General features: G+C 59.6%; 105 protein-coding genes (2 of these 105 cut by a window edge). 47 read left to right on the forward strand and 58 right to left on the reverse strand.

Going from position 1 to position 115,343, the window contains the following annotated elements; all coding sequences use genetic code 11:
* Window positions 1-1,796 carry the 5' portion of a PA14 domain-containing protein gene (locus ACXAH8_RS14820; RefSeq protein ID WP_475219581.1) on the reverse strand. Its footprint begins 1,411 nt before the window's first position, so only the first 1,796 of its 3,207 coding nucleotides appear in the window; it begins with the start codon at window positions 1,794-1,796; its stop codon lies beyond the left edge, outside the window.
* A gap of 525 nt (window positions 1,797-2,321) precedes the next feature.
* On the opposite strand from ACXAH8_RS14820, the gene ACXAH8_RS14825 reads away from it, so the two are divergent.
* Genes ACXAH8_RS14825 through ACXAH8_RS14835 form a run of 3 tightly spaced genes read left to right on the forward strand, consistent with a single transcriptional unit; the run spans window position 2,322 to window position 7,446 of the window.
* A complete protein-coding gene (locus tag ACXAH8_RS14825; protein WP_475219583.1) occupies window positions 2,322-4,028 on the forward strand; it encodes an ABC transporter transmembrane domain-containing protein in 1,707 nt (568 codons plus the stop codon).
* A complete protein-coding gene (locus ACXAH8_RS14830) occupies window positions 4,025-6,115 on the forward strand; it encodes an ABC transporter transmembrane domain-containing protein (RefSeq protein WP_475219585.1) in 2,091 nt (696 codons plus the stop codon). Before ACXAH8_RS14825 ends, ACXAH8_RS14830 begins: the two co-directional genes overlap by 4 nt.
* Before the next feature lie 2 nt (window positions 6,116-6,117).
* On the forward strand, window positions 6,118-7,446 hold the full coding sequence (locus ACXAH8_RS14835) for an HlyD family type I secretion periplasmic adaptor subunit (protein WP_475219587.1): 1,329 nt from the start codon (window positions 6,118-6,120) through the stop codon (window positions 7,444-7,446).
* Between the two features lie 6 nt (window positions 7,447-7,452).
* Here the strand turns inward: ACXAH8_RS14835 and ACXAH8_RS14840 are convergent, their stop codons facing one another.
* Genes ACXAH8_RS14840 through ACXAH8_RS14850 form a run of 3 tightly spaced genes read right to left on the reverse strand, consistent with a single transcriptional unit; the run spans window position 7,453 to window position 9,502 of the window.
* Entirely contained in the window at window positions 7,453-8,247 is a 795-nt protein-coding gene (locus tag ACXAH8_RS14840) for an iron chelate uptake ABC transporter family permease subunit (protein ID WP_475219589.1), read from the reverse strand.
* A complete protein-coding gene (locus ACXAH8_RS14845) occupies window positions 8,247-8,987 on the reverse strand; it encodes a metal ABC transporter ATP-binding protein (RefSeq protein WP_475219592.1) in 741 nt (246 codons plus the stop codon). Before ACXAH8_RS14845 ends, ACXAH8_RS14840 begins: the two co-directional genes overlap by 1 nt.
* A 2-nt stretch (window positions 8,988-8,989) precedes the next feature.
* A complete protein-coding gene (locus tag ACXAH8_RS14850) occupies window positions 8,990-9,502 on the reverse strand; it encodes a transcriptional repressor (protein WP_475219594.1) in 513 nt (170 codons plus the stop codon).
* A gap of 57 nt (window positions 9,503-9,559) precedes the next feature.
* Between ACXAH8_RS14850 and ACXAH8_RS14855 the strand changes: the two genes are divergently transcribed.
* Together ACXAH8_RS14855 and ACXAH8_RS14860 are read left to right on the forward strand one after the other, a co-directional pair.
* Entirely contained in the window at window positions 9,560-10,660 is a 1,101-nt protein-coding gene (locus tag ACXAH8_RS14855; protein WP_475219596.1) for a zinc ABC transporter substrate-binding protein, read from the forward strand.
* A 155-nt stretch (window positions 10,661-10,815) separates the two neighbouring features.
* Window positions 10,816-12,999: a Tex family protein gene (locus tag ACXAH8_RS14860; RefSeq protein ID WP_475219598.1), complete on the forward strand. Its 2,184-nt coding sequence runs from the start codon at window positions 10,816-10,818 to the stop codon at window positions 12,997-12,999.
* Between the two features lie 2 nt (window positions 13,000-13,001).
* Here the strand turns inward: ACXAH8_RS14860 and ACXAH8_RS14865 are convergent, their stop codons facing one another.
* From ACXAH8_RS14865 to ACXAH8_RS14885, 5 genes are read right to left on the reverse strand one after another with little or no spacing between them, the layout of a single operon-like run.
* On the reverse strand, window positions 13,002-14,114 hold the full coding sequence (locus ACXAH8_RS14865; protein ID WP_475219600.1) for an energy transducer TonB: 1,113 nt from the start codon (window positions 14,112-14,114) through the stop codon (window positions 13,002-13,004).
* A complete protein-coding gene (locus ACXAH8_RS14870; RefSeq protein ID WP_170467396.1) occupies window positions 14,111-14,488 on the reverse strand; it encodes an ExbD/TolR family protein in 378 nt (125 codons plus the stop codon). The genes ACXAH8_RS14865 and ACXAH8_RS14870 overlap by 4 nt, the downstream gene beginning before the upstream one ends.
* 4 nt (window positions 14,489-14,492) lie before the next feature.
* On the reverse strand, window positions 14,493-14,858 hold the full coding sequence (locus ACXAH8_RS14875; protein ID WP_475219602.1) for a biopolymer transporter ExbD: 366 nt from the start codon (window positions 14,856-14,858) through the stop codon (window positions 14,493-14,495).
* A complete protein-coding gene (locus ACXAH8_RS14880; protein ID WP_475219604.1) occupies window positions 14,851-15,519 on the reverse strand; it encodes a MotA/TolQ/ExbB proton channel family protein in 669 nt (222 codons plus the stop codon). Before ACXAH8_RS14880 ends, ACXAH8_RS14875 begins: the two co-directional genes overlap by 8 nt.
* Window positions 15,516-15,950, reverse strand: coding sequence for a hypothetical protein (locus ACXAH8_RS14885; protein WP_170467392.1), 435 nt, complete (start codon window positions 15,948-15,950; stop codon window positions 15,516-15,518). The genes ACXAH8_RS14880 and ACXAH8_RS14885 overlap by 4 nt, the downstream gene beginning before the upstream one ends.
* A 231-nt stretch (window positions 15,951-16,181) precedes the next feature.
* Here ACXAH8_RS14885 and ACXAH8_RS14890 point away from each other — a divergent pair, with 231 nt between their 5' ends.
* The 9 genes from ACXAH8_RS14890 (at window position 16,182) to ACXAH8_RS14930 (ending at window position 25,487) form a co-directional block, all read left to right on the forward strand.
* Window positions 16,182-16,532 (forward strand): MbcA/ParS/Xre antitoxin family protein, encoded by a 351-nt coding sequence (locus tag ACXAH8_RS14890; RefSeq protein ID WP_475219726.1) that lies wholly within the window; start codon window positions 16,182-16,184, stop codon window positions 16,530-16,532.
* Window positions 16,532-17,044, forward strand: coding sequence for an RES family NAD+ phosphorylase (locus ACXAH8_RS14895; protein WP_475219607.1), 513 nt, complete (start codon window positions 16,532-16,534; stop codon window positions 17,042-17,044). Before ACXAH8_RS14890 ends, ACXAH8_RS14895 begins: the two co-directional genes overlap by 1 nt.
* A 49-nt stretch (window positions 17,045-17,093) precedes the next feature.
* On the forward strand, window positions 17,094-18,647 hold the full coding sequence (locus ACXAH8_RS14900) for a caspase family protein (RefSeq protein WP_475219609.1): 1,554 nt from the start codon (window positions 17,094-17,096) through the stop codon (window positions 18,645-18,647).
* Entirely contained in the window at window positions 18,617-19,318 is a 702-nt protein-coding gene (locus ACXAH8_RS14905) for a hypothetical protein (RefSeq protein ID WP_475219611.1), read from the forward strand. The genes ACXAH8_RS14900 and ACXAH8_RS14905 overlap by 31 nt, the downstream gene beginning before the upstream one ends.
* 11 nt (window positions 19,319-19,329) lie before the next feature.
* On the forward strand, window positions 19,330-19,734 hold the full coding sequence (locus tag ACXAH8_RS14910; protein WP_170467387.1) for a hypothetical protein: 405 nt from the start codon (window positions 19,330-19,332) through the stop codon (window positions 19,732-19,734).
* A gap of 221 nt (window positions 19,735-19,955) precedes the next feature.
* A complete protein-coding gene (locus tag ACXAH8_RS14915) occupies window positions 19,956-22,052 on the forward strand; it encodes a hydantoinase/oxoprolinase family protein (RefSeq protein WP_475219613.1) in 2,097 nt (698 codons plus the stop codon).
* Window positions 22,049-23,689, forward strand: a complete 1,641-nt coding sequence (locus tag ACXAH8_RS14920) for a hydantoinase B/oxoprolinase family protein (protein ID WP_475219615.1) — start codon at window positions 22,049-22,051, stop codon at window positions 23,687-23,689. The genes ACXAH8_RS14915 and ACXAH8_RS14920 overlap by 4 nt, the downstream gene beginning before the upstream one ends.
* Window positions 23,686-24,753 carry a pyridoxal phosphate-dependent aminotransferase gene (locus tag ACXAH8_RS14925; protein ID WP_475219617.1) on the forward strand — a complete coding sequence of 356 codons (1,068 nt, stop codon included), beginning with the start codon at window positions 23,686-23,688 and terminating at the stop codon, window positions 24,751-24,753. Before ACXAH8_RS14920 ends, ACXAH8_RS14925 begins: the two co-directional genes overlap by 4 nt.
* On the forward strand, window positions 24,750-25,487 hold the full coding sequence (locus ACXAH8_RS14930) for a maleate cis-trans isomerase family protein (RefSeq protein ID WP_475219619.1): 738 nt from the start codon (window positions 24,750-24,752) through the stop codon (window positions 25,485-25,487). Before ACXAH8_RS14925 ends, ACXAH8_RS14930 begins: the two co-directional genes overlap by 4 nt.
* A gap of 4 nt (window positions 25,488-25,491) precedes the next feature.
* Here the strand turns inward: ACXAH8_RS14930 and ACXAH8_RS14935 are convergent, their stop codons facing one another.
* The 7 genes from ACXAH8_RS14935 to ACXAH8_RS14965 form a co-directional block, all read right to left on the reverse strand.
* Entirely contained in the window at window positions 25,492-26,847 is a 1,356-nt protein-coding gene (locus tag ACXAH8_RS14935) for an MmgE/PrpD family protein (RefSeq protein ID WP_475219621.1), read from the reverse strand.
* Between the two features lie 127 nt (window positions 26,848-26,974).
* On the reverse strand, window positions 26,975-28,000 hold the full coding sequence (choV, locus tag ACXAH8_RS14940; protein ID WP_475219623.1) for a choline ABC transporter ATP-binding protein: 1,026 nt from the start codon (window positions 27,998-28,000) through the stop codon (window positions 26,975-26,977).
* 3 nt (window positions 28,001-28,003) lie between these two features.
* Window positions 28,004-28,834: a choline ABC transporter permease subunit gene (gene choW / locus ACXAH8_RS14945; protein ID WP_170378502.1), complete on the reverse strand. Its 831-nt coding sequence runs from the start codon at window positions 28,832-28,834 to the stop codon at window positions 28,004-28,006.
* An 86-nt stretch (window positions 28,835-28,920) separates the two neighbouring features.
* Window positions 28,921-29,847 (reverse strand): choline ABC transporter substrate-binding protein, encoded by a 927-nt coding sequence (gene choX / locus ACXAH8_RS14950; protein ID WP_170467374.1) that lies wholly within the window; start codon window positions 29,845-29,847, stop codon window positions 28,921-28,923.
* 340 nt (window positions 29,848-30,187) lie between these two features.
* A complete protein-coding gene (locus ACXAH8_RS14955; protein WP_475219626.1) occupies window positions 30,188-30,967 on the reverse strand; it encodes a carnitinyl-CoA dehydratase in 780 nt (259 codons plus the stop codon).
* A gap of 3 nt (window positions 30,968-30,970) precedes the next feature.
* Complete coding sequence (locus ACXAH8_RS14960; protein WP_475219628.1) at window positions 30,971-32,986, reverse strand: acetate--CoA ligase family protein; 2,016 nt, start codon at window positions 32,984-32,986, stop codon at window positions 30,971-30,973.
* A 2-nt stretch (window positions 32,987-32,988) separates the two neighbouring features.
* The gene (locus ACXAH8_RS14965; protein WP_475219630.1) at window positions 32,989-34,149 is read right to left on the reverse strand and encodes an acyl-CoA dehydrogenase family protein; all 1,161 of its coding nucleotides are present in this window, start codon (window positions 34,147-34,149) and stop codon (window positions 32,989-32,991) included.
* A gap of 99 nt (window positions 34,150-34,248) precedes the next feature.
* Between ACXAH8_RS14965 and ACXAH8_RS14970 the strand changes: the two genes are divergently transcribed.
* The gene (locus ACXAH8_RS14970; RefSeq protein ID WP_475219632.1) at window positions 34,249-35,166 is read left to right on the forward strand and encodes a GlxA family transcriptional regulator; all 918 of its coding nucleotides are present in this window, start codon (window positions 34,249-34,251) and stop codon (window positions 35,164-35,166) included.
* Window positions 35,167-35,211: 45 nt separating this feature from the next.
* Here the strand turns inward: ACXAH8_RS14970 and ACXAH8_RS14975 are convergent, their stop codons facing one another.
* The gene (locus ACXAH8_RS14975; RefSeq protein ID WP_475219634.1) at window positions 35,212-36,339 is read right to left on the reverse strand and encodes a TauD/TfdA family dioxygenase; all 1,128 of its coding nucleotides are present in this window, start codon (window positions 36,337-36,339) and stop codon (window positions 35,212-35,214) included.
* Between the two features lie 395 nt (window positions 36,340-36,734).
* Between ACXAH8_RS14975 and ACXAH8_RS14980 the strand changes: the two genes are divergently transcribed.
* On the forward strand, window positions 36,735-37,769 hold the full coding sequence (locus tag ACXAH8_RS14980) for an NADP-dependent oxidoreductase (protein WP_475219636.1): 1,035 nt from the start codon (window positions 36,735-36,737) through the stop codon (window positions 37,767-37,769).
* Between the two features lie 83 nt (window positions 37,770-37,852).
* Here ACXAH8_RS14980 and ureG read toward each other — a convergent pair whose 3' ends face one another.
* Genes ureG through ACXAH8_RS15020 form a run of 8 tightly spaced genes read right to left on the reverse strand, consistent with a single transcriptional unit; the run spans window position 37,853 to window position 42,894 of the window.
* Window positions 37,853-38,473: an urease accessory protein UreG gene (ureG, locus tag ACXAH8_RS14985; protein WP_170675879.1), complete on the reverse strand. Its 621-nt coding sequence runs from the start codon at window positions 38,471-38,473 to the stop codon at window positions 37,853-37,855.
* Window positions 38,470-39,123, reverse strand: a complete 654-nt coding sequence (locus ACXAH8_RS14990; RefSeq protein ID WP_475219639.1) for an urease accessory protein UreF — start codon at window positions 39,121-39,123, stop codon at window positions 38,470-38,472. The genes ureG and ACXAH8_RS14990 overlap by 4 nt, the downstream gene beginning before the upstream one ends.
* Complete coding sequence (gene ureE / locus ACXAH8_RS14995; protein WP_170378524.1) at window positions 39,107-39,559, reverse strand: urease accessory protein UreE; 453 nt, start codon at window positions 39,557-39,559, stop codon at window positions 39,107-39,109. The genes ACXAH8_RS14990 and ureE overlap by 17 nt, the downstream gene beginning before the upstream one ends.
* 18 nt (window positions 39,560-39,577) lie before the next feature.
* Window positions 39,578-41,338 (reverse strand): urease subunit alpha, encoded by a 1,761-nt coding sequence (ureC, locus tag ACXAH8_RS15000; protein WP_475219642.1) that lies wholly within the window; start codon window positions 41,336-41,338, stop codon window positions 39,578-39,580.
* Window positions 41,338-41,643 (reverse strand): urease subunit beta, encoded by a 306-nt coding sequence (locus ACXAH8_RS15005; protein WP_170643278.1) that lies wholly within the window; start codon window positions 41,641-41,643, stop codon window positions 41,338-41,340. Before ACXAH8_RS15005 ends, ureC begins: the two co-directional genes overlap by 1 nt.
* Window positions 41,640-41,801 (reverse strand): hypothetical protein, encoded by a 162-nt coding sequence (locus ACXAH8_RS15010; protein ID WP_475219644.1) that lies wholly within the window; start codon window positions 41,799-41,801, stop codon window positions 41,640-41,642. Before ACXAH8_RS15010 ends, ACXAH8_RS15005 begins: the two co-directional genes overlap by 4 nt.
* 15 nt (window positions 41,802-41,816) lie before the next feature.
* Complete coding sequence (locus ACXAH8_RS15015; RefSeq protein ID WP_170378531.1) at window positions 41,817-42,119, reverse strand: urease subunit gamma; 303 nt, start codon at window positions 42,117-42,119, stop codon at window positions 41,817-41,819.
* 1 nt (window position 42,120) lies between these two features.
* Window positions 42,121-42,894 carry an urease accessory protein UreD gene (locus tag ACXAH8_RS15020; RefSeq protein ID WP_475219646.1) on the reverse strand — a complete coding sequence of 258 codons (774 nt, stop codon included), beginning with the start codon at window positions 42,892-42,894 and terminating at the stop codon, window positions 42,121-42,123.
* On the opposite strand from ACXAH8_RS15020, the gene ACXAH8_RS15025 reads away from it, so the two are divergent.
* The 6 genes from ACXAH8_RS15025 to urtE all read left to right on the forward strand — a co-directional run bounded on the left by ACXAH8_RS15025 (window position 42,881) and on the right by urtE (window position 49,301).
* Window positions 42,881-43,132: a hypothetical protein gene (locus tag ACXAH8_RS15025; protein WP_475219648.1), complete on the forward strand. Its 252-nt coding sequence runs from the start codon at window positions 42,881-42,883 to the stop codon at window positions 43,130-43,132. The two genes, ACXAH8_RS15020 and ACXAH8_RS15025, sit on opposite strands and share 14 nt — an antisense overlap.
* A gap of 205 nt (window positions 43,133-43,337) precedes the next feature.
* Window positions 43,338-44,618 carry an urea ABC transporter substrate-binding protein gene (urtA, locus tag ACXAH8_RS15030; protein ID WP_170549293.1) on the forward strand — a complete coding sequence of 427 codons (1,281 nt, stop codon included), beginning with the start codon at window positions 43,338-43,340 and terminating at the stop codon, window positions 44,616-44,618.
* 61 nt (window positions 44,619-44,679) lie between these two features.
* The gene (urtB, locus tag ACXAH8_RS15035) at window positions 44,680-46,632 is read left to right on the forward strand and encodes an urea ABC transporter permease subunit UrtB (protein WP_475219652.1); all 1,953 of its coding nucleotides are present in this window, start codon (window positions 44,680-44,682) and stop codon (window positions 46,630-46,632) included.
* A 3-nt stretch (window positions 46,633-46,635) separates the two neighbouring features.
* Complete coding sequence (gene urtC, locus ACXAH8_RS15040; RefSeq protein WP_475219655.1) at window positions 46,636-47,865, forward strand: urea ABC transporter permease subunit UrtC; 1,230 nt, start codon at window positions 46,636-46,638, stop codon at window positions 47,863-47,865.
* Window positions 47,862-48,602 (forward strand): urea ABC transporter ATP-binding protein UrtD, encoded by a 741-nt coding sequence (gene urtD / locus ACXAH8_RS15045; RefSeq protein ID WP_170675887.1) that lies wholly within the window; start codon window positions 47,862-47,864, stop codon window positions 48,600-48,602. The genes urtC and urtD overlap by 4 nt, the downstream gene beginning before the upstream one ends.
* 3 nt (window positions 48,603-48,605) lie before the next feature.
* Window positions 48,606-49,301, forward strand: a complete 696-nt coding sequence (gene urtE, locus ACXAH8_RS15050; RefSeq protein ID WP_170643272.1) for an urea ABC transporter ATP-binding subunit UrtE — start codon at window positions 48,606-48,608, stop codon at window positions 49,299-49,301.
* A 15-nt stretch (window positions 49,302-49,316) separates the two neighbouring features.
* On the opposite strand, the gene ACXAH8_RS15055 is transcribed toward urtE, so the two are convergent.
* The 10 genes from ACXAH8_RS15055 to ACXAH8_RS15100 all read right to left on the reverse strand — a co-directional run bounded on the left by ACXAH8_RS15055 (window position 49,317) and on the right by ACXAH8_RS15100 (window position 58,762).
* On the reverse strand, window positions 49,317-50,414 hold the full coding sequence (locus tag ACXAH8_RS15055; RefSeq protein ID WP_170720088.1) for a M56 family metallopeptidase: 1,098 nt from the start codon (window positions 50,412-50,414) through the stop codon (window positions 49,317-49,319).
* Window positions 50,401-50,796, reverse strand: coding sequence for a BlaI/MecI/CopY family transcriptional regulator (locus ACXAH8_RS15060; protein WP_170378547.1), 396 nt, complete (start codon window positions 50,794-50,796; stop codon window positions 50,401-50,403). Before ACXAH8_RS15060 ends, ACXAH8_RS15055 begins: the two co-directional genes overlap by 14 nt.
* A 65-nt stretch (window positions 50,797-50,861) precedes the next feature.
* Window positions 50,862-51,263: a DUF2160 domain-containing protein gene (locus tag ACXAH8_RS15065; RefSeq protein WP_475219659.1), complete on the reverse strand. Its 402-nt coding sequence runs from the start codon at window positions 51,261-51,263 to the stop codon at window positions 50,862-50,864.
* An 8-nt stretch (window positions 51,264-51,271) separates the two neighbouring features.
* Window positions 51,272-52,069: a carbohydrate ABC transporter permease gene (locus tag ACXAH8_RS15070; RefSeq protein WP_170378551.1), complete on the reverse strand. Its 798-nt coding sequence runs from the start codon at window positions 52,067-52,069 to the stop codon at window positions 51,272-51,274.
* Window positions 52,066-52,929 (reverse strand): carbohydrate ABC transporter permease, encoded by an 864-nt coding sequence (locus tag ACXAH8_RS15075; protein WP_085807799.1) that lies wholly within the window; start codon window positions 52,927-52,929, stop codon window positions 52,066-52,068. The genes ACXAH8_RS15070 and ACXAH8_RS15075 overlap by 4 nt, the downstream gene beginning before the upstream one ends.
* Window positions 52,929-54,002, reverse strand: a complete 1,074-nt coding sequence (locus ACXAH8_RS15080; RefSeq protein ID WP_475219661.1) for an ABC transporter ATP-binding protein — start codon at window positions 54,000-54,002, stop codon at window positions 52,929-52,931. The genes ACXAH8_RS15075 and ACXAH8_RS15080 overlap by 1 nt, the downstream gene beginning before the upstream one ends.
* Before the next feature lies 1 nt (window position 54,003).
* Window positions 54,004-55,053: an ABC transporter ATP-binding protein gene (locus ACXAH8_RS15085; protein ID WP_170461603.1), complete on the reverse strand. Its 1,050-nt coding sequence runs from the start codon at window positions 55,051-55,053 to the stop codon at window positions 54,004-54,006.
* An 86-nt stretch (window positions 55,054-55,139) separates the two neighbouring features.
* Window positions 55,140-56,879 carry an ABC transporter substrate-binding protein gene (locus ACXAH8_RS15090; protein WP_170378557.1) on the reverse strand — a complete coding sequence of 580 codons (1,740 nt, stop codon included), beginning with the start codon at window positions 56,877-56,879 and terminating at the stop codon, window positions 55,140-55,142.
* A gap of 172 nt (window positions 56,880-57,051) precedes the next feature.
* A complete protein-coding gene (locus ACXAH8_RS15095) occupies window positions 57,052-57,762 on the reverse strand; it encodes an aspartate/glutamate racemase family protein (RefSeq protein ID WP_475219662.1) in 711 nt (236 codons plus the stop codon).
* A gap of 73 nt (window positions 57,763-57,835) precedes the next feature.
* The gene (locus tag ACXAH8_RS15100; protein WP_475219663.1) at window positions 57,836-58,762 is read right to left on the reverse strand and encodes a LysR family transcriptional regulator; all 927 of its coding nucleotides are present in this window, start codon (window positions 58,760-58,762) and stop codon (window positions 57,836-57,838) included.
* A 91-nt stretch (window positions 58,763-58,853) separates the two neighbouring features.
* Between ACXAH8_RS15100 and ACXAH8_RS15105 the strand changes: the two genes are divergently transcribed.
* From ACXAH8_RS15105 to ACXAH8_RS15170, 14 genes are all read left to right on the forward strand, one after another.
* Window positions 58,854-59,987 carry an enolase C-terminal domain-like protein gene (locus tag ACXAH8_RS15105; protein WP_475219664.1) on the forward strand — a complete coding sequence of 378 codons (1,134 nt, stop codon included), beginning with the start codon at window positions 58,854-58,856 and terminating at the stop codon, window positions 59,985-59,987.
* Window positions 59,984-61,234 (forward strand): NAD(P)/FAD-dependent oxidoreductase, encoded by a 1,251-nt coding sequence (locus ACXAH8_RS15110; RefSeq protein ID WP_475219665.1) that lies wholly within the window; start codon window positions 59,984-59,986, stop codon window positions 61,232-61,234. Before ACXAH8_RS15105 ends, ACXAH8_RS15110 begins: the two co-directional genes overlap by 4 nt.
* A gap of 50 nt (window positions 61,235-61,284) precedes the next feature.
* The gene (locus tag ACXAH8_RS15115) at window positions 61,285-62,265 is read left to right on the forward strand and encodes a TRAP transporter substrate-binding protein (RefSeq protein WP_475219666.1); all 981 of its coding nucleotides are present in this window, start codon (window positions 61,285-61,287) and stop codon (window positions 62,263-62,265) included.
* Between the two features lie 69 nt (window positions 62,266-62,334).
* Window positions 62,335-62,868: a TRAP transporter small permease gene (locus tag ACXAH8_RS15120; protein WP_170549262.1), complete on the forward strand. Its 534-nt coding sequence runs from the start codon at window positions 62,335-62,337 to the stop codon at window positions 62,866-62,868.
* A 4-nt stretch (window positions 62,869-62,872) separates the two neighbouring features.
* Window positions 62,873-64,186 carry a TRAP transporter large permease gene (locus tag ACXAH8_RS15125; RefSeq protein ID WP_170461618.1) on the forward strand — a complete coding sequence of 438 codons (1,314 nt, stop codon included), beginning with the start codon at window positions 62,873-62,875 and terminating at the stop codon, window positions 64,184-64,186.
* A 6-nt stretch (window positions 64,187-64,192) separates the two neighbouring features.
* Window positions 64,193-65,125, forward strand: a complete 933-nt coding sequence (locus ACXAH8_RS15130) for a hypothetical protein (protein ID WP_475219667.1) — start codon at window positions 64,193-64,195, stop codon at window positions 65,123-65,125.
* A gap of 148 nt (window positions 65,126-65,273) precedes the next feature.
* Window positions 65,274-65,858, forward strand: a complete 585-nt coding sequence (locus ACXAH8_RS15135; protein ID WP_475219668.1) for an ANTAR domain-containing response regulator — start codon at window positions 65,274-65,276, stop codon at window positions 65,856-65,858.
* Window positions 65,855-67,024, forward strand: coding sequence for an ABC transporter substrate-binding protein (locus ACXAH8_RS15140; RefSeq protein WP_475219669.1), 1,170 nt, complete (start codon window positions 65,855-65,857; stop codon window positions 67,022-67,024). Before ACXAH8_RS15135 ends, ACXAH8_RS15140 begins: the two co-directional genes overlap by 4 nt.
* A 270-nt stretch (window positions 67,025-67,294) precedes the next feature.
* The gene (locus ACXAH8_RS15145) at window positions 67,295-68,659 is read left to right on the forward strand and encodes a CmpA/NrtA family ABC transporter substrate-binding protein (RefSeq protein ID WP_475219670.1); all 1,365 of its coding nucleotides are present in this window, start codon (window positions 67,295-67,297) and stop codon (window positions 68,657-68,659) included.
* Between the two features lie 73 nt (window positions 68,660-68,732).
* The gene (locus ACXAH8_RS15150) at window positions 68,733-69,815 is read left to right on the forward strand and encodes an ABC transporter permease (RefSeq protein ID WP_170378572.1); all 1,083 of its coding nucleotides are present in this window, start codon (window positions 68,733-68,735) and stop codon (window positions 69,813-69,815) included.
* Between the two features lie 5 nt (window positions 69,816-69,820).
* Window positions 69,821-71,500 carry an ABC transporter ATP-binding protein gene (locus tag ACXAH8_RS15155; protein WP_475219671.1) on the forward strand — a complete coding sequence of 560 codons (1,680 nt, stop codon included), beginning with the start codon at window positions 69,821-69,823 and terminating at the stop codon, window positions 71,498-71,500.
* 4 nt (window positions 71,501-71,504) lie between these two features.
* The gene (gene nirB, locus ACXAH8_RS15160; RefSeq protein ID WP_475219672.1) at window positions 71,505-73,940 is read left to right on the forward strand and encodes a nitrite reductase large subunit NirB; all 2,436 of its coding nucleotides are present in this window, start codon (window positions 71,505-71,507) and stop codon (window positions 73,938-73,940) included.
* A complete protein-coding gene (gene nirD / locus ACXAH8_RS15165) occupies window positions 73,937-74,269 on the forward strand; it encodes a nitrite reductase small subunit NirD (protein ID WP_475219673.1) in 333 nt (110 codons plus the stop codon). The genes nirB and nirD overlap by 4 nt, the downstream gene beginning before the upstream one ends.
* Window positions 74,269-76,908: a molybdopterin-dependent oxidoreductase gene (locus tag ACXAH8_RS15170; RefSeq protein ID WP_475219674.1), complete on the forward strand. Its 2,640-nt coding sequence runs from the start codon at window positions 74,269-74,271 to the stop codon at window positions 76,906-76,908. Before nirD ends, ACXAH8_RS15170 begins: the two co-directional genes overlap by 1 nt.
* Before the next feature lie 128 nt (window positions 76,909-77,036).
* On the opposite strand, the gene glnT is transcribed toward ACXAH8_RS15170, so the two are convergent.
* The 12 genes from glnT to ACXAH8_RS15230 form a co-directional block, all read right to left on the reverse strand.
* Entirely contained in the window at window positions 77,037-78,365 is a 1,329-nt protein-coding gene (gene glnT, locus ACXAH8_RS15175) for a type III glutamate--ammonia ligase (RefSeq protein WP_475219675.1), read from the reverse strand.
* Window positions 78,366-78,446: 81 nt separating this feature from the next.
* Window positions 78,447-79,775, reverse strand: a complete 1,329-nt coding sequence (locus tag ACXAH8_RS15180; RefSeq protein WP_170378697.1) for an FMN-binding glutamate synthase family protein — start codon at window positions 79,773-79,775, stop codon at window positions 78,447-78,449.
* A gap of 20 nt (window positions 79,776-79,795) precedes the next feature.
* A complete protein-coding gene (locus tag ACXAH8_RS15185; protein WP_475219676.1) occupies window positions 79,796-80,479 on the reverse strand; it encodes a protein GlxC in 684 nt (227 codons plus the stop codon).
* 1 nt (window position 80,480) lies between these two features.
* Window positions 80,481-81,404 (reverse strand): class II glutamine amidotransferase, encoded by a 924-nt coding sequence (locus tag ACXAH8_RS15190; RefSeq protein ID WP_475219677.1) that lies wholly within the window; start codon window positions 81,402-81,404, stop codon window positions 80,481-80,483.
* A gap of 208 nt (window positions 81,405-81,612) precedes the next feature.
* Window positions 81,613-82,239: a helix-turn-helix domain-containing protein gene (locus ACXAH8_RS15195; protein ID WP_475219678.1), complete on the reverse strand. Its 627-nt coding sequence runs from the start codon at window positions 82,237-82,239 to the stop codon at window positions 81,613-81,615.
* Window positions 82,240-82,496: 257 nt separating this feature from the next.
* On the reverse strand, window positions 82,497-83,501 hold the full coding sequence (gene mvaD, locus ACXAH8_RS15200; RefSeq protein WP_475219679.1) for a diphosphomevalonate decarboxylase: 1,005 nt from the start codon (window positions 83,499-83,501) through the stop codon (window positions 82,497-82,499).
* Entirely contained in the window at window positions 83,494-84,396 is a 903-nt protein-coding gene (locus ACXAH8_RS15205; protein WP_475219680.1) for a mevalonate kinase family protein, read from the reverse strand. The genes mvaD and ACXAH8_RS15205 overlap by 8 nt, the downstream gene beginning before the upstream one ends.
* Window positions 84,393-85,523 (reverse strand): mevalonate kinase family protein, encoded by a 1,131-nt coding sequence (locus tag ACXAH8_RS15210; protein WP_475219681.1) that lies wholly within the window; start codon window positions 85,521-85,523, stop codon window positions 84,393-84,395. The genes ACXAH8_RS15205 and ACXAH8_RS15210 overlap by 4 nt, the downstream gene beginning before the upstream one ends.
* Window positions 85,507-86,673 (reverse strand): hydroxymethylglutaryl-CoA synthase, encoded by a 1,167-nt coding sequence (locus tag ACXAH8_RS15215; protein ID WP_475219682.1) that lies wholly within the window; start codon window positions 86,671-86,673, stop codon window positions 85,507-85,509. Before ACXAH8_RS15215 ends, ACXAH8_RS15210 begins: the two co-directional genes overlap by 17 nt.
* Complete coding sequence (gene fni / locus ACXAH8_RS15220) at window positions 86,667-87,737, reverse strand: type 2 isopentenyl-diphosphate Delta-isomerase (protein WP_475219683.1); 1,071 nt, start codon at window positions 87,735-87,737, stop codon at window positions 86,667-86,669. The genes ACXAH8_RS15215 and fni overlap by 7 nt, the downstream gene beginning before the upstream one ends.
* On the reverse strand, window positions 87,734-88,768 hold the full coding sequence (locus tag ACXAH8_RS15225) for a hydroxymethylglutaryl-CoA reductase (RefSeq protein ID WP_475219684.1): 1,035 nt from the start codon (window positions 88,766-88,768) through the stop codon (window positions 87,734-87,736). The genes fni and ACXAH8_RS15225 overlap by 4 nt, the downstream gene beginning before the upstream one ends.
* Before the next feature lie 182 nt (window positions 88,769-88,950).
* Entirely contained in the window at window positions 88,951-89,709 is a 759-nt protein-coding gene (locus tag ACXAH8_RS15230; protein ID WP_475219685.1) for an NAD(P)-binding domain-containing protein, read from the reverse strand.
* A 165-nt stretch (window positions 89,710-89,874) separates the two neighbouring features.
* Between ACXAH8_RS15230 and ACXAH8_RS15235 the strand changes: the two genes are divergently transcribed.
* The 7 genes from ACXAH8_RS15235 (at window position 89,875) to ACXAH8_RS15265 (ending at window position 98,698) form a co-directional block, all read left to right on the forward strand.
* Window positions 89,875-90,777 carry a LysR family transcriptional regulator gene (locus ACXAH8_RS15235; protein WP_475219686.1) on the forward strand — a complete coding sequence of 301 codons (903 nt, stop codon included), beginning with the start codon at window positions 89,875-89,877 and terminating at the stop codon, window positions 90,775-90,777.
* Window positions 90,778-90,876: 99 nt separating this feature from the next.
* On the forward strand, window positions 90,877-92,961 hold the full coding sequence (locus ACXAH8_RS15240; protein WP_475219687.1) for a hydantoinase/oxoprolinase family protein: 2,085 nt from the start codon (window positions 90,877-90,879) through the stop codon (window positions 92,959-92,961).
* Entirely contained in the window at window positions 92,961-94,670 is a 1,710-nt protein-coding gene (locus tag ACXAH8_RS15245) for a hydantoinase B/oxoprolinase family protein (protein WP_475219688.1), read from the forward strand. Before ACXAH8_RS15240 ends, ACXAH8_RS15245 begins: the two co-directional genes overlap by 1 nt.
* Window positions 94,667-95,878: an NAD(P)/FAD-dependent oxidoreductase gene (locus ACXAH8_RS15250; RefSeq protein WP_475219689.1), complete on the forward strand. Its 1,212-nt coding sequence runs from the start codon at window positions 94,667-94,669 to the stop codon at window positions 95,876-95,878. Before ACXAH8_RS15245 ends, ACXAH8_RS15250 begins: the two co-directional genes overlap by 4 nt.
* A complete protein-coding gene (locus ACXAH8_RS15255; protein WP_475219690.1) occupies window positions 95,878-96,651 on the forward strand; it encodes an HpcH/HpaI aldolase family protein in 774 nt (257 codons plus the stop codon). Before ACXAH8_RS15250 ends, ACXAH8_RS15255 begins: the two co-directional genes overlap by 1 nt.
* Window positions 96,648-97,862, forward strand: coding sequence for a pyridoxal phosphate-dependent aminotransferase (locus ACXAH8_RS15260; protein ID WP_475219691.1), 1,215 nt, complete (start codon window positions 96,648-96,650; stop codon window positions 97,860-97,862). Before ACXAH8_RS15255 ends, ACXAH8_RS15260 begins: the two co-directional genes overlap by 4 nt.
* The gene (locus ACXAH8_RS15265) at window positions 97,859-98,698 is read left to right on the forward strand and encodes an NAD-dependent epimerase/dehydratase family protein (protein ID WP_475219692.1); all 840 of its coding nucleotides are present in this window, start codon (window positions 97,859-97,861) and stop codon (window positions 98,696-98,698) included. Before ACXAH8_RS15260 ends, ACXAH8_RS15265 begins: the two co-directional genes overlap by 4 nt.
* A 272-nt stretch (window positions 98,699-98,970) precedes the next feature.
* On the opposite strand, the gene ACXAH8_RS15270 is transcribed toward ACXAH8_RS15265, so the two are convergent.
* From ACXAH8_RS15270 to ACXAH8_RS15295, 6 genes are all read right to left on the reverse strand, one after another.
* The gene (locus ACXAH8_RS15270; protein ID WP_475219693.1) at window positions 98,971-99,978 is read right to left on the reverse strand and encodes an Ldh family oxidoreductase; all 1,008 of its coding nucleotides are present in this window, start codon (window positions 99,976-99,978) and stop codon (window positions 98,971-98,973) included.
* 50 nt (window positions 99,979-100,028) lie between these two features.
* A complete protein-coding gene (locus ACXAH8_RS15275; RefSeq protein WP_475219694.1) occupies window positions 100,029-100,679 on the reverse strand; it encodes a DUF3726 domain-containing protein in 651 nt (216 codons plus the stop codon).
* Window positions 100,676-102,367: a hypothetical protein gene (locus ACXAH8_RS15280; protein WP_475219695.1), complete on the reverse strand. Its 1,692-nt coding sequence runs from the start codon at window positions 102,365-102,367 to the stop codon at window positions 100,676-100,678. Before ACXAH8_RS15280 ends, ACXAH8_RS15275 begins: the two co-directional genes overlap by 4 nt.
* Window positions 102,368-102,460: 93 nt before the next feature.
* Window positions 102,461-104,008: a BCCT family transporter gene (locus tag ACXAH8_RS15285; RefSeq protein ID WP_475219696.1), complete on the reverse strand. Its 1,548-nt coding sequence runs from the start codon at window positions 104,006-104,008 to the stop codon at window positions 102,461-102,463.
* Between the two features lie 75 nt (window positions 104,009-104,083).
* On the reverse strand, window positions 104,084-105,058 hold the full coding sequence (locus ACXAH8_RS15290; RefSeq protein WP_475219697.1) for a membrane dipeptidase: 975 nt from the start codon (window positions 105,056-105,058) through the stop codon (window positions 104,084-104,086).
* Window positions 105,058-106,506 carry an aldehyde dehydrogenase family protein gene (locus tag ACXAH8_RS15295; RefSeq protein WP_475219698.1) on the reverse strand — a complete coding sequence of 483 codons (1,449 nt, stop codon included), beginning with the start codon at window positions 106,504-106,506 and terminating at the stop codon, window positions 105,058-105,060. Before ACXAH8_RS15295 ends, ACXAH8_RS15290 begins: the two co-directional genes overlap by 1 nt.
* A 107-nt stretch (window positions 106,507-106,613) precedes the next feature.
* On the opposite strand from ACXAH8_RS15295, the gene ACXAH8_RS15300 reads away from it, so the two are divergent.
* Entirely contained in the window at window positions 106,614-107,510 is an 897-nt protein-coding gene (locus ACXAH8_RS15300; protein ID WP_475219699.1) for a LysR family transcriptional regulator, read from the forward strand.
* Window positions 107,507-108,514, forward strand: coding sequence for a GlxA family transcriptional regulator (locus tag ACXAH8_RS15305; RefSeq protein ID WP_475219700.1), 1,008 nt, complete (start codon window positions 107,507-107,509; stop codon window positions 108,512-108,514). The genes ACXAH8_RS15300 and ACXAH8_RS15305 overlap by 4 nt, the downstream gene beginning before the upstream one ends.
* Window positions 108,515-108,517: 3 nt before the next feature.
* Here ACXAH8_RS15305 and ACXAH8_RS15310 read toward each other — a convergent pair whose 3' ends face one another.
* From ACXAH8_RS15310 to ACXAH8_RS15330, 5 genes are read right to left on the reverse strand one after another with little or no spacing between them, the layout of a single operon-like run.
* Window positions 108,518-109,081 carry a sarcosine oxidase subunit gamma gene (locus ACXAH8_RS15310; RefSeq protein ID WP_475219701.1) on the reverse strand — a complete coding sequence of 188 codons (564 nt, stop codon included), beginning with the start codon at window positions 109,079-109,081 and terminating at the stop codon, window positions 108,518-108,520.
* Complete coding sequence (locus tag ACXAH8_RS15315; protein WP_475219702.1) at window positions 109,074-112,028, reverse strand: sarcosine oxidase subunit alpha family protein; 2,955 nt, start codon at window positions 112,026-112,028, stop codon at window positions 109,074-109,076. The genes ACXAH8_RS15310 and ACXAH8_RS15315 overlap by 8 nt, the downstream gene beginning before the upstream one ends.
* A complete protein-coding gene (locus ACXAH8_RS15320) occupies window positions 112,025-112,315 on the reverse strand; it encodes a sarcosine oxidase subunit delta (protein ID WP_425084557.1) in 291 nt (96 codons plus the stop codon). The genes ACXAH8_RS15315 and ACXAH8_RS15320 overlap by 4 nt, the downstream gene beginning before the upstream one ends.
* Window positions 112,309-112,794, reverse strand: coding sequence for a pyridoxamine 5'-phosphate oxidase family protein (locus ACXAH8_RS15325; RefSeq protein ID WP_475219703.1), 486 nt, complete (start codon window positions 112,792-112,794; stop codon window positions 112,309-112,311). Before ACXAH8_RS15325 ends, ACXAH8_RS15320 begins: the two co-directional genes overlap by 7 nt.
* Window positions 112,795-112,805: 11 nt before the next feature.
* The gene (locus ACXAH8_RS15330) at window positions 112,806-114,056 is read right to left on the reverse strand and encodes a sarcosine oxidase subunit beta family protein (protein WP_170467244.1); all 1,251 of its coding nucleotides are present in this window, start codon (window positions 114,054-114,056) and stop codon (window positions 112,806-112,808) included.
* Window positions 114,057-114,313: 257 nt separating this feature from the next.
* Here ACXAH8_RS15330 and glmS point away from each other — a divergent pair, with 257 nt between their 5' ends.
* Window positions 114,314-114,805 carry a methylaspartate mutase subunit S gene (gene glmS / locus ACXAH8_RS15335; RefSeq protein ID WP_475219704.1) on the forward strand — a complete coding sequence of 164 codons (492 nt, stop codon included), beginning with the start codon at window positions 114,314-114,316 and terminating at the stop codon, window positions 114,803-114,805.
* Window positions 114,806-114,822: 17 nt separating this feature from the next.
* A protein-coding gene (locus tag ACXAH8_RS15340) for a methylaspartate mutase subunit E (RefSeq protein ID WP_475219705.1) crosses the window boundary here: on the forward strand, window positions 114,823-115,343 show its 5' end (the start). The gene runs 946 nt beyond the window's last position; 521 of the gene's 1,467 nt are visible here — the first part of the coding sequence; its start codon is at window positions 114,823-114,825; its stop codon lies beyond the right edge, outside the window.

Below are 115,343 nucleotides of genomic sequence, written 5' to 3' on the forward strand. Positions count from 1 at the left end.
AGGTCAATCTGACCTGATCGGGTTTGGTAGCCATGCAGACCATCGTTTTCGATGACCGGCACTCCATCAACTAGCAGCAAAGCACCATCGTCCGCACCAAGATGGAAGGAGAACGTCCCGCCCTCCGAAACCTGTACTGTTCCGGTGACCTCAACGACGAACGTGTTTCGCGACCCATCTTCCCAAAAGGACCCGCGGCTGATTTCGTAGTTAATCTCCGTCGTGACCTCCTGATGCGTGGCGGGGGCGTCCCAGTTCACATCTTCAAGTCGCTTAAGGCGGTGATCGACATCGAAATACTTAGCGTGAAACCCGGTGCTGATCGACAAATCGGGCCTGTCTGCAACAGAGATAGAAAGTGTCTCGGTCGTGCTTAGTCCACCTTCATCGACGACAGTCACATCAACCGTCAAGGCCTCAGTCTCACTGCGATCTAGCGCCACATCCGGTTTCAGGCGCAACTGGCCCCCGATCACTTCGAACCTGTCATCCGAGACCTCGACGCGGTGCGTATCACCATGATCGGGATCATCGAATCGGACCTGACCAATCACGGCACCCGCGACATGTTCGGCCACGGTCAACTGCGCTTCGGTCAGAGTGATATTGTCGACCAACGCGCCATAAGAGTCATTCTGGCCTTCGGCCTCACGCAGTTCCAGCTTGTCCTGACCTGTACCGACAACCTGCAGTTGGAACGTCTCCCAATCCGACGATTTGGGATCAAGTTCTGCAACCAGAGTGTCGTTCCAATACATCTCAATCGTATCGGTGCCATTCGCAAGGCGTTCGCGCAGGTCGAGGCCCAGATCATAGAGCTGCCCCTCTTGCGTCTGCACGACCTGAGAGATGCTATCCATGCCCCAGCCATGGTCCATCTCCATCACCTGATCCCCGTCCGAGGCCTGCAGCCCTCCTAGGCGGTCCCATATCTCGATCCCGTTGGCATCGGTCCAGGCACCGGATTGATCATCGTCAAACCCCCTCCACCGGCCCTGTGCAAGCTCGAATTCCTCAAAGCTGCCGTTCCGGATCAGGTTTTCTGTTCCGTTTTGAACAGTCAGATCAATCGGCGCTTCGTTGATATCCTGAACCGATATCGAGATTGTTTCGGTGACGCTCAAGCCTCCGGCGTCGGTCGCTTTGATACTGATTTCAATGTGATCTTCGGCCTCGTGATCCAACGAGATACCGGGACGCAAGCGCAATTGCCCGTCCGAGATTTCAAAGCGTTCATCCGAGATCTCAAAACGGTGGGTGTCATTCAGATCAGTATCCACGACGGAAATGTTTCCAACCGTCGCCCCCATCGCGTTTTCGGCTAGGGTTGTGTTATCCAAAGACACAGTTTCCGGGCCTTCGTTCACATCTGCAATGTCGATTGTGAAACGCTCAGTCAAGCTCAAGCCGCCCTCATCCGTAACGGTGACATCCACCTCAACACTGCCTGCGTCTTCATGGTCGAGCGCAACGCCGGGTTTCAATCGCAACTGACCGTCGAGGATTTCGAATCGAGGATCAGACACCTCAAACTGATGCGGCCCATCCGAATCCGGATCAAACACTGTTATGATCCCAACCACCGCGCCTTCATCGTTCTCTGTGAGGCTTGAGCCGTCGAGCATGACATCCTTGGGGGCTTGGTTTTGTTCTTCCTGCGGCTGAGGGGGCAAATCCGCAGGAATTGTCGGAGGGGTGGGCGCGTTCAGCTCGACCGCAAGCGTAACTTCAGGCAATTCGGTCGATGCATCGGCAGTAGAAAGTGGTCCGACAGTTGTGTCCGCAGAGGAGGCCATCCCTTGATACTCAGATTGCCCACTTTCGCCAGATGGGCTTGTTTTCACAGACGACCCAGCCCGTGCGACAACGCTTTGCAGTACGCTTGCTTTGCCTGATTCAACACCTTCTTCAACCACCGTTTTCTCAGCGAAATTGACACCTGCCGAAGGTGCTCCGACACTGGTCTGAGCTTCATCCAGCACCCCTTGCGCCTGTTCGCCCGTATGCAGAGTACTCCTGGTCGGGTCCTCAGCCGAACTTGCAGGTGCCCGTGAAAGGTGTTCTGCAATATCATGCTTTTCGCTTTGCGCAGACCTCGCGGAATTCGCTTGAAAATTCAGATTGATGTCCGGCTTTTTCATCGCAAAACCCCGATTTGTATACTGACGATTCCCAAAAATCAGTAGCACGCCGAGCTTTCTCGAAAGTTACTGAAATACATGCATTTTTTTCTAAATTTAGCGCATCACGCGACCTGATGTTTACTCGTTTTTAAAAGCCTCGACCCCAAACCTAGGGGGCAAATGAACGGGCGTGAACACATGAAGGCGAACAGGGCGGTCAAGCGTAGAACAAGGCTGCGGATGGGTATTCCGCTTCTGGCGGCGTCGCTTTCCCTGAACATCCTGTCCCTTCTGGCGCCAATCACCATTTTGCTGATCTTCGACCGCATCATCCCCTTTCAGGCGACCGAGACGTTGCGCATCCTGACCTGGGCACTGGTGATTGGGGCTGGGCTTGAGTTTTTGTTGCGTTGGGCGCGTTCTGTTCTGTTGACAACCGGGGCCGAAGAGAGTGCTGTCACCCGCCAGCGCCGGTTCCTTGAACAGGTTTTGAACGCAAACCCGATCCACTTCTCCCAAGACACCGCCAGCACCTATTTTGACCGCTTCATGGCGATCAGCCAACTGCGAGAACACCAATCAGGTCAGAGCCAGACGCTCGTCATTGATCTGCCATTTACGATCCTGTTCGCCCTCATGATCGGCTTGATCGGAGGGTGGCTGGTTCTGGTCCCAATCGCCGCGCTCTATATCGTTTTAGTGTTTGCGGGGGTGATGAAACACCTTCAATGGTCCCTGTTCGAGCGTCGCAAGACGCTGGACACGCGGCGCTATGCGTTCCTTTCGTCCCTGCTGTCCAGCCTGTCCACGGTCAAAGCCAACCGAATGGAGCCTCAGATGGCCCGAAGGTTTGAATTGCTGGAGGACCAGACCGTAGACGTCAGCCGCAAGTTGATCCTGTTCTCAGGTTTTGCGCAGAGTTTTGGCGCTGTTTTCGGGCAGATCATGGTTGCCGCAATGGGCTTACTGGGGGCTTATCTTGTCATCCAGAACATGACCGGGATTGCCGAATTGGCAGCCTGCATGCTTTTGAATGGTCGTATCATTCAGCCTTTAACCAAGATCATGACGATATGGGTTCAGTCAGAAAGCGTCGCTTTGTCCCGGCGGAAACTGCGCGAAATGGACAGTATCTCTCAGCAACCGCCAAGCTGGATCGGGCACAAAAAGCTCAAAGGTGATCTGCGGGTCGAAGGACTATGCCTGTCACACCCGCAAAACAAAGAGACCTCCAGTCGCCCCGCGAGTTTTCATCTGCCAGCTGACACTGGAATACTGATAGAGGCGGAAGAAAGCTGGATGGTCGATGCCCTCTTTGCGACCATTCTGGGCTATCAAAAGCCCAACGCTGGCTCTTGCCTGATAGATGAAGTTGAAACAACTGAACGGCCCACCCTTGTTGGTCGGGGCGGGATAGTGGCGCTGGAGCGCGACCCTGCGATCCTTTCAGCAACCTTGCTGGACAATCTGACCGCGTTTGGCGGCGTCGATACGGCTGAACATGCCAAACAGCTTGCCGCCACGCTTGGTTTGGAGCAGCGTGTTCAACGGCTGCCAGAAGGCTACAATACCCAGCTGGGCAAGGGGTCGAGTTTTGAAAGCGATCCGGTCAACCGACAGCTGATCGCGCTGACCCGAGCCCTTGCGTTGCACCCTCGGATATTGCTGATCAATGAACCCTCGTCTGTTCTTGACGCGCCAGACCGCCAGGCTTTGGCCACTTGTTTGAAAACGCGTTCGCCGCGCCCCACTTTGGTGATCGCAAGCCCCGACCCCCGGATGCGCCAGCTGACAGATCAATTCGCTCAACTGGGCAACCCCCGGACCTCCGATCTGCTTCAATGGCAAGAGGATTCCCTCAGGGACACTGATGAAGCGTGCCGCATAAAGAGAGGTGCCGCATGACCATTTTGACGATTGAAAAAACCACCCAGCTTTTCCAGTCGCTATTGCAGGCAAGTGGTTGGAAACATGACCAAGACAGCCTGATCGAAGCGTTTCCACACTTTTCCCAACGCTTACAGCCGGGGGATATTAAACAAACCTTGGAAAACCTCGGAATACCCTTCGCGCAAATCAGGTGTCGGATGCACGAGATCGCGGCCTCGGACTGCCCCGCCTTGGTGCTACCCGATCATGCGCCAGCCTTCCTCGCGCTGGACTGCAAAGGTGCGCATGTGCTGGTTGACGACGTAAAGGTGGAAAATCCAAGTTTCCAAAAGCTCCCGCGTCATCGTTGCACCCTGTTTCGGATTGATCGTTTTGCCTTTGATCGCACCGCGAAAACGCAGATCACCGTATCAAAGGCCTTTCGCGACCTCCGCCCGATCCTGCCAGGCCTTTTGTTTGTCTCCCTGCTCAGCAACATCCTGGGCCTTTTTGCTCCGCTTTTGATCATGGCCGTTTACGACAGGATCATCCCGTCAGGATCAGTCGATATGCTGCTATCCTTGGCCGTTGGGGTCGCCGTCTTCGCGGCGACGGACATGGGCTTTCGCCACATGCGCACGCGCGCGCTGACATATATTGGCTGGCGCGGAGAAAAAAAGCTGATGACAGCCTTATTCCGAAAACTGATGTCCCTGCCACTGGGCCAAATGCAAAGCTCGGACGTCAATCAGCACCTGTCTCGGTTCCGCCAGTTCGAGGCGCTAAGAGAGATGTTTACAGGGCAGATGATCACCACGCTTCTGGACCTGCCGTTCGCCTTACTGTTCCTCGCCCTTCTGCTCTATCTTGCGCCAAGCGTTGGGCTTTGGACACTTGGGCTGGCAGTGGCTTTGGCGATAGTGGGATTGATCACGATCCCTCGTCAAAAACAGCTTGAAAAGAAAGCCGCACAGGACGTGGCGCTCAGCCAGCTGGCGGTACAGGACGCGATCGTCCATCAAGGCGCCTTCGCAAGCCTCGGCATGCAAACGCGCTGGCTTCAGCGCTGCATGCCCTTGATCGAAACCGGTGAGGAAAGCACAAAGCGCGCTCGGCAATTCCAGGCACTTGCACAATCGTTGGGGCAAACACTTGGGGGCTTGGCCACAACCGGTGCAATCATACTGTGCGCCCATGCCGCCATGTCCGGCACACTAAGTTTTGGAGCTCTGATCGCCTCAATCGCGTTGGTGTCAAAGATCTTTGGACAACTACAGGCGCTGTATTCCGGTTTTCCGCAGATTTTGTCTTTCCAAGCCAGCCGCGAGCAGCCAGACCGGGTGATGTCCCTGCCACAAGAGATGGAGCTTGGCCTCGGCTTGTCCCACCAAAAAGCGCTGAGCGGCGCTATCTCGTTTTCCTCGGTGACATACCGCCCGGATCCACTTCGCCCTCCGATCCTGTCGCAAGTCAGCCTGGCATGTAATCCGGGTGAAGTCGTCATTGTCCTGAGCAGCGACACGGCTGCGCGGACGGCTATTCTAGATTTGATCGATGGTCTGGCGTCCCCGATTGGGGGAATGATCGAGCATGACGGGATCGACATCCGCCAGATCGCGCGGGACGTGCTGCGCAAATCGGTCACCTATGCGACTTACGAAAAATCACTGTTTTATGGGACAGTTGCTCAGAATTTCCAGATGGCCGCGCCGTCCCTTTCCGACATGGAAATTCAAGCCTCGCTAGATCGAATGGGCTTACGACAAGGGCATAACATTCTGCCAGACGGTGTGCAGACGCGTCTTTCCGACCAAACCGTTTCGCAAATGCCCGATGAGATTATGAAATCTCTTACCCTTGCACGCAGCATGGCACGTCCAGCCTCGGTCTATCTGTTCTCGGAACCGACAAACGGATTGAGCAACACGCGCCGTCAAGCATTCAAAACCTGGGTCAAGGAGCAGGCCGGAAATCGCACGTTGATCATCGCGACAGCGGATCGATCGTTTCTGAACATCGCCGATCGCTTCATCTATCTCAACGCAGGTCAGGTTGCTGTGAACGACACCGGAGATGTCGGGCGAAAGAAGATGCTGGCCGCCCTGAAAACGCTTGGAGCTTGACGATGGTTTTCCGAACAAAGTCCGCAAACCGAGAAGGACCGCTGGACCGCAGCGCTCGACGAAAGCGTGCCCGCGCGCCTCGGTTCGCAGCATTTCTCGCGCTTGCTATCACGGGTTTTCTTGCCAGTCTGATCGCCTTGTCATGGCGAACTGAGGTCCCACAGATCACGCGCGCGCCGGGCACTATCGTTCCCATGGGCCACTATGTTCAGATCGAAACCATGGAAGGCGGGATTGTCCGTTCAGTCCATGTTCAGGACGGTCAAACTGTGGAAATCGGTGATATTCTGGTCGAATTGCACCACCCGGAGATGACACAAGAGATGGAGGTCTTATCTGCCCAAACCTCCTCGGTCGCGCGGGATCTAGAAAATGCACAGGCCGTGCTGGCCATGCTTGAAGGTGAAGCTCTGCACAGGTCGACCCAGATACAAACGCTAAGAAATGCAGGTTTGACGACGGCGGCGGCCCGTATTGAGCTATTCCTGGAAAGCCAGAAGGTTCAGCGCGTTTCGATTGAGCAGCAGACCAAGACATTGCAAATACTTGAAGACGCCGCAGAGTTCGCGCGCCAAAGGGTCACAAAGAAAGAGCAGGTTCTGGATCGCTACGCGAAGCTGCAGACACAGGGACTGAAATCTCTCAGTGATTTTCTGGAAGAAGAAGACGAAGTCGACGCCATGCGCGCCGCTGCCGAGGAAGCCCGTGTCCGCGCCGCCGAGGCACGAAACACTTTGACCCTTGCAAAGGCGGCCCTCACAGAAGAGGCGCTGACGCTGAGAGAGGACGTGCTGACCCGCATCAACGCGCTGGAACACGAACACCGCCAGTTGCAGACCTCACAGAAACTCGTAGAGGCCAGGCTTGCCGACCTGCGCCTGATCGCTCCGGTGCGTGGCGTGATTCAGTCGGTGGCCTCGCCCAATCCCGGTGAGGTGATTGCCCCCGGTGAAACCCTATATGAACTGCTTCCGACCCGGCAGACCCTGATGGTCGAGGCGCGCATTCCCAGTTCCGAGGTTGGGCATGTGGCCCTGGAACACCCGGTGGCGATCAGCATAGATACATTCGATGCCCGCCGCTTTGGTAAGGTCGAGGCGCGGTTGCAGTCGGTGCATCCCCTGCCCATGACAGACGAACAAACGGGCGAGACCTATTTTCGGGCCTCCTTCGTCCTGGCCGGCTCAACTATCGGCACCGGCGCGTTCAACCGTCCGCTGCAGGCGGGTATGACCGTTGTGGCCGAAATGACAACGGGTGCGCAGACGCTTCTCAGCTATCTGTTGAAACCGGTCCAACTGACTTTGGAGCGGGCCTTTAATGAAAGGTAAGGCGTTCTACCGCTTGTAACCTTTCCATCCCAGCAGGCTGAAACAGGCAAACAAGATTGCCGCGACGCATACAATTGACGGCCCTGCAGGTGTGTCGAACACGTAAGCCGCCCGCAAACCGGCTAGGGCGGAAACCGCTCCGATGGCCGCTGCGATCAAGGCCATGGATTCGGGCGACCGGGCGAGGCTGCGCGCAGCAGCGGCCGGAATGATCAGCAAGGCTGCGATCAGAAGAACGCCGACGACCTTGATTGCCACCGCGACGGTCACCGCCAGAGACAGGGTCAGGATCAACTGCTCCCGCTTGGGGTCGTAGCCGCTGGCATAGGCCAGCTCTTCGTTCAGGGTCGCGGTCAATAGCTGCGACCAGCGCCAGCCGATCAAGGCAACGACCAGTGCCGCCCCGCCCCAGATCACTGCGAGATCCGTGCGCGAAACGGCCAGAATATCGCCGAAAAGATAAGCCATCAGGTCAATGCGGACTCCCGATAAGAATGACACGGCAACCAAGCCAAAGGCCAGCGCAGAGTGGGCCAGAACGCCCAATAGTGTGTCCATAGCGTATCCCCGCCCGGACAGCAAAGTAACCGTCAACGCCATCAACAGAGCTACGGCCAATGCGCCCGCGAAAATAGACATCTGGAAGGTTAGTGACAGCGCAACGCCCAGAATGGCCGCATGCGCGGTTGCGTCACCGAAATAGGCCATTCGGCGCCAGACCACGAAACACCCCAGCGGAGCCGCCGCAAAAGCCACACCAATCCCGGCCAGTGTCGCGCGGGTCATAAAGTCATCCAGCATTATTCTGCAGCGTCCTGAGAGCTATGATCGTGGTCGTGATGATGATCGTGGTCATGCCGGTACAGCGCCAGCGCTCCTCCTGTCCCGGTCCCGAACAAGGCGCGATATTCAGGGGCTGAGGCAACAACGGCGGGCGAGCCTTCGCAGCAGACATGACCGTTCAGGCAGATCACCCGGTCCGAGGCACTCATGACCACATGCAACTCGTGGCTGATCATCAAAATGGCGCAGCCGGTCTCGCGGCGCACGGTTTCAATCTGCCGGTAAAAGGCCGCTGAACCGGGTTGATCCAGACCTTGCGTCGCTTCGTCTAGCAAAAGGATATCCGGGTGGTTGATCAAGGCACGCGCCAGCAGCACGCGCTGAAACTGCCCGCCGGACAATTGAGTCATCTGCTGCTTCAACAGATCGGGAACGCCTGCTTCCTCAAGCGCCTCGGCACAGCGGGCGCGGCTGACGTGATTGGTAAGGCGCATGAAGCGCTCGACTGAAATGGGAAGAGTCGGATCGATATGCAGCTTCTGCGGAACGTAACCGATCAGCAGGCCCTGTTTACGTGTAATGCGCCCCTTTGCAGGTTTGATGGCCCCGATAATTGCGCGCAACAAACTTGTTTTGCCGGACCCGTTCGGCCCGACAATTGTCACGATCTCACCGGGTTCGATGGTCATGTGGACATGGCGCAACACGGTATTGGCCCCGTAGCTCACGCTCAGGTCTTCAACGGTGACAAGGGACATTGCTAGGCCTTTTCGGTGCAGTCACAGCAGAGACCTTCGGCTTCTACTACAGTACGTTCGATTTCAAAACCCACGGCGCGGGCGGCATCGCCAAGGGCCCCGCTATCAACGGCCGAGGATGCCTCGGCCACCGCGTCGCACCCGCGGCAGATCATGAACACCGGCGAATGCGTCGCCCCCGGATGGGCGCAGGCCACAAAAGCGTTCAGGCGTTCGATCTTATGGACAAACCCGTTTTCGACCAGAAAATCCAAGGCGCGATAGGCCACGGGCGGCTGCGAGCCGAACCCCTCATCCCGTAGGCGATCAAGGATGGCATAGGCACCAAGTGCCCTATGTTCCTGCAACAGCATTTCCAGCACCTTGTGGCGCACAGGCGTCAGGCGTAGCCCCTCGGCGTTGCACTTTGCCTCGGCCATGGCAAGGCCGGTTTCCACGCAGGACACGTGGTCATGATCATGGAACCCCACCGGCGCAGCTTCGCTGGTCGAGTTCTGTTGCCTCTGACTTGTCATGTTATCTTATATCATATATGCCGCGATTAAATGTTATAAAATCACACAGAGGGTCCAATGTCCAGAAACCTCCTTTCCATTTCGATCACCGCTACATTGCTGGGTGGAACCGCCTTGGCTGACGTCCCGAATGTGGCCGTTGACATTGCCCCGGTGCATTCGCTTGTGGCCCGTGTGATGGACGGCGTGGGCGAACCCAGCCTGATCGTTCAGCCGGGCGCCTCGCCTCATGAATACAACCTGCGCCCGTCCGAGGCGGCAGCTTTGCAAGAGGCGGATCTGGTCTTCTGGATTGGCGAAGATCTGACACCGTGGATGGAAAACGCCGTGGAAACGCTCGCTGGCGGCGCGGCTGTAACAACGCTGCTGGAGGCGGACGGAACCATTCTACTGGACTTCCGCGAGAACGCGCTGTTCGAAGCGCATGATCACGGCGATGACGAGGATCATGACGATCACGGTCACGAAGATCATGGTGATGATCACAAGGACGAACATGCGCATGATGATCATGACGATCACAAGGATGAACATGATCACGATGATCACGACCATGACAAAGAAGATGACCACGCGCATGACGACCATGGCCATGAAGAGCATGCAGACCACGATGATCATGACGACCACGAAGGTCACGCGCATGGCGAACACGATCCGCATGCCTGGTTGTCGCCTGCAAACGCCGGAACGTGGCTGAACGTCATCGCTGCCCAGCTCTCGGCTGCTGACCCCGAAAACGCTGGTAAGTACTTTGAAAACGCAGCCGCCGCGCGCGCAGAGATGGAGGCGCTTTCAGCCGAAATCTCAGAAACGCTGGCCCCCGTCAAAGGCGGCAACTTCATTGTGTTCCACGACGCCTACCAGTATTTTGAAAACGCGTTCGACTTTTCGGCCTCGGGAGCGATCTCCATCGGCGATGCATCCGATCCAAGCCCTGCACGCATTGCGGAAATACAGGGACGCATCAAAGAGGAAGGGATTGATTGCGTTCTGTCCGAGCCGCAGTTCAACCCCGGCCTGATCGCAACCGTGATGGAAGGGTCCGAGGCCAATACCGGCGTGATCGACCCGCTTGGCGCCGAACTTGAGCCCGGCGCGGCGCTCTATCCCCAACTTCTGCGCAACATGGCGAACACATTGGCTGAGTGCCTCTAAGGCACGCCAACGCCCGGCCGGCTCAGCGGCCGGGCCTCGAACACAGGCATAGGGGCAGACCGTTTCAGGAAATCTTGCCCCAATGCGCTGACCCTCTTCCCCTCTGCCAAAACGCTGTCTAAGAAGTCCTTCCGACCCAGTATCAGGAGGCCCCCTTGGACCGCATCGCCCGCACAATCGCCACCGAAATCAACGCGCGCGCGGATCAGGTTTCAGCCGCCGTAGGGTTGCTGGACGAAGGCGCAACCGTGCCCTTCGTGGCCCGCTATCGCAAAGAGGCGACAGGCGGGCTGGACGATACGCAGCTTCGAACCCTCTCGGACCGGTTGACCTATCTGCGAGAGCTGGAGGCGCGACGGCAGACGATCCTGACGTCGATCAAGGATCAGGGCAAGCTATCGGACGATCTGGCAAAATCCATCGTCGGGGCCGAGACCAAGGCGCAGCTGGAAGATATCTACCTGCCCTACAAACCAAAGCGGCGCACCAAGGCGATGATCGCCCGCGAAAACGGGTTGGAGCCGCTGGCCGACGCTATTCTGGCCGACCGCCACGCCGACCCCGAGGCCCTTGCGCAGAGCTACCTGTCCGAGGCTGTCGAAACGACCAAGGACGCCTTGAACGGCGCCCGTGACATCGTGACCGAGCGGCTGACGGAAAACGCCCTTCTGCTGGGTGAGCTTCGCAAATTCATGCAGCAAGAGGCGCTCTTGTCGTCGAAACTCGTTGAGGGCAAAGAAAAGGAAGGCGCGAAGTTCAGCGACTATTTTGACCATTCCGAGCTTTGGGCGACTGCCCCCTCACACCGGGCGCTGGCCATGCTGCGGGCTTCGAAAGAGGGGATCGTCACGCTTGATATCGCCCCTGAGCCCGAGGCGGGCGCGGCGCGGGCTGAGGCGATTGTTGCCTCGCATCTGCAGACCCGTGGCGATGGCCCCGGAGATAAATGGCTACGCAAGGTCGCGGGCTGGACCTGGCGGGTCAAGCTGTCGCTTTCCATGATGGTCGAGCTAATGGCCGACCTGCGCAGCCGGGCACAGGATGAGGCGATTCAGGTGTTCTCGCGCAACCTCAAGGATGTTCTGTTTGCAGCCCCGGCGGGCGCACGTCCCACGCTGGGTCTGGATCCCGGCATTCGGACCGGCGTCAAATCCGCCGTGGTGGATGCAACCGGGAAAGTCGTTGCGACAGACACGCTCTATCCGTTTCAACCAAAAAAAGATCTGCGTGGGGCGCAGGCGGCGATCCTCAACCTGATCTCGGCCCATCAGATCGAGCTGATCGCCATCGGCAACGGCACCGCCAGCCGTGAAACCGAAAGGATGGTCGCTGACACCCTCAGCCTGCTGCCCAAATCAGTCAAAGCCCCCACCAAAACAGTCGTGTCCGAGGCAGGGGCCTCGGTCTATTCCGCGTCGGAGCTGGCCGCGCGAGAGTTCCCGGATCTGGACGTATCCCTGCGCGGCGCGGTCTCAATCGCGCGCCGTTTGCAAGACCCGTTGGCCGAGTTGGTGAAGATCGAACCGAAATCCATCGGCGTCGGGCAATACCAGCATGACGTGGACCAGCATCGCCTGTCCCAGTCGCTGGCCTCGGTCGTTGAGGATGTGGTGAACGCGGTTGGTGTCGACCTGAACACCGCCTCGGCCCCACTGCTGTCGCATGTGTCGGGCCTTGGTCCCGGTTTGGCCGAGGCCATCGTACAGCACCGAGATCACAATGGTGCATTCCAGTCCCGCAAAGACTTGCTGAAGGTCGACCGCCTTGGCCCACGTGCCTTTGAGCAATGCGCAGGTTTTCTGCGCATCCGCGATGGAGTGGAACCGCTGGATGCGTCCTCAGTCCACCCCGAAGCCTATGACGTCGCCCGCCGCGTGGTCGCTGCCCGCGGTCGGGATATCCGTCAGATCATGGGGCATGACGGGGCGCTGAAGGACTTGCGGGCTGAACAATTCGCCGATGAGACCTTCGGCCTGCCCACCGTGCGCGATATCTTTGCCGAGCTTGAAAAACCGGGCCGTGACCCGCGCCCCAGCTTCGTCACCGCCTCGTTCCGGGACGGCATAGAAGAGATCACCGACCTCAAACCTGGCATGCTGCTGGAGGGAACGGTAACCAATGTAGCCGCTTTCGGGGCCTTCGTGGATATCGGCGTTCATCAGGACGGGTTGGTCCATGTCAGTCAATTGGCGGATCGGTTCGTCAAGGACCCGCATGAGGTTGTCAAAACCGGTCAGGTCGTGAAGGTACGCGTTGTCGAGGTTGACGTCCCCCGCAAACGGATTGGCCTGACCATGCGCAAAGATGGCGGGGCGCAGCAACGGCGCGGACCACGCTAGGCTCAGCCATTCTGGTAGTAGAAAGACAGTTTGCGGCTGACACCACCGGGCGGCGGCGGGAACGGTGCGGCCCCCCTGACCTGCTCCTTCGCAGCCCGATCCACCTGGTCCGAGCCCGAGCTGGTGATGACCTCGACCCAGGCCAATGAGCCATCCGGGTCGATCTGAAAGAACACCTGCGCATAGCCGCGAACCGGTGCGTAGACCTGAGGCGCGCGGTTCAGATGCACCAGAACTTGGCCGGCATAGTTGGTCGTGGTGGAATTGCCCGGCCCTCGCCCGCCAGACTGGTTGCCCCGGTCATTGCGGGTGAACGCGTCAATCCCTTCGCGCTGATAAGCCGCCAGCGGGGATTCAATGGTTTGTTCTGGGAATTTCAGGTTATCGAAATTGCGCGTACCGGGCAGCGCAGGTTGAACCTCGTCCGAGGGCGTCCGATTGGGCAAGCGCGGTCGAAGCGACGTTGCCACCGCCTGTTCGGTTCCTTCGCTGTCTTCCACGGGTTCGGCTTCCTCCGGCACAGGCTCTACCGCGATTTCCGGCTCAACAGCCTCTTGTTCCAGCGGCACGGGCGCGACCTCGACGGGCGGCAACGCGGCCAGTTGCTCGGCCTCCGGCGTTTCGACCGGCTCAACCGGCTCTGCGGCACTGGCTTGCGGGATTTCCACGACATCAGATCGCTCGGCCAAGGGCGTTGCGTCGACCTCATCACTCGCTGCCGTTTGCGTCTCGGACTGGTCAACGGATTCGGTCACTTCAGGCTCTGGCACCTCGGTCTGACCACCGTTGGAGGCGCCGGTGTCGGGCGCGAAGGTCTGCTCTTGCGGGTCGGGTGACGCAACCAGAGCTTCGCTTGTGGGAATCTCCGCCTCTTCAGGCTCGGGCGAGGTTTCGACCGGAGGTTCGGGCACCTCCGCTTCGTCTGGCTCGATCGGCTCGGGTACCTGCTCAGCCAGATCTTCAAAGGCCGTGCCGAGAGTCATCGCATCTTCGTCATCGCCCACAATGCTCGGCGAATGGGTCAAGCTGGCAGTGGTCATGCTCAGCCCCAGAAAATGCACCAAGAGCGAAACCAGAACGGCCACAGCGGCGATGATGGCCGAGGTTCGGATCATTCGATCGCCTGCTGCGTGACCAGAAAGACCGATTTCGCCCCTGCACGCCGCAGCGCACCTGTCACCTCTATCAGACGCGGACCCGAGGCCGCGCGGTCCGGTACGATGCGGACCTCTTCGCCCTCATGATCCGCCATGTAGGTTTCTGCGTCAGTGGCCTGCCCGCGAAAGCTGAGCGATCCGTCTGCATGCAGGACCAGCGCGTCCGGCGGCTCACGCCCCTCCAGTTCTGCGGTGTCGACCAGCTCAAGATCGGGATCCAAAGGGGGGGCCACGGTGCCAGCGATCAGGAAGAAGACCAGCATCAGGAACACCACATTGATCAGCGGGATCGTGGAGTCGCGTCTGCGGCGTGGGGGGGTCTGGCGGATCATCGGCCTACTCCAAAACCGTGACGGTCAACCCGTCGCGACCTCGCAGAGGGACCAATACATCGACAAGACGCTGCGCCGAGGTATCAGCGTCGAGGCTGATCAGTACCTGCCCGGTCTCAACTTGTGTCAGCAGATCATCCAACGTGATCGAGGCCCCGTTCAGAACCAACCGATCCGGACCAAGCTGCAAGAACACTCTGTCTGCTGGCGCAGTGCCCGCGCCACTGCCAGCAGCGGCCTGCGTTAATTCGATCTCAGAAAATCGCGAGAATGTGGATGAGAGCATGAAGAACAGCAGCAATAGAAAGATGACGTCGATCAGCGGCGTCATCGACAAAGGGCGTCTGACAAAGGGCGCCGTGTTACGCATGTTCGGGGGCGGCGGCACTCTGGGTCCGTGCCCCGGACACTGTTTGCAGCGCGTGACCGGGCACCAGAATCGTCCGAAGCGCTTTGTCCGCAAAGACCCGCTCACGCGATGTGCGGCTTTCCAACCAGGACAGAACCATCGAGGTCGGCATCGCCACCGCAAGTCCTACAGCCGTTGTCACAAGGGCGACCCAGATACCACCGGCCAGCAGCGACGGGTCCACCGAGGAACCAGCGGCTTGCAGGCTCTGGAACGCGTTGATCATGCCAAGCACCGTTCCGAACAATCCAAGCAGCGGGGCAAGCTGCGCCACTGTATCCAACAGGCGAAAGCCGCGCTCCAACCCGGCAAGGGCAAGACCGGCCTCGGCATCGAGACGGTCATCCACGCCAGGAACGTCCACCCCATCCATCGCGGCGCCAACGATCGGCGCAAGGTAGCTGCTGCTGTCGTTCAACCGCGTGCGCGCCGCTGCGCGATCCCCTGCGTCCCAGGCAGCCAGAGCTTCGGACAGAACCTTGTGGCGACCAACACCACAAGCCGCGAACTGCCACAGTTTATACAGCGTGACTGAAAGCGTCAGAACCGACATCACGATCAAGACACCAACCACCGGCCCGCCAAGCGCCAGAATTTCACGCAAAGTGCCCAAGAAGTTCATCCCAAAAGCTCCACTTTGACCCGGCTGCTGAGGCTGAGCGTATCGCGACAGATAGTGCTATCCGCACCGTCGACCACGCAGGTGTTTGCACCGTTGATCAAGGCTCGGCCCACCTGCGCGCAATCCCTTCCAGGTAGATCAAACTGCCGCACGCGCGGTCGATCCGCCGGAAGATCTCGGAAATCGAACAGGGACAGGCTAACCACGCCGCCTTCAGTGTCGAAAATCACGGTCTCGAACACGGCCTTGTCGATTGAGACTCCAGTTCCGTTCTGCACCAGAAAAGTCAGTCGGCAGGCGTTGCCTACATTCTGCGCTGTGTTCAACTCGACGGACAGCGCCTCAGACGGTGCGCTTTCTGATTGCGCCCAACTGACGGCTGGCAACACGGCCGCGAACAATGCCGCAAAAGCGGTGCGATGAAACGACATGGACGGGCTCCTGCTGTTTTCTTGCCATTTGAGACCTCATACCCGAGGCTGCGAACAGGTAAAAGGGCCGCTCAGCCTGTCGTCAATCAACGGGTGGTCCCAAGTTGGTGAGGATCATGTCGTCTGCCAAGGGGTTTGGTGAGGTTTGAGAGGCAGTGACACGGCATACATTCTTGAAAATCAGCAATAATGACGCTATATACTGTCAAAGTAGCAGGATTGGAGGGTGGTATGCAGATTGCTCAATTCGCCGAAGGCGGGCTGTTTGAGCCTCGGAAAATCGCGGCGGCTCTGCGTACATCCGCCGAAGAGGTCGCCTTGACAGTGGGGTTGGGCAAGGATGCCCTGCAACGCCGCACGCGCATTCAATCCGACAAGACCCAACGCCGCCTGCGCGAACTGGTCGAAGTTCTCAACAAAGTGCAACCGCGTTTTGGCTCGGATCTGATCGCCTATGCCTGGTATCGCTCGGAATCCCTGCCCGGCTTTGACGGGCGAACAGCCATGCAGCTGGTCCAGGAGGGTAAGGCGCAGCAGGTGTTGGAGTACATTGATGCCGTCGATGCCGGTGTCTATGCCTGATGCCGCTTGACGAGGGCCGGTATCGCGGGCCGCTTTTTCGCGCGTTAAACCCGGTCTACGCGCGCGAGCCCCTGTCGGGTCGTGGGGCTGAGAAGTATGGCGGTCGGTTCAACGCGAAGGGAACACCTGCGCTCTACACGGCGCTGGACCCGGCCACGGCCTTGCGCGAGGCCAATCAGGTCGGGAACTTGCAGCCGACGATACTGGTGTCCTACCACGCTGATTTAGGCCCGATCTTCGAAACCCGAGACGAGGCCGCCTTGGCCCAATACGGAATGACCGCGCCCGCACTGGCCGATCCCGGTTGGCGATCGGCCATGCTGGACCGTCGCACAGTTCCGACGCAAGACCTGGCCGCGCAATTGATCAAGGACGGTTTTTTCGGTTTGCTGGTGCGCAGCTTCGCGCCGGGGACGACACCGGCAAACCTCAACCTCGTCCTCTGGCGGTGGAGCGGGCCGGATAAGCAGCTGACTGTTGTGGACGATGAGGATAGACTGGGCAGGCTATAGAGTTCCAATCTGCCTGTGCAGTCCAAAATCCATGCGCTAAGGTGACGGCATGACTCGGGTCCGATTTTGGCTGGTTTGCATAGTGTCCTGTCTGGTTCTGGCGACAGGCTCGGCCCGGGCGGCTGATCGTGTGGCCTTGCTGATCGGTAATTCCGACTACCGCGCCCCGGATATGGCCTTGCGCAACCCGGTCAACGATGTCGAGGCTTTGGGCGCAGCGCTACGCGAGCTTGGCTTTGCCGTGACCGAGGCCACCGATCAGAACGCAGCTTCGATGGATCGTGCGGTACACGCCTTTGGGCAGGCGGCGCAGGGCGCTGCAATGGCTGTCTTCTTCTATGCTGGTCACGGGGTTCAGATCGGCGGTCAGAACCACCTGATCGGCACCGAGTTTTCAGGGAATGACCTGACCGCTCTCAGCCGAAGTTCGATCACCATCGACCGCGTGCGCGATGTGCTTGCCAAGGCTGGGCCGGATGTCGGCATCCTTCTGCTGGACGCCTGCCGCAACAACCCGTTCTCGGACAAAGGGATCGTCGAACAGGGTCTGGTACGCATCCGGGGCGGTGCAGGTTTGCTGATCGCCTATGCCACTGACCCCGGCAACGTGGCGTATGATGGGCTGGGCGACAACAGTGTCTTCACCTCGAGCCTGCTGGATCATATCGCAACGCCAGATCTGGATGTGCGGCTGATGCTGGGCCGGGTGCGTCAGCAAGTGGTTCTGGACACCGAAGGCCGCCAGATCCCATGGGTCGAAGAATCCGTGCTGGATGAACATAGTTTTGCGCCGGGTTTGCCCACAGCCAGTCCCACGGACGCTTTTGAGGCAGATATGGCCCATTGGAGGAGCATTTCTGCAAGCAGCGATCCAGCTGACTTCAAAGACTATCTGCAAACCTATCCCGATGGATTATTCGCAGCTTTCGCGCGCGACCGGATTGAGCTTTTGCGTAACACAGAAACCGCCCCGGCGGCGCCGATCAGCGCCACGCTGGCCGCTGCGGAACCCGACAAGCTGGCCGCGGCTCTGTCCACCTTGGGGCTGATGCCAGATGGGCCAAGCCGCAACCTGGAACCGGCCCTCGATCAGTATCGCCGTCGCTTGCCGCTGCAGGAAACCGCAACGCCAGAGCGTCTGTTCGAAGACGCTGCCGAAGTCTCGGTCTTTCTGGCGGCCACGACATTGCAGAGCTTGCGTACCGATATCGTTGCACTGCGCAGTGTCGAACGCACTCTGGCCGTTGCTGAAAATGCCTTGGGCCAGATCGAAGAAATCGCCCGCTCGGACCCTGCCGCGCTGCCGGTGCTGCAACAGGCCCGCAATGATATCTACGACATCTATCGCTCACGCGGTGTCATTCTAAGGCGGCTGGATCAAAGCCGCAGTTACTACGATGAGCTTTTGACCCGGGCCGTGGTGTTCTTTCCATCCGAGCCAGGTGCAGATTTCTTTGACGCTGCGGCAACTTCGCGTAACCTCGGGCAAGCCCACGCGCGCCTGAGCGAGGATGCCGCATTGTTTCTGCGCCATGTGGCGCAGGCTGAAGATAGTAAAAAAGGGAGTTATCAATGGCTGGCAGATCTAATTCCACCCGGCTGATCGCCGCCGTGTTAGGGGCATCGTTGGCCCTGTCCGCTTGCGGTGGCGGCAGCGAGCCGGAAACGCTGAGATCCGTAGGCGCTGGCTCAAGCCAGGCCGAGGCCGATCTGGCAAAACAAGCGGCAGCCCTGCAAAAGACGATCCTGCAAGGGGCGATTGCTGGTGGTGTAGCGGGGGGCGCGATCGGCTTTGGGCTGGGCGGTTCTGACGACGTAGGCACAGGCGTCGCCCTCGGACTGGGTGCTGGCGCTCTGGCAGGCACCTATGTGGCCTATGTGCAGCGCAGCTATGCCGGGCGCGAAAGACGGCTGCGTCAGATCAAATCCGATCTGGACCGGAATGCTGCCGAAATGCAGACCACGCTGAACGTGATGAACGAAGTTCTGGTGGCTCAAAAGGCTGAGTTGGACGCACTGAACGCTCGCGCCGCAGCGGGAACCGTGGATCAGGCCGAGTTGCAACGCGAACTGACCGAGGCCAATGGCAATCTGAAACAGATGGAACTGGCCATTGACGGGGCAACCAGACGGCAGGCGGAATTTGCTGAGGCGCGCAGCCTGACGATCAAGCGCCGCCAAACCACCTCACCTATTGACGGTGATCTGCAGGCGCTTTCCAACCAGATTTCGCAGATGCGCGGGATCGCCAGCGATCTGGCGTTGTCGCTGTGACAGAGCCGAACATGATCACACGCATTGCTCTGCCTTGCCTTCTTTTGACCGCCTGCCAAACCACGACAGACCCGGCGGACGGAGGGTTTTTCGCCGGAGTATCCGGCATTGCGACCGGAGCCTATGATGATCGGATCGAAGCCGCCGAGGGCGATGTGGCGACAGCTCAGGCCCGCAACGACGCATTGGCCGCGCAGATCAGGTCGTCGGAATCGGAACTGGCGCAGCTGAAATTGAAAATCCTGCAACAGCGCGATGCAATTGGCGGCGGAGACCCCGCCACAGCCGCCAGAATCGACAGGGTGCTGAACGCAAAGCCCCAAGGCACCACTGCCGAGGCGCAATTGCAGGCCCTACAGCGCAGCATTTCCGAGGCCCGCGCGCTAAGTGCAGATTTGGCGCGGCTGTCGGGATAAGCTCTACAGCTAAGTTCAGGTTTTTACGTCGTTGGAATGCCGCGATGTCGCAAATGCGCTAGCAGTGACGTAAAAACCGCCCGACAATTCCTCATGACTTGTCAGTGCATCCCAACTCGTATGGATCGCCGGGCCACCGGCTGCAACTTGGTGGCACCGCGTCGGTAACAGGCCGAACGGGCGCCATGCCCAAACTGTTACAGACGACAACGGACCCCTCCATGACAACTGCTCTGCGCCTCGCCATAGATATTGGCGGCACGTTTACCGATACCGTCCTCGTTTCAGGCGATGAGACGATACTGGCCTCGACCAAAACCCTAACCACGCACCAAAACCCGGCTGAAGGCGCGATGGAAGGGGCACTGCGCGTCATGGAAAGCGCGGGGCGGTCACTAGCCGAGGTGACTGGCTTCATCCACGGCACGACACTGGCCACCAACGCTCTGATCGAGCGGCGCGGGGCCACTGTGGCAACTGTCGCGACCGAAGGCTTCCGCGATATCCTCGAAATCGCCTACGAACGGCGCTATGCGCAGTACGATATCAACTTGGAAAAACCCGACCTTCTCGTCCCGCGTGAACGCTCGCTGACCGTTCGAGAGCGAATGTCCGCGAGCGGTGAGGTTCTGATCGAACTGGAAGAAGACGCTATTGACGCGCTTCTGGCTGAAATCGACGCCAGCGGGGCGGATGCGGTTGCGATCTGCCTCATGCATTCCTACGCGAACCCCATGCATGAACGTCGGCTGCGCGATGCTCTTGCCGAACGATGCCCCGGTCTGACCGTGTCGATCTCATCCGATGTCAGCCCCGAGGCGCGCGAGTTTGACCGGCTCTGCACCACGGTTGCCAACGCCTATATCCAACCGCTGATGGAGACCTATCTGACCCGCTTCGTTGAAAAGTTCGAAGCAGAAGGGGTCACCTGCCCGATCCTGATGATGACCGCAGGTGGAGGCATGTGCACCATCCAGACGGCCATGCGTTTCCCGATCCGGCTGGTCGAAAGTGGCCCTGCCGGAGGGGCTATTCTAGCCGCGCGTATCGCTGCTCGGGCCGGGTTGGATCAGGTTTTGTCGTTTGACATGGGTGGCACGACCGCCAAGCTCTGCCTCATCGACAATGCCCGACCCCAAACCTCGCGCCAGTTCGAGATCGCGCGGGCCGCGCGCTTCATCAAGGGCTCTGGTATGCCGGTACGTATCCCCGTGATCGAGATGATCGAAATCGGCGCCGGCGGAGGTTCCATCGCCGGGGTGGACCGGCTGTGCCGTCTGACGGTGGGGCCAAAATCGGCAGGCTCGGAGCCCGGCCCGGTGGCTTTTGGGCGCGGCGGAACCGAGCCGACTGTGACCGACAGTGACATCACTCTGGGCTACATCGTGCCCGACACATTTGCCGAAGGGTTCATCAAGATTGACCCTGAGGCGTCAAACGGCGCGTTGCAAAGCGTAATCGGCACGGCGCTTAAAACCGACGCGACAGGGGCCGCTGACGGGGTTAGTCGCATCGTGGATGAAAGCATGGCGAGCGCTGGGCGGATGCATGCGGTGGAGTCGGGCAAAGACCTCGGGCCGCGTACCATGATCGCTTTTGGCGGCAACGGCCCGCTCCATGCCAGCCGCGTGGCCCGATCTGCGGGTGTCAGCCGCATCGTGGTTCCTCCAAATCCCGGTGTTGGCTCGGCGGTGGGTTTCCTGTTTGCGCCCGTGTCATTTGAGATCGTGCGCTCGTACTATTCCCTGCTGGGTAAGTTGGATTTCACGGCGATCAACGGCCTTTTTGACGATATGATCGCCGAGGCCAGCGCCGTCGTTGCCCAAGGTGCCGGAGATGCACCGACCGAAATCCAACGCTCGGCCTTTATGCGCTATAGCGGTCAGGGGCATGAGATTGAGATTTCGCTGCCTGACCGCACACTTACCCCAGAAGACCTCGCCCCGCTGACCGAGGCGTTTGAAACGGAGTACCGCAAGCAATTCTCGCGCCCCGTTCCGGGCATGCAGATCGAGATACTGAACTGGGCCGTGCAAGTCGCGACTCCTGACGCTGCCGTTCCCGAACTGCTTTCCACTCCGGCGCTAACAACGATAACACCTCCAGAAACCCGGTCCATCATCTGTGATGTAGACGGGCAGACGAAACAGGCTGGTTTTGTGGCCCGAGCCAATCTCAACCCCGGCGACCGCATCTACGGCCCCGCGCTGATCCATGAACCACAGACGACGACGCTCGTCTCAGCCGATTTTTCGGCCCATGTGGATGCCATCGGAAACCTCGTCCTGATCCGGAACCAGAAAGGAGGCGTGCAATGACACCTGCGCGACTGCAAGTGATGTGGAACCGGCTGCTGGCGGTTGTCGAGGAACAGGGCCAGACCCTGATCCGCGCAGCTTTCAGCCCGATTGTACGCGAATGCGGCGACATTTCTGCCGGGATTTTCGACGTGAATGGCCGGATGCTGGCGCAAGCCGTGACCGGGACGCCGGGCCATATCAACACCATGGCCGAAGCCGTTCAGCACCTACGCGCCGCCTTCCCGGTTCAGACGATGAAACCCGGCGACATCTACATGACGAACGATCCATGGCTCGCCTCGGGTCACTTGAACGACTTCCTTTTGATGATGCCCGCGTTCAAGGATGGCAAGGTCGTCGGCTTCACTTCCTGCACCTCGCATCTGGTTGACCTAGGCGGGCTGGGCATGGGGCCTGAGGGTTCGGACATATACGACGAGGGCCTGCTGATCCCGCCCTGCAAACTGGTCGAGGAAGGCACGCCGAACGCCCTGCTGCTGGACATCATCCGCGCCAATAGCCGTGAACCGGTGGCGAATGAGGGCGATATCTACGCCTTGATCGCCTGCTGCGAGGCTGGGGTGAACCGGCTGGTGTCAATGATGGAGGAATTCGGCATCGACGATCTGGACGCACTGGGGGCCTACATCATCGAGACGTCGCGCCGGGGCACTCTGGCCGCCATCGCCGAGGTGCCTGCTGGCGTCTACAAGAACGTCCTGAAGATGGATGGCTATGAGAATGAATTGGAACTGCACGCCACCCTGACCGTCACCGCCGACGGGATGCATGTGGATTTCACTGGCACCTCCGGCTGTTCGCGCAAGGGCATCAACGTGCCGCTGAACTATGCCACTGCCTATACCGTTTTTGCCCTGCGCTGCATTGTCGGGTCGGACATTCCCAACAATGCAGGCTCTCTGGAGCCGTTCACTGTCGATGGTCCCAACGGCTGCATCCTGAATGCGCAGCGGCCGGTGCCCGTCGCGATGCGCCATACGCTGGGTCAGGTGACCCCTGATTTGGTTCTGGGCTGCCTGCATCAGGCCCTGCCCGATCAGGTCCCGGCCGAGGGCGCATCCTGTATGTTCGACCTGCCCATGCGCCATGCACCTGAGGTCGCCCGTGACGGAGGCCTCGAATTCGCGGTGGAACCCGTGCATAACGGCGGTACGGGCGCGCGGCCTCATGCGGATGGGTTGTCGGCAACGGCCTACCCTTCGGGCGTGTTCGGCAGCCAGGTGGAGATCACCGAAAGCGTCGCCCCCATCACGATCTGGCGGCGCGAGCTTCGGCCTGACTCGGGCGGTGCGGGAAAATTCCGTGGCGGGTTGGGGCAGCGGATCGAGATGACCTCGGCCAACGGTGCGCCCTTCATCGTCTTCCTCTCGGTCGAACGGCTAAAATTCCCCGCGCTTGGGCGGATGGGCGGCCAACCCGGAACACCTGGGCGCATCCGGTTCCGCGACAGCGACACTGACATCCCCGGCAAAGGCGAGCTGCGGGTCGAAGACGGCGACTACCTGATATTTGAAACCCCCGGAGGGGGTGGCTTCGGCGATCCGACAGACAGGCACCCGGATGCGCTGGCACTGGATCTCAAGCGCGGCCTGGTCAGCGCCGAAGGGGCCAAAGCATACGGAGGTGGATCATGATCCGGCCCGTCCCTCATGTTGGTGCCCTGGCCGCCTATGCGCTGGCCGATCTTGGCGGTCCTCAGACGATTTCACTGGCCCAAAACGAAAGCGCTTTTCCCGCCAGCCCTACCGCCATTGCCGCCGGACAGGCCGCGATGGCCGACATGCCACTCTATCCTGATCCGGAATGGCCGGACCTGCGTTTAGCGATAGCTGAAGTGCATGGGCTGGACCCGAGCAACATCCTTTGCGGCGCGGGATCGATGGAGCTGATCGGTTGCCTTATCCACGCTTACGCTGAGCATGGAGACCGTGTGCTGGGTACCGAGTACGGCTACGCCTTTGTCGCCTCGGCGGCCGCGCAGGTGCAGGCGGATTATGTCAAAGCGCGCGAGGTCGACCTAACTGTTTCGGTGGATGACATTCTGAGCGCAGTCACTCCAGAAACGCGCATCGTCTTCGTCTGCAATCCCGGCAATCCGACCGGGACGGTGATCCCGAACACGGAAATTCTGCGCCTGCGGACCAACCTCCCTCAAAAAGCCCTGCTGGTCGTCGATCAAGCCTATGCCGAGTTCTCGGATGCCGAACACGATCCGGCAGAGATATTCGCTATGATTCAGCGCGGCGATACGGTCGTCATCCGCACGTTTTCCAAAGCCTATGGGCTGGCGGGCGCTCGGGTTGGGTGGGCCTATGCTCCGCCCGAGATTGGAGCAGAACTGCGCAAGCTTTTGAACCCAAACAATGTCTCGATCCCCTCGCAGGCAGCAGCCGCCTCGGCGATGCGAGATCAGGCGCATATGCGAGAGGTTGTGGCAAATACTGCACGCATCCGCGATGCGTTCACGGAAGATTGCCGCGCTTTGGGGTTGACCGTCCCGCACAGCCACACAAATTTCGTCTTGCTGCGGTTTGCCTCAGTCGATCAAGCGCAGCGGGCCGATGCCGCTTTGCGCGCAGAAAACTTGCTGATGCGCGGGATGGGCGGCTATGGCCTAGGCAATTGCCTCCGCGCCACGATTTGCACACCAGACGTGATGAACCGCGCCCGCGATGTACTGAAAGGAGCGCTGACATGACCGAGACCCGAACCGCAGCCAAGATCGGCGTTCTGGTGCCTTTCACCAACACCAATCTGGAACCGGATCTGGAGCTGATGCGCCCGCCCAATACCACGCTGCATTACCAGCGTATGGGCGGGTATGACGTGGACGAAATCCCTGGCTCGGATCAGATGGCGGGGCTGGGCGCGTCGGATATCAGCCATGATTTGCGGATGATCTCTGGCGTGCGGCCCGACATCGTTCTTTACGGCTGCACCTCGGCCACGCTGACCCATGGCCCATCCTTCGACACCGAGTTGGCCGAACAGATCAAATCCGGTGCCAATGCCAAATCAGTCACAGCGGCCAGTGCTCTGATCGCAGGCATTCAGGCGTTGGGGGCCCGCAAAGTCGGCTTTTCGTCGCCCTATCTGGGCGAGATCAATACGCAGGCCATCGCGTTCATGGCCCAAAATGGGGTCGAAACGGTCAAATGCGCCGATGTGGGCCGGGAACTGGGCAACTACGGTCAGGGAGAATTGACCCCGGACGAAGTCTTCGACCTCGCCTGCCAGGCCGACCACCAACAGGCCGAGGCGATTGTTCTGAGTTGCACCGATATGCGGTCCGTTGAGGTCATCGAACGGATTGAAGCCGCGCTAGACAAACCCGTTGTCACGTCCAACCAGGCGATGATGTTCTGCTTGCTGCGCGAGCTCGGGCTATCACAGCATAAGGGGCTCCCCGGGCGATTGTTCAACTGTATTTGAGGGACTAGGAACCGGGTGGAGCGTCATAAATCGACGCGCCAAGATCCGAGAAAGTCGATACCGGATCTCTCAGCCCCAGAACGGCGTCGCGTATGGCAGAGGCTCTTTTCTCGCCAAGCGAGGGTGTTGCAAACTCCATATATTTCGCGACCACTTCGGCCTGATCCATAGGAGCCTCGGGGCCGCCGCGCGCGTGGACGTCGCCCGTCTCCAGCACCCGCCCGTCGTGCAAGCGGATCGTGACATCGGCGATGCGGCACTCGGGGAATCGGGCGGAATGGCGCGCGTCTTCGACAACGGAAATACGTTCCAACAAAGACACCACCAAAGGATCAGACAGACCCGCGCCCGAGATATGCTCGACCCCGATCCGCCCATAGGCCATCATCACCGCCACCGCGAATGGCAGCGAATACTGCGCCTTTGAGGTGTCGTCGGGCACGCCCTGAAACAGACAAGCGCTTTCGCGGAACGTATTGACCTGGACCGAGGCGATATCTTCATGGCTCAGGTCATGGTCGCGCATAAGCTGCCGGACAGCGTCAATCGCAGCGTGCGCCCAACGGCAGATTGGGTAGGGTTTCACATATTGATGCTGCATCTGCCAAAACTGGCCAAGGTCCTGCCAGTGGCTCGTGACCTCTTCGGCTTCGATTGTTATTGCGGGCGCACCGGTAAAGCCTTTCTCGGCCAAAACGGCCGAAGACACACCAACCAAAGCCCCCCAGCCCGATCCGTCATGCAACATGGTGGGGTTCGCGATCTCGCGCATCATCTGGCTGCGGGGGCCGTGATATTCGGCGATGCCCATGGCCTGCCGCAAATGATCTGCACTCAACCCGCGCATCCGAGCCACGACGGCGACGACGCCCAAGGCGTTCCACGCCCCCGAAGTGTGATAGTCGCTGACCGTATCATGCAGAGAAATCCCGGCGCGCCCAGCGACCTCATACCCGATGGTGACAGCGGTCAGAGCTTCGGGACCCGAGAAGTCCGGCAAAGTTTCCGCCAGCGCACAAAGCGCCGGGACAACCGCGACACCGATATGCCCTTTGGTCGGGTTATACCCGTCATGCCCATCCAGATTGTCAGTCTGCGTCGCAGCGGCATAGGCGCAACCGGCGGCACTGACCCGGCGGCCATCAAACAGCATCCGCGCGCTGAGCGCTGGATCACCTGCCCCGTAGAGCGCAAACGCGGTTTCTCTGGCGATACTCCCAGCCGCCATAGGACCCGACGCTATCGTAATGCCCAATGTGTCGAGCAGCATTAACGTGGCGGCGTTGAGCGTCGCTTCGGGGATATCCTCCGGTGTTATACCAAGGGTGAAATCAGCAACTCTTTGGAAGGTATCTGTCACGGCCTGCTCCTAGCTCAACACCTCTCAAGGCAGGTTAGGAGGTTTCGAATGGGATGGCACGAAAACAATTGAGAACGAACGGTCCGGCGTTCTAGTGCCGGACCGCCCCATGTTTAAGGTCAGAGGGTTACTGCCCCATCGGATCAACCAGCTTGTTCAACACGCGGTCTTTTGTGACCTGACCGATGATCGCCCCGTTCTCGATCACTCCAACCGGTGCATTGTTCTGGTCGAAGCCCTGGATAACGTCGCGAATATCAGTGTCCGCATCGATAGAGCGATCCGGCGTACCGGTTGCAGGCTCCATCACGTCCCGCGCGCGCAGAACGCCCAGTGGGTTCATATGCGCAACGAAATCGGCCACATAATCGTCCTCCGGTTTTGAGTAGATCTCGGACGGGGTGCCGCATTGTACGATGCGACCGCCCTCCATGATGGCGATACGGTTGCCGATCTTGAAGGCCTCATCAAGGTCATGGGACACAAAGATGATCGTGCGTTTCAGCTTTTCCTGAAGGCGCAGCAGTTCATCCTGCAGCTTGGTCCGGATCAGCGGATCGAGGGCCGAGAACGGCTCATCCATCAACAGGATCGGCGCCTGAGTGGAAAAGGCGCGGGCCAGACCGACGCGTTGTTGCATACCGCCCGAAAGCTCTCCGACCTTACGATCCGCCCAGTCGGACAGACCAACCAAAGCAAGCTGCTCATCGGTGCGCTGCAACCTCTCAGTGCGGGACATGCCAGACAGCTCCAGCCCCAGCCAGACGTTTTCGCGCACAGAGCGCCATGGAAGCAGGCCGAATTGCTGGAACACCATGGCAATATGGTTCTGCCGCATCCGGCGCAGGGTACGGGCGTCGGCGTTGGTGACGTCCACCATTTCCGATCCGTCCGAGACCCGCACCGCGCCTCGGATCACCGGGTTCAACCCGTTCACCGCCCGCAGCAACGTGGACTTTCCCGAACCGGACAGCCCCATCAGCACCAGCGTTTCGCCCTCATGCACGGTGAGCGAGCAATTGTGGACGCCCAGCACCTGACCACAGGCTTCTTTGACCGTCGCACGGTCTTTGCCTTCGTCCATGAAGGGCAACGCGCTTTTGGGGTCGTTGCCGAACGCGATTGAAACATTGTCAAATTCAACTGCGGTCATGGATCAATGCTCCACTCTGAGGACGCGATCTAGGATGATCGCCACAACAACGATGACAAAGCCGGATTCGAAACCAAGGGCCGTGTTCACCTGATTGAGCGCCCGCACGACCGGCACACCCAAGCCGTCAGCGCCAACAAGAGCGGCGATCACAACCATCGACAGCGACAGCATGATGGTCTGGTTCAGCCCTGTCATGATCTGCGGCAGCGCGTAAGGCAGTTCAACCTTCCACAGAGTTTGGGATTTGGTCGCGCCAAAGGCCTCAGCCGCCTCAAGCAGCGGGGTAGGCGTCGAGGACACACCCAGATGGGTCAGGCGGATCGGAGCGGGCAACACGAAGATCACGGTTGCGATCAGGCCCGGCACCATGCCGATACCAAAGAATACGATCGCGGGGATCAGGTAGACGAAGGTCGGCAGGGTTTGCATCAGGTCCAGCACCGGCCGCATCGCCACGTAAAGCTTGGGCCTATGCGCCGCCGCGATGCCAATAGGCACGCCAATCGCCATACAGACCAGACAGGAGGACAGAACCAGCGTCAGGCTTTCCGTCGTTTCTTCCCAATATCCCTGATTGAGAATGAACAGAAACCCCAGCGCCACAAACAAGCAAACCTTCCAATTGCGCTGCAACAGCCACGTGATGCCCACGAAGACGCCCACAACGATCAAAGGATGCGGCGTTTGCAACACCCACAATATGCCATCAATCAGCGCCTCTAGAACCCAGGACAACCAATCGAAAAATGGCTCCCCTATCTCTTGGAGCCATTCAAAAACCGCTCGGGCCGTCTTGCCGACGGGTATCTTGTTGTCGGTCAGCCAATCCATCTGTCTGCCTTTCAGAGTATTCCGGGCCTGAGATCAGGCCACAAAAAAGCCCTCCGCCACAGACACGCGGCGAAGGGCGTTTAAGGTTATTGACCCAGTGCTGCGCTTACTGCGGCGACTGCGTCACCACCGTCGCGGGTCGTGACACCGTCCAGCCATGGGGTATAGGCATCCGGGTTGGCTTTCAGCCATGCGCTGGCTGCGTCCGCCGGATCTTCGCCACCATCCAGAATCGCGGCCATGATCTCGTTTTCCATCGCGAGAGAGAATTCCAAGTTGTTCAGCAGCGCGCCAATGTTCGGGCATTCTTCTGCATAGCCTTTGCGGGTGTTGGTGAACACGGTCGCGCCGCCGAAGTTGGGGCCAAAGAACTCATCGCCACCCGTCAGGTAGGACATCTCGAAATTGGCGTTCATCGGATGCGGTTCCCAGCCCAGGAACACGATCGGATCGCCCTTGCGCGAGGCGCGGTCCACCTGCGCCAGCATGCCCTGCTCCGAGCTTTCAGCGACTTCGAAACCAGAGAGGCCAAACGAATCGCCGTCGATCATGGACTGAATCAGGCGGTTGCCGTCATTGCCCGGCTCGATTCCGAAGATTTTGCCGTCCAGAGCATCGGAGTGTGTTGAAATATCAGCGAAATCCTTGATGCCCAGCTCGGCGGCTGCAGCGTTGACGGCCAGCGTGTACTTGGCGCCTTCCAGGTTCGCGCGCACGGTTTCAACCGTTCCTGCTTCGCGATACGGTGCGATATCGCCCTCCATGGTCGGCATCCAGTTGCCTAGGAACACGTCGATATCGCCTTCGGCCATCGAGGTGTAAGTCACTGGAACGGAAAGGATCTTGATCTCCGTATCGTAACCCAAAGCGTCAAGAATTGTTGTCGTTGCAGCAGTGGTCGCGGTGATATCGGTCCAACCGACATCCGAGAATACGACCTCGTCGCAATTGGCCAATGCCGCCCCGGCAGATGCCAGAATGGCAAGGGTTGAGATGGTTGTTAGGGCTTTCACTGGAGCCTCCCTGTTTTTTTGATTGACTGGTTAGTTAGGAAAAATAAATGACACATAGTCAAGTCTAATTGTTCACATGCAGCCGGATTCAGGCAACAGTTTCTGTCGCGCGCTGAACAATTCACGGATTGCGTGGCATGGATTTCGGTTTGGCTGCGAGCGGTTTGTGGCGCACGTTTGAGTTGCTGATGCCCCGGGGGACAGGCATGTCCTATTTCAATATGACACGCGAATGCAATCCGTTAGCAGGCCTACCAAGGAACCGTTAGGCACAGCTACCTAGATGTTACGGCTCCATCAAAGACGGAGCCGCCGAGAGGAGTCAGACCCCCAGTTTTGCTTACTTGCCCTTCCAGACAGGATCACGCTTCTCCGCAAACGCGCGCGCGCCTTCCAACTGGTCTTCACTGGCATAGAGGACATCGACGGTACGTAGCTGCCGTTTGGTGATACGGTTCATGGCGTCCTGGAACTTGCTGTCTTCGGCATCGCGCACGACCTCTTTGATCGCGGCATAGACCAGCGGCGGGCCCGAGGCCAACAGGCGGGCCAGCTCCCACGCGCGATCCATCAGCTGATCCGCGGCCACGATCTCATTCACCAAGCCCCAACGGTTGGCTTCCTCCGCGTCGAACCAACGGCCCGTGAGCAGCAGCTCCATCGCGATGTGATACGGGATGCGCTTGGGCAGTTTGACGCTGGCCGCATCCGCCACGGTGCCCGAGCGGATTTCCGGCAGGGCAAAACTCGCATGGTCTGCGGCGAGGATCATGTCGGCGGACAGCGCAAGCTCCAGCCCTCCCCCGCAGGCAATGCCGTTTACAGCTGCGATGACGGGTTTGTTCATGTCGCGCAATTCCTGCAAGCCACCAAAGCCGCCAACGCCATAGTCCCCGTCGACCGCATCGCCATCGGCTGCGGCTTTCAAGTCCCATCCGGGGCAAAAGAACTTCTCTCCCGCACCTGTCAGGATCGCAACGCGCAGGTCCGGGTCGTCGCGGAACTCGGCAAAGACGTCGCCCATGATGCGGCTGGTCGCCAGATCAATGGCATTGGCTTTGGGCCGGTCCAATGTGACCTCAAGAATCGCGCCATCACGGCGGGTTTTGATCGGGTCCATATCTCAGGCCTTTCTGATGAGGGCATCCACGGCCACCGCCTTGTCGGGCGCGCAGAGGAGCGGGTTAATTTCGACCTCGCCAAGCGTGTCGGCGTTTTGCATGACATAGGCCTGAACGGCCTCAACAGCGGCCACGATGGCATCCATATCAGCCGCTGGTTGGCCGCGATAGCCCGTCAGAAGCGGTGCAATCTTCAATTTACCCAAGGCGTTGCGGATGTCATCAGCAGAACTGGGCACCAGCAGGGAGGCAGTATCGCGCAGCACTTCGGTCAGCACACCGCCTGCGCCCAGAGTCAGGACAAACCCATGCGCTGGATCGCGCACCACGCCCACAAGAAGCTCGGCCACTGTTCCGGTGATCATCTCTTCGATCAGAATTTCAGGGGTGCCGATGTCCGCGGCGACGTCGGCCACGTCTTCGGCAAGAACACCCAATCGCACGGCCGCGTGTTCTGACTTATGCGCCAGCCCCACGCCCTTGACCGCAAAGGGCGCGTCCATGTCCTGAGCGGCAGCGCGCGCCTGAACAGCTCCTGTGACTGTGCGGTTCTGCGGGATACGCATTCCGCACTCGGCCAGAACGCGTTTGGACTCGCCTTCGGTGAGTGTCCTTTTGGCCTCAGCCGTTCCGGGCAATGTGACCGGTTTGTCCGAAGGGGCTGTGATCCGTCCCGCCGCTTCGGTTGCTGCAAGAGCTTCGCGCAGCCCCATGAAGGGTACCACGCCGCCGTCCATGAGCTCTTGCGCCACATCTTCGGGCAGCAGTTCCGGCAATGTCGCGGCAACGGCAAATCGCGCGCCGGTCTCCGCTCGCACTTTCATCGCTGCACGCGAGGCATAGGCCCAGTCGCTCGCATCCGTGGTCGGATAGTCGAGGATCGAGAACGTCAGATCAATGTCATCGCCCGTCATCCCGGCCCAGGCCCGCGCCATCGCCGCTTCATCCCGCCAGATATAAGTGTGGTAGTCCAGTGGGTTATTCAGCGCCACCATCGGTCCGAGTGCCTCTCGCAGGTGGGCTTTCTGACCGTCGCTTAGGCGGGGGAAGGACAACCCGGTTCCAACGGCCATGTCAGCGATCAGGCTCGCCTCACCGCCGGAACAGCTGATCGAGGCTATGTTGTTACCCGGAAGCGGGCCATAGCAATGCAGCAGTTTCAGCGTCTCCAGAAAATCGGGCAAGGCCGATAGGCGTGGAATGCCGAGACGCTCCAAAATGGCCTGCGCACCCGTGTCGCTTCCGGCCAGAGAGGCGGTATGCGACACGGTTGCGGCCTGAGCCTGCTCGGACGCGCCGACCTTGAGCGCCACCAGAGGGATACCTTTGGAGTGGGCCTTCTGCGCCAGAGCCTCCCATTCGCGGATGTCTTTGAAGCCTTCAATATGTAGGCCAACTGCAGTCACACGCGGATCGTCCAGCAAGGCCGAGGCAATCTGCGCCTGACTGGTTTGCGCCATGTTCCCACAGGTCACCATGTAGGCGATGGGCAGCGCGCGTTTCTGCATGGTCAGGTTGATCGAGATATTCGAACTTTGCGTCAGGATCGCAACGCCAGAGTCGACCGGCTTGGCCCCGTGTTGGTCGGGCCACAACAAAGCCCCGTCTAACGCGTTTATGAAACCATAGCAATTGGGTCCCAGAATGGGCATGTCGCCCGCTGCTGCCACCAATTGTGCCTGCAGATCGCCGCCTGTGTCATCCTCAGCCACGGCCTCGGAAAAACCTGACGCTAAACACACCGCTCCACCCGCGCCGGTGGCAGAAAGGGTGCGCACCGCCTCAATCGTGGCATGGCGGTTGATGCCGATGAAAACGGCATCCGGCGATGCTGGCAGGTCTTCGAGTCTGGCATAGGCCCCATGGCCAGCGATCTCGGTTGCTTTAGGATGAACAGGCCAGATCTGACCCGCATAACCCGTACGTTCAGACTGTAGAATGACCTGCTGACACCAAGCTCCACCACCGATCACAGCGATGGAGTTCGGGCGCAAAAGCCGGGTGAGGTCTTTGGTCATCGTCAGGCGCCCAGTGGACGCAGAAGATCACGGCTGATGATGTGACGCTGGATTTCGCTGGTGCCATCCCATATCCGCTCAACCCGCGCGTCACGCCAAAAGCGTTCGATCGGGAAGTCGTCCATCAGACCCATGCCACCATAGATTTGCAGCGTCGCGTCGGTGACCCGCGCCAGCATTTCCGAGGCATAAAGCTTAGCCGAGGCGATTTCGCGGTTCGAGGGCAGGTTTTCGTCCAGGCGCCAGGCAGCAGACAGAGTCAGCCAATCCGCGGCATCAATCTCGGTGATCATATCGGCGATCTGGAAACCAATGCCCTGGAATTTACCGATGGGCTGGCCAAACTGTTTGCGCTCAGCAGCATAGTTCAGCGCATAGTCGAAACAGCGCCGCGCCCGACCGACCGAGAAGGCCGCAACCGTCAGGCGAGTCGCATAGAGCCACTCGTTCATGACAGCGAAACCGCCATCGACCTCGCCTAGAACCTGCGCGTCAGGCAGCCGGCAATTGTCGAAGTAGAGGATGTAGTTCTTGTAGCCCTTGTGGCTGACCGAGTTATACCCCTCGCGCACCTCAAACCCGGGCGTTCCGCGATCCACCAGGAAGGTCGTGATCCGCTTTTTTGGCCCTTTTGGTGTTTCATCCACGCCGGTTGCAATGAAGACGATAAAGAAATCCGCATGTTCCGCGCCCGAAATGAAGTGTTTGGAGCCGTTGATGACCCAATCGCCGCCATCCTTCACAGCCTGACATTTCATCCCGCGCACATCCGAGCCCGCATCCGGTTCAGTCATCGCCAGGGCATCCATCCTTTCGCCACGCACAGCTGGCAGCAAATAGCGTTCGCGCTGTTCATCATTGCAGGCCATCAGAATGTTCTGCGGACGACCAAAGAAATGGGTCAGAGCCATCGATCCACGACCCAGCTCGCGCTCGACCAGCGTAAAATCGAGATGCGAAAGGCCTGCGCCGCCAACCTCTTCTGGGAAGTTGCAGGCATAAAAGCCCAGATCGATGCATTTCTGTTTGATCTCTTCGCCCAGCTCATGCGGCACCTGACCGGTGCGTTCGACCTCGACCTCATGTGGGTAGATTTCGTTTTCGACAAAGCTGCGGACTGTCGAGACGATCATGTCCTGTTCTTCGGTCAGACCAAACTGCATGGCGCGATATCCTTGGATAGGTGATTGACGCAGGAAACGAGATTCCCCATGTTCGCGGCATGCAGTTTTCGCCGAATGTCATGCAGAGTTGGTAAATTTTTGAGTCACAGATTTAACATCTTGCTGTTCGATGGATTCTCGAACCACTGCCTCGCCAACATGGTCGAGCCTCTGCGGGCGGCCAACACTCTGTCCCGGCAGTCTTTGTATGAGTGGCGGTTCTGTTCCGTTGACGGGGAAGCCGTCCACAGCTCCAGCGGGCTAGCGGTGACACCGGATACCGCCCTGACCGACCAGCGAGGGGATGTTCTGGTTGTGATGCCCTCTTACGGGTTCTTGCAATTGGGCAAGCCCACGACCCTGCGCGCCCTGCTAGCGGCCGCAAAAAGGCACGCACAGGTGGCTGGGCTGGATACCGGCAGCTGGTTGATGGCACGGGCCGGGCTACTGGATGGGCACCGCGCGACGATTCACTGGGATGAGCTTTCCCGATTTGAAGAAGCCTTTCCCGCCGTGGACGTCGTGCAAGAGCGCTACGTCATTGATGGCGCTCGTCTGACCTGTTCTGGGGCGATGGCGGCGTTTGATCTTGCACTGGCGCTTATCCGCACGGATCACGGCCCGCTGTTGTCGATGGAGGTCGCCCATCTGTTTATGAGCCGTGGCCGGAGCGACCACTATGCCTTACCGATGCAAACCGAAGACACGTTGGTCAACCGTGCGTTGGCCATCATGCAGGCAAACCTGGAAACACCGCTTTCGATCACACAGGTTGCACGCAAAACGGGGTGCACTCAGAAACGGCTGGAAATGCGCGTTCAAGCGGACCTGAAAACCACACCGCAAGCGCTCTATCGTCGGTTGCGTCTGAACCTTGCGCGCAGGCTAACCGAAGAGACCGAGCAATCCATCGCCGAAATCGCCAGCCGGTCGGGCTACGAGAACGCCAGCGCGATGACCCGTGCTTTCAAGGCCGAGTTCGGGCAGACCCCCTCGGCCTTCCGCAACAGGGTGTAGAGGGACAGCGCCGCCCCAAGACGGCGCTGCTCTTATGTCAGTCGCTTAACGCGACAGAACGCGCAGACGACTTTCGAATTCACCACGGTCCACGTAGCAGCCGTGCAGGTGACGGTGGCCTGTATTGGGATCGAAGGCCGAACGCCCGTGCAGTACACGACGGTTGTCAAAGACCACCATTTCGCCGCCCTTCAGCTTGAGCTGAAGCAGGTATTTGGGGTCGCGCGTCATCGCCATGAACTTCTGATAGGCGCGGTAGTAGCGCGCCATGAGAGCGGGCTCGATATCAAGGAAATCCGCCAGATGCGCGTTGAAGCAGATCTCGATCACGTCGCCGTTTTCATCGCAGGTGATGACCCGTTTACGCGAGCGGATGTCCGTTTCACCATCATGGAACCGGAACGGGATCGAGATGTCGCACAGGGCGTCAAAGGCATCGGGATCCTCCAGTTTCAGGTCCTCTGCCACCGCATAGCCATCACAGAACAGCGACTCACCGCCCTCAGCCTCATTGGCGAGACAGTGCAGGAACTGGAACCCCGGAGGCAGTTCCTGATTGGTCAGGTCGGTGTGCAGCGGCAACGCAACCGGCGTATAGGCAAGATTGTTCGGGTTGGGTTTGGATTTGACCTCGAAGGTCAGCCCAAAATTGGTCTCGCGCAGAAAGCCGATCCGGCGCGCGACATCCATGCCAGCCTCGGTGCTGTCGGCTAGATGGTCCACGATGCTCAGCCCGTATTGACGCGCTGCGATCAGCCAGGTCTTCAAAGCACTGTCTTGTGTCAGCACCCCTTCGGCTTTCGCGCGCGGGATACCGGTGGACGAAAGTTCGGCCCGCCATGTGACGAAACCGGTATCGGCCGGATCGAAAGCAGGTTGCCCCGGGCGGCGATGGCGCAGCCAGTCCAGATCAAAACCGATGGGCGCCTGATCTTTGGCCCAAACAACATGCAGGCTGTTGTCGGACTGGAATGCCTGCACGGGTTTAATATCCAGCGCAATGGCGGTGAGGTCTGTGAGGCGCTCCTGCGTCTGCGGATGGAACCCTGCAGGGTCGTTTTCGCGCAGCCAGATGAACGGGAAATCCCCGGTCATATGGTCGGGCCAGGTGATACGCACATGTGTTTCGGCCAGTTCAACCTGAACCGGTTTCGAGAGAGTTTGAATTGTCATGTTAGTCTTTCGCGTTGAGTTGAAATTCGGATTCAATCTCAGCGCTGGGATGGGGGCGGCCACCAATCGTAGGCCTTCCTGTAAGGATGCCCGGGTCGGCGGCCCAACGTCGCTGGTTTTTCTAAGCTGGATGGCATGCGAAGGTCTGGATTGGGGGCTATCTCTTTGCGAAGGCTTTAATTGTTTTGCGGCGCAGTCAAACGGAAAACGTGCCGGCAAACGTAGAGCCTACGGCAAACTTCAACCCTGCTGTTTTGCTGAGCAAACCCTGCGGCACAAAAGGTGTGAAAAGATTGACGCGCCGCCTGAAATACAGAACGGTGTGACAAAATTCGACGACCCGACGCTTGTGACGCGCCGACGCGACAAACCAGACTCAGCAGAGAGACAAGACCATGCCCCAGACCGCAGACACAAACCGCCGCATCGTTCTGAACGAACGCCCCAAGGGGGAACCCGATGACAATACGCTGCGGCTGGAGACTACGGAAATCCCCACTCCGGGCGCGGGCGAGATGCTGGTCCGCACCTGCTACCTGTCGCTGGACCCGTATATGCGCGGACGGATGAATGACGCAAAATCCTATGCCGAGCCTGTGGCAATTGGCGGGGTCATGACCGGACAGGTTGTGGGACAGGTTGTGACCTCGAACCTCGATGGATTCGAGAAGGGCGACTACGTACTGTCTGGCAGTGGCTGGCAGGACTACGCGATCACGGACGGAACCGAGGTCATAAACATGGGCAAAGCGCCACAAAACCCGTCCTGGGCATTGGGTATTCTGGGTATGCCCGGCTACACCGCCTATGCCGGGTTGCTACAGATCGGCGAACCCAAGCCCGGAGAAACCGTAGTCGTTGCCGCCGCTTCCGGGCCGGTCGGAGCGACCGTCGGGCAGATCGCCAAGATCAAAGGTTGCCGGGTCGTAGGCGTTGCGGGCGGAGCCGAAAAATGCGCGCATGTGGTGGAAAATCTGGGCTTCGACGCCTGTATCGACCACAAAGCTGCCGATTTCGCTGATCAATTGCGGGCCGCCTGCCCGGATGGGATTGATGTCTACTTCGAAAATGTTGGCGGCAAGGTGCTTTACGGCGTCCTGCCTTTGCTGAACGCTTTTGCGCGCATCCCGATCTGCGGCGTGGTCTCGTGGTACAACCTGCCTGGCTTGCCGGACGGTCCGGATATGGGGCCTGCGATCATAGGCACGCTGCTACGGATGAAGGTGAAGGCTCAGGGGTTCATCATCTTCGACAGCTTCCCGGCCTCGCTCTACAAAGAGTTCGTCACGGATATGACCGGCTGGATTCAGGACGGATCGGTCAAATATCGCGAGCACATGGTCGAGGGGCTAGAGGCCGCGCCCGAGGCACTGAACCAGCTGCTGCGCGGTGAGAATTTCGGCAAGATGGTGGTGAATGTCGGGGCCTGATCGCCCCAGTAAGCCTCTAGTTGGCACCCCACTCCGAATTAGAAACGACAGTCGCCGCACCGAGCAGCGGCGACTGTTCTCTTTCAAGCCGTTTCAAGCCCACCAATCGCAGCCAGCGCGCTAACGATTTCGGGCACGCCCTGCCGTTGACGCAACGAGGCAAACAAGAACGGCCGACCCTTGCGCATGCGCGTGGCGTCTTCCTGCATCACCTCAAGCGACGCGCCCACATGCGGGGCGAGATCGGTTTTGTTGATGATCAACAGATCCGATTTCGTGATCGCAGGCCCACCCTTGCGCGGGATTTCTTCGCCCGCAGCCACATCAATCACGTAGAGCGTTACATCTGCCAGTTCAGGGCTGAACGTCGCCGACAGGTTATCGCCGCCACTTTCGATCAGCACGACGTCAATCTCCGGGTGGCGCGACTGCATCTCGGCCACAGCCGCAAGGTTGATCGAGGCGTCCTCTCGGATCGCGGTATGCGGGCAACCGCCGGTTTCAACGCCGATGATCCTGTCCTGAGGCAGGATCTGCATCCGCATCAGCGCCTCGGCGTCCTCTTGGGTGTAGATGTCGTTTGTGATCACGCCCACCGAACAGATATCGCGTAGCGCCTCAGACAGCGCGGCGGTCAGGGTGGTTTTGCCCGCGCCGACGGGGCCTCCGATGCCGACACGAAGGGGGCCGTTCGTACTGCTCATGTTCGGAAAATCCTTGAATACTGTGTTTCATGCTTCATTGCCGCGATATCCGCGAGGAACGCCGTCGAACTCAGATCCTCCAGACCTGCGTCCAGTGCCTTTGCGGCAATCGTTGCGCTGAGGGGCGTCAGATCCCGTATCAGCCGCTGCGCATCGGTTTGCCCCAAGGGCACAAGGCGCGTTGCGCAGGCGACCAGATTGCTCAGGAACGCCTGCAGGAACATCTCAGTAACCAATGGCAACGGCAAATTCTGCAATCGTGCCGCACGCCCTACCGCCACCGGATAGGTCAGGTGCTGCAAGTCCAAGCCCCAGACATCCCCGGTCACGGCTCCAAACGCCTGCCCGAGCAAACTGGTTTCCATCAACCGCTCGGATGAGGCGCTGAACGCGCGGGCTGTGGCGTCGATGTCGGTCAGGTCGACCGGGGTTTCGGCGGCGTAAGCCGCCCCCAGAAAAAGCGCGTCGTTCCAGCCAGCGCCATACTCCAATACGTCCGACACCCAGGCGCCCGTATCCTCAGGGCTGGCAATCGAACCGAGTTCTATAGCTGCCTCCAGCCCGTGGGAGTAGGCAAACCCACCGACCGGATAGGCCGGTGACAACCATTGCACCAAGGTCAGGATATCGGAGTTAGTGGGCGTGGCCATGTGTCCTGCCATGACCATAGGCGCCGCCTTCGGGGGTGAAGGGTTCAACGACTTCTTGGATTTCGGCCCCCAGTTTCAGCAGCATATCTCGAATGACATGATCGCGTTGTATCAGGAGCCGGTCGGCTTCGATCTGACAGGGCGTGTGGCGATTACCAATATGCCACGCAAGGTGCAGCAGATTGTCCCCGCTGATTTCCAACAACTCTTCCGGTGCGGCGATGATTTCAATCTCGCGCCCATCCTCCAGCACCAGAACCCCACCATGGTCGAGGGATTTCGTGTGTGCCAAATCGACCAAAAAGGACTCACCATCATCGGTGGCCAGCATTTTACGGCGCAGGAAACGCCCGTCATAGTCCAGCGAGACCTGAGCATGCGCCGGATCGTGGTGGTGATCGTGATAGATACGGGCGGTTTTGATCGCAGTGGTCATCGTGGCCTCCTTTTCAAATCAGAACATGAAATAGCGCTGCGCCATCGGCAGCACTTCGGCAGGTTGACAGGTGAGCAGCTCCCCATCGGCTCGGACCTCATAGGTTTCCGGGTCAACCTCGATCTGGGGCGTTGCATCATTCAGCAGCAAATCCTGCTTGCCGATATCGCGCGTGTTGCGCACGGCGACGGTTTGTTTCGCCAGTCCCAGTGTATCACCGATCCCACTCGCTTGCGCGGCCTCCGAGACAAATGTGATCGCCGAGTTTTCAACCGACCGGCCGTAAGCTCCGAACATGGGGCGGCTATAGACCGGCTGCGGCGTTGGGATCGAGGCATTCGGGTCGCCCATCTGCGCACAGGCGATGGTGCCACCCAACAAGACCATCTCGGGCTTCACCCCGAAAAAGGCCGGGTTCCACAGGACCAGATCGGCGCGTTTGCCCTCCTCGATACTGCCGATCTGATGGCTCAGGCCATGCGCAATCGCCGGGTTGATGGTGTACTTCGCGATATAACGACGAACGCGCAGGTTATCATTGTCGCCAGTTTCCTCGCGCAGGCGGCCGCGTTGTTTTTTCATCTTGTCGGCGGTCTGCCATGTACGGATCAGAACCTCTCCGACCCGACCCATTGCCTGACTGTCCGAAGCGATGATGCTGAACGCGCCCATGTCGTGGAGGATGTCCTCGGCCGCAATCGTCTCGCGCCGGATGCGGCTTTCGGCAAAGGCCACGTCCTCGGGGATGGATTTGTCGAGGTGGTGGCACACCATCAGCATGTCCAGATGTTCTTCGACCGTGTTCACGGTGAAGGGCCGCGTGGGGTTGGTTGACGACGGCAGAACGTGGTTTTCGCCGCAGATCTTTATGATATCGGGGGCGTGGCCACCGCCTGCGCCTTCGGTGTGGAAGGCGTGGATCGTGCGACCTTTCATGGCGCCCACGGTGTTCTCGACAAAACCGGATTCGTTCAGCGTGTCGGTGTGGATCATGACTTGCACATCCATCGCATCGGCCACCGAAAGGCAGCAATCGATGGCGGCAGGGGTCGTGCCCCAATCCTCATGCAGTTTCAGAGCGCAGGCACCTGCGGTGACCTGCTCCTCCAGCGCCGCAGGCAGAGAGGCGTTGCCCTTGCCTGCAAAGGCCAGGTTCATCGGAAACGCGTCGGCAGCCTGCAACATCCGCCCTATATGCCATGGGCCCGGCGTGCAGGTGGTGGCCAGAGTGCCATGTGCGGGGCCCGTTCCGCCGCCCAGCATGGTGGTCAGGCCGGAATGCAACGCATCCTCGATCTGTTGCGGGCAGATGAAGTGGATGTGACTGTCGAAGCCTCCTGCAGTCAGGATTCGCCCCTCGCCAGCGATGGCCTCAGTCCCCGGCCCGACGACGATGTCGACGCCGGGCTGCGTGTCGGGGTTTCCGGCCTTGCCGATCTTGGCGATGCGCCCGTCTTTCAGGCCCACATCCGCCTTGTAGATGCCCGAGTGATCCACGATCAGCGCATTGGTGATGACCGTATCCACGGCCCCCTCGGCGCGCGTGGCCTGAGACTGCCCCATCCCATCGCGGATCACCTTACCGCCGCCGAACTTGACCTCTTCGCCATAGAGCAGCGCATTGTCGCCGGTTCCCCCGGTCGCGGCAGCGCCCGCGCGTTCGGCGGTCAAGTCGCGCTCGACCTCGATCACCAGATCGGTATCGGCCAGCCGCAATTTGTCGCCGGTGGTAGGGCCGAACATGGCGGCGTAGTCAGAACGTTTGATTGTTGCTGGCATCAGAGCGACCCCATGACCTTTTGATTGAACCCATAGACTTTGCGCGCGCCGCCGATCGGGATCAGCGAGACCTCACGCGCTTGACCGGGCTCGAACCGAACGGCGGTGCCGGGGGCGATGTCCAGACGCAGCCCATGTGCCGCAGCACGGTCAAAGTCGAGCGCCGGGTTGGTTTCGGCGAAATGATAGTGCGAGCCGACCTGAACCGGGCGGTCGCCGGTATTGGCGACCATCAGAGTGATTGCCTTTGCACTTGCATTCAGGGTGATCTCACCCTCGGCCGGGAACAGCTCTCCGGGTATCATTTGTTCAACTCTATCATCAGCGCGATTGCGGCCAGTGCGACAACCGCCAGGCCAACGCCAAGGGTCGCGTAGTCCATGCCGTGCGCATGGATATGCGTATCGGTGTGGGCGGCGGCAGGGCCTGCAACGATCAGGGCCGGGAAAAGCATACGGGTCATATATTGGTTCCTTTGTTAGCGAATGGGGTTGTGGACGGTCACAAGCTTGGTGCCGTCGGGAAAGGTGGCTTCGACTTGAACCTCGTGGATCATCTCGGGCACGCCCTCCATGCATTGATCCCGGGTGATCACTTCGGCTCCGGCCTGCATCATGTCGGCCACAGAACGACCGTCGCGCGCACCTTCGACCACAGCGTCGGTGATCAGGGCGATGGCCTCGGGATGGTTCAGCCTGACCCCTCGGGCAAGGCGCTTGCGGGCAACTTCGGCAGCCATGGCGACCATCAGTTTGTCTTTTTCGCGGGGGGTCAGGTTCATCTCAGATCATCCAGCATCGGGGAAGAGTGTTATTGTTGAGCTGCCACAGAACCGGCATCAGCGCACGGCGTAGGGCAAAGCTGTTTTCGGCTAGCATCCGGATCACCAGCAGATCACCATGGATCAGCGTTGCACCTGCCGTTTCGGGCAACATCTGGCGCACCGTGTCCAAGTGCCCTTCGGCCGAGCTGCAGGCAAAGACGACGAGCGCCATTGCGCCCGCCCCGTCTGCGATATGAGGTTTCGCGAGATGGGCGTGCAGGTCGCCGTCAAAGCACATTGTATCCAAGAAAAGAGGGGCTCTACCGCGCCGAATTTCGATCCGGTCCCGCAGACGGATATCGGTCAGAGTTTCACCCATCGCCGCGCGTCCAAAGACCAAAGGCTCAACCATCAGTAGCGTCGCGTCCGGCTCCATTTCGACCAGTAGTCGACGATCCAGCGCACTGCCGTTGAACAGGATTGTCTCTTGCGGCAGCCAGTTCATGCGCGCGCCAGGCGCGATGGTCAGGTGATTGACGACCTGACCATAGGGGCCGGGCTGCGCCTTGTAAGCGCGCTCACACGCCTGTGTCGCCATCGTTAGGGTCGTGCCCTCGCCCGCTGTTCCGGAGAACCGAAACGAATCCCCACCAGTGACGCCGCCAGCAGTGTTCAGCAGAACCGCATCCAACGCGTGCGATTCTGCACGCGGGAACAAGCACTTAAAGGAACCGGATTGGCGGAAAATGTCCAGAACCGACCGCTTTCCCAAAAGCTTGGTGCTGATCGACACGGCCCCCTTGGCGCGAGGCGGGGTTTTGTCCGCATTGGGTGTTATTTGGGCAAGTTTCGTAATTGGGCACCCCCGAGGCGTCAGTTCATGCCCTGTGTTTCAGGTCTGGGATGACGGAAAACCATTCTTGGGTGTCGCAATCGACGATAAAACCGATGCAGGTGACCAAATTTTTGGCACACATACGGGTAATGGATTAAAAATTAATCAGATGCGGCTGATTTTTGCATTTGCCTGACCGACAGGTTGCCAAGTTTGCCGCGATGCAGAAACCGTATGGGTGCTCGTCGGGGGAAACATCTCGAAGGGTGTGTGACGGCTGCGCGAATTGGACCTCGGACACAACCGCCACACGTTAACGCAACAACAGTTGCGGGGATCAGGTAGAAGAGAAACGCGCCGTTGTGCAAGCCCTCTCTCCCGGCCCCGCCCAGGAGGATTACATGAAATCGCTCAAATCCACGCTCGCCGGATCACTGGTATTTGCTGCCATGGCCACCGCCGCACTGTCGGCTGAAGACACGATCAAGGTTGGCGTGCTGCATTCGCTGTCCGGCACGATGGCAATCTCGGAAACCACGCTGAAAGACACGATGCTGATGCTGATCGATCAGCAAAACGCCAAGGGCGGCCTGCTGGGCAAGCAGCTTGAGGCGGTTGTAGTCGACCCGGCCTCGGACTGGCCGCTATTTGCTGAAAAAGCGCGCGAGCTGCTGACCGTGCATGAAGTGGACGTGATCTTTGGCAACTGGACCTCGGTCAGCCGTAAATCGGTTCTGCCGGTGATCGAAGAGCTGAACGGCCTGCTGTTCTACCCAGTTCAGTATGAAGGCGAAGAATCCTCCAAGAACGTCTTCTACACCGGTGCCGCGCCAAACCAGCAGGCAATCCCTGCAACCGACTATTTTCTGGAGGAACTGGGGGTCGAGAAATTCGCTCTGCTCGGCACAGACTATGTCTACCCCAGGACCACCAACAATATTCTGGAAAGCTATCTGAAGGGTAAAGGCATCGCGGACGAGGATATCTTCGTCAACTACACCCCCTTTGGTCATTCTGATTGGTCCAAGATCGTGGCGGACGTGGTCGCGCTGGGTGCAGATGGTAAGAAGGTCGGCGTGATCTCGACTATCAATGGCGACGCAAATATTGGCTTCTACAAAGAGCTGGCGGCTGCGGGCGTTTCAGCCGATGACATCCCGGTTGTAGCCTTCTCGGTCGGTGAGGAAGAACTCTCGGGTCTGGATACCACTAACCTGGTCGGTCACCTGGCCGCGTGGAACTACTTCCAGTCGGCAGATACCGACGTGAACGCAGAGTTCGTTGAGACGTGGAAAGCCACCATGGGTGAAGACCGCGTGACCAATGACCCGATGGAGGCGCATTACATCGGCTTCAACATGTGGGTGAACGCCGCGACCGAGGCCGGATCGACCGAAGTGGATGCCGTGCGCGCCGCCATGTACGGGCAGGAATTCCCGAACCTGACCGGTGGCACTGCCGTGATGCTGCCAAACCACCACCTGGCCAAACCGGTTCTGATCGGTGAGATTCAGGAAGACGGTCAGTTCGATATCATCAGCGAAACCGACGTCGTTCCGGGTGATGCGTGGACCGATTTCCTGCCGGAATCGGCGGTTCTGATCTCGGATTGGAAAGAGCTGGGTTGCGGAATGTACAACACCGAGACCAAGACCTGCGTTCAGACCCTGTCGAACTACTAACCTACTCGCAAGGCGGGTTTCAACGCCCGCCTTGCCCTAACGACGCCTCGGGTTTCACCACATGTTAAGACTATTCCTTGCGGGCCTCGCAATCCTATGCGCCTGCCTAACGGCCAATGCGCAAGAGGCCGGCCTGCAGCCGATCCTGCAAGAGCATCAGGAGATCATCGCCAAAAGCTCGCGCAAGACGATTGGGCCAGCGATTGATGCGATCGCAAGCAGCGGTCTACCGCAAGCGCAGGTGATGCTTGAGACATGGGCCGCCAAAGACGTGTGGATGCGCAAGTCGGACGGCCAGTTCTTTTCAGGTAAAAAGGCCGAGGGCCGCTCGTATGAGCTGACCGATTTCGACACCGGAGAGGTTGTTGGAACGTATCAAAAATCCGACCTGAAACAGCTGAAACCCAATAGCGGCATTCGCGCGATGATCGGGACGGCTTTGGTCCAGTTCCAACTGACCGACCCGGATCGCGCGAAACGTCTGGCCGCCTTAACATCTATCCAACGCGATCCCGAAGGCGCTCTGCTGGAGCCGCTGCGTGCCTCGATTGAGGACGAGCCCGATGCCGATCTGAAAGCGCAGAAGCAACGCCTCGAGCGGTTGCTGACCATCGGCTACGACGAAGATACCGCAACGCGTGTTGCTGCGATTGAAGACATGTCCGACGATCTGGGGGTGGACGTCCGCGCGGCTCTGAACCCTTTGGTCGCGACGAAACGACAGGCGGGCACTGATCTGCCTTCCAATGCTAATATCGCCACTATTCTAGAACCCGGATCGGAAGCCCTGTCGCGGGACGAGTCATATGATCTGTTGGTCGCCAATGACCTTGCCGCACCGCGCACGTCGCCCGATGACATACGCGCCGCATTGGCCGCCAATATAGACGGAGGCCGCGTGGGGGGTATTCCTGTTGCGCAACTGAACTCTGACGCCACGCGTGCTCAGGCTTACGCTGCTCTGGCCGAAGCTGGCCTGGTTCCAGCTTTGATCACCGACACCGATATCGATACCGCGTTAGAAACGCATGTCTTCTTTGAGACCTATACCGAACCTTCACCCGAAGTCACGGCCGCCGCCGAAGAAGCGCTGGACCAGATCGAGTTGAAGGTCGGCTTGAACCAGACCCTCGATCTCACATTGGACGCGATCTCATTGGCATCGATCTATTTCCTCGCGGCCATCGGTCTGGCGATCACCTTCGGCGTGATGGGTGTGATCAACATGGCGCATGGTGAGTTCATCATGATGGGTGCCTACACCGGCTATGTGGTTCAGCAGTTCATCCCCGATCATACACTCTCGATCATCGTCGCCATCCCGATGGCCTTTGCGGTCACCTTCGCCATGGGTGTCGCGATGGAGCGGTTGGTGATCCGCTGGCTCTATTCGCGCCCGTTGGAGACGCTGCTGGCCACGTTCGGCATCTCGATTGCGTTGCAACAGCTGGCCAAGAACATCTTTGGCACGCAGGCCCGCCCGCTAACCGCGCCCGGCTGGCTGGACGGGGCATGGGTGCTGAACGATGTGGTCTCGATCAGCTATATCCGCATCGCGATCTTCGTGCTGGCGATGATCTTTCTGGGACTATTCCTCTACATCATGAAGCGTACGCGGCTGGGGCTTGAGATGCGCGCCGTCACGCAAAACCCACGCATGGCCGGGTCGATGGGCATCAATCCGGGGCGGGTGAACATGCTGACTTTCGGTCTTGGCTCCGGCATCGCCGGGATCGCAGGAGTTGCGATTGGGCTGTTCGCCAAGGTCACATCCGATCTGGGCAGCGACTATATCGTACAGAGCTTCATGACCGTGGTTGTCGGCGGCGTCGGCAATATCTGGGGCGCGCTGGCGGGAGCGGGCATGATCGGTTTCCTGCAAAAGGGGATCGAGTGGATGAACCCGTCGAACACCCTCGCGGCGCAGACCTACATGATCATCTTCATCATCATTTTCATCCAGTTCCGGCCAAGGGGCATCATCGCCCTCAAAGGCCGCGCGGCGGGGGATTGAGCCATGGAACGTAGCTTTGTCGCCAAAAACCCCTCGGTCCTGGTCTTTCTGGCCATCCTGTCCCTGTTTACCTTAGGCGTGACCGTCCTGTCCGAAGGGTTTGGGATCGGAGTGATCTCAACCAGTTTCGTCAAGACGCTGGGCAAGACCCTGTGCCTGTGCCTGATTGCCGTGGCGATGGATTTGGTTTGGGGCTTCACCGGCATCCTCTCGCTGGGGCACTTCGCATTCTTCGGGCTAGGAGGCTACATGATCGGCATGTGGTTGATGTACGAACGCACGCGGCTGATCGTGGTCGAGTCGCTGTCACAAGCCGAAATCCCCCCTACCCCGTCCGAGGTCGTGGACGCTATCGGAACGCAGATTTTCGGCGTGGTCGGATCGTCGGACTTCCCTCTGATCTGGGCCTTTTCCCATAGCCTGACACTGCAACTGATCCTGGTCGTTTTGGTGCCCGGACTTCTGGCGCTGATCTTCGGCTGGCTGGCCTTCCGCAGCCGGGTGACGGGGGTATACCTGTCGATCCTGACACAAGCGATGACGCTGGCGCTGGCGCTCTACCTGTTCCAGAACGACAGCGGATTGCGCGGCAATAATGGCCTATCGGGCTTGCAGAACCTGCCGGGTGTGACCGCCTCGCAGGACGTGGTGTCGATCTGGTTCCTTTGGGCCTCGGCGCTGGCACTTGGCTTGAGCTATATACTCGCGGCTTGGGTTGTATCGGGCAAGTTCGGCTCGGTCATCCGTGGCATCCGCGACAACGAGGCACGTGTGCGGTTCCTTGGCTATTCTGTCGAGGTTTACAAACTGGCTGTCTTCACCCTGACTGCCTGTATCGCAGCCATCGCGGGGGCGCTCTACTACCCGCAGGCCGGGATCATCAACCCCGAGGAAATGGCCCCCATTGCTTCGATCTATCTGGCCGTCTGGGTTGCCATCGGTGGGCGGGGCCGCCTGTACGGCGCAGTCATCGGGGCGGCTTTCGTCAGCCTGCTCAGCACATGGTTCACCGGCGGACAGGCCCCGGATATCCCGCTGGGGTTCTACACGATCAAATGGGTCGACTGGTGGCAAGTGTTGCTGGGCGTCTCCTTCGTACTGGTAACTCTGTTCGCACCAAAGGGTATCGGTGGCCTGTTAGACCTCTGGACCAACCGCCGTGCGCCGCAGCGCCACGGTGCGCCACTTGGGCCTGACGACAGCGCCCTACGCGAAAAGGAGGCAACGGAATGAGCACTCTGTTAGAGGTTAGCGGCGTTTCGGTTACCTTCGACGGGTTCCGTGCCATCAACAATCTCTCCTTCCAGATCGGCGAGGCCGAACTGCGCGCAGTGATTGGCCCGAACGGGGCCGGAAAAACGACCTTCATGGATATCGTCACAGGCAAGACGCGGCCAGACGAAGGCCGCGTGATCTGGGGCGAGAAATCCGTCTCATTGCTGCGGATGAGCGAGGCGAAAATCGCGCAGGCCGGTGTCGGCCGGAAATTCCAGAAACCTACTGTGTTTGAGGACCAAAGCGTTAGAGAAAACCTGCTGATGGCCCTCAAGAACAAACGCGGTTGGCTGGGCGTCCTATTCTATCGCCCCACGAACAGCGACCTGGGAAAGGTCAAGGAACTGGCGGATGAGATCGGCCTGAAGGACGAACTTGACCGTAAATCCGGTGAACTCAGCCACGGGCAAAAACAATGGCTCGAGATCGGGATGTTGCTGGCACAGGAACCACGCCTTCTGCTGGTTGATGAGCCTGCCGCCGGGATGACCCCGCAGGAGCGCGAACACACAACTGATCTGCTGGTTCAAGCCGCCAAGACCCGCGCCGTTGTGGTCGTCGAACATGATATGGAGTTTGTCCGCCGCCTGAACTGCAAGGTCACCGTCCTACACGAAGGCTCGGTTCTGGCCGAGGGGTCTCTGGACCACGTGACATCAAATCAGGACGTCATCGACGTCTATCTGGGGCGCTGACCGATGCTGAAACTGAACGATCTGACCCTACATTACGGCCATTCACAAATCCTCAACGGTATCTCGATGGAGGCCGAGAGGGGTGAGGTGACCTGCGTGATGGGCACCAATGGGGTCGGCAAGACCAGCCTCATCAAGGCAATCTCGGGCACCCATCCCCGCTCTGGCGGGTCGCTGACACTGGACGGAGAAGACCTTGGCCCGCTGCCTGCGCATCAGATGGCCTGGAAAGGTGTCGCTTATGTCCCGCAAGGGCGCGAAATCTTTCCGCTGCTAACAGTGCGCGAGAACCTCGAAACCGGGTTCGCCTGCCTTCCCGCAGCTGAACATTTCGTGCCGGATGAGATCTTTGATTTGTTCCCGGTTCTGGCCCAGATGCAGCATCGGCGCGGTGGAGATCTATCCGGCGGCCAGCAGCAACAGTTGGCGATTGCCCGGGCACTGATCACAAAGCCCCGGCTCTTGCTGCTGGACGAACCTACCGAGGGCATTCAGCCCAACATCATCCAGCAGATCGGTGAAGTGATCCGCCACCTGCGCGATCAGGGTCAGATGGCAATCCTACTGGTCGAGCAATATTTCGACTTTGCCTACGACCTCGCCGACCGGTTTGTGGTGCTGCGTCGGGGCGAAATCCTGCTCGAAGGCCGCAAGCAGGATGTTTCACGGGATCAAGTCCTTCAAGGCGTCTCGGTCTGACCGAGACGATGCTTGTCAGTTGCCGCTGTTGCGACGTTCCAGCCGCTCAAGGTTGACCACGGTCGAAAGCATAAGCCGGTCTTGGCTCCACCCGTCGGTCTCGCGCAAACTGGCCGAGCCCCAAGCTAGGACGATCGCAAAGATCAGGCTGAAAGACAGGACCATCGCATGCAGCGGATGACCCCCTTTGGGTCCGTCCGCCAAAGCGATCACACGCTGTCGCAGCACCCGTTTCGCCTTGTTACCATTGACCAGCGCAACATTCAGGACCTGCGGACGCTCGCGCGAGACCGTGCGGGCGCAATAGTCCAGCAGGCATTTGGCATAGTCCACCGTATCCAGTCTGCGCCTGGCGACAATGGCCTGGTCGCAACCAAGCTCACGCAGCCGCTCAAACTGATAGCGCAGGATGTGATAGGCCGGATTCCAGAAGAACAGCGGGCGCAGAAACTCCAGCACCAGCTCCCATTCGACGTCGCCGCTGCGAACATGCTGGAACTCATGGGCAATCGCGAACCGCAATTCGTGACGATCGTTCAGCAGGTTGCTTGGAAGGATTACGTGACGACGGCGCAGGCCCCGTACGGCAAAGGGAACTTTGATGTGATCCGACAAACGGACATCCACCTTGGCTGAACGTTTCCACAGGAAACTGTCCAAGACCGTCTGACGAATTTGCAGCGCAGCCCAGATCACGCGGATGACCAGCATGGTCAAAACCAATGCCAAAACCGCAAGTGCGGCGATCGCCCAGATTGAGCTACCATCCAAAGCGGCCTCGACCCAGCGCTGGCGCGTGTTCAGCAGCGTTTCAAACTGGGTTGCAGGCAGCGCGATCTCACCCCTCAGATAGGCTGCAACGGCCACGTCGCCGATGGCCATCGGCTGACCTGGCCAGATAAATTCGAACAGATGCGCCGCCCCAAAAGCCAGCAGCGGGCTGAACATAAGGCAAAGCACCAGCGCCCTGAGCAGGCGAAACTGATCGGAATAGGACAGTCGCATCGAGGTTCGAGACAGAACAAATCGAGCTGCGAACCACAACGCGACCGATAGGATCAGAACAAAATTCAGTTCGAGATAGGCATCGAGAACCGGCTTAACCGCTGTCATTTTGCAGTCTCCTTTCTACCAATGCCCGAATATCCTCAAGATCCGCCTCGCTCAGACCCGCATCATCGACCAAACGCGCCACCAGCGAGGCTGGTGTGTTGTCAAACAACGTCCGCGAAAGGTTCTGAAGCGAGCGGGCCTGGTACCGATCCTTGTCCAGAAGCGGGCTGTAGATCAGGGTTTTTCCGTCCTTGCGGCTTTCGACAAAACCTTTTTCGTCGAGAATACGCAGGATCGTTGCACCTGAAGTATAGGCCAGATTCCGTTCCGGTGGCAGGCGGTCCAATACATCACGCACCGAGCCTTCCCCTAGGGCCCAAAGCTCGTTCATGAACTCCAGTTCAACCTCGGTCAGCAGATTTGTCGTCTTTTTCTTTCGCATTGCTCTTGGTGTCGTCATGATTGGTGTGCCTGTCAGACAAGCATCCTTTCGTGTTTTGTCAAAGCCTAAACTTTCCAGAAAACGAAGAAACCCCAGCCGATGGACAGAAACAGCGGTGTCCAGACCGGTTGGCCCACGAAACCGAGCCAGGCCAGAAAGATGTAGGTCGAGCCAAGCAACGTGATGAACAGGCGGTCGCCCAGCGTTGTGGTCAGGCCGAGCACGCCCTTGCGTTCAATGCCATCGCGGAATTTGAACCCCTCCAGCACGCCGATCAGTGCAATGGCCGAAAAGATGCCGACGAACAGAGCCAGTGTGGCTGGCGTCCAAGCCATCCAGAAATCAGGCCACAGCGGATCGGTCCATGAAAAGCCTTTTTCCTCTTGCTGGCCGACGCTGCCCCAACCCGCCTGCTGGGCAAATACCGCAGTGGGCAAGAAGGGAAGGATGATAAGAAGTTTGCGCATATCGAACCTCATACACGTCCCATCGCGAAACCACGCGCGATGTAGTTGCGGACAAACCAGATGACGATGGCGCCGGGGATGATGGTCAGTGTTCCGGCGGCTGCCAGCAGGCCCAGCTCATACCCCGCGCTGGAGGCGGTGCGGGTCATCACGGCGGCGATGGGTTTGGCTTCCACCGCCGTAAGCGTCTTGGCCAACAGCATCTCGACCCACGAGAACATGAAGCAGAAGAACGCCGCCACACCCACGCCCGCTTTGATGTTGGGCAGGAAGATCGTCACGAAGAAACGCGGGAAGGAATAGCCGTCGACATAGGCTGTCTCGTCCAGCTCTTTCGGGATACCCCGCATGAAACCTTCCAAAATCCACACCGCCAAAGGCACGTTGAAAAGCGTATGCGCCAAAGCCACAGCCAGATGGGTGTCAAACAGCCCGATCGAGGAATAGAGCTGGAAGAACGGCAGCGCGAACACCGCAGCCGGCGCCATTCGGTTGGTCAGCAACCAGAAGAACAGCTGCTTATCGCCCAGAAAGCGGTAACGCGAGAACGCATAGGCCGCAGGCAAGGCCACACAGACCGACAGCACCGTGTTGATCGTCACGTAGATGATCGAGTTGATATAGCCCCAATACCACGTCGGATCAGTAAGGATGGTGGTGTAGTTCTCCAGCGTGAAGGTCTGAGGGAACAGAGAAAAGCCCGACAGGATCTCGTTCGTTGTCTTGAAAGACATCGCCACCAGCCAATAGATCGGCAGCATCAGAAACGCGATATAGAGGATCGGAATAAGAGACCGCTTCTTCATTGCGCGTCATCCTTTGTCATCAGAGTGTAGAAGACCCAGCTGACCAGCAGCGTGATGGCGAAGTAGATCAGGCTCATCGCGGCCGCAGGGCCGAGGTCGAACTGTCCCAGCGCGATCTTCACAAGGTCGATCGACAACAGGGTGGTTGAGTTGCCGGGGCCACCGCCGGTCAGAACGAAGGGCTCGGTATAGATGTTGAAACTGTCCATAAAGCGCAGCAGAACGGCGATGGTCAGGACGGTTTTCATTTTGGGCAGTTGGATATAGCGGAACACCGACCACGGGCTGGCACCGTCGATCTTGGCGGCCTGATAATAGGCATCCGGGATCGACACGAGGCCCGCATAGCACAGCAGCACAACAAGCGACGTCCAGTGCCAGACATCCATGACAACGACGGTGATCCAAGCCGACAAAGGCTGTTGCGTCATGTCATAGTTGATGCCCAGAACATCATTCAGGAAGTAGCCCAGCAGGCCGATCTTGGGCAGGGTGAAGATGTTCCACATCGAGCCGACCACGTTCCACGGAATCAGCATCGGCAGGGCCATCAGGACCAGACAGACCGGCACCCAGAACCCTTTGCGCGGCATCGACAGGGCGACGATGATGCCCAAAGGCACCTCGATTAGAAGGATCAGGAAGGTGAACAGGAACTGCCGTCCCAGCGCAGCTTGGAAGCGATCCGAACGCAAGATTTGTTCGAACCAGCCCAGCCCTTCCCAGAAGAACTGGTTGTTGCCGAAGGTTTCCTGCACCGAGTAGTTGACCACCGTCATCATCGGCACCAGCGCGTTGAACGCGACCAGTGCCAACACCGGCAGGACAAAGAACCAGGCTTTTTGGTTTTCTGTTCTCATCAGCTGCGCTCCTCGGTTGCGATCCAGCCGTCGCGGTAAACGCGGGATTGTTCTGGTTTGAATTGCAGGAACACTTGCGACCCCGGTTCAGGCACAGAGTGTTCGGTCACGGCCTTGAGGGCCGTATTGCCGACCATCGCGCTGACCACATAGTGGCGGCCGATATCGGACACTTTGGTGACATGCGCCGGAATGCCGGTATCGCCGAAGCCCACATATTCCGGGCGGATACCCAGATCGGTGCGTCCTCCGTCGCCGTGGGTTGGGCCTTCCAGCATCACTTCATGGCCCTCGAACACGGCCCGGTCGCCCTTGGCCTCGCAGGGCAGAACATTCATGCCGGGGGAGCCGATGAAGTGGCCAACGAAGGTGTGCTGCGGGCGCTCGAACAGCTCAACAGGGGTACCGATCTGCACAACTTCGCCGTCTTGCATCACGACCACCTCATCCGCGAAGGTCAGCGCCTCGGTCTGGTCGTGGGTCACGTAGATCATTGTTGCCTGCACTTTCTGGTGCAGCTCTTTCAGCTTCGAGCGCAGCTTCCATTTCAGATGCGGGTCAATCACAGTGAGCGGTTCGTCAAACATCACCGCGTTCACATCGTCGCGCACCAGCCCGCGCCCCATCGAGATCTTCTGCTTGTTGTCCGGGCTGAGGCCGCTGGCGCGGGTGTTCAGCATATCCGTGACGTCCAGCATCTCGGCGATCTCATCGACGCGCCCCTTGATTTTGGCGGGGTCGACGCCTCGGTTCTTCAGCGGGAAGGCTAGGTTTTCGCCCACGGTCATCGTGTCGTAGATCACCGGAAACTGGAACACCTGTGCAATGTTGCGCTGATCGGGTGGAAGGGCAGTAACAACCTGACCGTCAAACAGAATCTGCCCCTCAGACGGAGTCAGCAGACCTGAGATAATATTCAGCAGAGTGGACTTGCCGCAGCCCGAGGGTCCCAGCAACGCATAGGCCCCACCGTCGCGCCAAGTGACATCGACTTCTTTCAGCGCATAGTCCTCGGGGCCTTTCGGCGCGGGCATATAGCTGTGTCGCAGGTTGGAAAGCTTGATCTGTGCCATGTCAGGCCACCCTTTGGCCGTCTTGGCCGAAATACCGGCAATGCGCCGGGTTCATGTAGAAACTGTGATCCTCACCGACCTGATAGGGGTGAACCCCTGCCGCCAAAGACACCCAGTCGTCGGAGCCATGCCGGAAATGCGCGCTGGAGTCCGATCCCGACAGTTCGGTCACGATCACGCGGCCTGTCAGTTCAACGTCAGCCTCAGATGTCCGGATCGGTGTGACGCGATGAGGGCGCACAGCCACCATGTATTCGCCATCGGCCATGTTCTGTACCGCCCAGCCGCCGCCTCCGGCAAGCTGCGCTTGTGCGCCGGAAACCGTGATGCGGGCGACGTTGATCGGGGGGTCGGAGAATACGCGTGCTGCAGCCAGATTTTCGGGATTTCGGTAGATATCAGCCGTTGGGCCGAACTGCGTGACATACCCATCTTCCATCAGCGCGGTATGACCGCCTAGCAACAGCGCCTCTTCGGGCTCCGAGGTTGCGTAGACCACTACCGCTCCGCGCCCGGCAAACAGATCAGGCAATTGCTCACGCAGTTCTTCGCGCAGCTTGTAGTCAAGGTTGGCCAGCGGCTCATCCAGGAACACGGCGCGGCTTTCTTTCGCAATCGCACGCGCCAGCGCGGTGCGTTGTTGCTGGCCACCGGACAGCTCATGCGGGCGGCGATGTAGCATCGGGCGCAGTTGAAGCAGATCGGCAGCTTCTTCCACGCGCCCTTCGATTTCGGATTTCGCCATGCCAGCCACGCGCAGGGGCGAGGCGATATTGTCGAAAACGGTCATATGCGGGTAGTTCACGAAGAACTGGTGGACCAGGCTGATCTGCCGCTTCTGCGTGTTCAGCTTCGTCACATCCTGCCCATCCATGAAGACCTTGCCCGAGGCAATTGGGTCCAACCCGGCCATCATCTTGATCAGAGAGGTCTTGCCCGATCCCGTCGCGCCCAGCAGCACATTGAAATGGCCGGTCTGCAGTGTCAGGGATGTGGGTTTGATATGGATGACGTTCCCGACCCGTTTGGTCGCGTCTTTAAGTTCGATCATGTCCGTGAATTCCGATCCCGCAGCGCGATGCGCTGTCTTGGTCTTGGGATGGGGATGCCGCAATCGGCACCCCCGGTTTCAATCGCTTACTGAGACTGCCAGCGCTGAACCAGTTCGTCGTAGTTGACGGTCTGGCCTTGCGGCTTTTCGTTCTCAAGCTTGGCCTTGGGCGAGCCCTCTTTCTCCAGCCAGAAGGCAGGATCCTGCGGCTCGTTCAGACGTGGACCACAGCCGCCGTAGACGCCGGCGCTTTCATCCGCGGCCTGCATACGGGCCATAGTGATGTCCATTTCCTCGGCTAGGCGATCCATCGCCTCTTGCGGGGTGAAGGCGCCCGAGTTCACGTCACCGATCTGCTGCCACCAGATTTGGGCCAGCTTCGGATAATCCGGCACGTTGATGCCGGTCGGCGACCATGCCACACGGTCAGGCGAGCGGTAGAACTCGACCAGACCACCCAGCTTGGGTGCGCGTTCAGTGAACGACTCGTGGTTGACCGAACTGTCGCGGATGAAGGTCAAACCAACATGGGACTTCTTCACGTCAACAGTCTTCGACGTCACGAACTGAGCATAGAGCCAGGCCGCCTGAGCACGATCCTCGGGGGTCGATTTAAGGAACGTCCAGGAACCCACGTCTTGGTAGCCGACCTTCTGGCCTTCTTCCCAATAGGGGCCGTGCGGGCTGGGCGCCATCCGCCACAGCGGCGTGCCTTCGTCGTCCACGGTGTTGTTGCCTTCGGACTTCGGCTTCACCATGTCGGCGGTAAAGGCGGTGTACCAGAAGATCTGCTGGGCCACGTTGCCTTGGCTAAGCGCTGGCAGCGACTGGTAGAAGTCATAAGACGCCGCACCCGGAGGAGCGTATGCCCGCAGCCACTCATCCCACTTGCGGATCGCGTAGACCGCAGCCGGACCGTTGGCCGCACCACCGCGCGAGACGGAGGCCCCGACAGGGTTACAGGTGCCCGCTTCCATGCGGATGCCCCATTCGTCAACGGGGATACCGTTTGGCTCACCCACGTCACCGGCACCGGCCATCGACAGCCACGCGTCGGTCATACGCCAACCCAGGTCAGGTGCGCGTTTGCCGTAGTCCATGTGACCATAGATTGTCACACCGTCGATCTCTTTCACGTCGTTGGTGAAGAATTCGGCAATGTCTTCGTAAGCGGACCAATTGACTGGAACGCCAAGGTCATAGCCATACTTCTCTTTGAAGGCGGCCTTGTTGGCCTCGTCATCAAACCAGTCTTTGCGGAACCAGTAGAGGTTCGCAAACTGCTGGTCAGGCAACTGATACAGCTTGCCGTCAGGACCGGTGGTGAACTGAATGCCCATGAAGTCATCCAGATCCAGCGTCGGCGAAGTTGTCGCCGCCCAGTCGCCTGCCATCATGTCGGTCAGCGGATAGGCCAGTTGCAGGCGCGAGTGCGTACCGATCAGGTCGCTGTCATTGACGTAACCGTCATAGAGGTTCCGGCCCGTCTGCAGCTGGGTCTGAACGGCCTGAACCACTTCGCCCTCGCCGAGTATCTGGTGGTTGACCTTGATCCCGGTGATCTCTTCGAACGCCTTGGTCAGCACCTCGGATTCATATGAGTGCGTTGGAATGCCTTCCGACAGAACGTTGATTTCCATGCCGGCATAAGGCTGTGCAGCTTCGATGAACCACTTCATCTCGCCCATCTGTTCGTCTTTCGACAGAGTCGATGGCTGGAATTCGTCGTCGATCCAACGTTGTGCTGCGGCTTCGTCGGCCCAAACGGGACCGTGCCCCGCAATGACGGCAGCCGCCGCCACTGCGGAAAGTAGATGTCTCCGCATCTGTTTCCTCCCAAAAACTATGGATTCCGGCGCGAACCGGATGGCAACCAACATCAGCGATTTACCGCGCATCTGTCAAACTAAATTTTTAGTAATTGACGCGAGGGCAGAAAAATTCCGCCTTATGTATTGTTATTATTTAATTTTTCTAATCGAGTGCCGTACCGCGTTTTCAGAACCTTGGCGGCAAAAGACCAGATTGGAACCACGTCACAAAGCTGACAATCGAGAAAACAGGTAATCCCGTCGCATTTCGAATATCGGCTGCATAGGGGCACATATTGGTGCATTCCAGAACGATTGCGCCCAGCTCAGGATGGTTTTTTTGCAGCCGCAAAGCCGCCTCGACATTGTCAGCGCGCGCCTTTTCGACATCCAGAGACTCCTCGTTTCCCAGAATCGCGCGCGTGAATTCCTGCCCCCCTTCCGTCGTTCCGATCGGCGTTCCTTCGGGCACTTGTGCTTTTCGCAAATGATCCTCGGTCAGGGTCGAGGCCGAGATGGTCAGGACCCCAGCACGCTTTCCAACTGGGAGGGTGCGATTGACCATCTCAACTTGCATCAAAGACGAGGTCACGACCGGAACCGAAACGGCCTCGGACAATTCTTGCTGGAATAAGGACAAAAAACCGCAATTCGTGGTAATGCCGTCCGCGCCATCGCGAACAAGGTCACGGGCCGCATCGACAAACGCGCTCAACATGCCCTCGGCGCCGCGCCGCACAACAAGGTCAGGCGAGGCATCGCGCACGATCCGATACAGCACCGGAAACGGCCAGGTCGTCGCGTTACCCATGTCGCCCGAAATGCGCGGAAACCGCGCATCGAGCATCAAGATACCCACCGACGCCCCGTAGATGGATTTACCCCCCTGTGCGATCATCTGCCCTCCTCCTGCGTTCTGAGCGTCGAATTCGCCCGACAGTTTCACATCCTCATGCGACTTGCCAACAGCGTTATCCGCTCGTCTGCCGTTCGTCAGGTACCACGCCCTCGGCAAAGGTCTCAATCGAGGTCATCAACTGCGCCAGAAACGCCTGCCCGATGGCGGAGAGCGGGCGGCCTTTGGCGGTGATGACCGCAAGATCCAGCATCACGGGCGGCTGAAACGGCCGGGTTTGATAGCCGTCCTCGCCATCGAAAGACACGGTAAACGGGTCGATTAGGGCTACACCCATGCCCTCCTTGACGAAGCTGAGCAGGTTTTCCGACAAATGCGTGTGGATCTTGGTCCGCCAATCGCACCCAGCCTTCTGGAACACCTCGCGGGTCCGACGGTGTGTTTGATGCTCCGGCCCCATCACGATGAACGGCTCCTTTTCAAGCAGTTCAGGGGTCAGGACCTCGTGCGCGGCCAGAGGGCTGTTTTCGGGAAACGTCGCCAGCGTTTCAAACCGAAAAACCTTTGCATTTAGGGTATCGTGCAGAATGGGCATCTCGACAATGCCGATCTCGAACAGGCCCGACGTCACCCATTCCTGAATTTTCGACGAATATTGCGATTGAAAGCTGACCGACAGATTGGGACGGGATTGCGAGAATCGCGCAATCTCGCGGGGCATGAAGCCGAATGACAGCATATGCGGGGCGGCGACTTGCAACTGACCGGGGTGTTTGTTCTGCAAATCCGTTACGGCCTGCGCCACGTGATCCAACCCGCGCACCACGGTGTCGACCTCACGATAGAGAAGCTCGGCCTCGGGCGTGGGCAGCAAGCGTCCCTTTGTGCGTTCGAACAAGGGCAAACGCGCCTCGCGCTCTAGCTGAGACAGAAGGTTGCTGATGCCCGGCTGTGAAATGCCAAGCACTGACGCGGCGCCGGTGACCGTCCCTGTCTCCATGATCGCGTGAAAAGCCTGTAACTGACGAAATCTGAGGGACATCCGAACATCACTTTTTCTGATAGTATAAGCAAGATATAGTATTTGAAATGATATTCCGGTCAAGGCAGGCTGCGTCCTGACCGGAGGTGGGATGTCTGATCTACAACAGAAAATTACGGGCTATGATCTATGGCATCTTGCGCTGCCGGTGACATCGCGTCGGGATCACGGCATCGGTTCGGTCGAGGGGGTGTGCGAAGTCGTCATCCTCAGACTAACCGCTGAGGACGGCACGCAAGGGTTTGGTGAGGCCTCGCCCTGGTCGGTGTTTACCGGCACGCCCGAGGCCACGTTTGCCGCGCTGGACCGCTATCTGCGCCCGCTGGTTTTAGGCGCGCGCCTGTCCGACCGGGCCGCGATCATGGCCCAGGCCGCCCACGCGGTCGCCCACTGTACCGAAGCCAAGGCCGCGTTGGAGGCCGCGCTGCTGGACCTGACTGGCCGCATCTCCGCCCTACCGGTTTGGGCCTTGCTGGGCGGCAAGTCCCGTGATGCGATCCCACTGAGCTGCTCCATCGCCAATCCTGACTTCGCGCAGGATATCGACCTGATGGCCCGATTGCATGATGACGGCGTTCGGATCGTGAAACTCAAGACAGGGTTCAAGGATCATGCGTTCGACATCATGCGGCTTGAATACCTGGCCCAGAACCACCCAGAAATGGCCGTCCGCGTGGACTACAATCAGGGGCTGAGCATCGAGGACGCCCCGACGCAGGTGCGCGACGTGGCACAGTTTCAACCCGACTTCATCGAACAGCCCGTTCGGGCGCATCACTTTGGCATGATGGCCCAGCTGAAGCAGATGATAGACGTCCCTCTGCTGGCCGACGAAAGCGTCTTTGGCCCCGAGGACATGGAGCGCGCCGCGCGCGAGGGGATTTGCGATGGCGTCTCGGTCAAGATCATGAAGTCTGGCGGTCTGACACGAGGCCAGACGGTCGCCCGCATCGCCGCCACCCATGGGCTGAGCGCCTATGGCGGCGACATGTTCGAAGCAGGCCTGGCCCATCTCGCCGGAACCCACATGATCGCCGCAACGCCCGAGATCACATTGGGCTGTGAGTTCTATCAGGCCAGCTATTTTCTGACCGAAGATATCCTCGAGACCCCTTTCGAGGTGCGGGATGGCCACGTCATCGTGCCGGACGGCCCCGGACTAGGCGGCAGACCGGACGTGGCCAAGCTCAACCACTATGCGGTTGTGAAATCGAGGGCAGCATGAGCGACAAGAAGACCATTGCCATCATCGGTGCCGGGATTGTCGGCGTTTCGGCGGCTGTCTGGTTGCAGCGGGATGGACATGATGTAATTCTGATTGACAAGGTGGGACCTGCCGAGGGGACGTCTCATGGCAATGGCGGGGTACTTGCCTCCTGCTCGATCGTTCCGGTGACAGTGCCGGGCCTGCTGCGCAAAGCCCCCCGCATGCTGTTCAGCCCATCCGAGCCGCTGTTCATGAAATGGGGTTACCTGCCCAAGCTTGTGCCTTGGCTGACCCGCTACCTGAGCCATGCAAAAGCCCACGAGGTAGACCGGATCGCCGCCGCCCTGACCCCGATCATTGGCGACAGTTTGAACGACCACAAAGCCCTAGCCGAAGGGACCGGGGCGGAGAAATGGTTGGTCCCGTCGGACTATCTGTTCCTTTACCGCGACCGGGCTCATTTCGAAGGGGACGCCTTTGGGTGGGGCATCCGGCGCAAGCATGGGTTTCACTGGGATGAGCTCGAAGGGCAAGCCTTGCATGACTATGACCCAGTCTTCAGTCGCGACATCTCATTTGCGACCCGGCTGGCGGATCACGGCCATATCAGAGATCCGGGCCGCTATGTGAAAGACCTTGCCGCCCATGTCGAGGGCAATGGCGGGCGCATTCTGCGCGCCGAGGTTGAGGATGTCATCCGAGATGCGGGCAAGGTAACCGGCGTGCGCGCGGGCGGCGAGACCATCGCCTGCGACACGGCCATCGTCAGTGCAGGCGTCTGGTCCGGGCCTATGGCCAAACGGCTGGGCATCTCGGTCCCGCTCGAAAGCGAGCGCGGCTACCATCTGGAACTGGTCGAACCATCGGCCATGCCTCGCAGCCCGGTCATGGTGGCCTCTGGTAAATTTGTTGCCACACCGATGGATGGGCGCATACGGTTGGCGGGTATTGTCGAATTTGGCGGGCTGGACGCTCCGCCCTCACGCGCGCCTTTTGAATTGCTGCGCAAGAACGCCCGCGCAGCCTTGCCCGGCGTGACATGGAAGGAGGAAATTGAATGGATGGGGCACCGACCGGCCCCTGCGGACTCGATCCCGATCATCGGTGAGGTTCCCGGTATTTCCGGAGCCTACATGGGCTTTGGCCACCACCATATCGGCCTGACCGGCGGCCCAAAAACCGGCCGTTTGCTGGCTCAGATGATCGCAGGGCGCACGCCAAACACAGATACCAGCGTCTACGCTCCAGCACGGTTCGCAACATGAATAATTCGGCTCAAGAAGCCAGCCCAACGCATAACAATAGGGAGACTATCATGAAGAAACTCACTAGCCTTCTCGCGGCAACCGCATTGACCGCCGCCGCAGCCGCCCCCGCCATCGCCGAGAAATGGGACATGCCGATGGCCTATTCGGCCTCGAACTTCCATTCGGCCACGGGTGCTGAATTCGCCAAATGCGTAACCACCGGAACCGGCGGCGAGATTGAGATCGTGACCCACCCCTCGGGCTCTCTGTTCAAGGGCGCCGACATCAAGCGCGCGATCCAAACCGGGCAGGCCCCAATTGGCGAGCGCCTGTTGTCCGGCCACCAGAATGAAAACGCACTGTTCGGCTTCGACTCGATCCCCTTCCTTGCCACGTCCTTCGATGACAGCGCCAAACTGTGGGAAGCGGCCAAGCCCTCGATCGAGAGCCTGCTGGCCGAGCAAAACCTGACGCTGCTTTATGCCGTGCCTTGGCCGCCGCAGGGGCTGTATTTCAAGAATGAGGTGAACTCGGTCGCCGATATGAAGGGCATAAAGTTCCGGTCCTACAACAACGCCACCTCGCGTCTGGCCGAGCTTACGGGCATGCTGCCAGTAACGATTGAAGCCGCCGAGATCAGCCAGGCCTTTGCAACAGGTGTAGCGGACTCGATGGTGTCCTCTGGGTCGACCGGCTATGACCGCAAGGTCTGGGAAAGCCTGAACTATTTCTACGAAGTCGACGCCTGGCTGCCGCGCAACTACGTGATGGTCAATTCGGATGTCTGGTCGGGTGTGTCTGACGCCAATAAGAACGTCATCAAGGCCTGTGCGGAGCTGGCCGAATATGCCGGCAACTGGCGTGCCAAGGAATATACCGGCTTCACACTGCAGGGTCTGCGCGATGGTGGCATGACCGTTGGCCCGGCCTCTGACCAGATGGTGGGTGAGCTAAAAGAAATCGGCGTCACCATGACCAATGAATGGCTTGAGGCTGCAGGCGACGAGGGCAAAGCCATCGTCGATGCGTTCAACGCCGCGCAGCAATAACGCCAAATCGGGCGGCAGGTCCTTCTGCCGCCCGCACCATCTCAAAAAAACAAACCAAGCGGGGACAGTATGGCGGTTATGCGTGGGCTTCGGTCCGTTCTGGATTTCATTTATCAAGCCGCAGGCGTTCTGGCCGCACTGAGCTTGATCGCCATTTTGCTGCTGATCGTGGTGCAGATGCTGGCCCGCTGGACCGGAGAGGTCTTTCCCGGCGCGCCCGACTATGCCGGTTACGCCATGGCGGCCGCGTCCTTTTTGGCTTTCGCCAATGCGCTGAACCGAGGCAGTCATATCCGCGTGTCCATTTTGTTGAACGCCGTGCCGGACGGGTTCAGGCGTGTTCTCGAAATCTGGTGTTTCGCAATCGGTACAGCGGTGATGTGGTATTTCTGCTGGTACGCCTACCGCTTTGTCTATTGGAGCTGGAAGTTCAGCGATGTCAGTCAGGGGCAGGACAGAACCGCCCTGTGGATTCCTCAATCCGCCATGCTGATCGGTGCCGTGATCCTCGCTATCGCCTTGACCGACCATCTGCTCCACGTGCTGTTCAAGGGGGATCACCGCATTACCCCCGATCTGGCAGACCAAAGCCAGGGGGAATGAGCGTATGGAAAACCTTTCGATCATCATCCTGTTCATCTTCGTCCTCTTCACCCTGCTGGGCACCGGCGTTTGGGTCGGCCTTGCCCTGATGGGCGTCGCCTGGGTCGGGATGGAGCTGTTCACGACTCGTCCCGTCGGCGACGTCATGATCACCACGATCTGGTCCGCGTCCTCTTCCTGGACCCTGACCGCGCTGCCCATGTTCATCTGGATGGGGGAAATCCTTTATCGAACGCGACTATCCGAGGATATGTTCAAAGGGCTATCGCCATGGATGGCCCCTCTGCCCGGCGGGTTGGTGCATACCAATATCGTCGGCTGCACGGTCTTCGCTGCAGTGTCCGGCTCATCCGCTGCCACACTGACCACCGTGGGCAAGATGTCGATCCCAGAACTGCGCAAGCGCAACTACCCCGAACGCATGATCATCGGCACTCTGACCGGAGCGGCTACATTGGGCCTGATGATCCCACCCTCGCTGACGCTGATCGTCTATGGTGTCACCATCAATGAATCCATCACCAAACTGTTCTTTGCCGGCATCCTGCCCGGCCTCGTTCTGGCCGCGATGTTCATGGGCTATGTCGCGATCTATTCGAAACTGGGTAAGGACTGGCAGCCCAACGTCGAAGCCAAGCTGAGCTTCCGCGAGAAAATCCACAACTCTCGCTTCCTCTTGCCGGTGATCCTGCTGATTACGGTGGTGATCGGCTCGATGTATTTGGGCTATGCCACTGCGACCGAAGCCGCCGCCTTTGGCGTGATCGGAGGGCTATTGCTGGCCGCCGGTCAAGGCTCGCTCAACTGGAAGACCTTCACCGAAAGCTTGATGGGCGCAACGCGCACCAGCGCGATGATTGCCCTGATCCTTGCAGGCGCGGCCTTCCTGTCGTTGTCGATGGGCTTCACTGGCCTGCCCCGAGGCCTCGCCGACCTCATTGCCGGGTGGGAACTGACACGGTTCGAGCTGCTGATGGTGCTGCTGGTATTCTACATCATTCTGGGATGTTTTCTGGATGGTATCTCCTCAGTCGTGCTGACCATGGCCGTGGTCGAGCCGATGATCCGCGATGCAGGGATTGATCTGATCTGGTTCGGTATCTTCATCGTCGTTGTCGTCGAGATGGCCCAGATCACGCCGCCCATCGGCTTCAACCTGTTTGTGATGCAGGGCATGACCAACCACGAGATGAGCTATATCGCCCGCGCCGCCATTCCGATGTTCCTGATCATGGTGCTGATGGTATTTGTTCTGATCTGGTTCCCTGAGCTGGCCACCTGGCTGCCCGAGAACCTGCGTCAGAGCCCCGGCGGGTAGCGCCGCTTGAACCCGCTACATCTGGCGGCTCGGAACGGCCCCTTGGTACTGGTCGCGGGGCTTGTTGCCGGTCTGCTCTTGCCCAGCCTCGCCGAACCGATGCGCCCGTTGCTGCCGCCGCTCGTCAAGTTGCTGCTTTTCGTGACGGTCCTGCGAATGGAGCCAAAAACGCTCATCGGCTCGCTATCCGATCTGCGTAGCGTGATCCGCACGATTGCGGCACTGCAACTTGCCCTGCCGCTGACCCTATTGGCCATCGGATACACTGCGGGCTGGATGAGTTCGCCGATCTTCCTGTCACTGCTCATCGTCGCCGCAGCGCCCTCGATTTCCGGCAGCCCGAACATGTGCCTGATGATGGGACACCCGGCAGAACACGCAGTGCGCCTTGTGGTGGTGGGAACCGCGCTTTTGCCCCTGACAGCTCTTCCCGTCTTCTGGCTGATGCCAGAGCTAGAGGATATTCGTGCCGTTACCGGTGCCTCGGCCCGCTTGTTCCTGACCATCGCCGTTGCGGCCTCCGCCGCGATCGTCTTGCGCCTGACTGTCCTCAGAAACCCGTCCGCGTCCACGCTCAGCAATCTTGAAGGGTTGGGCGCGATCACCCTGGCGGTCTTTGTCATCGGCCTGATGCCATCGCTCAGCGCGATTGCCCTGGAGGCCCCCGGCATCTCGCTGTTCTGGGTCGCTTTTGCCTGCTTAATCAACTTTGGTGCTCAGATCCTGATGTTCAGCCTATTGCGCAGGCGAAGCCCTCCAGCGCAAGCAACGGCTATTTCCTTGATCGCAGGCAATCGCAATATTGCCCTGTTCTTTGTCGCTTTGCCGCCTGAGGTCATTGCGCCGATCATGGTCTTTATCGGGGCCTACCAGATTCCGATGTACCTGACCCCGACTCTGATGCGGCGACTGTATCGAACGAAAGTGTCTGACCCCTAGGCAGTTCCAATAGCTGCACCCTGTGATTGCCTGAAGAATACGCACTCAGACGTTGTTCGCCCAAAAATTGATCTACACTCGTGGTCCCTTTGCAAGCGCAGCAATCGATCTGTTGCCAACCCCATGCGGCGCGCCCAACTGACTCCTTATGAGCCAGAACCTGACAGTTGTTGTCGTAGAACAAAACCAAGACCGGGCCTTTGCCATCGTGGATGCGCTGAAGGAGTCCGGAGATGTCGATGTGTTCGTGATCGGAAACGCCTCGGGATTGGCGCGCAAGATTGCCACCCACAGCCCCGACATCGTCCTGATTGATATCGACAACCCGTCGCGCGACATGCTCGAGGAATTGACCGTTGCGTCCGGCCCATTGGAGCGTCCCGTCGCCATGTTTGTGTCCGGCGCAGCCGGAGGGATGGCGAAAGCCGCGGTAGAGGCAGGTGTCTCGGCCTATGTGGTCGATGGCCTGCAGGCCGAGCGGATCAAGCCGGTGATCGACACGGCCATCGCCCGGTTTCAGGTGCTGCGCCAGATGCGGACGGAACTGGCCGAGACCCGCCGCGCATTGGAAGAACGCAAGGTGATCGACCGCGCCAAAGGCTTGTTGATGAAGGCCAAAGGCGTGCCCGAGGATGAGGCCTATGCCCTGTTGCGCAAAACCGCGATGAACCAGAACCGCAGGGTGGCCGAGGTCGCCGAGGCGTTGGTTACGGCCTCGGGGTTGTTGTCATGAGGACCGTCACCCTTCCCGTGGCCTACATGCCGCTGGTCGATGCCGCCCCGTTGATTGTCGCGCGCGAGATGGGGTTCGATCACGCCGAGGGCGTTTCGCTGGATCTGCGCCCTGCCCCATCCTGGTCGTCCCTGCGCGACATGCTGGCCTTTGGACATGTTGATGCGGCGCATCTGCTGTCTCCGGTGCCGGTTGCCATGGCCTTGGGACTGGGCGGCATCGCAACACCGCTTTCGGCCGTGTCGGTGCTGTCGATGAATGGAACCGTGATTGGAATTGGCACGCAATTGGCCGGGCGGCTAGCACATCAGGGATATGGCTTTGACTTTGCCGATGCCGCCAAAGCCGGCGCAGCCTTGGCGAAAGCCGCCGGGGACGTTTTGGTCTTTGGCGTCCCCTTCCCTTTCTCGATGCATGTCGAATTGCTTCGCTACTGGGTGGCGGGAACACCGCTGGCCTCGAAAAAGGTGGAAATCCGCACTGTACCACCGCCATTGATGGCGCAGGCCCTCGCCGGTGGAGAGATCGACGCCTTCTGCGTAGGTGAGCCCTGGGGATCCTTCGCGGTCGACGACAATGTCGGCACTCTGCTTCTGCCGGGTCAGGCGATTTGGACATGCGCACCGGAAAAGGTTCTCGCCGTGCGCAACGACTGGGCCGAGACCGAGCCACATCTGCTCGGCAGTCTGATGCGGGCCGTCTGGCGCGCAGGGCGTTGGCTAGCAAGTGAAGACAGCCGCACAACCGCGTCCGAGATGCTGTCGCGCAAATCCTACCTCAACGTCTCGCCCGAACTGATCGACCGCGCCCTGATGGGAGAGTTCACGATCTCCGCCCGCGGCGAACAGCGCCATGTTGACGGGTTCGTCGAGTTCTTTGACGGAGCCGCCACCTTCCCTTGGCGCAGTCAGGCGAAATGGATGGCGCACCAATTGGCGCTGCGAAATGGGTTGGATGTCACAACCGCCGAGCGTCAAGCCGCAAAGGTCTTTCGCAGCGATCTTTATCGTCGTGAACTGCAGGGTTTGGGCGTGGAATCACCGGGCGCCTCGGAAAAACTGGAGGGCGCGCTGCCTACCTCGACTGCTGTGGCCTCAACTCATGGCAGCCTGATTCTACCCCCTAATGTCTTTTTCGACCGGCGCATTTTCGAGCCGACCGGTTAAGATTGCCTAATTTTTTTGCAGCGCAGCAATCGACAACGCTGCATTGCAGAAAAAGTACCGCTGAAATGCCAAAAAGGGATGACGACCCAAACCCGACAAGGCTTAATCGGGTCAACGGCAGGCAACGACGCCCACCGTAAGAATTCGCCCGCCGAAATGGGCATCCACTAAGAGCAGAGCCGCTCGACCACCCGCCAATCCTCCCGGCGGTGTGTGTCGGCGGCTTTTTTGTTTGCCCAAAGCGATTGGGCTGAACCGAAAGGGATCGAGATGAAAAAGCTACTTCTGGGCCTTGTTGCGTCTACCGCGCTTGTCTCTCCGGCATTGGCCGAGCTGGAACTGGAAAAAGACGAGCTGACCTTTGGCTTTATCAAGCTGACGGATATGGCCCCGTTGGCCGTCGCCTACGAACAGGGCTATTTCCTGGAAGAAGGCCTGTTCGTGACGTTGGAAGCGCAAGCCAACTGGAAAGTGCTACTGGACGGCGTGATCGGCGGGCAGCTGGACGGCGCGCATATGCTGGCAGGCCAGCCTTTGGCTGCAACTATCGGTTATGGGACCGAGGCGCATATCATCACGCCATTTTCGATGGATCTGAACGGCAACGGCATCACCGTCTCGAACGAGATTTGGGAAGAAATGAAGCCCAATATCCCAAAGATGGATGACGGTCGCCCGCAGCACCCGATCAGCGCCGAGGCATTGGCTCCGGTCGTTGAGAAGTACAAATCCGAAGGCAAGCCGTTCAACATGGGCATGGTTTTCCCGGTTTCGACCCATAACTACGAGCTGCGTTACTGGCTAGCCGCTGGTGGTCTGCATCCGGGGTATTACAGCCCCGAAAACGTGACTGGTCAGATTGGCGCGGATGTCTTCCTGTCCGTGACGCCTCCGCCGCAAATGCCCGCCACTTTGGAGGCCGGTACGATCTACGGCTATTGCGTGGGCGAGCCTTGGAACCAGCAGGCCGTGTTCAAAGGCATCGGTGTTCCGGTCATCACCGATTATGAGCTGTGGAAAAACAACCCAGAAAAGGTCTTCGGCATCACAGCCGAATTCGCCGAAGAGTATCCGAACACCACTCTGGCCGTGACCAAGGCACTGATTCGTGCGGCGCAGTGGCTGGATGAAAACGACAACGCCAACCGCCCCGAAGCGGTCGAAATTCTGAGCCGTCCGGAATATGTGGGCGCGGATTATGACGTCATTGCCAACTCGATGACCGGCACGTTCGAATATGAAAAAGGCGACAAGCGCGAGGTTCCCGATTTCAACGTGTTCTTCCGCTACAATGCGACCTACCCATTCTACTCGGACGCGATTTGGTACCTGACCCAAATGCGCCGCTGGGGTCAGATCGCTGAGGCCAAGCCCGACAGCTGGTATGACGAAGTCGCCAAGTCGGTCTACAAGCCCGAGATCTACCTTGAGGCCGCGCGCTTGCTGGTCGACGAAGGGCTGGCGAACGAGGCTGATTTCCCGTGGGACAGCGACGGTTACAAAGCCCCGACTCCGGCCGAGGATATCATCGACGGTATCGCCTATGACGGCCGCACCCCCAACGCCTACCTCGAAAGCCTCTCCATCGGTCTGAAGGGCGAGCAGAAAATCGTCGGTTCCGACGTACAAGGTTAATTCCCCAAACGCCGCGCCCGGCCCTCGTCGGGCGCGGACCCCAAAGTGCCCCGCCATCGCAAGGACACATCAGATGACAACGGTCGATCCCGAATTCAACGCAGACGCCGCCCGCGAGGAACGTCGCGCCCGCCTTTTCACCCGCATCAACGCAGCCGACAAGTGGTTCCAGGTGTTGGGACTCAGCTGGGCTACGCCCGTCCTGAAGGCCGCCGCAGGAGACAACCCACGCGCCCAGATGACCGAGATTTGGCGATTGTTGATCGTTCCCCTGCTGTCGATCTGTGCCTTTCTGCTGCTCTGGGCCACGCTGGCCCCGAAAGTACAGACTTCGCTTGGTGCGGTCCCCGGACCCGCGCAGGTTTGGAGCGAAATGGTCAGCCTGAACGAAGACGCACAGGCCAAGGCCGCCAAGCGCGCCAAATTCGAAGCGATGGTCGAAAAGCGCAACCAAAAGTTCATTGATGCCGGTCAGCCCGAAAAGGTGAAGGAAGTCGCCTTTACCGGGGCGCCCTCCTACTACCAGCAAATCTGGACCTCGATCAAAACGGTGTTTTTCGGCTTTCTCATCGCCACAGTGGTCGCCGTGCCGCTTGGCATTGCCGCTGGTCTGTCTCCGACCGCCAATGCTGCGCTGAACCCGCTGATCCAGATCTTCAAACCGGTGTCTCCGCTGGCCTGGCTGCCGATCGTCACCATGATCGTCTCGGCCGTTTACGTCACAAATGACGGCTGGTTCGCCAAGTCTTTCCTGATCTCGGCCATCACCGTCACCTTGTGTTCGCTATGGCCCACGCTGATCAATACGTCGCTAGGTGTAGCCTCCATCGACAAGGACCTAGTGAACGTCTCCAAAGTGTTGAAAATGAACACCTATACCAAGATCACCAAACTGGTGCTGCCCTCTGCCCTGCCGCTGATCTTCACAGGCCTGCGCCTGTCGTTGGGCGTCGGCTGGATGGTTCTGATCGCGGCGGAAATGCTGGCGCAAAACCCCGGTTTGGGCAAGTTCGTCTGGGATGAGTTCCAGAACGGGTCGTCCAGCTCGCTCGCCAAAATCATGGTTGCGGTCTTCACCATCGGCATCATCGGTTTCCTACTGGACCGGGTGATGTACGCGCTGCAATCCCTGTTTACCTTCACGAATAACCGGTGATCGAGATGAGCATTCTGAGCTTCAAGAACGCCTCGAAATCCTTCGGTGAAGGCACCGCACGCACCGATGTGCTGAAAGGCATCGACCTTGACGTGCAAGAGGGTGAGTTTCTGGTGATCCTCGGCTTCTCGGGCACTGGCAAGACGACCCTGATCAACCTGATGGCCGGTCTGGATACGCCAACCAAGGGCGAGGTCACATTCAAAGGTACTCCGATCAAGGGGCCGGGCCCAGAGCGTGGCGTGATTTTCCAGAACTACTCTCTGATGCCATGGCTGACGGTCAGCGGCAATGTGGGGCTGGCGGTGGATACGGTCTTTCCCGGCCTCAGCAAGGCCGAGAAAGCCGAGAAAGTCGCACACTATGTGAAGATGGTAGGCCTCAGCCACGCCGCGACGCGTCGCCCGGCGGAACTGTCGGGCGGGATGCGCCAGCGAGTCAACGTGGCGCGCGCTTTGTCGATGAACCCCGAGGTTTTGTTGCTGGATGAGCCTCTGTCGGCGCTTGATGCGCTGACCCGCGCCAATCTGGCGGATGAGATCGAACACATCTGGGAGGCCGACAAAAAGACCTGCGTGCTGATCACCAACGATGTCGACGAGGCTATCATTCTGGCCGACCGGATTATCGCTCTGAACCCCGACGGGACTTTGGGGCAGGAGTTCCGCGTTTCGATTCCCCGCCCACGCGATCGGGGTGCGATGAACAATGATGAGACCTTCAAACGCCTCCGCGCCGACGTCACCAAATACCTGATGGATGTGGGGATCGAAGCCAAGGTCGAAGGCTCTCGGATCCTGCCGGATGTCACCCCAATCCACGGGGTTCCAACAGCGGTCGCCGAGGCGCAGAAGGGGATGATCGAGAACCGCTTCCTCGACTTCTCGCAGCTTCACAAAGTGTATCCAACGCCCAAAGGCCCTCTGACCGTGGTCGAGGATTTCGACCTGAAGATCGACAAGGGTGAGTTTATCTCGCTGATCGGCCATTCCGGCTGCGGCAAGTCCACGGTTCTGACCATGGCGGCAGGTCTGAACGACATCTCGAAAGGCGCGATCAAACTGGATGGCCGTCACGTCGAAGGCGCCGATCCCGAACGCGCCGTAGTGTTCCAATCGCCCAACCTGTTCCCATGGCTCAGCGCCAAAGAAAACGTCGCGATCGGCGTCGACAAGGTCTATCCCAAGGCCAGCATGGCCGAGCGGCAGGACGTAGTGGAGTACTATCTGGAACGTGTCGGACTGGCCGAAGCGATGGACAAATCTGCCTCCGACCTATCGAACGGCATGAAGCAACGGGTCGGTATTGCCCGCGCCTTTGCCCTGTCTCCCAAACTGCTGTTGCTGGATGAGCCGTTTGGGATGCTCGACAGCCTCACTCGCTGGGAATTGCAGGAAGTGCTGATGGAGGTCTGGTCCCGCACCAAGGTCACCGCAATTTGCGTCACCCACGACGTGGATGAGGCAATCCTGCTGGCCGACCGCGTGGTGATGATGACCAACGGCCCGCAAGCGACCATCGGCAAGATCACCAAGGTCGATCTGCCGCGCCCGCGCACGCGCAAGGCCCTGTTGGAGCACCCGGATTACTACGCCTACCGGCAGGAGGTCCTCGATTTCCTCGAAGAATACGAACACGGCGCCAAGCCCAAAACACCCGCCCCCAAGGCGATTGCAGCGGAGTGATATCATGAAGCAAAGACTTGTTGTCATTGGCGCAGGGATGGCCTCAGGCCGGGTGCTGGAACACCTGACCAACGCCTCGCCGGATGCGTTCGACATCACCCTGTTCAACGCCGAGCCGCGCGGGAACTACAACCGCATTATGCTCAGCCCGGTCCTGTCGGGCGAGAAAACCTATGAAGAGATCGTCACCCATGACGACACCTGGTATGCCGAGCGCGGCATCTCCTGCCGCTTTGGCGAGCAGGTGGCCAAGATCGACCGTGAGATGAAGGTGGTCGAGGGCGTCAACGGACATGTGCCCTACGACAAGCTGGTGATTGCGACAGGGTCAAATCCGTTCATCATCCCTCTGCCCGGTCATGATCTGGACGGCGTGATCGCCTATCGCGACCTCGAAGACACCCAGCGGATGATGGGCATGGGTTCGAGCAACAAGGTTGTCGTCATCGGCGGCGGCCTACTGGGACTTGAAGCCGCCGCGGGTATGGCCGCGCATGGGGTCGACGTGACCGTCGTTCACATCATGGGCCACCTGATGGAACGGCAACTTGACGACGCCGCAGGCTATTTGCTGAAGAAATCGCTGGAAGATAAAGGCATCAAGATTTGTCTGCAGGCGAACTCCAAGGAAATCCTCGGGCAAGATGGCAAAGTCCGCGCGCTGCTTCTGGACGACGGGACCGAATTGCCATGTGACCTGCTGGTCATGGCCGTGGGGATCCGCCCGAACACGGCGCTGGCGCAAGAGGCCGGTCTGGCCACCGGGCGCGGTATCCATGTGGATGACCAGATGCTGACCTCGGACCCGGATGTCTACGCCGTGGGCGAATGCGTCGAACATGACGGGGCAGTCTTTGGCCTTGTCGCGCCGCTTTATGATCAGGCGAAAGTCGCAGCGCAGGCGCTGTTGGGCGAAGAAGCTGCGTTTGTTCAGAAAACCCTCTCGACCAAGTTGAAAGTCACCGGCTGCGATCTGTTCAGCGCGGGAGACTTCGCGGACGCGCCAGGGCGTGAGGATATCGTGTTCCGCGACCCCTCGCGCGGGGTCTACAAGCGGCTGGTCATCGAAGAGGACCGTCTGGTCGGCGCGGTCATGTATGGCGACACTGCCGACGGCAGTTGGTTCTTCGGGCTGATCAAGGACGGCACCAGCATCGAAGACATGCGCGAGACGCTGATCTTCGGGCCTGCCTATCAGGGGGGCGATACCGCGGACCCTCTTTCAGCCGTTGCAGCATTGCCGCCTGAGGCGGATATTTGCGGCTGCAACGGCGTATGCAAAGGTGACGTTGTCGAAGCGATCAACGCGGGTGCCAGCGATCTGGGCACCGTGCGTGCAAGCACCAAAGCCAGCGCCTCGTGCGGGACATGCACGGGGCTGGTTGAGCAAGTTTTGCAGGTCACTCTGGGTGATGAGTTCCAAATGCCAACGGCGCAACCGATCTGCGGCTGCACCGACCTGACCCACGAGGACGTGCGCCGACTGATCAAAGGGCAAGAGCTGAAAAGCCAAGCCGCAGTTTGGCAGGAGCTGGGCTGGACAACACCCAATGGCTGCCATGTCTGCCGTCCGGCCATCAATTATTACCTGCTGGCCGACTGGCCTCTGGAATATCAGGACGACCCGCAAAGCCGCTTCGTCAACGAACGCAAGCACGCCAACATCCAAAAGGACGGCACTTTCAGCGTTGTCCCGCGTATGTGGGGAGGCATCACCACCCCCGAAGAATTGCGTGCCATCGCGGATGCGGCGGACAAATACGACGTACCCACGGTGAAAGTCACCGGCGGCCAACGCATCGACCTGTTGGGTGTGAAAGGCGAAGATCTACCTGCCATCTGGTCGGATCTGAACCAGGCCGGTCTGGTCTCGGGGCATGCCTATTCCAAAGGGCTGCGTACCGTCAAAACCTGCGTCGGCACCGATCATTGCCGTTTCGGCACGCAAGACAGCACAGGTCTCGGCATCAAGCTTGAGAAAATCCTATGGGGGTCGTGGACACCGCACAAGCTGAAACTGGCGGTGTCGGGTTGCCCGCGCAACTGCGCCGAGGCGACCTGCAAGGATATCGGTGTGGTCTGCGTCGACTCAGGCTACCAGATCAGCATCGGCGGAGCCGCCGGTATGGACGTCAAAGAGACTGAATTGCTCTGTCAGGTTCCAACCGAAGACGAAGCGATCGAGGTCGTGATGGCCGTCACACAGGCCTATCGCGAAGGCGGCAAGTATCTGGACCGCTTGTATAAATGGCTGGGCAAGGTGGGCATGGACTGGGTCAAGGCTCAGGTCGTGGAGGACCGGGAGAACCGTGCCGCTCTGGTCGAACGGTTCGAACTTTCCCAAAGCATCTACCGCAAGGACCCGTGGGCGGAACACGTCAAGGAAAAGGCGCAGACCTATGCGCCGATCGCAGATTTCACACTGGAGGCCGCGGAATGAGCTGGATCGACATCGGACATATCGAAGACATCCCCCTGCGCGGCGCGCGTTTAGTGAAAACGCATGTCGGCTGTATCGCGGTCTTCCGCACCGCCGAGGCCGAGGTCTTCGCCGCCACCAACAACTGCCCCCACAAAGGCGGGCCGCTGTCCGAGGGGATCGTGCATGGGCAATCCGTGACCTGCCCTCTGCACAACTGGGTCTTCGACCTGAACACAGGCCAAGCACAGGGCGCTGACGAGGGGCAGATCGCCACCTATCCGGTGCGTCTCGAAGGCGGGCGCATCCTGTTGGATGCCAGCACTGTCGCCCATCGGAGCGCCGCCTGATGGACGGCACTGGCCTACCCGAGATCCGCTCGACCTGCGCTTATTGTGGGGTCGGCTGTGGCGTCCTGCTGCGCCCCGACGGGGCCGGAGGGCTGGCCGTGCGCGGTGACCCCGACCACCCGGCCAATCATGGTCGGCTCTGCTCCAAGGGCTTGGCTTTGGGTGAGACCGTCGGCCTCGACCACCGCCTGCGAAACCCGCGCGCATTTGGTCAGGATGTCGGGTGGGATGACGCCCTTCAACTGGTCGCGGATCGGTTCTCGGCGACGATCAAGGCGCACGGGCCAGACGGTGTTGCCTTCTACGTCTCGGGGCAATTGCTGACCGAGGACTACTATGTCGCCAACAAGCTGATGAAGGGGTTCATCGGATCGGCGAATATCGACACCAATTCGCGCCTCTGCATGGCATCCACCGTGGCCGGGCACAAACGCGCCTTTGGCACGGATACCGTGCCCGGAACTTATGAGGATTTGGATCAGGCCGATCTGGTCGTTTTGGTCGGATCGAACCTCGCTTGGTGCCATCCGGTTCTTTATCAACGCCTCATGGCGGCACGTCAGGCGCGGGGGACCCGGATTGTCGTGATCGACCCGCGCAGAACGGCAAGTTGCGATCAGGCCGATCTGCACCTGCCTCTGGCACCGGGCAGCGACGTGGCCGTGTTCAACCATCTGCTTGGCCGCATTCACGAAACCGGACAGGTCGACGCCGGTTTCCTGAGCCATACGACAGGGTTCACCCACGCATTGGCTGCCGCGCAAAAGGACGACCCAAGGGCGACAGGTCTGGATCAAAAAGACCTCGACGCCTTCTGTGAAATGTGGATCGGGACGGAACGCGTGGTCACGGTCTTCAGCCAGGGTGTCAATCAATCCTCGAGCGGGACGGACAAGGTCAACGCGATCCTGAATTGCCATCTGGCCGCGGGCCGGATCGGGCGACCCGGCATGGGGCCGTTTTCTGTCACCGGGCAGCCGAACGCCATGGGCGGGCGAGAAGTCGGTGGGCTCGCCAATATGCTCGCCTGTCATCTGGACATCGAAAACGAAAGCCACCGCACGGCGGTTCAGCGGTTCTGGGCTGCACCAAACATGCCCAAGAAACCGGGGCTGAAAGCCGTCGACCTGTTTCGAGAGATTGAGAAGGGGCAGATCAAAGCCCTCTGGGTGATCCATACCAACCCCGCCGTCACCATGCCCGAGGCCGACCGGGTGCAGGCCGCCATCAAAGCCTGTCCCTTCACGGTTGTCAGCGACCTGACCGAACACACAGACACCGCCCGCGTCGCAGATGTGGTGTTGCCAGCAGCTGGATGGGCCGAGAAAAGCGGCACCGTCACCAACTCGGACCGCACGATCAGCCGCCAGCGCGCCGTCTTGACCCCTCCGGGCAATGCGCGGGCCGATTGGGACATCCTCGCCGAGGTCGGCCGCCGTATGGGGTGGAAAGAGGCGTTCGATTATAGCTCGCCCGCGCAGATTTTCCGCGAATACGCTGCCCTGTCATTGGTGGCCAAACCCTTTGGGCGTGATTTCGACATTTCCGGATATGCGGAGCTGTCGGACGACGACTATGCCGAGCTGCAACCAACCCGCTGGCCGGTGACGCCTGACGGCACTGGAGGGAGGTTCTTTGGCGACGGGCGGTTCTTCCACCCGGACGGCAAAGCCCGCCTCGTCCCGGTCAGCCACAGACCGCCCGAAGCGAAGACCTCGGAGCGCTACCCGTTCCTTCTGAACACCGGGCGCACGCGGGACCAATGGCACACCATGACCCGCACTGGCCTGTCACCGCGCCTGTCCTCGCACCTGGCTGAACCTTTTATTGAGGTTCACCCCGAAGATGCGGCTCGTCTCGGGCTAGACCCCGACAGCTTGGTCGAGGTCAAAAGCGCGGTCGGGGCCTGTATCTTCCGGTTAAAGACATCCGACGCCGTCGCACCCGGACAGGTCTTCGCGCCGATCCACTGGACGGGTGAAACAGCCCCCTCGGCGCGTGTCGATGCATTGATACCCGGCGTCACAGATCCTGTGTCAGGCCAGCCCGAAAGCAAAGCCGCTGCGGTGTCCCTGCAACCCATGAAGGCGGGTTGGTACGGTTTTGCAGTCTCCGCGACACCTCCATCACCGTCGGCAGAATATCGGGCAACGGCGAAAACCGAAAACGGCTATAGAACCGAGCTGGCGGGCTCTGAGATGCCCTCTGACTGGGAGGAAACGGCCCGAGACTGGTTCCAACTGCCGGACGCCCTGTCCACATCGGTCGAAGACCCCAAACGCGGGTCATTCAGGATCGCCCTGTCAGACGGTCCGCGCGTTCTTGCCGTTCTCTTTGTCTCTCGGGACCCTGTGACCTTGATGCGGGAGTATCTTGCAACCCTGCCCGATGCTGCGCCTCATCAGCTCCTCTCCGGTCGTTCCGCAAACGGTGTCGAGGATGGCGGGCCGATTGTCTGTTCGTGTTTCGGGGTTGGGTTGAATACGATCGTCCGGGCCATCGGTTCCCGGAACATCGCTGATGTCGATGACATCGGCAGGCTTTTGCAGGCGGGTACGAACTGCGGCTCTTGCCGCCCGGAACTGTCAGGATTGCTTGCAAAGCCTTCAGTTCCGATCTTGCAGGACGTCGAACCCTAGGCGCAGGACCATTTCAGGGTTCTGCAACGCCGCCAAAGTCGGAACACGCAGATCGGCAGTATTGGCGAATGGCCCTGTGCGCCAAAAAGACCAAGGCCGCAGCTTTTGCTGCGGCCTCTTTTTTGCTCTCAGATATCAAGAGTATGCTGTTTTTCCCAGTTCGAGAAGTGGGACACGAACGAGTTCCACTCCTGATGCTTCATCTTCAGGAAAGCGCCAGAGAACTCCTGCCCCATCATCTCTTTCAGTTCGGCGTCCTTGTCGTATTCGCGCAGGCCATCCAGCATGTTCAGCGGCAGCTTGGGCGCGTCGGTGACCGTGTGGCCTTCGGCGTACATGTCGATGTCGTAGCGCGGTCCCGGATCAGCCTTGTTGCGAATGCCCGACAATCCGGCGGCGATGATCACTGCCTGCAGCAGATAGGGGTTCGCCGCACCATCGGGCAGGCGCAGTTCGAACCGGCCCGGACCGGGGACGCGCACCATATGGGTGCGGTTGTTACCGGTCCATGTCACAGTGTTGGGCGCCCACGTGGCCCCTGACATGGTGCGCGGGGCGTTGATGCGCTTGTAGCTGTTCACCGTCGGGTTGGTGATCGCCGCCAACGCGCTGGCGTGTTTCATGATGCCGCCGAGAAAGTACTTGCCCTGCTCGCCAAGACCAACCTCTCCGGTCGGGCCGTCGCCGTCGCCCGCAAACACGTTGGTCTTCGCATCCGCGCCCGGCGCGTCCCAGACCGAGATATGGGCGTGGCAGCCATTGCCCGTCAGCCCCTCGACCGGCTTGGGCATGAAGGTGGCGCGCAGCCCATGCTTCTCGGCCACGGATTTAGTCATGAACTTGAAGAAGGAATGCTTGTCGGCGGTTTTCAGAACGTCATCGAATTCCCAATTCATCTCGAACTGGCCATTGGCGTCCTCGTGGTCGTTCTGATACGGGCCCCAGCCAAGGTCCAACATGTAGTCGCAGATCTCGCGCACCACGTCATAGCGGCGCATTACAGCCTGCTGGTCATAACAAGGTTTTTCTGCGGTATCGAACGGGTCGCTGATCTGCTCGCCATCGGGGGTCAGCAGGAAGAACTCGGCTTCGATGCCGGTTTTTACATGCAGGCCCATCTCGGCGGCCTCGTCGATCAGACGGCGTAGCACGTTGCGTGGGGCCTGGGCCACATCCTGCCCCTCCATCACGCAATTACCGGCAACCCAAACGACTTCGGGCTTCCATGGCAGTTGGATCACCGAGGACGGGTCTGGCACCGCCAGCATGTCGGGATGCGCGGGGGTCATATCCAGCCAAGTGGCGAACCCGGCAAAACCGGCGCCCTCTTCCTGCATGTCGGCAATGGCTTGTGCGGGAACCAGTTTGGCCCGCTGTCCACCGAACAGGTCGGTGAACGAAATCATGAAATATTTGACGCCTTTTTCTTTGGCGAAAGCTGCCAGATCTGTCGTCATGGTCGGCCTTCCTTTCCCTGTTTATCAATCCCAATAGAAGAAAGGCGCAGCCCCGTAGGACCGCGCCTTTTGAATGTCAGATCAGAACCCGGCCTTGCCCGGATACCAGTCGGTGCCTGCCAGGGGCACTTTTGCCATCGCAGCCGCCTCCATCGTCAGGGCACATAAGTCCTCAGGTTCCAGATTGTGCAAATGATTGTGACCGCAGGCCCGCGCGATGGTCTGCGCCTCAAGCGTCATGACCTTCAGGTAGTTGCGCAGCCGTCGCCCGGCATCAACCGGGTCAAGACGCGCGGCAAGCTCAGGGTCCTGAGTGGTGATGCCCGCGGGGTCCTTCCCTTCATGCCAGTCGTCATAGGCCCCGGTTGTGGTGCCCAGCTTCTGATACTCGGCTTCCCATTTCGGGTCGTTGTCGCCAAGGGCAATTAGAGCCGCCGTGCCTATCGCCACCGCATCCGCGCCAAGCGCCATCGCCTTGGCCACGTCTGCCCCGGTGCGGATACCGCCCGAGATCACAAGCTGCACCTCGCGATGCACCCCCAGATCCTGCAGCGCCTGCACTGCGGGTCGGATACAGGCCAGCGTCGGAATGCCCACATGTTCGATAAATACATCCTGCGTGGCCGCCGTACCGCCCTGCATCCCGTCCATGACAACCACATCGGCCCCGGCCTTCACCGCCAGCGCAGTGTCATAATAAGGCCGCGTCGCGCCAACCTTGACGTAGATCGGCACCTGCCAGTTGGTGATCTCACGCAGTTCGAGGATTTTGATCTCAAGATCATCCGGCCCGGTCCAATCCGGGTGACGACAGGCCGAGCGCTGGTCGATCCCCTTGGGCAGGGTCCGCATCTCAGCCACGCGGTCGCTGATCTTCTGGCCCAGCAGCATGCCGCCGCCGCCGGGTTTGGCCCCCTGCCCCACCACGATCTCGATCGCGTCGGCCTTGCGCAGGTCGTTGGGGTTCATGCCATACCGTGAGGGCAGATACTGATAGACCAGCTTGCTGGAATGGCCGCGTTCTTCAGGTGTCATTCCACCGTCACCGGTGGTGGTCGAGGTGCCGGCCGCCGAAGCACCGCGGCCCAAGGCCTCTTTAGCCGGGCCGGACAGTGCGCCGAAGCTCATGCCAGCGATGGTAATCGGAATATCCAGCTGGATCGGGTTCTTGGCAAAGCGCGTGCCCAGCGTCACCGAGGTATCACAGCGCTCGCGGTAGCCCTCCAGCGGATAGCGGCTAACGCTCGCCCCTAGAAAAAGCAGGTCATCGAAGTGCGGTACCTTGCGTTTGGCTCCGCCCCCTCGGATGTCATAGATACCGGTGGCCGCCGCGCGGCGGATTTCGGCGTTGATCGGGTTGGAAAAGGTCGCCGACTGGATCGGCACGGTGCGGGGGGTCTGATCGTCCATATCTTTCATACCCTTTATCCTTAGTAAGCGGCGGCGTTGTCGACGTCGAAGTTATACAGCTGACGGGCCGAGCCATAGCGTTTGAACTCTTCCGGTTTGGCGTCGCTGCCTGCACGGTCCAGCAGATCCTTCAGGATCTCAAGATGTTCGGGGCGCATCTCTTTCTCGATACAATCCGCACCGAGGCTTTTGACCGAGCCGCGCACGAACAGCCGCGCCTCGTAGAGGGAATCCCCCAGCGCGTCGCCCGCATCGCCGCAGACCACCAGATTTCCCGCCTGCGCCATGAAGGCCGACATATGGCCAATATTGCCATGCACCACGATGTCTATCCCCTTCATCGAGATCCCGCAGCGCGAGCTGGCATTGCCCTTGATCACCAGCAATCCACCATGGCCTGTCGCCCCGGCATATTGGCTGGCATCGCCGTCGACGATGACCTGACCAGACATCATGTTCTCGGCCACGCCAGGCCCGACCGAGCCTTCGACCCGCACAGTGGCCTGTTGGTTCATGCCCGCACAGTAATAGCCGGTCGAGCCCTTCACCGTCACCTCGATCGGTGCATCCAGCCCGACCGCGATGGCGTGGCTGCCTTTGGGGTTCACCACTTGCCAGCTGGTCTGGTTGGTCTCTTTGCTCTGGTCCTGAAGAGCGGCGTTCAGCCCGCGCAGGCCGTGGGCCTCAAGATCATAGGTCTGCATTTTACGCGGCCTTTTTGTTGGGGGTATCGGTGTGGGACCAGAAGTAGACCGTTGCCGGCTCCGGCTCCCAAACGCGGGCATCTTCGATGCCGGGCAGGTTCACCAAGGCTCGGTATTCACTGCCGAAGGCCACATATTGATCGGTTTCCGCCATGACCGCAGGTTTGCAGGCAATCGGGTCACGGACCACGCCGAACCCATCTTTGGTGCCAACGACAAAGGTGAAGAATCCATCCAGATCCTCAAGGCTGCTTTCCAGCGCCTCGCCCAGAGACGCGCCATTCATCATTTTCCACGTCAAGTAAGCGGCGCCCACCTCGGTGTCATTCTCGGTCTGAATATGGACGCCCTCACGACGCAGCTTGCGCCGCAGCGAGTTGTGGTTGGACAGCGATCCGTTATGCACCAGACACTGATCATCCCCAGTGTTGAACGGGTGCGCACCCATCGTGGTCACCGCTGATTCAGTGGCCATACGCGTGTGGCCGATCCCATGCGTTCCGGTCATGCCGCTCATCTCAAAACGAGCGGCAACATCTTTGGGCAGACCGACCTCCTTGTAGATCTCAAGGCTTTCTCCGCGGCTCATGATCCGGACCGAGGGGCGGATCTCGGCCAGCGCGGCGCGGGCGGCCTCGAATTGATCGCCGGGGATATCCAATACCGCATGGGTGTCGTTGATCGTCTGGGTGACAGAGGCGTTCATGCGCTGGCCCAGCTCGTCCGCCAGACCGGCAAAGTCCTGTTCGGGGTTTGCGGACTGAACGGTGACTTTTGTAGTGCCTTGAGATGGATCGCCGTAAATCGCGATACCAGCGCTGTCGGGCCCACGATCGGTCATGGTGTTCAGCATATCCGTCAGCATCTCACCCAGCTTGGGCGACAGTGACTGGTCCTTAAGGAATAGTCCGACGATTCCGCACATGGCAGACAGCTCTCCTTGCGTGTTTCGTTGCGCGTGTACGCTAGCAACAAAACATCGGATCCTCAATAACCAGAGGAAATGTTTTTTCCTAACAGGCAAGTTCTGCCCAATTTCTGGGCGCTCATTTACAAGCCACGGCAAGAGAGCACGGCAAATTTAGAGCTGTAGGCCTAGTTAATTGATTGTCAGCACTCTGATAAAAGGCGGATCAGCTTGTCTGAGGGTAACTGATCACCGACAGGTATCGCGCCGGTAGGCTGACCAGTCGCTCCGGTCCATGCGGCGCATCCGCATCGAAGAACAGAGTATCACCGGGTTTCAACGGATAAACCTGCTCCCCATGGCGATAGTCCACCTCACCCTCCAGCATATAGATCGTTTCAATCCCGCCATGCTGGAAGGTTGGGAAAACATCCGATTCCACAGTCAGAGTGATAAGATAAGGCTCAACAATCACGCCCGAACCATTGGCGCCTAGATGACCGAGAAGGTTGTATTGGTGATGCGCCCGCGTGCCTTCGCGCTCTAGCTCGACTCCTTCACCGGCCTTGGTGTGGACAGCGTCGCGACGCTCTTCAAAACGGCGAAAAAAGCTGGTCAGCGGAACCGACAACGCGTCGGCCAGCAGTTGCAGCGTGTTCAGCGAAGGTGACGTATTGCCGTTTTCGATCTTGGACAACATCCCGATCGACAGGCCGGTAACCTGTGCCAGCTCCGCGACCGTTGTGTTCTGTTGCTTGCGAAAGGCCCGAACCTCGCGACCGATGGCCACTTCCAGAACCTTTTCCCGGTCACCAGACCGGATCGAATGAGGATCCTGCGTGAGTTTCGTCATAGAGGCTCTGTCGTTTGGCTTGGCCGTCATATCCACTGCCCTTGCTACAAGTGTTTGAGCCTGTTCGGCAAGGCGCTCAGCCTGCAAGTTGGATAGCGAAGCCTTTGGCAAAAGTCTATCGCCCGCCAAAGGCCAGGAAGAGTTGAGGGCATTGCCAACCTCCAACGCATGATGAGCGTGCATTGGATCGCGCGCGGTCACCTACCAAAGCGTGACACGTTCGGCAGCGGCGACCGCTCAATCTTTTGTCGTGGCGTCTATGCGTTTGACCATTCGAACGGAGATATCACGCGGGCGCCAGGAAATGCCTGAAGAACATCTGCCTCGGCTTCTTTCAGGAAAACCAGCTTGATATTCGCCCCCGCATCCATCGTGGCATAGGCTGCAAGACCATCTTTGCGAGCCCGCCACAAACGATGCAGGATCACCCAGCTTTGATCTGTAAGGTAGGTCAGCGCGGGACGCGCGGCTTGCATCGTCGCGTGCATGGCCAACGCATTCGCCTCGGCCGTTTGGCCCAGGGTTTGAAAGTCTCTCTCAATGACCGCTTGCTCGATGGTCTTGCAGTCCCGCTCGGCCATCTCGGGCCAGCTGGAAAACAGAGGGCTGGTATCGACCGTGTGGTTCATTCCATCGCGGGACGAGTGCAGTTTCGGGCCTGTGTCCACCTCGACGATCGCAATGCGGAAATCCGGCCATACAAGGTCAAGCGGCACGCCGTGGCTATCGCCGCCGTCATCGCGCTCGCCCTTGTTCCAGCGCACAAAGCCGTGCCAGAGCGAACGGGTTGCGCTACCACTGCCCAATCGGGCGATCAGACTCATGTCCTGTGTTTGCAGGTCCAACCCGAAACTGCCGCATAGCGCGCGGGTCAACGCAGCAAAGCCCGAGGCGGAAGATGCCAGCCCGGCCGCCGTCGGGATTGTGTTTCTGGTCGAGATCATCAGCGGAACATCGCGGCCGCCGCGAAACAAATCCGCAAACGCAAGCGCCTTGCACGCGAACTCCGAGGTCGGCGGCAGAGGCTGACCGTCCAGCAAGACCTGATCCGACCCGCTCTGGGATGGCTCGACAGTTGTGTGGGACCCCCACTCCGCCAACGAGATCGACAAGGAACTGTTGAGCGGCAGGTTTAACGCTCTGTCCCGTTTGCCCCAGTATTTCGACAACGCGATATTGCTTGGGGCATAGGCGCTGAAGCTTTGAACCTCGCCCGCGTCTCGCATCGCTTGGTCAATGAGGGTCTGAACGGCGTCAGTCATGTATGATCAGTCCTTCGCTGGCCAGTCTCACCGGAGTGAACCCGTCAGGCGGCGCTCCCAGGGCCAGAACGCAATCGCCCAAGCCGGAGCCTGATATCTTGGCCGCCATGACACCTTCGGCCTGTCGGGCCGACGTGATGATCCGGTTCAAGGTTTCGTCGCTCACGCCCAAATCCTCCATGCGGGTCTGATAGCTTGTCAGGGCGTTCGCGAAGGCCACCCAATCGCGGTCCTTCGCGGCACTGATGGCATGATCGGCCAAGTCGCCCATATCCGTATAAAGTGATTTGAACTCGACTTCTCTTCCGATCATCCGTTCCGAAACCTTTTGCAAGACAACCGCAGTGGGGGTCTTGTAGCCACAGTATCGCAGGCAGATCGTAGGAGGGTGAGGCAGTGCCACCATCTCTGGATTTGGTGGAGCGCGGTAAGCCAGCATACCACCCTGCAAGCTGGCTGCTAAATCGGCGCCACTGCCGCGGCCCTGAATATCCTGAATAATCTGATAGGCCTTGGAGTGAATACCGTTCAACGGCTGACCCGTGACGGTCAGAACGGCCCCCAGAGCTGAAATGGTCACGGCGGCAGATGACCCAAGCCCAAGCGTCGGGTCAATCACCGACGAGATCGAGATATCCATCCCGACGTCAATCGCATCCCTGTACATGGCGATTGCGGCGAGGACAAACTTGTATGGCCCCACTGCTTGCACCTGATCCAAATCTACCGTTTGGGTTTCGGCAATCTCGGAGGATAGACGCACCAGTTGATCGGTACGTGGTCGCAGCGTCACCGTTAGTCTTTGTTCAATCGCGGCCACGATGGCTCTGGAGCCATAAACGACTGCATGTTCTCCGGTAATCATGACCGATCCCGGTGCACTGGCCCGTATCATGAATTGGCCCTGTCTGTGCTGTTTTCAGGGGCCTTGCCCATCGCTGCACCTGTTGAGGCCAGACGCAACGCAGACCATTGCATCTGAGGATAGCCCGACATGAAATCGGCCATTTTGTCGTGGTCCTCCATGTGTACCAGAACCACCCCACCAAAATCACCGCGTACAGACCCCGCACCGCAGATTTTGGCCGCGCCGCCAATGCTTTCGATCTGTCTGATAAACGTTTGGCACAGGTCCGGCACGACGCCGATCGTCTCTAGTAGTCGCTGGTTTTCCGAAATCGCGTCATCTAGGTCATGCCCCGAGACAATCGCGGTCAAAAAAGCGGTCGTACAGTCGCCGAAACGTTGCCAAAGGGCGTCGTTCTGCGCGTGTTCAGCCTTCACTGCGCTGACGCATTCGCCAGTGCTGCTTTCAGGCCGACCGTGCAGGACCCAATACCACCCCTTACCCGTCAGCAAACCATGATCCGATGGTAACTCCGGCGCAGCGATACCGGTTTCGCCTGCACGCACAAGGCCGCCTCGGACAACGGCGGCGGCATCAATCGGCCCCGCACGCCCATGCTTGAGACGCTCGCAAAACCGGACCCGCTCATACCTCTCTTCAAGCGTTTTGGGCCGCTCCAACAGGTTTCCAAACAACACCGTTGTCGCCGCGACGATGGCCGCGGACGACCCCATACCCGCGCCGATCGGCAGCTCTGACCGACTGGCCAGCTGTCCGGTCGCTAGTTTGCTGTTCATCGCTCCAATGCCGGGAATCACGGACCCGGGCGCTGCGAGGCTGTCATGCAACAGAGAAGCCAGAGTATAGACCGCCAGATCATCCGGACGCGTGAGGATCTTGTGGACATCCAACTCGCCGCGCGTGAATTGATCAAAGCGCTGATCCAGTGACGACTTGAACTCAGACAACAGTTTCAGAGGGTAGTATTCGCCCGAAGACAGGTTCTCGAACGCAGTCTTAAGGCCTTCACCCAAACCAAGCGGCTGAAACGACACTTCGGTATAGCGGGCCACGGCCATTGCCAGCGCAGGCATGCCGTACAGAACCGAATGCTCTCCGGACAGGATCAGCTTACCGGGCGCGTGGGCCCAGACTTTATCATGCGGTGCGGTCAACGTAGATGCGCTTGTTGTCGTCAATGCTTGCCAGTCTGTAGCGCCCTTTTGCCTCTTCGGGCATGGGCGTATCTGTCCCGTCCTCGCCATTCATCGGGTGCCAAAGGGCAACATATTCATCATATGAGACGGCAATCCGGTCCTCCAGAATTTTCCGGTGGCGGGGTGCAAACAGATGGTCTTTGTAGCCTCCGACCACCTTGGCATCAAAGAACTCACCCGTCGCGCCGGACCCGTAGGAAAACAGCCCCAAGGACTTGTCGGCCAGATCACTATCGCTGTTTTCCAACGTGGACAGGATCGCAAGGTACATTGACGCGGTATAACTGTTCCCGACCTGACGATTGTAGATCATCCCCGGCAGAGCGGCCTGCATATCGGCCTCGGCTTTTGCCTCTTTCGCCAGACGCAGATGCGCCTTCTCGCCCATACGCGAGAATGGCAGATGATAGCAGAACTGCGCAAACGCATCGTAGGGTAAGCCGCCATTTGCCTGATAATCGCGCCAGGAATCCACCAGCGCCCCAAGATAGCGCAGCGCCGAGTACTTACCGTCAACCAAGGGTGTGCGCCGGTGGTTGGGGCGCCAGAAATCCATGATGTCTTCGGTAAACAGGCCCGAGACAGTGCCGATCTCCAACAGCGTCGGGTCAGCCGTGACCAGCATCGCAACGGCTGAGGCCCCTTGCGTCGCCTCACCCGAGCTGTCCAGATCATAGCGCGCAATATCCGAGGCGATCACAAGCACCTTACGATCAGGTTTGCGTGCCACATGGGCGCAGGCCATTTGCAGGGCGGCGGTGGCAGAATAACAGGCCTGCTTCAGTTCCACATTGCGCAGGTTCGAAGGCAGCCCCAGAAGCCGCTGCACATAGATACCCGCCGATTTCGATTGGTCGATCCCTGTTTCTGTCGCGAACAGGATGGTGTCGATCCCGTCTGCGCCGAATTGATCAATGATCGGCTTCGCGGCCTCGGCGGCCAAGGTCACCACGTCTTCGTCATGCCCCGGCATGGCGATCTTTTCCTGCCCGATCCCGCGTGAGAACTTGGCAGGGTCGATGCCGTGATGCTGGGCCAGTGTGTCCAGCGAAATATAGCGATGAGGCGTAAAAAAGCTCATCGCGCTGATACCAGTAGAGATTACCAAAACTTTGACCTTGATCGGATCAGTGAGACATTTGCCTTCAGCTGAGATACATCGGCGCAGCCCAAAAGAAACATCGCCGTTTGAAATTCGCGACGTAACTTTTCGATTTGTCGGATGACCTGCGCGCTCGATTCCTGCGCTGCAGCCAAAAACGGCGCGGCCATTCCGCACAGATCTGCGCCCAGAATGATAGATTTGGCCATGTCCACACCGTCTCGTAAACCGCCGCTGGCGATGAGTGTTGTTGGATCGGTCTTTTTGACCAAGACGTCCCGAGTTTCAAGCAGACTTTCGACCGTCGTCAGGCCCCAATCCTGAAAAACCAGACCCAGATCGTCCTGCTCGTCCGCGCGACGGTGATATTCGATCCGGCTCCAGGAGGTACCACCGCGACCGGCCACGTCAAAATGGCGTATACCGGCGTCATAGGCCCGCTCGGCATCAGGGCCGGACAGCCCGGCACCAACCTCTTTGATCAGCACAGGCACCGGCATGTTCGACACCAGATCAGAGATCTTGCCAGACAGGTTGGAAAAGTCGCGATCCCCTTCGACCTGCACGGCCTCTTGCAGCGGGTTGAGGTGCAGATAGAGCCCGTCGGCCTCAAGCGCCTGAACGGCTTGAAGACAGTGGTCTACATCTAGCCCTGCGTTCAGCTGCACGGCACCGATATTACCGATCAACGGTATGCTCGGCGCGGCATCGCGCAGCTGAAAACTGCCCCTCGAGGCAGGATCCGCGAATAACACACGCTGTGAGCCGACCGACATCGCCACCCCGGTCGCCTCGGCCGCCTCAGCAAGGTTGCGATTGATCCTGGCGATCTCGTCCCCGGTTCCGCCCGTCATCGACGAAATCAGCAGCGGAAAGCTGAGCCGCTTGCCCAGAAACCGGGTGCTGGTGCCGACCGCATCCAGATCCAGCTCAGGCAAGGCGCGATGGGTCAGAGAGATCGCGTCAAACCCGCTGCGCCCGCGTTCGACATCGGGGTCTTCCAGAACGGCGCGCAGATGTTCCAGCTTGCGCCCGGCCACGCTGCGGTCGGCAGGTTTGGGCTTGGTCATCGTTCCAGTTCCATATGGGTGCGAACCAGTTCTCCGGGATTGGTTTGCGCAGCCATCAAGGACAGCTCACCGCACAATACTGCCCCTGCGCAAATGCCAGCCAGCCGACGGGCATTTTCGCCCGCATCGCGTTCCTCTTTGCACCCCATCAGGCGCAGGTTTTCTTCGACCTGCTCATTGCCTTTGCCTGCCCCGACCGAACCGACGATCAGGTTCGGCAAGGTGCATGAGAAATACAGATCTTCACCGCGCGCCTCGCAATGAACGATACCTTGGCTGCCCTCAATGATATTCGCGGCGTCCTGACCGGTGGCCAGATAGAAGGCCAGCAGAATGTTTGCGAAATGCGCATTGGCGCTGCGCAGAGATCCCGCAAGATTGCCACCAATCAGGTTCTTTTCGAGATTGAGCGCTACCATCTGCTCGGGCGTTGTGCGCAGCATGCGCCGCAGAAGCCGGCCCGGAATTTCCACTTCGGCAATGACGTATTTGCCCCGCCCCAATAGCCCGTTCGCAGCGGATGCCTTCTTGTCGGTACACAGGTTGCCCGAGATCGACGCGTAGGCCAAATGCGGCTGGTCGTCCAAGACCCAGTTCAACACCGCCTCGGCCGCCTTGGTCACCATATTGTGACCCGAGGCATCCCCGGTGGAACACTCGATCCGAATATACAGCAGATTCCCGGCGATCTGGCGATTCAGCTTGATCAGACGGGCAAAGCGGCTGGTCGAGGAGATGATCTCGGCCACTTTGTCGGTCTGCGCCTCGATCCGCTCCCAGGCTTGATGCGCCGAGGCCGCATCCTGCGCCCGCACAGCGATGGATCGTGTCATCCGCTCATCAACAAGGGTGACCTGAATGCCGCCTGCATGCCGCGAAACACCCGCACCGCGCGCGGTGGAGGGCCACAAGGGCGTTTCAAAAGTTGCCAGTGGGACGCTGACCTCACCGGACACCAGATTCCCCCTGAACAGAATCGGCCCGACCCATTGGGTTGGAAGCGGGGTCACGAACGTAGATTTGGCGCGCACCTGGTTACCTTTTTCAGTTTCGGTCGACAAAAGCATCTGATCCGATGAGGGGTATCACCAGACCAAAGGGCCAATGTCAAACCGCGAAAGCCAAACATAACGGCCATCGCGGCGATCCCAACGGGTAAACTCATCCCACATCAGCGACATGATGTCGTCGCACCCGCGTACAGTACGGGTAATCAGCCCTCGGATAGACGGGCCGACAAGACCTCGATCCCTTGGACCAGATCGTCATAGGTGTTGCGATCGTCCATGTACTCTCGCAATTGCTGGTTCAGCCCGCCCGGTGTGTTCAATGAGTCGACAAGATCGGCCATCGCGTTCTCGGTCTCCATCGGCGCGGCCATGATCGACCCTCCGATCAAAAGGCGCAGGAATTTCTCAGCCTCATGGGCGCTGCCGGTTTTGCGACCCAGCCAGTTAATCCCGACGGCCAGCGATTTCGCCACCACCGACAACAGGGCCTGAGCGGCCAGAAACTCGTTGAAATCACTCTCCGACTTCATGGTGATAACGGTGTTCGAAGCACCATAGAGCGCCTCAACAGTTGGTGACGCGGGAAAGACCAGAACCGGAGACCCGCCCGAGGCAATGGACGGGAACGGGATCATCAGCGTCTCGAACGAGGCCGGTGCAACGAGGGCCTGAATCTGTTGCGGCGAGATACCGACCATGAACGAGACAACCCGCTGGCCTTCGCGAAACCGCAGCGCGGACAGCATCGCCTCGGCCTGTTCGGCGGTGGATCCGACAAAGACCACGTCACTGGCATCCAATACACCCTGATTGTTAGCCACGGTCACATTGTCGAAGCGAGCCGACAGCTCGGATGAGTTGGCCCGGCTTCTTTCGCTGACAACAATGTCATGCCCATCGCTGACCAAACCTTCGGCGCAGGCCCGCGCAATGGTTCCAAACCCAAGATAGCCAAGCCTCATGTTTGCCTCCTGTTTTCCGGCAAGTGGTCGAGTCGCCCCGTTGATCGCTCTATTCGCCACCGCACGCAAACCAATTCTCCACCGACCAGACATCATACGGACGGAACGGACGGGTTCTTCCCCTGAACGATTGACGATCAGTTTCTCTGATGTTCAAAAGCTTGAATGATAAAGAACCAAATCACTCTCAAACAGCTCGAAGCCTTCACCTTCGTAGTCGATATGGGAACCTTCCGCGCCGCAGCGAACGCGCTTGCCACTACGCAGCCCAATATCTCTTCACGTATCGCCGCGCTGGAAGATGCGTTGGGCACAAAGCTATTGTATCGCGATGCAGGCTCCGTGCGTCTGACAGCTAAGGGAGAGGCGCTGTTGGAAAAAACCAGAACGGTTCTCCGCGCGACCGAAGCCTTGCTGGAAGAGGCCGACCGACAGGATCTGATTCAGGAGCGGTTGCGTCTTGGCGTCACCGAATTAGTCGCCTGCACATGGCTGCAGGATTTTCTGCGGTGCCTAAAACAGCATTATCCCAATCTGAGCGTCGAGCTTGTGGTGGACCTGTCCGGCACAATTGATGAAAAGCTGCTGGAGGGGCAGCTTGATCTTGCAGTGCAGAACGGGCCGTTCAAAACGGAATTGGACGGGACGCGGGAACTGACCCGCGAAGACTATGTATGGGTGGCCAACACGACACTCGCCTCGGCTTTGCCCGAAGGGCGCAGCGTCGACCGGTTTTTCGCATTCTCCGTTCTGACCCATGCTCGCCACACAATTGCAGGGCACAGCCTGCACGCGATGGCGCAGGACCGCGGGCTGGACGCGCAAAAAATCGTGCATTCAAACGCTTTGTCCGCTTGCGTTCCGATGGTATCGGAAGGCCTTGGGATCGCGTTGCTGCCGCGCCCTCTGGTCCAACGCGAGATCGACACGGGCGCCCTGTTGGAACTTCAATCCGACTGGACAGCCGAGCCGCTGCGGTTTTTCGCCCGCTACGATCCAACGCGGGCCGCTCGTTTCGTGGAACACGCGGCGGAAATCGCCGCTCAGCTCAGGCCACACGCACGATAAAAAAATTTGATCAGGAGTAGAAATTAAAGCAATTTGATTTTTCGTCCCGAGCTGGGTTTTAGTCGCGTTTGATAGGTACTCTTTCAAGCGGGCACGGGCATGGCTTCACACTCTATCCGACTGGGCGTTGATATCGGCGGCACCTTTACCGATGTGGTTCTGGAAAAGGATGGACAGACGTTTTCAACCAAAGTGCTGACAACCTATGCCGCGCCAGAAAACGCGATCATCGATGGGATGCAGCGGGTTTGTGCCAAGGCCGGGGTCACGCCGGGCCAGATTGACCAGATCATCCACGGCACCACGCTGGCGACCAACGCGCTGATCGAACGCCGGGGTGCGAAGACAGCGCTGATCACGACGGAAGGGTTCCGCGATGTGATCGAAATGCGGACCGAAAGCCGGTTCGAGCAGTACGATCTGAACCTCAAACTGCCTGACCCGCTGCTGCCGCGCCACATGCGCTTTACCGTTCCCGGCCGCGTCGATGCACGAGGCCAAGTTCTGGTTGATCTGGCCCGTGCCGATGTCGAAGCCGTGGTGGACAAGATTGCACAAGCCGGGTTTGAATCGGTGGCGGTGGGGTTAATCCACTCCTACCTCAACCCAGCGCATGAGCATCTGGTGCGCGAGGTTCTGGCCGAGAAACTGCCGGACGTTTCGGTCTCGATCTCGTCCGAGGTTTCGCCTCAGATGCGCGAGTATGAGCGGTTCAACACGGTCGTCGCAAATGCCTATATCAAGCCGTTGATGGCCTCATACCTAGGCAGGCTCGAGGATCAATTGCGCGCGCAAGGCGTTAAATGCCGGATCTTCCTGATGCATTCGGGTGGCGGCATCATCTCAATCCAGAATGCGGCCGACTTCCCGGTGCGGCTGGTCGAAAGCGGCCCCGCGGGTGGTGCGGTTTTTGCGGCCCATATCGCGGCGCGCTACGGGTTGGACAAAGTGCTGAGCTTTGACATGGGCGGCACCACGGCCAAGATCTGCCTGATCAAGAACCAGACGCCCAAAACCAGCCGCGTGTTTGAGGTCGCGCGGACCTATCGGTTCAAGAAAGGCTCGGGCATGCCGATTTCGATCCCGGTGATCGACATGGTAGAGATCGGCGCGGGCGGCGGCAGCCTCGCCCATGTGGACGGGATGCGCCAGATCCGCGTGGGCCCGGAAAGCGCCGGGTCCGAGCCCGGCCCGGCCTGTTACGGGCGCGGTGGCACGCACCCCGGTGTAACGGACGCTGATATGGTTCTCGGCAAGCTAGACCCAAACAATTTCGCCGGTGGCTCGATCGTTTTGCACCCGGACAACTCCAAATCCGCGCTGACCGACCACATTGGCACTACGCTGGACATGGACCCGGTCGAGGCCGCCTTTGGCGTGGCCGAGGTGGTGGACGAAAACATGGCCAACGCCGCGCGCGTTCACGCCGTCGAGAATGGCGAAGACCTGAGCGAATACACCATGATCGCCTTTGGAGGCGCGGCCCCTCTGCACGCCGGGCGTCTTTGTGAAAAGCTTGGGGTCGAACGCCTGCTGGTCCCGCCAGGGGCTGGGGTCGGCTCGGCCATCGGGTTTCTACGCGCGCCTTTCAGTTTCGAGGCCAACCGCTCGGTCTATATGAAGCTCAGCGATTTCGACGCGAACCGGATCAGGCAGCTTTTGTCCGACCTGAGGGACGAAACAACGGGTTTCGTGCGGACATGCGATGCGGTCAGTCCAATCCGAACCGATTTCAAAGCCTATATGCGCTACTCCGGTCAGGGGTGGGAAATCCCAATCGAACTGACCGAAGAACAAGCGATGAAACCGGACGCCGCCGCCTATCAGACACGGTTCGAGGAAGGCTATACCAAGCTCTTTGGCCGCCCGGTCGCGGGCATGGATATCGAGATCACCGTCTGGTCCGTAAACGCAAGCACCCCACCCGAAGAGGTCACGCCGATTGCCGTCACCGACACAACAGGCCCGGCTATGTCCGAAGGCACGCGACAGGTCTTTGATGCGGCATCCGGCCGTTATCTGGACGCTGATACTGTCGACCGCGCTAGCATGCAAACCGGGCAGCGCGCGCAGGGACCTGCAATCGTAACCGAGGATGAAACAACCATCGTTGTCCCCGCCAGCCGGGACGCCGTCCGCCAGCCCGATGGCTGCATAGACGTTGTGACAAAAGGAGCCGCGTGATGAGCAACGAGCAGTCCAAAGTCACCTATCAGGTCATGTGGAACCGTCTGATCTCGGTTGTCGAGGAACAGGCGCAGGCGTTGGTTCGAACGGCGTTCTCAACCTCGGTCCGCGAGGCCGGGGACCTGTCGGCGGGGGTCTATGACACGCACGGGAACATGCTGGCGCAGGCTGTGACCGGTACGCCGGGCCATGTGAACGCGATGGCAGATGCGGTCGCACATTTCATTCGCCGGATTGGCCGGCGGAACATGCATGAAGGCGACGTCTACATCACCAATGACCCGTGGGAGGGCACCGGTCACCTGCACGACATCACCATGGTCACCCCATCCTTTCACAAGGGCGCGCTGATCGGGTTCTTCGCCTGTACCGCGCATATCGTGGATATCGGCGGGCGCGGCTTTGGGGCTGATGCGCAAAGCGTCTATGAGGAAGGGCTGTATATACCGATCATGAAATTCGCTGATCGCGGCAATGTGGATGAGACGCTGGTGCGCCTCATTCGCGGCAATGTGCGCGAGCCGGATCAGCTGATCGGAGACATCTATGCTCTGACCACCTGTAACGAAATCGGCCATCGCCGTCTGATCGAAATGATGGAGGAGTTCGACCTCGAAACCCTCGATGGGATCGCCGCGTTCATCCTCGACAATTCCCGCAGAGCGACACTGGAGCGTATCGCCGCCCTGCCTCAGAAAACCGCTGAGGGTGAAATGACGATGGACGGGTTTGATATCCCGATCACGTTGAAGGTCAGGATCAGCGTCGAAGGCGACAGGATCGTGACCGATTTCAATGGCACTTCGGGGGTGGACAAGAAGGGGATCAATTGCCCGCTGGTCTATACCAAAGCCTATGCCTGCTACGCGCTCAAGGTCGCGATTGCGCCCGAGATCCCTAATAACGCGGCATCATTGGCCCCGTTTGAGGTCACCGCACCTGAGAACACCATCGTGAATGCACTGCACCCGGCTCCGGTCGCGCTGCGCCATATCGTGGGCCATTTCGTGCCCGATGCGGTCTATGACGCGTTCGACAAGATTGTTCCCGGCCTTGTCCCTGCCGAAGGCGCGGGATGTTTGTGCAACTTCCAGGTCAGCCTGCGCCCCCGCACCGATGCTCCAGCCCCTGAAGGGGCCCGCCGGTCCGAAGTGCTGACCTTCAACTCGGGCGGGTCCGGCGCGCGGCCGGATCACGACGGGATGAACGCCACCGCCTTCCCCTCGGGGGTCATGACCATGCCGATTGAAGCGACCGAACACGCCGGTCCGGTCATCATCTGGCGCAAGGAACTACGCCCCGATAGCGGCGGTGCTGGGAAAACGCGCGGCGGGTTGGGCCAGTATATGGAGGTTGGCGCACAGGAGGGGTACGAGTTCGACATTCAGGCCATGTTTGACCGCAGCCAGCACCCCGCGCGCGGTCGTCGTGGCGGGGGAAATGGCGCACCCACAACCATTGCCCAGGACGACGGATCCAACATGCGAGTCAAAGGTAAACAGTTTGTACCACACGGGCGCAAAGTCGTGATGGCGTTCCCCGGCGGTGCTGGCTACGGTGACCCGTCGGAACGGTCAAAACAGAGGGTGAAGCGTGATCTGGCGCTCGGCTATATTTCAGACGAAACAGCATCACGCGACTATGGCTTGACGGCATCCGAGATCTCCGAGATCCACCGCGCCGTTGCGAAAGGAGAATACGAATGAGCAACCAAAGCCCGGCCCGGCAAAGCTATGACGTGGTGATCATAGGCGGCGCAATCATGGGTGCCTCGACCGCTTGGTTCCTGTCGGACAATGCCGATTTCAATGGCTCGGTTCTGGTGATCGAACGCGACATGAGTTTCGCCTCATGTTCAACCGGGCATACAAATTCTTGTATCCGGCAGCAATTCTCGGCCGAGCTGAACGTGCGGATCAGCCAGTTTGCCGCCGACTTCGTCAAGAACCTACGCGGCTATATGGGTGGAGACGACCGGGTGCCCGAGCTTTCGATCCATTCCTTTGGCTACATGTATCTGGCCGACAACGAAGGCTTTGCCAGCGTGCTGCGCGAGAACCAGAAGGTGCAGTTGGCGGCAGGTGCGGCAACGCAGCTGATGAACGCAGATGAGATCAAGGCCGCCTACCCGTTCTACAATGTTGATGACATCGTCCTGGGCTCGATCAATCTGGTTGACGAAGGCTATTTCGACGGCGCAGCCCTCGATCACTGGTGGCGGCGACAAAGCCGCGAGCGTGGCGTCGAATGGGTCCAGAACGAAGTCGTCGAGATCACCCGAAACGCCGCAGGCACCAAGGTCGAAAGCGTCACGCTCGCCTCGGGCGAAGTCATTGCGTGCGGACAGGTGGTCAATGCGTCCGGCCCTCGGGCCGCCAGAACCGCGCAAATGGCGGGGATTGACGTGCCGGTCGAACCCCGCAAACGCTATTCCTGGATTTTCAAGGCCGAACAGCCACTAGACCGCGACCTGCCGTTGACCATTGACCCTTCGGGCGTTCATGTGCGCGAAGTCGGAGGCGGCACGTATCAATGCGGCGGACATTCCGACATCGACCCGGCGGTGGATTTCGATGATTTCAACATGGATCACGCCTTCTGGGAAAACCACGTCTGGCCCGTCCTCGCCACGCGTATCCCGCAATTCGAAGCGATCAAGTTGCAAAGCGAATGGGCCGGGCACTATGCGATGAACACCTTCGATCACAACGCAATCATGGGTCCGCATACCGAGCTGTCGAACTTCATCTTCCTGAACGGGTTCTCGGGCCACGGGCTGCAGCAATCTCCTGCGATGGGGCGTGGCACGGCCGAGTGGCTGACCTATGGAGAATACCGCGCGCTTGATCTGACGCCCTTCAACTACGAACGTATCCCGGCAGGACAACCAATCATCGAAAAGGCAGTGATCTGATGGAGCTAACACCCAACCGTTTCACCCATGCAATCGCAAATGGCGACAAACAAGTTGGTGTGTGGGTCAGCCTGTGCAGCAACACTGCAGCCGAAGTCATAGCCACCGCAGGTTATGATTGGGCGCTGATCGACATGGAGCACAGCGCGAATGACTATCACAGCGTGTTGTCTCAGTTGCAAGCCTTCGAGGCGTATCAGACCACAGCACTAGTCCGCGTCGAATGGAATGATGCGGTCGTGGTCAAACGTCTGCTTGATCTCGGCGCGCCGGGGCTTCTGTTTCCGATGATCCAATCGGTGGAAGAAGCCAAACGCGCGGTCGCGGCCACGCGCTACCCCCCGCGCGGCGTCCGTGGGATGGCAGGCGCAAGCCGCGCAACGGGTTTTGGGCGGATCAAGGATTATGTGACGCGCTGCGAAGACGAGCTGACGGTTCTGCTGCAAGTGGAATCCCGCGCCGCCTTGGAACAGGCCGAAGCCATCGGCACGGTCGATGGTGTCAGCGGCATCTTCTTTGGCCCGGCGGATATCGCCGCCGATCTTGGGCATGTCGGCAATCCCATGCACCCCGAGGTCTGGTCCGAGATCAGAAAAGCCGCGCAGAAACTGATCGCGCGCGGCGTGCCCGTGGGGACCCTCGTCACCGACCCGGCCTTTGCCTCCGAGCTGTTGAACGAAGGGTTCACCTTCGTTGCCAATGCCATTGATACCGGCCTTCTGGCGCGTGCAGCTGACACGGCTCTGGCCCAGACGAAAGATCAACTGAAATGAGCTTTGCCGCCTCGCGCCTTGCATCCGTGAAACCCTCAGCCTCGGCTTGGGTCAGCCAGGCCGCGAAAGAGGCCCGCGCGCGAGGTGAGGATATCATTGATCTGGGCCTCGGAGAGCCCGATTTCGACACGCCCGACCACATCAAGGACGCCGCACATAAGGCGGCTCTGGCGGGTGAGACCAAATACCCGCCCACCAACGGCACCCTGACCATGCGGCAGGCCGTTACCGACAAGCTGCAGCGTGAAAATGATCTGACCTATGCTCCCGATGAAGTCATCGTGTCGAACGGGGCCAAGCAGGTGCTGTTCAACGCTTTCATGGCCACGCTCGAGCCGGGCGACGAAGTTCTGCTTTGCGCGCCCTATTTCGGTCAGTACAAGGACATCGTGCTGATCCTTGGCGGTACGCCAATCGCCATCGAATGCCCCGCCGAGGACGGTTTCCGCCTGACCCCCGACAGGCTGGCCGACGCGATCACACCCAAAACACGCTGGCTGTTGCTGAACCAACCGTCGAACCCCTCGGGCGCAGTCTATTCGGACGCTGAGATTGCGGCCCTTGGCGCGGTTCTGGAACAACACGACCGCATCCTGATCCTGTCCGATGAGATCTACGAACACATCCTGTTCGACAATCGCGTCTTCCGGTCTTTCGCAGCCCTGTGCCCGACGCTGAAAGATCGGACGCTGACGGTGAACGGGGTCTCCAAGGCCTATGCGATGACGGGCTGGCGCATCGGCTATGGCGCAGGCCCAAAAGAGCTGATCGCCGCGATGACCAAAGTACAAAGTCAGATTTCTTCGGGCGCTTGCTCAATCGCGCAGGCCGCAGCGGCGGCGGCGTTGAACGGCCCGCAGGATGAGGTGCGTCGCTTCTGTACAGCGTTCGAGGCGCGCCGCGACCTTGTAGTCGAACGTATCCGTGACATTCCCGGCCTGACGCTCGACCCGCCGGGCGGGGCGTTCTACGGGCTGATCGGCTGCGAGGGGCTGATCGGGGCCACGACGCCGGACGGCGCAACCCTGACCTCGGATGCCGATGTCACCGCCTATCTTCTCAGCGCAACCGGTGTGGCGGCTGTTCCCGGCAGCGCCTATGAGCTGTCGCCCTTTTTCCGCATTTCGACCGCCGCATCCGAAGACGTTCTGAACACGGCCCTGAACCGCATCTCTGATGCCGTTGCCAATCTGAAAGGAGTTCGCCCATGAAGAAACTAGTCCTCACCGGCGCAGCGGGGCGGCTTGGATCATATTTGCGCGGGCCGCTATCGAAACTGTGTGATGAGCTGGTCTCCTCGGACATTGCCGACAGCGTGCCCAACCTCGCGCCGAACGAAAGCTACGTGAAGGCCGATCTTGCCGATCTAGACGCCATGACAGAGCTGCTGGAAGGCGCGGATATGGTGGTTCATTTTGGCGCCATCGCGGATGAGGCCCCGATGGATATGCTTTGGGGCCCGAACTTCTACGGTGCCTATACCGTGTGGGAGGCCGCCCATCGCAACAATCTGCGGCGCGTAGTCTATGCCTCGTCGATCCATGCGGTTGGCATGCACAAAAAGACCGATTTCATCGGCATCGACGCGCCACACAGACCAGACACGTTCTATGGGCTTGCCAAATGCTTCGCCGAAGACCTCGCCTCGCTTTACTGGGACAAACGCGGGCTCGAGGCTGTCTGCCTGCGCATCCTGTCTTGCGCGCAGGTCACGAACAGTCGCGCGGTTGGGACGTGGCTCAGCTATGATGACTTGGTGCATATGGTGGAACAGGCGATCAAGACCCCGGTCACCGGATTCAGCATCGTCTATGGCGTCTCCAACAATGACCGCGCGCCCGTTGACAACTCCAAGGCACGGCATCTGGGTTTCCGGCCCAAGGACAATGCCGAGCAATTCGCCGATGAGATCTTTGCCAAGGACGGCCCGCTTGACCCCCTTGATCCCGCGAACATCCATCACGGAGGCCCATTTGCAGCCGTCGATCTGGGCAGCAGTGGTATGGCGCATCTGAACCTAAATGCAGACGATAAGGCGAAGGAATAGCCGTCAGCCCGTATTTACAGTCATGTCCTGTCCAAGTCACTGCGGGCTCTTTTCCGGAATACGCCGGCTTTTTAGTGAGAGAACCGCACCGGGAAACGACCCGCGCCTACAGCCATACCTGCTAAAGCATCTCACACCGCACAGGCGGTTCATGACCACCCGTCGAGAAACTGCCTGTCACAGCGACCCAAGCTTTTCTGGGCTGGTGTCAGACCGGGCGCATGTCTTGGCCAAAAAATGCGCCCCTTCAATCTTGTGATGCTGCGCGCGCGTCAGAGAAGCGCGCGTACTTTTTCCAGCAGTGCCGCATTCACCGCAACGCCTTTGGTTGCCGCACGCTCGCGACAGGTGCGGCGGCCGTCGCCCGGCAGGCGCGCGCCATCTTGGTCGCGGAACGAGGCAATCAGTTCGCCCAGCTTCTCGAAGAATGCTCCGCCCGAGGTCGCCTGCGGGTCAATCGCTATGAAGAACTGCCCTGTTTTCGGCGGGCCACCCGCCGTGCCCGAGAACGGGCTGGCGACCGAACCCAGCGTCGCGCCGGTCATCGCGGCGGCCATCAGCTCGACCGTCAGGGCAATACCCACGCCTTTGTAGCCGCCCGACGGTACCATGGAGCCTTTTAGACCGGCCTCAGGGTCTGTGGTGGGCTGGCCGTCAGCGTCCAAAACCCAACCTTCGGGCACGGGTTTACCCTCGCGGGCATGTTTCATGACTTCGCTTTTAGCGATAGTGCTGGCAGACTGGTCGATCAGAAGCGCCGCGTTTCCATCCGCATCGGGGGCCGAGATCGAGAACGGGTTGGTGCCGACAACCGGCTTAGACCCACCCGACGGCGCGATCGAGGCCGGCGCGTTGGTGAACCCGATCCCCATCAGGCCTGCCTGCGCCAAACGCTGAGTATGCACACCCAGAACGCCGCAGTTATATGAGTTATTGATGGCCAGAACCGCAACACCCTGCTCGCGCGCCAGCGGGATCAGTTTCTCAAATCCAAGATCAATCGCGCTGTGGGCGAACCCTGTGGCCGCATCCACGGTGACAACTGCCGGACGCGGCTGGGCAACTACGGGCTTGGCGGCCCCGTCAACCTTGCCGCATTCCACATGCTGCGCATAGATCGGGATATAGGCCAACCCGTGCGAGGCCACGCCATCCGCTTCGGTCATTGCGGTCGCGACGGCCAGAGGGCGGGCGTTTTCCTCGGTTGTTCCAGCTTTGACAAGGGCGCGGAAGGCGAGATCTTCGATCTCGGCCAGAGTCAGGGTTTCGGTGGCGGTCATTCTTCTTTTCCGTTCGTATCTATGTACCCCTCATCAAAAGGGGCCAAGTTTCAGTCGTTGTCGCTGAGGCCCGCGCCAGCACCGCGCATGCGGCTTTCTTCGGTCGCGGGTGCGAATGTGCGGTGGGCAAAAGCACCGAGCCTGTTCCAATCTGTATCGGACACCTCAGCGCGCAAGACTGGCTCGCGGCGGCCTGTCATCTCTGCAGGCGCGCTGAAGACCATCTTATCCGCGTGGCGGGCCTCAAGCGCCTCAGGCGTGGCCTGCACGCAGATCTGCCGCCCATCCGTTGCCAGACGCGCGCCCTGCCATTCAGCCGCGACCGGTACACCCAAACGCAGCGCAGCCCCTCCCATGAAGGGAACGGCCAGCAAGGGCAGGCTGACATTCTCCATGGTGATCGAGCCGCGATCCATCAAACGCACCGCGCAGTCGCTGAGCGAGGCTCCGGCGATCAGCGGGCTCATCCGGCGCGTGGGCGCATGCCATATCTCAGCGCTCAGCGAGACGGGAGAGACGTCGATCGACGGGATACGGTCGTTCATCTCCAACAGGTCGGCTAGCAATTCGGCGCCCGTAAACCCGAAGGCCGACAGCCAGCGTGTCCCCTTTGCAGCCTCTTCCGCCAGACCCCAGGACAGGCCCGCGCCGCGCGCGGCGCGTTTGCTCATAGCCTCGATTTCGTTCAAAGAGTGGCTCATGCAGCGGCCCCTTCAAGTTCCGGAAAGACCCAGAAATCGGCGTTTTCAGATGTCAGCTCATGCGGCAGAGGCGCATTTCCATACATGCAGATCCGCACCCAGCGATCCGAGCGGGGATCGAACTTGGTCGCCCCGAAGAAGGACAGCTTGCAGCGCAGCATGTCGATGGGCAGCACGCGGTCCGAGATCGTGTTGTCACGGATCTCGGCATAGGGCGCGCGCCCTACGATCTGAACACGGCGCAGCACGTGGCGGTGTTCGGGATGGCGCAACAGGAAATCAGCGACCTGAGCATCATCCGACCAATGGGCCAGCGCCTGAAACAGCTGCGCGGCATCACGACCGGGAGCCAACGGCTGCTCGTATTCCTCAATCGGTTCCTCGAAACGTTCACCCAGACGCGGCTCCAGCTTTTCTTCCGAGACATACCAGGCGCGCGCCTTGCTGGCGGGGGTGGCCCAATCGGTCTCAATAGCCCAGCCGTAGATATCCTTGAGCAGCGCCCGCAGATCACCGATCTTCATCGCTCCGGCGATGCGGAACGTGGCGGTGTTGTCTGCCGCCATGCCTTCTGCAAAGGCGTCAACCAATGCCCCGTAGGGTTCCAGCATCAGCGAGGCGATCCATTCTTGACCCTCAAGGGTCAGCGACTGCTCAGACCAGGAATAAAGCGCGTCCCATGGGTGATCCGCGCCAAGATCCGCATTGGATAGATAGTCCTGCACCTTGGCGATATCGGACCGCAGGGCAGCAAGTTTCTCGATCTGGATTGGGTGTTCGGACTGCCAGGTCTCGACGATCTGCATGTTGCGCAATAGAACATCACGGAACACTGCGATTTCCGCATCGCTGGCCTTTTCGACCCCGCGCACGACCTGAATTGCGCCTTCGCGCGCCGCCATCCAGTTGTTGAACAGCACCGGATGGTTCAGCAAAAACGGCGCCATCCCCAGACCGGTCGAGTTTCCAATCCCCATCGATCGTGCAATCCCAGCATCCAGCTTCGCGGCCTGCGCGCCGTTAGCCGCGGCGCGGGTATAGGCCATATATTGCACCAGATCGGTCACGAACCAGCGGGTCAGGTAGACCGACAGCATCTCAACCTGGAACGGCGCGCGAAACTCCGGACGGTCGGCGATCATTTCGCGATCCGCAGCGCCCAGCTTGCCGGACCCATAAACCGCAGTGGTCCGCATCAGGTATCCCACCGCGTCGATCTTATCGGTCGAGGGCTGGCGACCCTCGGCCAGTTCGCTCACCACATGTTCCCACAAACGCACCGAGCGATTGGCGCGGGATACGGACAGCTCAGACCCGGTCACGCGCCCGGCTTCCTGAACGGGAATATTGTGCGAAAGACGCTCGATATCGGCGTCGGAGGGCACACCGTCAAACAGGGTGAAGGTGGCATCCCAGGCCTCGGCGATCACCCGGTCCGAGCGTTTTTCGGGCGGCAGATCATGGGCATAGGCGATAAGGGAATAGGACCGCTCGGGCCCATGTGCGGTATAGACGGCATGGCCAACTCCTGTGCCGTCAATTTCGAACGCAGTTTTTTCAAACCGCCAGTTTTCCCGAGCCAGTCGTCGCGTCAGGATACGCATGAACGAAAGGCGCGACTGATGCATGGAGCCAAGACGGGCAAGGCGCATCACCATGTTCGGATCACGACGGGGAACGTCAGTCATTCGGTTGTGCCTCCTCAGGTGCTAATATCTGGTCTTCTCTTGAAACCTTCAGGCGTTTTGGCGGGCCGGATGGTCCGGCCCGGCTTGGATCGTTTAGCTCTCTTTGCCCTTCACCAGCGTGATGCGCAGCGCATCCCAAAGCGACGGTAGCAAGATCAGAGACACCGGAACAGCGGTCACCACAATAAAGCTCTGTAGCTTGGACACACCGCCCGATCCAACTGAGATCAGGATGATGGCCATAAGCCCCATCGCGATGCCCCAGAACACGCGCAGCGCTGCGGGTGGGTTGTTCTCGTTGCTCATTGTCGCAGAGATGACATAGCTCATCGAGTCGCCAGTGGTAGCCACAAAAATCGTGGTTAGGATCAGGAACAGGATCGAGATCACGAAGCCCATCGGCAGGTTGTTGGTAATCGCCAGCAAGGCGGCAGGCAGGTTGAAGCCTTCGAACGGGGCGGCGATTGTGCCGGGGTTCTCAAGTTCCATCGCAATGCCGGTGCCGCCGATGATGGTGAACCAGAAGTTCGTCACGATCGGCGCGATGATCGACAGCATGATGATGATCGAACGGATCGAACGACCGCGCGACACCCGCGCGATGAACATCGCCATAAGCGGGCCGTAACCCATGAACCAGCCCCAGAAGAACACGGTCCACCAGCCCAGCCAGCCGGGTTCACCGAACAGACCGGCCTCACCCCGATAGAGTGCCATCTGGAAGAAGTTGCCAACGTAAGTGCCAAAGCCCGAGAAGAACGAGCCAAAGATAAACCCGGTCGGGCCCGCAACCAGAACGAACAGCAGCAGGAAAGCCGCTAGGATCACGTTAACCTTGGAAAGAACCTGAATACCACGCGACAGACCCGTCATGGCCGAGATCGTGTAGATCGCTGCCAGCCCGGCAATCACGGTCGCCTGCAGGGCAAACGTATCCGAGAACCCGAACAGATCGGCCAGACCATAGCTCACCTGCAGACCCAGGAAGCCGATCGGACCAACTGTACCCGCAACCACAGCGATGATCGAGGACGCATCCGCAATCAGGCCAATCGGCCCGTTGATCGCCTTGTCCCCGAACACCGGGTACAGCAGCGTGCGCGGCGCAAGCGGCAGGCCCTTTTCATAATGGTAGTGCATCAGCATGACCGTGGTCAGCGAACCGAGAATGGCCCATGCGAGGAAACCCCAGTGCATGAAGCTCTGGGCGATGGCCGGGTTCACGGCCTCGGCCATTGCCCCTTCACCACCGTAAAGCGGCGCGGGATATAGGAAGTGGGCAATCGGCTCACCCGCCGCCCAGAACACGCCGCCACCAGCCAGCAGCGTGCACATGACCATCGAGCCCCACTGGAAAGTGGTGAACTCGGGCGCGGCTAAGCCGCCCATGATGGCACGCCCGCCGGGCAGAACGCACAGCAGCAGGCCGATCAGGAAGGTGGCGAGCAGAAGCACCTGCCAGTAAAGGCCAAAATAGGTGGCCGCGACATTGAATCCCCAATCCACGGCGCCAGAAAGGGCGTCCAGATCGACCAGGGCCGCGATGCAGAACAGCGCGATAAAACCGCCAGAGATCAGGAACAGCGGTTTGTTCACGCGGTTTTCCTGTACAGGGGCAGTGTTCAAAGATGCCTCAGACATCTCTCCTCCGTTAATATTAGTCAGGCCGTTTCTATCAGGAATGCGGCCATAGCTTCGTCGTTTAGCTGACCTGCATCAGGCGAGCGGTTTGAAGTTCTCGTCAAAGAAACGGTACCAGTTGCGACCCATGATCCCGTCAACCTCTTCGTCGTTCATGCCGGTGGCACGCAGCCCTGCCCGGATGTTGCCGAAATCACGGTTGTCATTGAACCAACCCGGCATGGGCGGGAAACCGGGGGCCGAGGCTGAGCCTTCGCCATAGTCGATTTCCTTGGTCCAGCGACCTACGCGCATCCATTCCACGATGCTGTCGGGCTGGTCCTGACACAGGTCGGTGCCGATCCCTAGATGCTCTGCGCCGTATTTCTCAGCCGTACGCGCGATCATCTCGCAGAAGCTTTCCAACGTGCAGTCGGATTTGTCCTTCAGATGGTGCGGATAAACCGAGAAACCCAGCATGCCGCCGTTTTCCGTCACCGCTCGGATCACCGCATCACGCTTGTTGCGCAGGGCGGGCGACCAGTCATAGGGGTTCGCGTGGGTGATGGCGATGGGGCGTTCCGAGATCTCAGCTGCTTCGATGGTCGAGCGGTCGGCCGAGTGGCTCATGTCAATTACAAGGCCCACGCGGTTCATCTCTTTGATGACCTGTTTACCCATGCGGGTGATGCCGGAATCCTCGGCCTCATAGCAACCGGTCGCCAGCAGCGACTGGTTGTTATAGGTCAGCTGCATGAACCGCGCGCCTAGCGTGTGCAGGATCTCGATCAGGCCGATATCGTCTTCCATCGGGCTTGGGTTCTGGAACCCGAAGAACACCGCCGTCCGGCCGGTTTCCCGAGCTTTATCGATGTCGCTGGCCCACTGCCCTTTCATGATCAGGTCCGGGTATTGTTCGAACCAGCGGTTCCACTGTTCGAAATTCAATACCGTTTCACGAAAGTTCTCATGATAAGCGATGGTGACGTGGATCGCGTCCACGCCCCCCTCGCGCAACTGGTGGAAGACCTTTTCCGACCAGTTCACATATTGCAGGCAATCGATCAGCATCAGACAGGGCCTGCGCTGATATAGGCGGTTTTGACCGTGGTGTAGAACTCGGCCGCCGCCTTGCCCTGCTCACGCGGACCGTAGGAGCTGTCGCCACGGCCGCCGAAGGGCACGTGATAGTCGGTGCCGGCGGTGGGCAGGTTCACGGTGACAACACCGGTGCGCGCATTGCGGCGGAAGTGCGTGGCGCGGGCTAGCGACTTGGTCACGATGCCCGAAGTCAGGCCAAAACTGGTGTCGTTGACCACGCTCAGCGCTTCGTCGTAGCTGCCAACCTTGATGACGCTGGTGAGCGGTGCAAACATTTCCTCGCGGTTGATGCGCATGTCGTTGGTGGTGTTCAGGAACACGCCGGGCGACATGTAGTACCCGTCATGCGGCATCTCGAGACGCGCACCGCCACAGGCCAGTTCCGCGCCCTCGGACTTGCCCAGATCGACATAGGCCAGGTTTTCGCTCAACTGCTGCTGGCTGACGACGGGGCCCATCTGAACGCCCGCCTCCAGCGCGTGGCCCACTTTCATCGCCTGCGCACCCGCAACGAGCTTTACGACAAAGGCGTCATGAATGGCAGAGTGGACCACGAGCCGGGAGGAGGCCGTGCATTTCTGACCGGTGCCACCGAACGCACCGCCCAGAGCCAGCGACACCGCCAGATCCAGATCGGCATCGTCCATGACGGCCAGAGCGTTCTTCGAGCCCATTTCCATTTGGACCTTGGTCAGATTCTGGATGGCAGCAGCGGCGATACCCTTCCCGACCGGAACCGATCCAGTGAAGGAAATCGCGTTGACCTTGGGGCTTTCCACCAGTCGTTGACCGATGGACCGGCCCGAACCCATGACCAGGCTGAACAGACCCTTGGGGATGTCCTGACGGTTGATGATCTCGGTCAGCGCAACTGCCGAGGCCGGGGTGATGTTGGCGGGCTTCCAAACAACCGCGTTTCCATAGCACAGCGCCGGAGCGATCTTCCATGACGCGGTCGCGGTGGGGAAGTTCCACGGGCTGATGATGGCCACAACGCCAATGGCCTCACGGCGTACGTCCACCTCAATATCGGGGCGAACGGAATCCGCGTTCTCACCGATCTGACGCAAGCATTCGGCGGCGTAGTAGGTGAAGAACTGACCGGCGCGGAACACTTCGCCTTTGCCTTCGGCCAGCGGCTTACCTTCTTCGCGGCTCAGCAGCGTGCCCAGTTCCTCGGCGCGGGCCATCAGCTCATTGCCGATCGCGTTCAGAACATCCTGCTTGCGCTCCAGCCCATAGGCGGCCCATTCCCGCTGAGCAGCACGCGCCTGATCCAATGTTGCCTCAAGCTGATCCGCGCTGGCCTGTGCAAATATGCCGACCAGATCGCTCAGGTCCGATGGGTTGCGGTTTTCGATCTCACCTTCACCGGTGACCCACTCACCAGCAATCAGGTTCTTTTGAATGTCAGCCATAGCCGTTTGCCCCATAGAGAATTTGCTGAGCGGGTATGGACTCTTTTGCGACAATCAATCAAACTAAAATTATTGAAGTTTACTTCAGCAAGATTGAAGCTTCCAGCATGACACTCAAGATCGAAATGCTTCGCGGCTTTGTCGCGGTCGCCCGCACCGGCAACCTGACGGACGCGGCCGTTGTCCTGAAACGCACCCCGTCGGCGGTATCAATGATGCTCAAGCAGTTTGAGACGCATCTGGGCGAGCCCTTGTTCGAGACGGACCGCAAAAACAAACTGACCGCGTTGGGTGAATTCGTGTTCGAGCAATCGCAGCTGGAATTACAGCATTTCGACAATACGGTTCGGGCCATCGAAAACTTTGCCGATGCCAGTATGGGACATGTCAGAATTGCCACGGTTCCCTCGGTGGCAGGCACGATCATACCGCGCGTTTTATCCCGAAATACCAAGGCTTACGAGGAAGTAAGGGTGGAGCTGCGCGACATGGATTCCAAATCCGTCCTGCACGAGCTGTCGCGGGGTCGCATCGATATCGGCATCGCGACACTGCGGGGGAACGGGTCGGGCCTGCACAGTCAGCTTTTGCTGACCGACTGGTTCGGCGTGTTGCTGACACCGGACCACCCGTTGGCCAGTGAAACGGCCCCCATCGACTGGGACGCGCTTGAGAATGAGCAGCTGATCGCCAACAGCCTGTCCGAAAGCATCCCCGGGCCCGAGGCGGAAAAACTGCACGCGGGCTCTCGGTTTTCGGCACATAATATCACCTCTATTCTGGGCATGGTACGGGCCGGGATCGGGGTCACACTCCTGCCCGAGATGGCGGCAATTTCGGCCGGGCAATCCGATCTGGTGTTCCGCCCTCTGGCGGATAAGACGGCCAAGCGGCAAATTCACCTCATACGCAAGGCTGATTCTGCGCTGTCGCCCGCTGCCCGGAGACTGGAAAATGACATCCTCGAAACCGTCGAGGACCTAGTGAAAGAGCAACGCTCATGAAAGATCAGGTCGAGAAAATTTCGCTGGGCATCCTGATCTTTCCAGGGTTCCCGATGGCATGCCTGACATCCTGTATCGAACCGCTGCGCGCGGCGAATGAGATCTCGGGGCAGGAGGCGTTCAGTTGGCATGTCATTGCTGAGCAAGACCAACCGATCCAATCCTCGGCCGGGGTCACCTTTTTCCCCGACAGCACCTTGGCCGACGCCCAATCCCTGACGCATCTGCTGTTTGCCTCAAGCCCGAACAGTGTGTTCGACACCCCCTCCAAGGCGAACGCGGCCCTTCAGCGCCTGATGCGCAACAAAACCCGTATCGGCGCAATCAGCGGCGGCGTCTTCCCCCTTGCCCGAACCCGGCTGACAGGTGACAACCCTCTGTCGGTGCATTGGTGCTACGAGGCTGCTTTTCAGGCCGAATTTCCCGAAATCCCGATCCACGGCACGGTGATCTGCGAACAAGGCGCCTTTAGCACGATCTCGGGCGCGTCTGCCGTGTTCGACCACATGCTGGCCCTGATCGAAGAACGGCTGGGCGGCGATGTTATGGCCGAGGTCGCCTGCTGGTTCCAGCATCCCTTCATTCGCAGCGGGACCGTTACGCAAAAGGTGCCCGCAATCTCAACCGCGCAAAGTCAGGACCTTTTGCCAAAACAGGTTGCAAAGGCCATTCAGCATTTTGCCGAACATATCGAAAATCCCATCCAGATCAGCGAAGTCGCTGATGCGGTGGGCCTTTCGGCACGGTCACTGGAGCGGAGCTTCAAAAAGGCGACAGGGCATAGCCCTTTGACCTATTACCGGCGGATGCGGATGAACCAGGCGCGGCAATTGGTGCTGTATACGAACGACCCGATCGCCGAGGTCGCCTATATGGTCGGTTACGCCACACCCAGCGCCTTCATGCGGCACTATCGTGAGACGTTCGGGGTCACGCCGATCAGCGACCGGCGTGCCAAGAACTCGATGCGGGTGGGCAGCGACGATGTGCTGCCCTCGGGCTAAGCTTCACGCGATGGATTTCGCGGCGGCCAACAGGCCGTGATGCAGCGACGCCGCCGAAGAGCGCGGGCCAAGAACGGCCATATGATCCTCGGCCAGACGCCATAGGAAGACGCCCAGATGCTCCGCCGTGGTTCGGATCGCCGCGCCCGCCCCCATCGTGCGGACCGGCGCGTTGCTGAGCCGTTCGAACAAATCGCACAGACCCGCGCCCTGCACGTCGAACCGGCACCAGCCATCCGTCTGCTCGGAGACCGATGCGGTATCACCGACGATCTGCTTCAACTCGGCGGCCAGCAATTCGTGACTGTCATGTGGGGCCATGACCATCCATTGCTCCGGCCCCATCCAGAGCGCAGCATAGGGTGCGGCCTGAGCGGATTGGGCAACCTCGGGCAAGCTCAGACCGATCTTGTCGGCCAGCGCCTTTTGCACGGTACCGGCCTGATCGTTGCGGGCCGCGACCGACGCCAGCGCCTGATCCACGACCTCGGTGATCGTGATCGTACCGACCGTATCGACACGCGGCGTGTCGCCGCCCAGCGGGGTGATGGGTTTCAGTTTATGCACGAAGCTTCTCCCCTTCCGGGTCCACGAAATGAGCGCTGACAATCTCGACCATGACTTCCTGGCCTTCCAGCGGGTTCACCAGACGCAGTTTTTCACCCATCCGGTCAGAGCCACCTTTGACAAATCCGAGCCCGATCGAGCTTTCCAGGATCGGCGAATAGGCGGCCGAGGTTACATAGCCCTGATCATGGGCCGCATCGACCGGCCCGGTGGCGTTCATCAGATGCCCGCCCGCAGGCACGCTGTCCTTGGCATCCACCGGCTTGAGACCGACCAGAGCCAGCGCGTCCGGGGCATTCAGCCCTTCCCGACGGCTGAGCGTGTTGCCGATACAGTCCTTCTTGGTGCTGACCATACGCGCCATGCCAAGGTTCAGAGCCGTGGTCGTACCGTTCAGCTCATTGCCGGTCGCATGACCCTTTTCGATCCGCATGACGCCCAGGGCCTCGGTGCCGTAAGGCATCACGTCGAACTCTTCACCCGCCTCCATCAGCGCGCGCATCAGCCCATCGCCATAGCGCGTGGGCACCGCGATTTCATAGGCCAGCTCGCCCGAGAACGAGATCCGGAACAGTCGCGCGCGCAGGCCGCCGCAGACTGTGATCTCAGCGCAACCCATGAAGGGGAACGCCTCGTTCGAGATGTCAAAGTCAGGGTCCACGATCTTTTGCAGCAGTTTGCGGCTGTTGGGACCGGCCACGGCATATTGCGCCCAGGCCTCGGTAGTCGAGATCAGCTGCACGTCCATATCCGGGCACAGGCATTGGCGGACGAATTCCATATTGCGATAGACCAGAACCGCGTTGGCGGTGGTGGTGGTCACGACGAAATGGTCCTCGGCAAACCGCGCGGCGGTACCGTCGTCATAGGCAATGCCATCCTCGCGCAGCATCAGGCCATAGCGCACCTTGCCCACGGGCAGCTTGGCGAACGCGTTAGAGTAGACCATGTTCAGGAAAGCCGCAGCATCCGCGCCCTGCACGTCGATCTTGCCTAGCGTCGTCACATCGCACACACCGACCGAGTTTCTTGTCTTCAGCACCTCGCGGTCCACCGATTGGCGCCAATGGGTTTCGCCCTTGCGCGGGAACCATTGGGCACGTAGCCAATTGCCGACCTCGACAAACACGGCGCCCTGTTCCTCGGCCCATTTGTGGCTGGGCGTCAGGCGAGTCGGGTGGAAATCCTTGCCCACTGCACGGCCACCGAACGCACCCATCGCAACCGGCGTATAAGGCGGGCGGAAGATGGTTGTGCCGGTGTCCTGAATGGACTTGCCCGTTAGTTCCGCCATCACCGCCAAGGCACCCACGTTCGAGGTCTTGCCCTGATCGGTCGCCATGCCCAGTGTGGTATAACGCTTGAGATGCTCCACCGAGGTAAAGTTCTCTTGGTGCGCCAGCTTGACGTCCTTGACGGTCACGTCGTTCTGGTAATCCAGCCATGCGCGTTTTGCGCCTTTGACGTGCCAGAAGGGGCTGATCGAGACCGGCGCATCGGCTGCAGCGGGAAGATCAACGTGGGATGCCGTGATGCCGAGATCGCCCAGAGCGGATACCGCCGCCGCCGCACCGCCTTGCAGCGCCGCTTTGGTGGTCATCTCACCCTTGGCCGCGCCTGCCACGATCTGACCGACGGGTAGGCCCTCGCCCGGAACAAAGGCGTGGATGTCCGCGTTCCAGACAGGGCGACCGCGCTGATGGCAGGTTAGGCCCAAGTTCGGGTTCCAGCCGCCGGACATCGCCAGCGCCTCACAATAGAGATCCGTTGTATACCCTTTCTCAGTGCGCACTTGCACCGAAGTCAGACCCAGACGGCCCGAGGTGTTGATGATCTCGGCCCCTTTGAGAACTTCGGTTCCCTCGACATCCGCAGCATCCGAGCGCGTGTCCACAATTGCCGGGACCTTTATACCCTGCGCCATCAGATCGCGTGCCGTCTGGTGTGCGTCGTCATTGTTGGCAAAAACCACAACCGATTGCGCCGGCGTTGCGGCCCAGCGGTTGGCGTAGGACCGAACCGCTCCGGCCAGCAGGATACCAGGCCGGTCGTTGTTTTCGAACGCGATGGGGCGTTCGATGGCCCCGGTCGCGATCAGCGCGCGCTTGGAGTAGATGCGCCACAGGGTTTGGCGGGGTTTGTCAGCCGCGGGCGCGATCAGGTGATCCGCGTTGCGTTCAACCGCACCATAGATCCCATGGTCATAGGCCCCAAACACGGTTGTACGCGGCATGACCCGCACATTGTTCATCGACGCCAGCTCACCCAACGCCTGCGCGACCCAGTCCGCGCCGGAGATATCGGCCAATGCGCCAGTCTCAGCAATCAGACGCCCACCCATGCGGAAATCTTCATCCGCCAGAATGACCTGAGCGCCCGCTCGTCCCGCAGTCAGCGCCGCCGCCAGACCGGTCGGACCCGCGCCAATGATCAGCAGATCGCAATGCAGGAAGCCCTTGTCATAGAGATCGGGGTCATCCTCACCCGTCAGGCTACCCAAACCGGCGGCCTTACGAATAATCGGCTCATATAGCTTTTCCCAGAACGCCTTCGGCCACATGAAGGTCTTGTAGTAAAACCCCGCCGTCAGGAAGTTCGAGAACCGGTCGTTGATCGCCATGAAGTCGCGTTCCAGCGACGGCCAGCGGTTCTGGGAATTGGCGCTCAGGCCGTTATACAGCTCGGCCACGGTGGCGCGGGTGTTCGGCTCCTGCCGCCCGCCTGAGCGCAGCTCGACCAAAGCGTTCGGCTCTTCGCTGCCCGCGGTCAGCGGGCCGCGCGGACGGTGGTATTTGAAGGACCGGCCCATCAGGCGCACTCCATTGGCCAACAAGGCCGAAGCCAGCGTGTCGCCCTCATAACCTTGATAAGACTTGCCATCGAAGGTGAAGCTGAGGCTGGCGTCCCGGTTGATCAGCCCGCCGTTCAGTCGATTGCTCTGATTCATTGTGCAGCCTTCCCTGCCGCTTTGGCTACGTCACGGGCCAGTTCGACCTTCAGGATTTCATGGGTCAGCGTATTGCGCGTGACCACCAGCCACGACCTGTCGCCTTGTTCGTGATACCAAAGCTCGCGATGCTCGCCCGCCGGGTTGTCACGCAGGTAGAGGTAGTCGTGAAACGCTTGCGCCGCGTCCTCGGCCTGCCAATCGGGACGATTGATCAGCGAGGCATCGCCCAGATAAGTGAACTCCTGCGCGTCGCGCGGGCCAAGCAGGGGGTGATTGATCAGCATGCTTCGACCTCCGACCTTTTGTGAATGATGTTGATGTCGCGAACGCGCTGCATCCACTTGGCGCGCAGCTCTTCGCTGGTAACGCCCATGTCATAAGCGGGCGTGGCCAGAGGCTTGCACGCCGTTGCCTTGATGACCACAAATCCAGAGAACATCGGCTCAAGCTCCGGCCAGCGGTTGGTATAGGCCGGGCGCAGCAACGGGTAGCGCGCATCGTCGCGCGGAACATAGCTGGCCTCACCCTGGATCAGGACGCCTCGACGGGTCAGGATGTCGATGAAGTTGACCTCGACCTGCGTACGCACCGCAATATTGGCCAGAGTGTCCGGAGACCGCATTTCGGCAAAGCTGATCGTGGTGTCATCATGGGTTACAAACGTGCCCTTGGGCGAGACATTCGGGTTTCCTTCGGCATCCGCTGTGGCCACAAAGCCAAGATGCCAGTTTTCGATCAGATCGCGTGCAAACTTGTTGATCATGGCGATGGTCCTCAGTGCAGGTTCGGCTGGGCGCCCTGCCCTTTTTCGTCGATCATGTGACCGGTCATGAACCGGTCCAGCCGGTAGGCTGTGGCGGTTTCATGCGGACGGTCGGTTTTCAGAAGATGCGCAAAGCAATAGCCAGAGGCCGGCGTGGCCTTAAACCCGCCGTAACACCATCCGCCATTGAAATAGAGCCCGTCGATATGCGTCTTGTCGATAAACGGAGAGCCATCCATCGACATATCCATGATCCCGCCCCAACTGCGTAGCAGGCGCGCACGCCCAAGTGCCGGGATTAGCGCCATGCCGCTTTCGATCACATCCTCGACCACGGGCAGGTTCCCGCGTTGGGCGTAAGTGTTGTACATGTCGATGTCGCCACCAAAGACCAGACCGCCCTTGTCGGACTGGCTGCAATAGAAGTGCCCCGCCCCATAAGTGATAACGCCGTCGATGAAAGGCTTCAGACCCTCGGAGACGAAAGCCTGCAACACGTGGCTCTCGATCGGCAGGCGCATCCCTGCCTTCTCCATCACGCGGCTGGAACTGCCCGCGACAGAGACGCCAACCTTTTTGGCCCCAATAAAGCCGCGGGTGGTATCGACCCCCAGAACCTTGCCATTTTCAATGCGGAAACCCGTCACCTCGCAGTTCTGAATGATATCCACGCCGCGCATGTCCGCACCGCGCGCATATCCCCACGCTACTGCGTCGTGGCGCACCGTGCCGCCGCGACGGTGTAGCAGGCCACCTTTGATCGGGAACCGGGCGTCATCGAAATTCAGGAACGGGTACATTGCACGGACGCCTGCGGTATCCAGTAACTCGGCATCTGATCCGTTCAGGATCATCGCATTGCCCCGCCGCCGCGCCGCATCCCGCTGTGCATCCGTGTGGACCAGGTTCAAAATACCGCGCTGGCTGACCATGGCGTTATAGTTGAAGTCCTGTTCGAGGTTTTCCCACAGCTTCAGCGAGAACTCGTAGAAAGGCTCATTCCCATCCAACAGATAGTTCGAGCGAATGATCGTCGTGTTCCGCCCCACATTGCCGCCGCCGATCCAGCCTTTTTCCAGTACCGCGATACGCGCGGCACCGAATTCCTTGGCCAGATAGTAGGCTGTGGCCAGACCGTGGCCGCCGCCGCCCACGATCACATAGTCATAAGCATCCGCAGGCTCAGGGTCGCGCCATTGCGGACCCCAGCCCTTGTGGCCGGTCAGGGCCTCTTTGAAAAGTCGCAGCGCCGAGAATCGCATGTAGGCTCCTATTCGTTGCAGCTTACTTTATGCACCCGGGTTGCCCTCGTTTTCAGTGTCGATTTCGGACAGAAGCTATCTCAGATGCGACAGATGCCATCAGAGAGCAGCCGTTTTGGCGTTTCAAGCTCTAACAGCGGCCTGATGCAAAATTAGGTAATTTTTGCTTATCTATTTTTCATTGGTCATCATTATTCTTTACCGTTTTGAGAATCACGGCTACGACACCCCAAAGCGCGACACAGGAGGAGCGAGACATGTTCGACGCCAGCACCACGCATAAAGTCGTTTTGGGAGTGATCGGTGCAGATTGCCACGCCGTAGGCAACAAGATCCTCGACAGCCTGCTGACCCGGGCCGGGATCGAGGTCATGAACCTCGGCGTCATGGTCAGCCAGAGCGAATTCGTCGCCGCAGCCGTTGCTCAAAAAGCCGATGCGATCCTTGTCTCATCCATTTACGGGCACGGTGAGATCGACTGTCAGGGCCTGCGCGACCGGTGCGAGGCTGCGGGGATCGGGAACATCCTGCTCTATGTCGGTGGGAACCTCGTGATCGGCAAACAGGATTTCGCAACCGTCGTCACCCGCTTCAAGGAGATGGGCTATGACCGCGTCTTCCCGGCTTCGGCCAATATCGACGAGGTCGTGGCGCTGCTGAAAGACGACATCGACATGAACCGCCTTCCGAACATCGGCCACAACTCGGGCGCTTTCGCATCTGGGTTCGCCGATTGGGCCGCAATTTAGCAAAGACAGATGGTGACATGACCGGCGCGCCAGAAATAACGAATTCCAAGCTACCCGATTCCGTTTTCAACGCCGAGCGTGAGGGCGTTTTGCAATCCTGGCACACCGGTGCCGACGTGGACTTTGAGGCGGGCCTTGCCCGTCAACGTGCGCTGCCTTCGGAGAAGCGTTTCTCGGCGGCCTTGGCGGATGCGGATGAAACCGGCAAGACACTGTTGCAACCCCGTGCGGGCGTTGCGCTGTTGCGCGAACACACCGCGCTGATGGAGGGGCTGGCCCCCCATTGCGACGTGTTGCCTACCACCATTGACGCCTATACCCGCCACAACCGCTATGACGAGGCGCAGGATGGCATCGACCGATCCCGCGCGGCAGGAACCTCGCTGCTGAACGGGTTCCCAGCGGTCAACCATGGTGTGGAAGGCTGTACAAGACTGGTCGAAGCCGTCTCAAAACCCATTCAGGTCCGGCACGGCACACCGGATGCACGCCTTCTGGCCGAAGTGACCCTCAGTTCGGGCTTTTCGTCCTACGAGGG

This window comes from Ruegeria sp. ABV3_008 (assembly GCF_056161185.1).

Coding starts and splice junctions, on each gene's coding strand:
- ACXAH8_RS14825 (WP_475219583.1), top strand. CDS start 2,322: ATGAAGGCGAACAGGGCGGTCAAGCGTAGAACAAGGCTGCGGATGGGT.
- ACXAH8_RS14830 (WP_475219585.1), top strand. CDS start 4,025: ATGACCATTTTGACGATTGAAAAAACCACCCAGCTTTTCCAGTCGCTA.
- ACXAH8_RS14835 (WP_475219587.1), top strand. CDS start 6,118: ATGGTTTTCCGAACAAAGTCCGCAAACCGAGAAGGACCGCTGGACCGC.
- ACXAH8_RS14840 (WP_475219589.1), bottom strand. CDS start 8,247: ATGCTGGATGACTTTATGACCCGCGCGACACTGGCCGGGATTGGTGTG.
- ACXAH8_RS14845 (WP_475219592.1), bottom strand. CDS start 8,987: ATGTCCCTTGTCACCGTTGAAGACCTGAGCGTGAGCTACGGGGCCAAT.
- ACXAH8_RS14850 (WP_475219594.1), bottom strand. CDS start 9,502: ATGACAAGTCAGAGGCAACAGAACTCGACCAGCGAAGCTGCGCCGGTG.
- ACXAH8_RS14855 (WP_475219596.1), top strand. CDS start 9,560: ATGTCCAGAAACCTCCTTTCCATTTCGATCACCGCTACATTGCTGGGT.
- ACXAH8_RS14865 (WP_475219600.1), bottom strand. CDS start 14,114: ATGATCCGAACCTCGGCCATCATCGCCGCTGTGGCCGTTCTGGTTTCG.
- ACXAH8_RS14870 (WP_170467396.1), bottom strand. CDS start 14,488: ATGATCCGCCAGACCCCCCCACGCCGCAGACGCGACTCCACGATCCCG.
- ACXAH8_RS14875 (WP_475219602.1), bottom strand. CDS start 14,858: ATGCGTAACACGGCGCCCTTTGTCAGACGCCCTTTGTCGATGACGCCG.
- ACXAH8_RS14880 (WP_475219604.1), bottom strand. CDS start 15,519: ATGAACTTCTTGGGCACTTTGCGTGAAATTCTGGCGCTTGGCGGGCCG.
- ACXAH8_RS14885 (WP_170467392.1), bottom strand. CDS start 15,950: ATGTCGTTTCATCGCACCGCTTTTGCGGCATTGTTCGCGGCCGTGTTG.
- ACXAH8_RS14890 (WP_475219726.1), top strand. CDS start 16,182: ATGCAGATTGCTCAATTCGCCGAAGGCGGGCTGTTTGAGCCTCGGAAA.
- ACXAH8_RS14895 (WP_475219607.1), top strand. CDS start 16,532: ATGCCGCTTGACGAGGGCCGGTATCGCGGGCCGCTTTTTCGCGCGTTA.
- ACXAH8_RS14900 (WP_475219609.1), top strand. CDS start 17,094: ATGACTCGGGTCCGATTTTGGCTGGTTTGCATAGTGTCCTGTCTGGTT.
- ACXAH8_RS14905 (WP_475219611.1), top strand. CDS start 18,617: ATGGCTGGCAGATCTAATTCCACCCGGCTGATCGCCGCCGTGTTAGGG.
- ACXAH8_RS14910 (WP_170467387.1), top strand. CDS start 19,330: ATGATCACACGCATTGCTCTGCCTTGCCTTCTTTTGACCGCCTGCCAA.
- ACXAH8_RS14915 (WP_475219613.1), top strand. CDS start 19,956: ATGACAACTGCTCTGCGCCTCGCCATAGATATTGGCGGCACGTTTACC.
- ACXAH8_RS14920 (WP_475219615.1), top strand. CDS start 22,049: ATGACACCTGCGCGACTGCAAGTGATGTGGAACCGGCTGCTGGCGGTT.
- ACXAH8_RS14925 (WP_475219617.1), top strand. CDS start 23,686: ATGATCCGGCCCGTCCCTCATGTTGGTGCCCTGGCCGCCTATGCGCTG.
- ACXAH8_RS14930 (WP_475219619.1), top strand. CDS start 24,750: ATGACCGAGACCCGAACCGCAGCCAAGATCGGCGTTCTGGTGCCTTTC.
- choV (WP_475219623.1), bottom strand. CDS start 28,000: ATGACCGCAGTTGAATTTGACAATGTTTCAATCGCGTTCGGCAACGAC.
- choW (WP_170378502.1), bottom strand. CDS start 28,834: ATGGATTGGCTGACCGACAACAAGATACCCGTCGGCAAGACGGCCCGA.
- ACXAH8_RS14955 (WP_475219626.1), bottom strand. CDS start 30,967: ATGGACCCGATCAAAACCCGCCGTGATGGCGCGATTCTTGAGGTCACA.
- ACXAH8_RS14960 (WP_475219628.1), bottom strand. CDS start 32,986: ATGACCAAAGACCTCACCCGGCTTTTGCGCCCGAACTCCATCGCTGTG.
- ACXAH8_RS14965 (WP_475219630.1), bottom strand. CDS start 34,149: ATGCAGTTTGGTCTGACCGAAGAACAGGACATGATCGTCTCGACAGTC.
- ACXAH8_RS14975 (WP_475219634.1), bottom strand. CDS start 36,339: ATGACAATTCAAACTCTCTCGAAACCGGTTCAGGTTGAACTGGCCGAA.
- ACXAH8_RS14980 (WP_475219636.1), top strand. CDS start 36,735: ATGCCCCAGACCGCAGACACAAACCGCCGCATCGTTCTGAACGAACGC.
- ureG (WP_170675879.1), bottom strand. CDS start 38,473: ATGAGCAGTACGAACGGCCCCCTTCGTGTCGGCATCGGAGGCCCCGTC.
- ACXAH8_RS14990 (WP_475219639.1), bottom strand. CDS start 39,123: ATGGCCACGCCCACTAACTCCGATATCCTGACCTTGGTGCAATGGTTG.
- ureE (WP_170378524.1), bottom strand. CDS start 39,559: ATGACCACTGCGATCAAAACCGCCCGTATCTATCACGATCACCACCAC.
- ureC (WP_475219642.1), bottom strand. CDS start 41,338: ATGCCAGCAACAATCAAACGTTCTGACTACGCCGCCATGTTCGGCCCT.
- ACXAH8_RS15005 (WP_170643278.1), bottom strand. CDS start 41,643: ATGATACCCGGAGAGCTGTTCCCGGCCGAGGGTGAGATCACCCTGAAT.
- ACXAH8_RS15010 (WP_475219644.1), bottom strand. CDS start 41,801: ATGACCCGTATGCTTTTCCCGGCCCTGATCGTTGCAGGCCCTGCCGCC.
- ACXAH8_RS15015 (WP_170378531.1), bottom strand. CDS start 42,119: ATGAACCTGACCCCCCGCGAAAAAGACAAACTGATGGTCGCCATGGCT.
- urtA (WP_170549293.1), top strand. CDS start 43,338: ATGAAATCGCTCAAATCCACGCTCGCCGGATCACTGGTATTTGCTGCC.
- urtB (WP_475219652.1), top strand. CDS start 44,680: ATGTTAAGACTATTCCTTGCGGGCCTCGCAATCCTATGCGCCTGCCTA.
- urtC (WP_475219655.1), top strand. CDS start 46,636: ATGGAACGTAGCTTTGTCGCCAAAAACCCCTCGGTCCTGGTCTTTCTG.
- urtD (WP_170675887.1), top strand. CDS start 47,862: ATGAGCACTCTGTTAGAGGTTAGCGGCGTTTCGGTTACCTTCGACGGG.
- urtE (WP_170643272.1), top strand. CDS start 48,606: ATGCTGAAACTGAACGATCTGACCCTACATTACGGCCATTCACAAATC.
- ACXAH8_RS15055 (WP_170720088.1), bottom strand. CDS start 50,414: ATGACAGCGGTTAAGCCGGTTCTCGATGCCTATCTCGAACTGAATTTT.
- ACXAH8_RS15060 (WP_170378547.1), bottom strand. CDS start 50,796: ATGCGAAAGAAAAAGACGACAAATCTGCTGACCGAGGTTGAACTGGAG.
- ACXAH8_RS15065 (WP_475219659.1), bottom strand. CDS start 51,263: ATGCGCAAACTTCTTATCATCCTTCCCTTCTTGCCCACTGCGGTATTT.
- ACXAH8_RS15070 (WP_170378551.1), bottom strand. CDS start 52,069: ATGAAGAAGCGGTCTCTTATTCCGATCCTCTATATCGCGTTTCTGATG.
- ACXAH8_RS15075 (WP_085807799.1), bottom strand. CDS start 52,929: ATGAGAACAGAAAACCAAAAAGCCTGGTTCTTTGTCCTGCCGGTGTTG.
- ACXAH8_RS15080 (WP_475219661.1), bottom strand. CDS start 54,002: ATGGCACAGATCAAGCTTTCCAACCTGCGACACAGCTATATGCCCGCG.
- ACXAH8_RS15085 (WP_170461603.1), bottom strand. CDS start 55,053: ATGATCGAACTTAAAGACGCGACCAAACGGGTCGGGAACGTCATCCAT.
- ACXAH8_RS15090 (WP_170378557.1), bottom strand. CDS start 56,879: ATGCGGAGACATCTACTTTCCGCAGTGGCGGCGGCTGCCGTCATTGCG.
- ACXAH8_RS15095 (WP_475219662.1), bottom strand. CDS start 57,762: ATGATCGCACAGGGGGGTAAATCCATCTACGGGGCGTCGGTGGGTATC.
- ACXAH8_RS15100 (WP_475219663.1), bottom strand. CDS start 58,762: ATGTCCCTCAGATTTCGTCAGTTACAGGCTTTTCACGCGATCATGGAG.
- ACXAH8_RS15105 (WP_475219664.1), top strand. CDS start 58,854: ATGTCTGATCTACAACAGAAAATTACGGGCTATGATCTATGGCATCTT.
- ACXAH8_RS15110 (WP_475219665.1), top strand. CDS start 59,984: ATGAGCGACAAGAAGACCATTGCCATCATCGGTGCCGGGATTGTCGGC.
- ACXAH8_RS15115 (WP_475219666.1), top strand. CDS start 61,285: ATGAAGAAACTCACTAGCCTTCTCGCGGCAACCGCATTGACCGCCGCC.
- ACXAH8_RS15120 (WP_170549262.1), top strand. CDS start 62,335: ATGGCGGTTATGCGTGGGCTTCGGTCCGTTCTGGATTTCATTTATCAA.
- ACXAH8_RS15125 (WP_170461618.1), top strand. CDS start 62,873: ATGGAAAACCTTTCGATCATCATCCTGTTCATCTTCGTCCTCTTCACC.
- ACXAH8_RS15135 (WP_475219668.1), top strand. CDS start 65,274: ATGAGCCAGAACCTGACAGTTGTTGTCGTAGAACAAAACCAAGACCGG.
- ACXAH8_RS15140 (WP_475219669.1), top strand. CDS start 65,855: ATGAGGACCGTCACCCTTCCCGTGGCCTACATGCCGCTGGTCGATGCC.
- ACXAH8_RS15145 (WP_475219670.1), top strand. CDS start 67,295: ATGAAAAAGCTACTTCTGGGCCTTGTTGCGTCTACCGCGCTTGTCTCT.
- ACXAH8_RS15150 (WP_170378572.1), top strand. CDS start 68,733: ATGACAACGGTCGATCCCGAATTCAACGCAGACGCCGCCCGCGAGGAA.
- ACXAH8_RS15155 (WP_475219671.1), top strand. CDS start 69,821: ATGAGCATTCTGAGCTTCAAGAACGCCTCGAAATCCTTCGGTGAAGGC.
- nirB (WP_475219672.1), top strand. CDS start 71,505: ATGAAGCAAAGACTTGTTGTCATTGGCGCAGGGATGGCCTCAGGCCGG.
- nirD (WP_475219673.1), top strand. CDS start 73,937: ATGAGCTGGATCGACATCGGACATATCGAAGACATCCCCCTGCGCGGC.
- ACXAH8_RS15170 (WP_475219674.1), top strand. CDS start 74,269: ATGGACGGCACTGGCCTACCCGAGATCCGCTCGACCTGCGCTTATTGT.
- glnT (WP_475219675.1), bottom strand. CDS start 78,365: ATGACGACAGATCTGGCAGCTTTCGCCAAAGAAAAAGGCGTCAAATAT.
- ACXAH8_RS15180 (WP_170378697.1), bottom strand. CDS start 79,775: ATGGACGATCAGACCCCCCGCACCGTGCCGATCCAGTCGGCGACCTTT.
- ACXAH8_RS15185 (WP_475219676.1), bottom strand. CDS start 80,479: ATGCAGACCTATGATCTTGAGGCCCACGGCCTGCGCGGGCTGAACGCC.
- ACXAH8_RS15190 (WP_475219677.1), bottom strand. CDS start 81,404: ATGTGCGGAATCGTCGGACTATTCCTTAAGGACCAGTCACTGTCGCCC.
- ACXAH8_RS15195 (WP_475219678.1), bottom strand. CDS start 82,239: ATGACGAAACTCACGCAGGATCCTCATTCGATCCGGTCTGGTGACCGG.
- mvaD (WP_475219679.1), bottom strand. CDS start 83,501: ATGACTGACGCCGTTCAGACCCTCATTGACCAAGCGATGCGAGACGCG.
- ACXAH8_RS15205 (WP_475219680.1), bottom strand. CDS start 84,396: ATGATACGGGCCAGTGCACCGGGATCGGTCATGATTACCGGAGAACAT.
- fni (WP_475219683.1), bottom strand. CDS start 87,737: ATGACCAAGCCCAAACCTGCCGACCGCAGCGTGGCCGGGCGCAAGCTG.
- ACXAH8_RS15230 (WP_475219685.1), bottom strand. CDS start 89,709: ATGAGGCTTGGCTATCTTGGGTTTGGAACCATTGCGCGGGCCTGCGCC.
- ACXAH8_RS15235 (WP_475219686.1), top strand. CDS start 89,875: ATGATAAAGAACCAAATCACTCTCAAACAGCTCGAAGCCTTCACCTTC.
- ACXAH8_RS15240 (WP_475219687.1), top strand. CDS start 90,877: ATGGCTTCACACTCTATCCGACTGGGCGTTGATATCGGCGGCACCTTT.
- ACXAH8_RS15245 (WP_475219688.1), top strand. CDS start 92,961: ATGAGCAACGAGCAGTCCAAAGTCACCTATCAGGTCATGTGGAACCGT.
- ACXAH8_RS15250 (WP_475219689.1), top strand. CDS start 94,667: ATGAGCAACCAAAGCCCGGCCCGGCAAAGCTATGACGTGGTGATCATA.
- ACXAH8_RS15255 (WP_475219690.1), top strand. CDS start 95,878: ATGGAGCTAACACCCAACCGTTTCACCCATGCAATCGCAAATGGCGAC.
- ACXAH8_RS15260 (WP_475219691.1), top strand. CDS start 96,648: ATGAGCTTTGCCGCCTCGCGCCTTGCATCCGTGAAACCCTCAGCCTCG.
- ACXAH8_RS15265 (WP_475219692.1), top strand. CDS start 97,859: ATGAAGAAACTAGTCCTCACCGGCGCAGCGGGGCGGCTTGGATCATAT.
- ACXAH8_RS15270 (WP_475219693.1), bottom strand. CDS start 99,978: ATGACCGCCACCGAAACCCTGACTCTGGCCGAGATCGAAGATCTCGCC.
- ACXAH8_RS15275 (WP_475219694.1), bottom strand. CDS start 100,679: ATGAGCCACTCTTTGAACGAAATCGAGGCTATGAGCAAACGCGCCGCG.
- ACXAH8_RS15280 (WP_475219695.1), bottom strand. CDS start 102,367: ATGACTGACGTTCCCCGTCGTGATCCGAACATGGTGATGCGCCTTGCC.
- ACXAH8_RS15285 (WP_475219696.1), bottom strand. CDS start 104,008: ATGTCTGAGGCATCTTTGAACACTGCCCCTGTACAGGAAAACCGCGTG.
- ACXAH8_RS15290 (WP_475219697.1), bottom strand. CDS start 105,058: ATGCTGATCGATTGCCTGCAATATGTGAACTGGTCGGAAAAGGTCTTC.
- ACXAH8_RS15295 (WP_475219698.1), bottom strand. CDS start 106,506: ATGGCTGACATTCAAAAGAACCTGATTGCTGGTGAGTGGGTCACCGGT.
- ACXAH8_RS15300 (WP_475219699.1), top strand. CDS start 106,614: ATGACACTCAAGATCGAAATGCTTCGCGGCTTTGTCGCGGTCGCCCGC.
- ACXAH8_RS15305 (WP_475219700.1), top strand. CDS start 107,507: ATGAAAGATCAGGTCGAGAAAATTTCGCTGGGCATCCTGATCTTTCCA.
- ACXAH8_RS15315 (WP_475219702.1), bottom strand. CDS start 112,028: ATGAATCAGAGCAATCGACTGAACGGCGGGCTGATCAACCGGGACGCC.
- ACXAH8_RS15320 (WP_425084557.1), bottom strand. CDS start 112,315: ATGCTGATCAATCACCCCCTGCTTGGCCCGCGCGACGCGCAGGAGTTC.
- ACXAH8_RS15325 (WP_475219703.1), bottom strand. CDS start 112,794: ATGATCAACAAGTTTGCACGCGATCTGATCGAAAACTGGCATCTTGGC.
- ACXAH8_RS15330 (WP_170467244.1), bottom strand. CDS start 114,056: ATGCGATTCTCGGCGCTGCGACTTTTCAAAGAGGCCCTGACCGGCCAC.
- glmS (WP_475219704.1), top strand. CDS start 114,314: ATGTTCGACGCCAGCACCACGCATAAAGTCGTTTTGGGAGTGATCGGT.